Source organism: Salinispora goodfellowii (assembly GCF_059570675.1).
Map to the genome: position 1 here is coordinate 229277 of NZ_JCANTD010000001.1, position 115343 is coordinate 344619.

100 protein-coding genes, 1 tRNA gene, 1 pseudogene and 1 riboswitch (2 of these 103 running past the window's edge) are annotated in these 115343 nt (G+C 69.4%); of the genes and pseudogenes, 50 read left to right on the forward strand and 52 right to left on the reverse strand.

Annotated elements, in window-relative coordinates; all coding sequences use genetic code 11:
* The 4 genes from T398_RS01120 to T398_RS01135 form a co-directional block, all read left to right on the forward strand.
* Positions 1–58 carry the 3' end of a fumarate reductase/succinate dehydrogenase flavoprotein subunit gene (locus T398_RS01120; protein ID WP_496443598.1) on the forward strand. The gene continues 1874 nt to the left of window position 1, outside the view, so 58 of the gene's 1932 nt are visible here — the last part of the coding sequence; its start codon lies off the left edge, out of view; its stop codon occupies positions 56–58.
* Positions 55–810, forward strand: a complete 756-nt coding sequence (locus T398_RS01125) for a succinate dehydrogenase/fumarate reductase iron-sulfur subunit (RefSeq protein ID WP_496443600.1) — start codon at positions 55–57, stop codon at positions 808–810. Before T398_RS01120 ends, T398_RS01125 begins: the two co-directional genes overlap by 4 nt.
* A 132-nt stretch (positions 811–942) precedes the next feature.
* Complete coding sequence (locus tag T398_RS01130; protein WP_496443602.1) at positions 943–2130, forward strand: MBL fold metallo-hydrolase; 1188 nt, start codon at positions 943–945, stop codon at positions 2128–2130.
* A gap of 105 nt (positions 2131–2235) precedes the next feature.
* Complete coding sequence (locus T398_RS01135; RefSeq protein WP_496443604.1) at positions 2236–4668, forward strand: Tex family protein; 2433 nt, start codon at positions 2236–2238, stop codon at positions 4666–4668.
* A gap of 102 nt (positions 4669–4770) precedes the next feature.
* Here T398_RS01135 and T398_RS01140 read toward each other — a convergent pair whose 3' ends face one another.
* Positions 4771–5328 (reverse strand): dihydrofolate reductase family protein, encoded by a 558-nt coding sequence (locus T398_RS01140; protein ID WP_496443606.1) that lies wholly within the window; start codon positions 5326–5328, stop codon positions 4771–4773.
* 151 nt (positions 5329–5479) lie between these two features.
* Here T398_RS01140 and T398_RS01145 point away from each other — a divergent pair, with 151 nt between their 5' ends.
* Together T398_RS01145 and T398_RS01150 are read left to right on the forward strand one after the other, a co-directional pair.
* A complete protein-coding gene (locus T398_RS01145; RefSeq protein WP_496443608.1) occupies positions 5480–5905 on the forward strand; it encodes a hypothetical protein in 426 nt (141 codons plus the stop codon).
* 155 nt (positions 5906–6060) lie between these two features.
* Positions 6061–9165 (forward strand): M14 family metallopeptidase, encoded by a 3105-nt coding sequence (locus T398_RS01150; protein WP_496443610.1) that lies wholly within the window; start codon positions 6061–6063, stop codon positions 9163–9165.
* A 199-nt stretch (positions 9166–9364) separates the two neighbouring features.
* Here T398_RS01150 and pgm read toward each other — a convergent pair whose 3' ends face one another.
* Positions 9365–11023, reverse strand: coding sequence for a phosphoglucomutase (alpha-D-glucose-1,6-bisphosphate-dependent) (gene pgm, locus T398_RS01155; RefSeq protein ID WP_496443612.1), 1659 nt, complete (start codon positions 11021–11023; stop codon positions 9365–9367).
* Between the two features lie 67 nt (positions 11024–11090).
* A complete protein-coding gene (locus tag T398_RS01160) occupies positions 11091–12077 on the reverse strand; it encodes an App1 family protein phosphatidate phosphatase (protein ID WP_496444053.1) in 987 nt (328 codons plus the stop codon).
* A gap of 180 nt (positions 12078–12257) precedes the next feature.
* On the opposite strand from T398_RS01160, the gene T398_RS01165 reads away from it, so the two are divergent.
* From T398_RS01165 to T398_RS01175, 3 genes are all read left to right on the forward strand, one after another.
* Positions 12258–13865, forward strand: coding sequence for a hypothetical protein (locus T398_RS01165; RefSeq protein ID WP_496443614.1), 1608 nt, complete (start codon positions 12258–12260; stop codon positions 13863–13865).
* 123 nt (positions 13866–13988) lie between these two features.
* Positions 13989–14648 carry a hypothetical protein gene (locus T398_RS01170; RefSeq protein ID WP_496443616.1) on the forward strand — a complete coding sequence of 220 codons (660 nt, stop codon included), beginning with the start codon at positions 13989–13991 and terminating at the stop codon, positions 14646–14648.
* 95 nt (positions 14649–14743) lie between these two features.
* Positions 14744–15700: a TAXI family TRAP transporter solute-binding subunit gene (locus T398_RS01175; RefSeq protein WP_496443618.1), complete on the forward strand. Its 957-nt coding sequence runs from the start codon at positions 14744–14746 to the stop codon at positions 15698–15700.
* Positions 15701–15707: 7 nt separating this feature from the next.
* Here T398_RS01175 and T398_RS01180 read toward each other — a convergent pair whose 3' ends face one another.
* The 4 genes from T398_RS01180 to T398_RS01195 form a co-directional block, all read right to left on the reverse strand.
* Positions 15708–17132, reverse strand: coding sequence for a sensor histidine kinase (locus T398_RS01180; protein ID WP_496443620.1), 1425 nt, complete (start codon positions 17130–17132; stop codon positions 15708–15710).
* Positions 17133–17138: 6 nt separating this feature from the next.
* On the reverse strand, positions 17139–17795 hold the full coding sequence (locus tag T398_RS01185) for a response regulator transcription factor (protein ID WP_496443622.1): 657 nt from the start codon (positions 17793–17795) through the stop codon (positions 17139–17141).
* Positions 17796–18048: 253 nt separating this feature from the next.
* On the reverse strand, positions 18049–19806 hold the full coding sequence (locus T398_RS01190) for a CDP-glycerol glycerophosphotransferase family protein (protein WP_496443624.1): 1758 nt from the start codon (positions 19804–19806) through the stop codon (positions 18049–18051).
* A 369-nt stretch (positions 19807–20175) separates the two neighbouring features.
* Positions 20176–20772 carry a TetR/AcrR family transcriptional regulator gene (locus T398_RS01195; RefSeq protein WP_496444055.1) on the reverse strand — a complete coding sequence of 199 codons (597 nt, stop codon included), beginning with the start codon at positions 20770–20772 and terminating at the stop codon, positions 20176–20178.
* 213 nt (positions 20773–20985) lie between these two features.
* On the opposite strand from T398_RS01195, the gene T398_RS01200 reads away from it, so the two are divergent.
* Genes T398_RS01200 through T398_RS01215 form a run of 4 tightly spaced genes read left to right on the forward strand, consistent with a single transcriptional unit; the run spans position 20986 to position 25947 of the window.
* A complete protein-coding gene (locus T398_RS01200; protein WP_496443626.1) occupies positions 20986–21879 on the forward strand; it encodes an ABC transporter permease in 894 nt (297 codons plus the stop codon).
* Positions 21872–22681, forward strand: coding sequence for an ABC transporter ATP-binding protein (locus tag T398_RS01205; RefSeq protein WP_496443628.1), 810 nt, complete (start codon positions 21872–21874; stop codon positions 22679–22681). The genes T398_RS01200 and T398_RS01205 overlap by 8 nt, the downstream gene beginning before the upstream one ends.
* 46 nt (positions 22682–22727) lie before the next feature.
* Positions 22728–24242 carry a D-ribitol-5-phosphate cytidylyltransferase gene (locus T398_RS01210; protein ID WP_496443630.1) on the forward strand — a complete coding sequence of 505 codons (1515 nt, stop codon included), beginning with the start codon at positions 22728–22730 and terminating at the stop codon, positions 24240–24242.
* A 25-nt stretch (positions 24243–24267) separates the two neighbouring features.
* Entirely contained in the window at positions 24268–25947 is a 1680-nt protein-coding gene (locus T398_RS01215) for a CDP-glycerol glycerophosphotransferase family protein (RefSeq protein WP_496443632.1), read from the forward strand.
* Between the two features lie 115 nt (positions 25948–26062).
* Here T398_RS01215 and T398_RS01220 read toward each other — a convergent pair whose 3' ends face one another.
* Positions 26063–26875, reverse strand: coding sequence for a C39 family peptidase (locus T398_RS01220; RefSeq protein ID WP_496443634.1), 813 nt, complete (start codon positions 26873–26875; stop codon positions 26063–26065).
* Between the two features lie 239 nt (positions 26876–27114).
* A riboswitch (cyclic di-AMP (ydaO/yuaA leader) is annotated at positions 27115–27240 on the reverse strand.
* A 596-nt stretch (positions 27241–27836) separates the two neighbouring features.
* Between T398_RS01220 and T398_RS01225 the strand changes: the two genes are divergently transcribed.
* From T398_RS01225 to pseI, 4 genes are all read left to right on the forward strand, one after another.
* Positions 27837–29168: a polysaccharide pyruvyl transferase family protein gene (locus T398_RS01225; RefSeq protein WP_496443636.1), complete on the forward strand. Its 1332-nt coding sequence runs from the start codon at positions 27837–27839 to the stop codon at positions 29166–29168.
* Positions 29169–29395: 227 nt separating this feature from the next.
* Entirely contained in the window at positions 29396–30541 is a 1146-nt protein-coding gene (locus tag T398_RS01230; protein WP_496443638.1) for a glycosyltransferase family 2 protein, read from the forward strand.
* On the forward strand, positions 30538–31041 hold the full coding sequence (locus T398_RS01235) for a GNAT family N-acetyltransferase (RefSeq protein WP_496443640.1): 504 nt from the start codon (positions 30538–30540) through the stop codon (positions 31039–31041). The genes T398_RS01230 and T398_RS01235 overlap by 4 nt, the downstream gene beginning before the upstream one ends.
* The gene (pseI, locus tag T398_RS01240; RefSeq protein WP_496443642.1) at positions 31038–32090 is read left to right on the forward strand and encodes a pseudaminic acid synthase; all 1053 of its coding nucleotides are present in this window, start codon (positions 31038–31040) and stop codon (positions 32088–32090) included. The genes T398_RS01235 and pseI overlap by 4 nt, the downstream gene beginning before the upstream one ends.
* A 52-nt stretch (positions 32091–32142) precedes the next feature.
* Here pseI and T398_RS01245 read toward each other — a convergent pair whose 3' ends face one another.
* From T398_RS01245 to T398_RS01265, 5 genes are read right to left on the reverse strand one after another with little or no spacing between them, the layout of a single operon-like run.
* The gene (locus tag T398_RS01245) at positions 32143–33366 is read right to left on the reverse strand and encodes an acyl-CoA reductase (RefSeq protein ID WP_496443644.1); all 1224 of its coding nucleotides are present in this window, start codon (positions 33364–33366) and stop codon (positions 32143–32145) included.
* Entirely contained in the window at positions 33363–34412 is a 1050-nt protein-coding gene (locus T398_RS01250) for a LuxE/PaaK family acyltransferase (RefSeq protein WP_496443646.1), read from the reverse strand. The genes T398_RS01245 and T398_RS01250 overlap by 4 nt, the downstream gene beginning before the upstream one ends.
* Positions 34406–35803 carry an AMP-binding protein gene (locus T398_RS01255; protein WP_496443648.1) on the reverse strand — a complete coding sequence of 466 codons (1398 nt, stop codon included), beginning with the start codon at positions 35801–35803 and terminating at the stop codon, positions 34406–34408. Before T398_RS01255 ends, T398_RS01250 begins: the two co-directional genes overlap by 7 nt.
* Positions 35800–36552, reverse strand: a complete 753-nt coding sequence (locus T398_RS01260; RefSeq protein WP_018725509.1) for an SDR family NAD(P)-dependent oxidoreductase — start codon at positions 36550–36552, stop codon at positions 35800–35802. The genes T398_RS01255 and T398_RS01260 overlap by 4 nt, the downstream gene beginning before the upstream one ends.
* Entirely contained in the window at positions 36533–36775 is a 243-nt protein-coding gene (locus tag T398_RS01265) for an acyl carrier protein (protein WP_026322346.1), read from the reverse strand. The genes T398_RS01260 and T398_RS01265 overlap by 20 nt, the downstream gene beginning before the upstream one ends.
* A gap of 246 nt (positions 36776–37021) precedes the next feature.
* Between T398_RS01265 and pseB the strand changes: the two genes are divergently transcribed.
* From pseB to T398_RS01295, 6 genes are read left to right on the forward strand one after another with little or no spacing between them, the layout of a single operon-like run.
* Positions 37022–37999, forward strand: coding sequence for a UDP-N-acetylglucosamine 4,6-dehydratase (inverting) (pseB, locus tag T398_RS01270; RefSeq protein WP_496444057.1), 978 nt, complete (start codon positions 37022–37024; stop codon positions 37997–37999).
* Positions 38000–38004: 5 nt separating this feature from the next.
* Complete coding sequence (locus T398_RS01275; RefSeq protein ID WP_496444059.1) at positions 38005–39153, forward strand: DegT/DnrJ/EryC1/StrS family aminotransferase; 1149 nt, start codon at positions 38005–38007, stop codon at positions 39151–39153.
* Positions 39154–39163: 10 nt separating this feature from the next.
* Positions 39164–40021: a hypothetical protein gene (locus T398_RS01280; protein ID WP_496443651.1), complete on the forward strand. Its 858-nt coding sequence runs from the start codon at positions 39164–39166 to the stop codon at positions 40019–40021.
* Between the two features lie 22 nt (positions 40022–40043).
* The gene (locus T398_RS01285) at positions 40044–41819 is read left to right on the forward strand and encodes a class I SAM-dependent methyltransferase (protein ID WP_496444061.1); all 1776 of its coding nucleotides are present in this window, start codon (positions 40044–40046) and stop codon (positions 41817–41819) included.
* Positions 41816–42547, forward strand: coding sequence for a cytidylyltransferase domain-containing protein (locus tag T398_RS01290; RefSeq protein ID WP_496443653.1), 732 nt, complete (start codon positions 41816–41818; stop codon positions 42545–42547). Before T398_RS01285 ends, T398_RS01290 begins: the two co-directional genes overlap by 4 nt.
* The gene (locus T398_RS01295; RefSeq protein WP_496443655.1) at positions 42544–43608 is read left to right on the forward strand and encodes a PseG/SpsG family protein; all 1065 of its coding nucleotides are present in this window, start codon (positions 42544–42546) and stop codon (positions 43606–43608) included. The genes T398_RS01290 and T398_RS01295 overlap by 4 nt, the downstream gene beginning before the upstream one ends.
* Before the next feature lies 1 nt (position 43609).
* On the opposite strand, the gene T398_RS01300 is transcribed toward T398_RS01295, so the two are convergent.
* The gene (locus T398_RS01300; RefSeq protein ID WP_496443657.1) at positions 43610–46093 is read right to left on the reverse strand and encodes a DNA gyrase/topoisomerase IV subunit A; all 2484 of its coding nucleotides are present in this window, start codon (positions 46091–46093) and stop codon (positions 43610–43612) included.
* Between the two features lie 71 nt (positions 46094–46164).
* Complete coding sequence (locus T398_RS01305) at positions 46165–48273, reverse strand: DNA gyrase/topoisomerase IV subunit B (protein WP_496443660.1); 2109 nt, start codon at positions 48271–48273, stop codon at positions 46165–46167.
* Positions 48274–48676: 403 nt separating this feature from the next.
* Here T398_RS01305 and T398_RS01310 point away from each other — a divergent pair, with 403 nt between their 5' ends.
* The 10 genes and pseudogenes from T398_RS01310 (at position 48677) to T398_RS01355 (ending at position 56585) form a co-directional block, all read left to right on the forward strand.
* Positions 48677–49954 (forward strand): SGNH/GDSL hydrolase family protein, encoded by a 1278-nt coding sequence (locus tag T398_RS01310; RefSeq protein WP_496443662.1) that lies wholly within the window; start codon positions 48677–48679, stop codon positions 49952–49954.
* A gap of 194 nt (positions 49955–50148) precedes the next feature.
* Positions 50149–51003, forward strand: coding sequence for an alpha/beta hydrolase family protein (locus tag T398_RS01315; RefSeq protein ID WP_496443664.1), 855 nt, complete (start codon positions 50149–50151; stop codon positions 51001–51003).
* A 127-nt stretch (positions 51004–51130) separates the two neighbouring features.
* Complete coding sequence (locus T398_RS01320; protein WP_496443666.1) at positions 51131–53002, forward strand: pectate lyase-like domain-containing protein; 1872 nt, start codon at positions 51131–51133, stop codon at positions 53000–53002.
* A 79-nt stretch (positions 53003–53081) separates the two neighbouring features.
* A complete protein-coding gene (locus T398_RS01325) occupies positions 53082–53462 on the forward strand; it encodes an ArsR/SmtB family transcription factor (RefSeq protein WP_496443668.1) in 381 nt (126 codons plus the stop codon).
* Entirely contained in the window at positions 53459–54172 is a 714-nt protein-coding gene (locus T398_RS01330; RefSeq protein WP_496443670.1) for a cation efflux transmembrane domain-containing protein, read from the forward strand. Before T398_RS01325 ends, T398_RS01330 begins: the two co-directional genes overlap by 4 nt.
* Positions 54173–54231: 59 nt before the next feature.
* On the forward strand, positions 54232–54519 hold the full coding sequence (locus T398_RS01335) for a type II toxin-antitoxin system TacA family antitoxin (RefSeq protein ID WP_496443672.1): 288 nt from the start codon (positions 54232–54234) through the stop codon (positions 54517–54519).
* Positions 54516–55037: a GNAT family N-acetyltransferase gene (locus T398_RS01340; RefSeq protein WP_496443674.1), complete on the forward strand. Its 522-nt coding sequence runs from the start codon at positions 54516–54518 to the stop codon at positions 55035–55037. Before T398_RS01335 ends, T398_RS01340 begins: the two co-directional genes overlap by 4 nt.
* A gap of 246 nt (positions 55038–55283) precedes the next feature.
* Entirely contained in the window at positions 55284–55805 is a 522-nt protein-coding gene (locus T398_RS01345) for a tetratricopeptide repeat protein (protein WP_496443676.1), read from the forward strand.
* A 161-nt stretch (positions 55806–55966) separates the two neighbouring features.
* Positions 55967–56095 (forward strand): annotated as a pseudogene (locus T398_RS01350) (hypothetical protein); the annotation flags it as partial.
* Positions 56096–56342: 247 nt separating this feature from the next.
* Complete coding sequence (locus tag T398_RS01355) at positions 56343–56585, forward strand: DUF7660 family protein (RefSeq protein ID WP_496443678.1); 243 nt, start codon at positions 56343–56345, stop codon at positions 56583–56585.
* Positions 56586–56869: 284 nt separating this feature from the next.
* On the opposite strand, the gene T398_RS01360 is transcribed toward T398_RS01355, so the two are convergent.
* Both T398_RS01360 and T398_RS01365 read right to left on the reverse strand, forming a co-directional pair.
* Entirely contained in the window at positions 56870–57187 is a 318-nt protein-coding gene (locus T398_RS01360) for a helix-turn-helix domain-containing protein (protein WP_252299639.1), read from the reverse strand.
* Complete coding sequence (locus tag T398_RS01365; protein ID WP_496443680.1) at positions 57184–57549, reverse strand: type II toxin-antitoxin system RelE/ParE family toxin; 366 nt, start codon at positions 57547–57549, stop codon at positions 57184–57186. Before T398_RS01365 ends, T398_RS01360 begins: the two co-directional genes overlap by 4 nt.
* A 428-nt stretch (positions 57550–57977) precedes the next feature.
* Between T398_RS01365 and T398_RS01370 the strand changes: the two genes are divergently transcribed.
* Together T398_RS01370 and T398_RS01375 are read left to right on the forward strand one after the other, a co-directional pair.
* Positions 57978–58277, forward strand: coding sequence for a type II toxin-antitoxin system Phd/YefM family antitoxin (locus T398_RS01370; RefSeq protein ID WP_358035309.1), 300 nt, complete (start codon positions 57978–57980; stop codon positions 58275–58277).
* On the forward strand, positions 58274–58516 hold the full coding sequence (locus tag T398_RS01375) for a type II toxin-antitoxin system RelE family toxin (RefSeq protein ID WP_496443683.1): 243 nt from the start codon (positions 58274–58276) through the stop codon (positions 58514–58516). Before T398_RS01370 ends, T398_RS01375 begins: the two co-directional genes overlap by 4 nt.
* A gap of 378 nt (positions 58517–58894) precedes the next feature.
* Here T398_RS01375 and T398_RS01380 read toward each other — a convergent pair whose 3' ends face one another.
* The 10 genes from T398_RS01380 to T398_RS01425 all read right to left on the reverse strand — a co-directional run bounded on the left by T398_RS01380 (position 58895) and on the right by T398_RS01425 (position 72300).
* Positions 58895–59917 (reverse strand): ABC transporter ATP-binding protein, encoded by a 1023-nt coding sequence (locus T398_RS01380; RefSeq protein WP_496443685.1) that lies wholly within the window; start codon positions 59915–59917, stop codon positions 58895–58897.
* Positions 59914–60903, reverse strand: coding sequence for an ABC transporter ATP-binding protein (locus tag T398_RS01385; protein WP_496443687.1), 990 nt, complete (start codon positions 60901–60903; stop codon positions 59914–59916). Before T398_RS01385 ends, T398_RS01380 begins: the two co-directional genes overlap by 4 nt.
* On the reverse strand, positions 60900–61781 hold the full coding sequence (locus tag T398_RS01390) for an ABC transporter permease (RefSeq protein ID WP_496443689.1): 882 nt from the start codon (positions 61779–61781) through the stop codon (positions 60900–60902). The genes T398_RS01385 and T398_RS01390 overlap by 4 nt, the downstream gene beginning before the upstream one ends.
* A complete protein-coding gene (locus T398_RS01395) occupies positions 61778–62722 on the reverse strand; it encodes an ABC transporter permease (RefSeq protein ID WP_496443690.1) in 945 nt (314 codons plus the stop codon). Before T398_RS01395 ends, T398_RS01390 begins: the two co-directional genes overlap by 4 nt.
* A 49-nt stretch (positions 62723–62771) precedes the next feature.
* Positions 62772–64304 carry an ABC transporter substrate-binding protein gene (locus T398_RS01400; RefSeq protein ID WP_496443692.1) on the reverse strand — a complete coding sequence of 511 codons (1533 nt, stop codon included), beginning with the start codon at positions 64302–64304 and terminating at the stop codon, positions 62772–62774.
* 106 nt (positions 64305–64410) lie between these two features.
* On the reverse strand, positions 64411–65856 hold the full coding sequence (locus T398_RS01405; protein ID WP_496443694.1) for a glucose-6-phosphate dehydrogenase: 1446 nt from the start codon (positions 65854–65856) through the stop codon (positions 64411–64413).
* Positions 65857–66064: 208 nt separating this feature from the next.
* On the reverse strand, positions 66065–66370 hold the full coding sequence (locus tag T398_RS01410) for a hypothetical protein (protein ID WP_496444063.1): 306 nt from the start codon (positions 66368–66370) through the stop codon (positions 66065–66067).
* A gap of 145 nt (positions 66371–66515) precedes the next feature.
* The gene (gene nhaA / locus T398_RS01415; RefSeq protein WP_496443696.1) at positions 66516–68474 is read right to left on the reverse strand and encodes a Na+/H+ antiporter NhaA; all 1959 of its coding nucleotides are present in this window, start codon (positions 68472–68474) and stop codon (positions 66516–66518) included.
* Positions 68475–68577: 103 nt separating this feature from the next.
* Complete coding sequence (locus T398_RS01420; protein ID WP_496443698.1) at positions 68578–70170, reverse strand: GGDEF domain-containing protein; 1593 nt, start codon at positions 70168–70170, stop codon at positions 68578–68580.
* Positions 70171–70512: 342 nt separating this feature from the next.
* Entirely contained in the window at positions 70513–72300 is a 1788-nt protein-coding gene (locus T398_RS01425; RefSeq protein ID WP_496443700.1) for a carbon starvation CstA family protein, read from the reverse strand.
* 110 nt (positions 72301–72410) lie between these two features.
* Here T398_RS01425 and T398_RS01430 point away from each other — a divergent pair, with 110 nt between their 5' ends.
* The 3 genes from T398_RS01430 (at position 72411) to T398_RS01440 (ending at position 75429) form a co-directional block, all read left to right on the forward strand.
* Complete coding sequence (locus T398_RS01430) at positions 72411–73214, forward strand: pyridoxamine 5'-phosphate oxidase family protein (protein ID WP_496443702.1); 804 nt, start codon at positions 72411–72413, stop codon at positions 73212–73214.
* A gap of 263 nt (positions 73215–73477) precedes the next feature.
* A complete protein-coding gene (locus T398_RS01435; RefSeq protein ID WP_496443705.1) occupies positions 73478–74977 on the forward strand; it encodes a SulP family inorganic anion transporter in 1500 nt (499 codons plus the stop codon).
* Complete coding sequence (locus tag T398_RS01440) at positions 74977–75429, forward strand: MerR family transcriptional regulator (RefSeq protein ID WP_496443707.1); 453 nt, start codon at positions 74977–74979, stop codon at positions 75427–75429. Before T398_RS01435 ends, T398_RS01440 begins: the two co-directional genes overlap by 1 nt.
* Positions 75430–75487: 58 nt before the next feature.
* Here the strand turns inward: T398_RS01440 and T398_RS01445 are convergent, their stop codons facing one another.
* The 6 genes from T398_RS01445 to betA form a co-directional block, all read right to left on the reverse strand.
* Positions 75488–76342: an SAM-dependent methyltransferase gene (locus T398_RS01445; protein WP_496443709.1), complete on the reverse strand. Its 855-nt coding sequence runs from the start codon at positions 76340–76342 to the stop codon at positions 75488–75490.
* A 195-nt stretch (positions 76343–76537) separates the two neighbouring features.
* Positions 76538–77509 (reverse strand): ABC transporter substrate-binding protein, encoded by a 972-nt coding sequence (locus T398_RS01450; protein WP_496443711.1) that lies wholly within the window; start codon positions 77507–77509, stop codon positions 76538–76540.
* 78 nt (positions 77510–77587) lie between these two features.
* Entirely contained in the window at positions 77588–79582 is a 1995-nt protein-coding gene (locus tag T398_RS01455; RefSeq protein ID WP_496443713.1) for an ABC transporter permease, read from the reverse strand.
* The gene (locus T398_RS01460; RefSeq protein ID WP_496443715.1) at positions 79582–80661 is read right to left on the reverse strand and encodes a quaternary amine ABC transporter ATP-binding protein; all 1080 of its coding nucleotides are present in this window, start codon (positions 80659–80661) and stop codon (positions 79582–79584) included. Before T398_RS01460 ends, T398_RS01455 begins: the two co-directional genes overlap by 1 nt.
* Before the next feature lie 167 nt (positions 80662–80828).
* Entirely contained in the window at positions 80829–82304 is a 1476-nt protein-coding gene (locus T398_RS01465; protein ID WP_496443717.1) for an aldehyde dehydrogenase family protein, read from the reverse strand.
* Positions 82305–82368: 64 nt separating this feature from the next.
* Positions 82369–84045 (reverse strand): choline dehydrogenase, encoded by a 1677-nt coding sequence (gene betA / locus T398_RS01470; protein WP_496443719.1) that lies wholly within the window; start codon positions 84043–84045, stop codon positions 82369–82371.
* 735 nt (positions 84046–84780) lie between these two features.
* Between betA and T398_RS01475 the strand changes: the two genes are divergently transcribed.
* From T398_RS01475 to T398_RS01490, 4 genes are read left to right on the forward strand one after another with little or no spacing between them, the layout of a single operon-like run.
* Positions 84781–85509, forward strand: a complete 729-nt coding sequence (locus tag T398_RS01475) for an ABC transporter permease (protein ID WP_496443721.1) — start codon at positions 84781–84783, stop codon at positions 85507–85509.
* A complete protein-coding gene (locus T398_RS01480) occupies positions 85506–86705 on the forward strand; it encodes a betaine/proline/choline family ABC transporter ATP-binding protein (RefSeq protein ID WP_496443723.1) in 1200 nt (399 codons plus the stop codon). Before T398_RS01475 ends, T398_RS01480 begins: the two co-directional genes overlap by 4 nt.
* Entirely contained in the window at positions 86702–87487 is a 786-nt protein-coding gene (locus T398_RS01485) for an ABC transporter permease (RefSeq protein WP_496443725.1), read from the forward strand. Before T398_RS01480 ends, T398_RS01485 begins: the two co-directional genes overlap by 4 nt.
* 60 nt (positions 87488–87547) lie before the next feature.
* A complete protein-coding gene (locus tag T398_RS01490; protein ID WP_496443727.1) occupies positions 87548–88531 on the forward strand; it encodes a glycine betaine ABC transporter substrate-binding protein in 984 nt (327 codons plus the stop codon).
* 132 nt (positions 88532–88663) lie between these two features.
* On the opposite strand, the gene asnB is transcribed toward T398_RS01490, so the two are convergent.
* The 4 genes from asnB to T398_RS01510 all read right to left on the reverse strand — a co-directional run bounded on the left by asnB (position 88664) and on the right by T398_RS01510 (position 94283).
* A complete protein-coding gene (gene asnB / locus T398_RS01495; protein WP_496443729.1) occupies positions 88664–91384 on the reverse strand; it encodes an asparagine synthase (glutamine-hydrolyzing) in 2721 nt (906 codons plus the stop codon).
* Between the two features lie 60 nt (positions 91385–91444).
* The gene (locus T398_RS01500; RefSeq protein WP_496443731.1) at positions 91445–91582 is read right to left on the reverse strand and encodes a hypothetical protein; all 138 of its coding nucleotides are present in this window, start codon (positions 91580–91582) and stop codon (positions 91445–91447) included.
* Between the two features lie 348 nt (positions 91583–91930).
* Positions 91931–93409: a right-handed parallel beta-helix repeat-containing protein gene (locus tag T398_RS01505; RefSeq protein ID WP_496443733.1), complete on the reverse strand. Its 1479-nt coding sequence runs from the start codon at positions 93407–93409 to the stop codon at positions 91931–91933.
* 142 nt (positions 93410–93551) lie between these two features.
* On the reverse strand, positions 93552–94283 hold the full coding sequence (locus T398_RS01510) for an MFS transporter (protein WP_496444065.1): 732 nt from the start codon (positions 94281–94283) through the stop codon (positions 93552–93554).
* Positions 94284–95012: 729 nt separating this feature from the next.
* Here T398_RS01510 and T398_RS01515 point away from each other — a divergent pair.
* Complete coding sequence (locus tag T398_RS01515) at positions 95013–95840, forward strand: peptidoglycan-binding domain-containing protein (RefSeq protein ID WP_496444067.1); 828 nt, start codon at positions 95013–95015, stop codon at positions 95838–95840.
* 167 nt (positions 95841–96007) lie between these two features.
* Here T398_RS01515 and T398_RS01520 read toward each other — a convergent pair whose 3' ends face one another.
* Positions 96008–97426, reverse strand: coding sequence for a right-handed parallel beta-helix repeat-containing protein (locus tag T398_RS01520; protein WP_496443735.1), 1419 nt, complete (start codon positions 97424–97426; stop codon positions 96008–96010).
* A 320-nt stretch (positions 97427–97746) separates the two neighbouring features.
* Here T398_RS01520 and T398_RS01525 point away from each other — a divergent pair, with 320 nt between their 5' ends.
* Together T398_RS01525 and T398_RS01530 are read left to right on the forward strand one after the other, a co-directional pair.
* The gene (locus T398_RS01525; RefSeq protein WP_496443737.1) at positions 97747–99180 is read left to right on the forward strand and encodes a nitronate monooxygenase; all 1434 of its coding nucleotides are present in this window, start codon (positions 97747–97749) and stop codon (positions 99178–99180) included.
* Between the two features lie 66 nt (positions 99181–99246).
* Positions 99247–99531, forward strand: a complete 285-nt coding sequence (locus T398_RS01530) for a hypothetical protein (protein WP_496443739.1) — start codon at positions 99247–99249, stop codon at positions 99529–99531.
* An 88-nt stretch (positions 99532–99619) separates the two neighbouring features.
* Here the strand turns inward: T398_RS01530 and T398_RS01535 are convergent, their stop codons facing one another.
* The 8 genes from T398_RS01535 to T398_RS01570 form a co-directional block, all read right to left on the reverse strand.
* Positions 99620–100876 carry a right-handed parallel beta-helix repeat-containing protein gene (locus T398_RS01535; RefSeq protein WP_496443741.1) on the reverse strand — a complete coding sequence of 419 codons (1257 nt, stop codon included), beginning with the start codon at positions 100874–100876 and terminating at the stop codon, positions 99620–99622.
* 409 nt (positions 100877–101285) lie between these two features.
* Positions 101286–102035, reverse strand: a complete 750-nt coding sequence (locus tag T398_RS01540) for a dienelactone hydrolase family protein (RefSeq protein ID WP_496443742.1) — start codon at positions 102033–102035, stop codon at positions 101286–101288.
* A gap of 225 nt (positions 102036–102260) precedes the next feature.
* Positions 102261–102776, reverse strand: coding sequence for a hypothetical protein (locus tag T398_RS01545; RefSeq protein ID WP_496443744.1), 516 nt, complete (start codon positions 102774–102776; stop codon positions 102261–102263).
* A gap of 96 nt (positions 102777–102872) precedes the next feature.
* Positions 102873–103031 (reverse strand): hypothetical protein, encoded by a 159-nt coding sequence (locus T398_RS01550; protein WP_496443746.1) that lies wholly within the window; start codon positions 103029–103031, stop codon positions 102873–102875.
* Positions 103028–103258 carry a hypothetical protein gene (locus T398_RS01555; RefSeq protein WP_496444069.1) on the reverse strand — a complete coding sequence of 77 codons (231 nt, stop codon included), beginning with the start codon at positions 103256–103258 and terminating at the stop codon, positions 103028–103030. Before T398_RS01555 ends, T398_RS01550 begins: the two co-directional genes overlap by 4 nt.
* Entirely contained in the window at positions 103258–103458 is a 201-nt protein-coding gene (locus tag T398_RS01560; protein WP_496443748.1) for a hypothetical protein, read from the reverse strand. Before T398_RS01560 ends, T398_RS01555 begins: the two co-directional genes overlap by 1 nt.
* A 65-nt stretch (positions 103459–103523) precedes the next feature.
* Positions 103524–104399, reverse strand: a complete 876-nt coding sequence (locus tag T398_RS01565; protein ID WP_496443750.1) for a helix-turn-helix domain-containing protein — start codon at positions 104397–104399, stop codon at positions 103524–103526.
* Entirely contained in the window at positions 104380–104898 is a 519-nt protein-coding gene (locus T398_RS01570; protein WP_496443752.1) for a DUF6879 family protein, read from the reverse strand. Before T398_RS01570 ends, T398_RS01565 begins: the two co-directional genes overlap by 20 nt.
* A 720-nt stretch (positions 104899–105618) precedes the next feature.
* Between T398_RS01570 and T398_RS01575 the strand changes: the two genes are divergently transcribed.
* Positions 105619–106014: a hypothetical protein gene (locus tag T398_RS01575; RefSeq protein ID WP_496444071.1), complete on the forward strand. Its 396-nt coding sequence runs from the start codon at positions 105619–105621 to the stop codon at positions 106012–106014.
* Between the two features lie 72 nt (positions 106015–106086).
* On the opposite strand, the gene T398_RS01580 is transcribed toward T398_RS01575, so the two are convergent.
* Positions 106087–106158 (reverse strand) — tRNA-Val (locus T398_RS01580).
* 51 nt (positions 106159–106209) lie between these two features.
* The gene (locus T398_RS01585) at positions 106210–106770 is read right to left on the reverse strand and encodes a TIGR02611 family protein (protein ID WP_496443754.1); all 561 of its coding nucleotides are present in this window, start codon (positions 106768–106770) and stop codon (positions 106210–106212) included.
* A 291-nt stretch (positions 106771–107061) separates the two neighbouring features.
* On the opposite strand from T398_RS01585, the gene T398_RS01590 reads away from it, so the two are divergent.
* On the forward strand, positions 107062–107493 hold the full coding sequence (locus T398_RS01590; RefSeq protein WP_011905498.1) for an SsgA family sporulation/cell division regulator: 432 nt from the start codon (positions 107062–107064) through the stop codon (positions 107491–107493).
* A gap of 196 nt (positions 107494–107689) precedes the next feature.
* Here T398_RS01590 and T398_RS01595 read toward each other — a convergent pair whose 3' ends face one another.
* On the reverse strand, positions 107690–108466 hold the full coding sequence (locus T398_RS01595) for an SDR family oxidoreductase (protein WP_496443756.1): 777 nt from the start codon (positions 108464–108466) through the stop codon (positions 107690–107692).
* 204 nt (positions 108467–108670) lie between these two features.
* Here T398_RS01595 and T398_RS01600 point away from each other — a divergent pair, with 204 nt between their 5' ends.
* Positions 108671–109672 (forward strand): helix-turn-helix transcriptional regulator, encoded by a 1002-nt coding sequence (locus T398_RS01600; protein ID WP_496443758.1) that lies wholly within the window; start codon positions 108671–108673, stop codon positions 109670–109672.
* Here T398_RS01600 and T398_RS01605 read toward each other — a convergent pair.
* On the reverse strand, positions 109556–110509 hold the full coding sequence (locus T398_RS01605) for a hypothetical protein (protein ID WP_496444073.1): 954 nt from the start codon (positions 110507–110509) through the stop codon (positions 109556–109558). The genes T398_RS01600 and T398_RS01605 overlap by 117 nt on opposite strands.
* A gap of 123 nt (positions 110510–110632) precedes the next feature.
* Here T398_RS01605 and T398_RS01610 point away from each other — a divergent pair, with 123 nt between their 5' ends.
* Positions 110633–112234 (forward strand): tetratricopeptide repeat protein, encoded by a 1602-nt coding sequence (locus T398_RS01610; protein ID WP_496443760.1) that lies wholly within the window; start codon positions 110633–110635, stop codon positions 112232–112234.
* Positions 112235–112305: 71 nt separating this feature from the next.
* On the opposite strand, the gene T398_RS01615 is transcribed toward T398_RS01610, so the two are convergent.
* Together T398_RS01615 and T398_RS01620 are read right to left on the reverse strand one after the other, a co-directional pair.
* Entirely contained in the window at positions 112306–113634 is a 1329-nt protein-coding gene (locus T398_RS01615) for a sensor histidine kinase (RefSeq protein WP_496444075.1), read from the reverse strand.
* Positions 113635–113762: 128 nt separating this feature from the next.
* Positions 113763–114422: a response regulator transcription factor gene (locus tag T398_RS01620; protein WP_496443762.1), complete on the reverse strand. Its 660-nt coding sequence runs from the start codon at positions 114420–114422 to the stop codon at positions 113763–113765.
* Between the two features lie 95 nt (positions 114423–114517).
* Here T398_RS01620 and T398_RS01625 point away from each other — a divergent pair, with 95 nt between their 5' ends.
* Positions 114518–115343 carry the 5' portion of a LolA family protein gene (locus T398_RS01625; protein ID WP_496443764.1) on the forward strand. 305 nt of this gene lie beyond the right edge of the window, so the window shows 826 of its 1131 coding nt (coding positions 1–826); it begins with the start codon at positions 114518–114520; the stop codon falls past the right edge of the window.

Below are 115343 nucleotides of genomic sequence, written 5' to 3' on the forward strand. Positions count from 1 at the left end.
ACACAAGGAAGACCTCAAGTTCGAGTACGTCCACCCCACGCAGCGGAGTTACAAGTGAACCTGACCCTACGCATCTGGCGCCAAACGGGCCCCGAGGACAAGGGTCGGATGGTGACCTACCCGGTCGAGGATATTTCTCCGGACATGTCGTTCCTGGAGATGCTCGACGTACTCAACGAGCGCCTGACCCTCGCCGGTGAGGAGCCGGTGGCGTTCGACCACGACTGCCGTGAGGGCATCTGCGGCATGTGCGGCATGATGATCAACGGCAACGCGCACGGGCCGCAGCGCGGCACCACCGCCTGCCAGCTGCACATGCGGCAGTTCACCGACGGCGAGACGATCGACATCGAGCCGTGGCGGGCCCGGGCGTTCCCGGTCGTGAAGGACCTGGTGGTCAACCGCAACGCCTTCGACCAGATCATCGCCGGGGGTGGCTTCGTCACCGCTCCGACCGGCAGCGCGCCGGAGGCACATGCGGCGCCGGTGGCGAAGGCCGACGCGGACGCCGCCTTCGAGTCGGCCGCCTGCATCGGCTGCGGCGCCTGCGTCGCAGCCTGCCCGAACGGCTCTGGCATGCTCTTCACCGCCGCCAAGGTCACCCAGCTCTCGCTGCTGCCGCAGGGCCAGCCGGAGCGGTACAACCGGGTGATCGGCATGGTGGACTCGCACGACGATGCCGGCTTCGGCGGCTGCACCAACGCCGGGGAGTGCACCGTGGTCTGCCCCAAGGGCATCCCGCTGCACACCATCGGTCGGCTCAACCGCGACTACCTCGCGGCCACCGCCAAGCACACCGGGCGCTCCTGACCGCGACACCGTCGGTTCAACCCCTCCGTTGCGGGTAGCCCCCTTCTCGAAAGCGAGAGGGGGCGGGCGGAGCCGACGGCGCTGATGCGGTAGGGCCGGCGGGTACGGCGGAATCCAGTCGGAGGGACAGCGATGGGGGCACCAACAGAGCGGGGCCGTCAGCGCAGGACGGGTGGGTGGCGACTGGGCGGGGCCGTCAGCGCAGGACGGGTGGGCGGCGCGGTCGGGATGGCCGCGCTGGCCGGCCTCGCCTGGGCGGTACGGGATGTTCCGCTGGCCCTGGGCGGCCGGCTGGCCGGCGCGCGGGCCGAGCGGGCCCGCCACTCGCCGCAGTTCCGGGCCGGCGCCTTCCGGAACCCGGCGAGCAGCCGTCCCGCCGCCAGCCCCACGACCGGCTCCACGGACCGGAACCTGCTCCGCGAGTTCCTCTTCGGCAAGCAGCAGCGTCGCCCGAGGCTGCCGGTGCCGTTGGTGCGCCCAGCACCTGCGCCGGCCTCATCCCCGCACTCGCCCGAGCTGAACGTGGTCTGGTACGGCCACGCCTCCACGCTGGTCGAGATCGAGGCCCGCCGGGTGCTGATCGATCCGGTGTGGAGTCAGCGCTGTTCCCCGTCGACCCGGGTCGGGCCCAGGCGGCTCCACCCGCCACCGGTCGGCCTCGACGAGTTGCCCACGGTTGACGCGATCCTGATCTCCCACGACCACTACGACCACCTCGACCTCGCGACCGTGCAGGGGCTGACAGCAGGACAGGAAGCACCGTTCGTGGTGCCGCTCGGGATCGGTGCCCACCTTCAGCGGTGGGGGGTTCCGGAGCACCGGATCGTGGAGCTGGACTGGTCGGAGAGTCACGACATCGCCGGGTTACGGCTCACCGCCACCCCGGCCCAGCACTTCTCCGGGCGTGGCCTGCGCCGGGACGCCACCCTCTGGAGCTCCTGGGTGATCGCCGGGGCGCACCGTAGCGTCTTCTACACCGGCGATTCCGGGTACTTCGCGGGATACGCTGCCATTGGTGCCGGATATGGGCCTTTCGATGTGACATTGATGCAGATCGGCGCCTATGACAATGCCTGGCAGGATATTCACATGTTCCCGGAGGAGGCGGTCACCGCCCACCTCGACCTACACGGCGGACTGCTCGTCCCGGTGCACTGGGCGACCTTCAACCTCGCCGTGCACGACTGGGCGGAGCCGGTGGACCGGCTCTGGGCCGAGACGAAGGCCCGGGACGTGCGGCTGGCGGTGCCCCGGCCAGGCCAGCGGGTGGTGGTTGACGACCCACCGCCGGTGGACGGCTGGTGGCAGGCGGTCGCCTGAACGAAGGGGACAGCCCGAACCGCCGTACCGGGACGGTGACTCCACCACCGCTTCGGTGGCCCGGCAGAATGCACGGGAAACCACTCCCGAAGGCGGATCGAGATCGTGACCCTCTCTGTTTCTCAGCGGATCGCCGAGGAGCTCGGCGTCGCCGAGCGCCAGGTACACGCAGCCGTGGAACTACTCGACGGCGGCGCGACCGTGCCGTTCATCGCCCGGTACCGCAAGGAGGCCACCGGCCTGCTCGACGACACCCAACTGCGCACCCTCGAGGAGAGACTGCGCTACCTGCGCGAGTTGGCCCAGCGGCGGGACGCCATCCTGGAGTCGATCCGCAGCCAGGGCAAGCTCGACGAAGCCCTCACGGCACAGATCATGGCCGCCGACTCGAAGTCTCGGCTGGAGGACATCTACCTGCCGTACAAGCCCAAGCGGCGAACCCGCGCGCAGATCGCCCGCGAGGCCGGCCTGGAACCCCTCGCCGACACCCTGCTCGACGCGCCGGCCCAGGAGCCGCGGGCGACGGCCGCCGGGTTCGTCGACCCGGACCGGGGCATCGCCGACGCCGCCGCCGCGCTCGACGGCGCCCGAGCCATCCTGGTCGAACGGTTCGCCGAGGACGCCGACCTGATCGGTACGCTGCGCGAGCAGATGTGGTCACGGGGCCGCCTGGTGTCCCGGGTCCGGGACGGCCAGGCCACGGCGGGCGCCAAGTTCGCCGACTACTTCGACTTCGCCGAGCCGTACCCGAAGCTGCCCGCACACCGGGTTCTCGCCATGTTCCGTGGGGAGAAGGAGGGCGTGCTAGACCTGACGATGGAGCCGGAGCAGGCGGAGGCCGCGGATTCGGCGACCACGGGCCCGACCCGGTACGAGACGGCCATCGCCGCCCGGTTCGGGGTCAGCGATCAGGGACGGCCGGCCGACCGCTGGCTCTGCGACACGGTTCGCTGGGCCTGGCGTACCCGAATCCTCATCCACCTCGGCGCGGACCTGCGCCTGCGGTTGTGGCAGACCGCCGAGGCGGAGGCGGTACGAGTCTTCGCCACGAACCTGCGGGACCTGCTGCTGGCCGCCCCGGCCGGCACCCGGGCGACGATGGGGCTGGACCCCGGCCTGCGCACCGGAGTGAAGGTCGCCGTCGTTGACGCCACCGGCAAGGTGGTCGCCACCGACACCATCTACCCGCACGAACCACGCCGGCAGTGGGACGCCTCGATCGAGACCCTCGCCCGGCTGGCCGCCGCACACCAGGTGGAGTTGGTGGCGATCGGTAACGGCACCGCGAGTCGGGAGACCGACCGGCTCGCCGGAGAGCTGATCCGGCGCCACCCCCAGCTGAACCTCACCAAGCTCGTCGTCTCCGAGGCGGGGGCCTCGGTCTACTCGGCGTCCGCGTACGCGGCACAGGAGCTGCCGGGCCTGGACGTGTCGCTGCGGGGCGCGGTCTCGATCGCCCGCCGCCTCCAGGACCCACTCGCCGAACTGGTCAAGATCGACCCGCGCTCGATCGGAGTTGGGCAGTACCAGCACGACCTGTCCGAGGTGGCCCTGTCCCGGTCCCTCGACGCGGTCGTCGAAGACTGCGTCAACGCGGTCGGAGTCGATGTCAACACCGCCTCCGCACCACTGCTGACCCGAGTCTCCGGCATCGGCGCCGGGCTGGCGGAGAACATCGTGCTACACCGAGACGCCAACGGGCCGTTCCGGAGCCGACGCGACCTGCGGCAGGTCCCTCGGCTCGGCCCGAAGGCGTTCGAGCAGTGCGCCGGCTTCCTGCGCATCCCCGGCGGTGACGACCCACTGGACTCCTCCAGCGTGCACCCCGAGGCGTACCCGGTGGTGCGGCGGATCCTCGCCGCCGTCAAGCAGGAGCTACCGGCGGTGATCGGCCGGAGTACGATCCTGCGCGGGCTGCGGGCCACCGACTTCGTCGACGACACCTTCGGGCTACCGACGGTCACCGACATCCTCGCCGAGTTGGAGAAGCCCGGCCGGGACCCGCGGCCGGAGTTCCGCACCGCCACCTTCGCCGAGGGCGTGGAGACGATCGCCGATCTGGTGCCCGGCCTGATCCTGGAGGGGGTGGTCACCAACGTGGCCGCCTTCGGCGCCTTCGTGGACGTCGGCGTGCACCAGGACGGCCTGGTGCATGTCTCGGCGATGTCCCGCGCCTTCGTCCGGGACCCGCACGAGGTGGTGAAGTCCGGTGACGTGGTGAAGGTCAAGGTCCTCGACGTGGATGTGCCGCGCAAGCGCATCTCGCTGACCCTGCGCCTGGACGACGACACCGAGGCCGCCCGCGGCGGCGGGCGGGGGCAGCAGCGGGGCCGCGGCGGCGACCGGGAAGCCGGTGGCCGTTCCCAAGGTCGCGGTGGGCAGGGCGATCGGAGCGGGCAGGGCGATCGCTCCCAAGGTCGCGGCGGGCAGAGCGGCCGTTCTCAGGGTCGGGGCGGGCAGCCACGATCGGGACGTGGGGGCGGGGCCCCGGCCAACGATGCGATGGCGGATGCCCTACGCCGCGCCGGTCTCGCCTGAGCGCACCTGCGGCGACATCCAGGGGTCCCTCGAACGGCTCCCCGAAGGCTTCCTCGCCTTCGAGGAGCCGTTCGGCGCTGCGCGGCGATGGACTCCTACGACTCAGCGCGCGCGGCGGTAGTGCATGGCCACCACGCCGTTGCGCAACGGCTCCGCCGAGAGCAGCTCGAGCTGGCGCGTGCTGGGCAGGCCGCCCTCGTACAGCCTCGGACTGTGGCCGGCGATCCGGGGATGGACGAGCAACCGGTACTCGTCGATCAGGTCCAGCCGGTCGAGCTCGATCGCGAGCTTGCCGCTTCCGAGCAGGACCCCGGCAGGGGTCGCGTCCTTGAGCCTCTGCACGCCCGCGCGCAGATCGCCGACGATGTGGTGACTGTTGGTCCACGGAAAGTCCGTGCGCGTCGACGACACCACAAACTTGGGTTTGGCCTCCAGTTTGACCGCCCACTCGCGCATGGCCGGCGGCGCCTCCACGTCGCCGCGGGCAACGGCCGGCCAGTAACTCTCCAACATCTCGTAGGTGACGCGCCCCCAGAGCATTGCCCCGGCCGCGTCCATGAGCTGGGTGAAGAGGGCGTGCGTCTCGTCGTCAGCGATCCCCTCCTGGTGGTCGACGCAACCGTCCAGGGTCAGGTTGAAACTGAAGGTGAGCAGTCCCATGGCCAGTGATTCTAGGGCCTGCCCCCAAGCCGGCCAGGCCTTGAAATTTCCGGCGCGTCGCGGCACCAGGAGGGCGTCGTGGGCAGCGAACTCGAGGTATCCGCGCGCCCGTCTCCCACCAGCCAGCCGGGTGCGGCGTAGCGTCACAGCCGTGGGTGCGGAGGAGAGCCGAGACTGGCAAGAACAGCGACGACGGGCGGTGGCGGCGCATGCCGCGGCCGATGAGCACCGTCGGCGCGCCGAGCAGGCGGAGGCCGCCGAGTTGGTCGCGGATTTCGTGGCCGAAGCCCGCCGTCGCGGCCTGCCACCCGAGCGGCTCACGGCGACCGGACACGGAGGCCGAGGGCGCTACCGGACCCGGCTGCAAGGCTGGTACGTGGACCGGGCCCGCAGCCGGGCCGTGGACGTGGACGGCCGATTCCATCTCCTGGTCGTGCCCGGCGGCCTTCGCGCCCGGCTCTTCGGCGTGAATCCGCAGCCCAGCCCAGCGCCGCTGGTCATCGGTGCGGGTGGGCGCGACGGTGAGTCAGTGCCGCTGCGGACGCTGCTGCGCCGACGGCTGGGCGACGCCGACTGACCAACCCCGGACGAGCGAGCAGCAAACGCGCCGTACGGGCGGCGACGTACCTCAGTGGTCCCCTCCATCGCGAAGAGCTACCCAGACGTTTGATTGACAGCCGTTGACGGATGGCGAAAGCTCGCGGCACAGGCCCTTCCATCCCAGGAGGCGCGATGAGGCGCACACGGCTGGCGATTGCCGGCGTGTTTACCCTGGTCGGCGCATTGGCGCTGACCGCACCGGCAACCGCACAACCGGGGTCCGAACCGGGCAGCCGGGACAGTCTGGAGGTGTACGTCGGCACGGTCGACCCGCAACAGCTGGAACAGCTACGGCAGGCCGGGGTCGACCTCGGCCACGGGCACAGCGAGACCGACCACTCCGGCGACACCCGCGTTGAGACGGTTCTCAGCAAACGACAGGCAGCCCGGTTGGCCAGCCAGGGCGTGCAGCTGGAGGTCAAGAAGGTACGCGGCAAGCCGGCCAGCGAGGTGCTGCGGGAGCAGGCCGCCGCGGGTTGGTCCGCATTCCGGTCCTACAGCGAGCCGGGCGGCATCCGAGACGAGATCACCGCCACCGCCGCCCGCTACCCGGACCTGACGAAGGTGATGACGATCGGCCGCAGCCACCAGGGCCAACCGATCCTCGCCGTCAAGGTAACCAAGAACGCGGACAAGACCCGGGATGGCAAACGGCCGGCGGTGCTGTACGGCAGCGCGCAGCACGCCCGTGAGTGGATCACGCCGGAGATGACCCGGCGACTGATGCACCACGTCCTCGACAGCTACGGCACGGACCGGGAGATCACCCGGCTGGTGGACAGCACCGAGCTGTGGTTCCTGCCCGTCGCCAACCCGGACGGCTACGACCACACCTTCACCCCCGGCAACCGGCTCTGGCGCAAGAACCTGCGGGACAACGACGGCGACGGGCAGATCACCACCGCCGACGGCGTCGACCTGAACCGCAACTGGGGCTTCAAGTGGGGATACGACAACGAGGGCTCCTCCCCCGACCCGAACAGCAACACCTACCGGGGGCCCAGCCCGCACTCGGAGCCCGAAACCCGGGCGCTGGACCAGCTGTTCCGACGGGTCGGCTTCGAGTTCTTCGTGAACTACCACTCCGCCGCCGAGCTGCTGCTCTACGGCGTGGGCTGGCAGGTCGCCACCCCCACCCCGGACGACATCATCTACGAGGCGATGGTCGGTGACGACGAGAACCCGGCCGTGCCCGGCTACGACCCGGACATCTCCGCCGAGCTGTACACCACCAACGGCGACACCGACACTCACGCCACGGTCCGCTACGGCACCCTCGGCTTCACCCCGGAGATGTCGACCTGCCAGGCCGCGGCGGCCTCCGACCCGGACGACGAGTGGCTACCGGAGGACTGCGTCAGCGGCTTCATCTTCCCGGACGACGAAAAGCTGATCTCCGCGGAGGTGGCGAAGAACCTGCCGTTCGCCCTGGCCGTGGCGCAGTCGGCACACGACCCGGACGAGCCGGTGTCGGTCGTCGGCCGCAGCACCCCGGACTTCGTGGTGGACACCTTCGACACGTCGTACGGCCGCAACCAACAGGTCGCCTCGATCACCCGACGGGCGCTGCGCAACGTCCGGATGCACTACACGATCAACGACGGCCGGACCAAGACCGTCAGCGTCCGCGAGTGGAAGGGCGGTGAGCGCTACGGCGACACCCACGACGACTACTACGCCGAGCTGCGGGGCAAGGTGCAGGGCGCCAAACCCGGCGACCAGGTCGAAGTCTGGTTCAGCGGCAAGAAACCCAAAGCGGGGAAGGTGACCAGCGAACGCTTCACCTACCAGGTGCATGACGACGTCGGCGGCGACGTCCTGGTGCTGGCCATGGAGGATGTCAACGGGCCGACTCCGGACCAGGACGCCACCAGCGCGAAGTACGCCGACGAGATGGCCGACGCGCTGACCGCGGCCGGGCGCACCAGCGACGTGTACGACTTTGACACGATGGGTCGCCAGGCCCCACACCACCTGGGTGTGCTGTCGCACTACCAGATGGTGCTCTGGGAGACCGGCGACGACATCATCCCGCGTGCTCCGGGGCAGGTGCCGGGCACCATCGCCCGGGCAGCGGTGGAGACCGAGTTGGCCGTCCGGGACTACCTGAACGAGGGCGGCAAGCTCCTGCTCAGCGGTGAGTACGCGCTCTACGCCCAAGCCGCCAACGGCGCGTACGGCTACCAGCCGAACGGGCCGGCGGAGTGCACCGACCCAAGCGACGAGACGTGCCTGCCGGCGCTCAACGACTTCCAGCAGTACTGGCTGGGGGCCTTCACCTACGTGAGTGACGGTGGCACCGGTGAGACCGGACCGTACCCGGTGACCGGCACCGACGACCGGTTCACCGGCTTCGCCGGCGCGCTCAACGCACCGGGCTCGGCGGAGAACCAGGAGCACACGGCATCGTTCCTGACCACCTCGGGCTTCCTGCCACCGGAGCAGTTCCCGCAGTTCGACAGCGCGGCACCGCTCGGCTGGGAGCGGCCGGGGGGCGCGCCGTTCGACCCGCGTACCGGTGACTGGTACCTGTGGAGCGGCCAGACCAACAACTCGTACAAGCGGCTCACCCAGACCGTTGACCTCACCGGCGCCAACGCCGCCGAACTGCGCCTCTTCACCTCATACGACATCGAGACGAACTGGGACTACCTGATCGTCGAGGCGCACGAGGTGGGCAGCGACAGCTGGACGACCCTGCCGGACGCCAACGGCCGGACCACCACCGAAACCGGGGACAGCTGCGAGGCGGGCTGGGTCGAGGCGCTACATCCGTGGCTCGCCCGATACCAGGGCGAGGACTGCTCGCCGACGGGCACCACCGGCAGTTGGAACGCCATCACCGGCGCCTCCGGCGGCTGGCAGGAGCTCGTCATCGACCTCTCCGGGTACGCCGGTAAGGAGGTTGAGCTGTCGATCTCGTACATCTCGGACTGGAGCACCCAGGGTCTGGGGGTCTTCCTTGACGACACCCGGGTGATCGTGGACGGCACCACGGTCAGCGACACCTCGTTCGAGACGGACCTGGGTGGCTGGGCGCTGGCCGGCCCGCCGCCCGGCTCGGCCGAAACCATGGAGAACTGGGTGCGCAGTCAGCAGGCCTTCGCGGAGGGGTCGGCGGTGGTCACCGCGGACACCGTCTACCTCGGCTTCGGCCTGGAAGGGTTGGCTCCGGAGGCCCGGGCTGACCTGGTCCAGCGGACGATAGACCATCTGTTCGCGGCAGATCGCCGCTAACGGTTCGTGGCGCCGGCGGTCCACGGAGGCCGCCGGCGCCCGCGCGGCTACGGTCGGGGGCGTCCGGGCCAACCGCACCGTCGGCGGCCGACGAAGTCCCGCCGCGCCAGCCCGGATGTGGTGAGTTGGGCAGCTGGATCAGATCCGGCTCGGACTGGTGCTGCACGGTCTGCGACCTCCCGCTCGGTGGCCCGTTGACTCACCCGCCCGAAGCCGCCGCCAGCACCGACGAGACCAGTTCCTTCGCCTCCGCCTGGATTCGCGCCAGCTGCTCGGGCCCCTGGAACGACTCGGCGTAGATCTTGTAGACATCCTCGGTGCCGGAAGGGCGGGCGGCGAACCAACCGCTCTCGGTGGTGACCTTCAGGCCACCGATCGGGGCCCCGTTACCCGGTGCGCGGGTGAGCGTGGCCGTGATCGGCTCACCGGCCAACTCGGTAGCCGTCACCTGTTCTGGCGAGAGTCGACCGAGCACCGCCTTCTCCGCCCGGCTGGCGGGAGCGTCGATCCGGGCGTACGCGGGTGCGCCGAACCGCCCAGCCAGCTCCGCCCAGTGCTCGCTCGGGCTCCGGCCGGTGGTGGCGATGATCTCGGACGCCAGCAGGCAGAGCAGGATGCCGTCCTTGTCGGTGGTCCAGGTGCTGCCGTCGCGACGCAGGAAGGAGGCACCGGCGCTCTCCTCGCCACCGAAGCCGACCGCGCCGTCGAGCAGGCCCGGCACGAACCACTTGAAGCCGACCGGCACCTCCAACAGCGGGCGCCCCAGGTCGGCGGCCACCCGGTCGATCATCGACGAGGAGACCAGGGTCTTGCCGACGGCGGCGTCCGGCGCCCACCGCGTCCGGGTCCGGAACAGGTGGGCGATGGCCACCGTCAGGTAGTGGTTCGGGTTCAGCAGACCGCCGTCCGGGGTGACGATGCCGTGCCGGTCGGCATCGGCGTCGTTACCGGTGGAGACCGCGAACCGGTCCCGGGCGGCGATCAGCGACGCCATCGCGTTCGGAGACGAGCAGTCCGTTCGGATCCGGCCGTCCCCGTCCAGGGTCATAAACCGCCACGTCGGATCGACGGTCGGGTTGACCACGGTGAGGTCCAGCCGATACCGGTCGGCGATCTCGCCCCAGTAGGCGACACTGGCCCCACCGAGCGGATCAGCACCGATCCGGACGCCGGCTGACCGGACCGCGTCGAGGTCGAGCACGGACGGCAGGTCGGTCACGTAGCGGCCGAGGAAGTCGTACCGGCCGGTGGTGCCGGCGGTGCGCGCCCGCGCGTACGGGATGCGGCGCACCTCCTTGAGCCCGGCGGCGAGGATCGCGTTCGCACGCCCCTGAATCCACGTCGTGACATCGGTGTCCGCCGGGCCCCCGTGGGTCGGGTTGTACTTGAACCCGCCGTCCTCCGGCGGGTTGTGCGACGGGGTGATCACGATGCCGTCGGCGAGCCCGCTGCTCCGCCCCCGGTTGTGGGCCAGGATGGCGTGGGAGACGGCCGGCGTCGGAACGTATCCGTCCCGGCTGTCCAACAGGACCGGGACCTCGTTGGCGGCGAGTACCTCCAGCGCGTCCACCGCCGCCGGGACGGAGAGCGCGTGGGTGTCCCGGCCGAGGAAGAGCGGGCCGTCGAGGCCGCACTCCCGCCGGTAGTCACAGAGCGCCTGGCTGATCGCGACGATGTGCTCGGAGTTGAACGCGTTCCGCAGCGAGGACCCCCGGTGCCCGGAGGTACCGAAGGAGACCTGCTGCCCCGGGTCCGCCGGGTCCGGGTGCTCCGCGTAGTACGCGGTGACCAGCATCGCCACGTCCACCAGGTCGGCTGGTTGGGCCGGCTGGCCCGCGCGGGGGTGCGTGCTCACCACCTGACCTCCTGATCCCGGCCCACATCAGCCGTGCCTCGACGCTATCAAGATCCGGTGGACCCGCGGCTCAGACCAGACCCGCCTCCCGCAGCAGGTGCCACAGCCCGGCCCCGTCCGGCGCCGAGAGCCACTCCTGCCCCACCGGCGGAATCGAGGCGCTGTCGCTGGCTGAGTACGGCAACGCGCCGGCGAGCATCGCCTGGGTCGGGGAGAGCCGGCGAATCGCGATCCCGGCCACGTTGTCCGGATGGGACACCGCGAACTCCCGGTAGATCTCCTGGTCATGCTGACCATCGTCGCCGACCAGTAGCCATCGCACGTCCGGGAACTCCGCGGCGAGCCGGGTCAGGGTGGCCCGCTTGTGCTCCCGGCCGCTGCGGAACCACCGGTCCGCCGTCGGGCCCCAGTCGGTGAGCAGCAACGGCCCGGCCGGATAGAGGTGCCGGGACAGAAACCGGGTCAGGGTCGGCGCCACGTTCCAGGCACCGGTGGACAGGTAGAACACCGGAGCGCCGGGGTGGGCGGTGACCAGCCGCTCGTACAGCACGGCCATCCCGGGCACCGCCGCCCGGGCATGCTCGTCCAGGACGAACGTGTTCCAGGCGGCCAGCAGGGGCCGGGGCAGCGTGGTGACCATGACCGTGTCGTCAACGTCGGAGATCACCCCGAAGCGCACCCGGGGGTCAAGAATCCGCACCGGCGCCTGAACCGGCTCGGCCTCCGGGACCCGGATGCGCACCGAACCCCATCCCGGGGGCAGGTCGACCGGCACGATCGTGTCCACGAAGCCGCTGCGGTCGGTTCGCGTCTCGTGCCGCTCGCCCCCCGACTCGATGTCCACCTGGACATGCTTGGCCGGCAGGGTGGCGAAGCTACGCCAGCCCCGAACCTTCTCCGGCCGGCCTCGCTGCCGGTTGTCCGGCCGCCGCAACAGCACCCGACACATCACCCGGACCCAGCCCGGACCCCCGTAGCCCGGGTAGGCCACGGTGTGGATCCGCCAACCGGTGCGCCGGAGCCGCCGCTCGACCAGACGGTGTACGGCGTCCTCCATCCGCGCGGCCCGGTGTAGTTGAGGTACGGCCAGTTGGCCGGCGGAAGTCGGTGGCACACGGCCACCCTGCCACAACCGACCTACCGCGACCACGCGAGGTGAACGGGCCGGCACCGAACCGCTCCGCCCCGCCGAGTGCCTGTGACACACTCCGGTGAGGAGGATGACGGGGGCCTGGTCGTGTCGCAACCTCTACCGCGCCGTGGGCGGTGGCGCCGGCGGCTGGACCTGCCGGCGCTCGTAGCGCTGGTGCTCGGGTTGGCCGGCGTCGGATACCGGCTGCTCCTCACCCTGGCCACGGTCCCGCCGGCAAACAGCGACGAGGCGACGTTCGGACTCGCCGCCCTACACATCGCCGCTGGCCAGGAGCGGCCCGTGTTCCTGTACGGGCAGCACTACATGGGGATGCTGGAGTCGTACCTCGCGGCGCCCCTGCTCGCGCTTTTCGGGCCGAGCTGGCCGGCACTCCGGCTGCCGCTGCTGGCCCTCTACGCGCTCTTCCTCTGGCTGATCCATCGGCTGACCCGCCGGATCGGCTCCCCCTGGTTCGCCACCCTGATCGTCGGCCTACTCGCGCTCGGTTCAGAGCGGGTGATCCGGGACCAGCTGACCGCGGTGGGCGGGCGCCCGGAGGGGAAGGTGGCGGTGCTGCTGATGCTGCTGGTCGTGGTGGGGCTGGCCCGGGGGACGCTCCGGCTCCGCCGGCTGGCTGTCGGTCTGTTCGGCCTGCTCGCCGGGGTGGCCGTCTGGTCCGACTGGCTGCTCCTGCCCTACGTCGGGGCCGCCACTCTGGCGCTGCTGTGGGCGGCCCGCCGCGACCTGCTCGGCTGGGCGGGCGCGCTGCTGGTCGCCGGATTCGCGCTCGGCGTCGCACCGATGATCGCGTACTACCGCACCGCCGGCCCGGGTAGGGACCCGCTGTCGGTGCTCCGTCAGGTCCACGACGATCTGGACCCACCGCTGGCCCAGCGGTTCGCCGGTGCCGTACTGGAGGGGGTGCCGCTGGCCACCGGGCTCTGCCCCGTCGACGGGTGCAGCCGCTGGCCGAAGTGGTTCGGCCTGCTCTACCCGGCGCTGCTGGTGATCGCGGCCGTGGTCGCGGTCGTCGCGTATCGGCGGGCCACCGGACGGGCCGCGCGGGTCGCCCCGGTCGTGCACCTCGCGCTGGTCGTCGGCGCGGCGTTGACCCTCCTGTCGTACGTGCGCAGTTCGGTCGCCGCCACGGATCCCCTGGCTAACGCCCGCTACCTGGCGCTGCTGCACCTGTCCCTACCCGCGGTGCTGTGGCCGCTCTGGCAGGCGGCGGTCGCGGCCCTCCAGGGCACCGCCGGTGTGTTTGGTCGGCTGGCCGGCACGCTCGCCGCGGCGTTCCTCGCCGCGCTGGCCGCCGCCGCTTCGGTGGTCACGGTTTCGTTCATCACCACCGGCACCGCCGCTCCTCGGGCCAACGAGCGCGCCGCCCGGGAGTTGGCGGACACGCTGCGCGCAACCGGTCCCCACGAGGTCTACGGGACTTACTGGACCTGCAACCGCCTGATCTTCAACACGGACGAGGAGGTGGCCTGCGGGGTCCTTGACGACGAGCTCAACCCGGGACACAACCGCTACCCCGCCTACTGGGACCGGGTGGCGGTGGCGAGCCGGCCCGGATATGTGGTGGAGCCCGGATCGCCCCAGGAACAACGCCTGCGCCAACTGCTCGGCGAACGAGCTGACGCCTCCCTCATCGCCGACACCGACGAGTATCGGGTGTATCACCCAGAGATACCGCTCCGGCCTTGGCAGTAGGGCGACCCGTCGTCAACCGCCGCCACACCCGCAAGATTTCCTCAAGGCTTGACCCAATCGGTTCCCTACGCCTGTGACAGCCGTCACCGTAGGGGAAATCCGACGCCGCTAAGGAGTCCCACGGTGAACCCGACCTTGCTGGACCGTCCCCGGTCAGCGTCGACCCCACCGCCGCTGGACCGGCGGACCCTGACCGCCGCGTTCGAGGCCGCCTGTCTCCTGCGCTGCGCGACCGCGCCGACGGCGGCCCGACGCCAGCGGGGCGCCCCCGGCCACCCGCCCGGGCGGGTGGAGTTCAACCGCGAGGACGCGGCACAGCGGCTCCGTCACCTGCTCCACCAGCTCGAGGTTCCGGTCACGCACGAACGCGCCATCGGCGGGCTACGCCGCCGCTACGAGCTGCACCGGCTGACCATCGCCCCGGCCCAACAACCCGGGTACGCCGCCACCCTGGCTGCCAGCTGGCGCCGCGGACGCGGGGAACTCATCGGTGCGCCGGTGCGCGACGCGTCCCTCCCCCGACGAGTGGGGCGGACCCGGCTGGCCGCAGCGGCCTGGCGCGCCGCGCTGTTGGCCGGTGGCCGGCACATCCGCCGGCACATCCTCGGAATCCGGGTGACCGACCGGGACCTGGCGGCGATCCTCGTCCGGAGCGCCGCCCTGCTGGACGCACCGGCGATACTGCGCCCTGGCACCGGCTGCTATCTGGTGAGCGTGCCACACGGGCCGGCCCGGGTACGGATCATGCAGGCCACCGAGCTGGGGCCGCCACCCCCGAGCTGATGAACAGCTGATCTTATCGGTGGGTGGGCGGGTCGAGCGCCGGGACCGGATCGGCGGACGATCCGGGTTGCGCTCGACCACGCGTCCGGCGCACAGTGCAGCGCGTGATCAGAGTCCCAGGTCGCCGCCACTACGCGGTGCTACCCGTACTGCTTCTGGCGATGGCGCTGCCGGGTCTCACCGGATGCCAGCACGGCCCGCCACCAACCGTGCAGATCCGAATCGCCACCGGCAGTCCCACCGCCGTCTACTACGCCTTCGGACAGTCACTGGCCACCATCCTCAACCGGGAACTGCCGAACGTCGAGGCTGAGGTGCTGGTGACCGCCGCGTCGGCGGAGAACATCCGGCTGGTGAGCGCTGGCGAAGCGGAACTCGGCTTCACCCAGGCCGACGCGCTCCCCGCCGTCCCGGCCACGCCGCCGACGATGGCCGCCGTGGCCCGCGTCTACGACGACCTCCTACACCTCGTCACCACCCCGACCAGTAGCGTCCGTACCCTCGCCGACCTGCGGGGCCGGCGGGTCTCGGTGGGGGCATCCGGCTCCGGCACCGAGATCACCACGTCCCGACTGCTCGACGTGGCCCAGCTCGGCGGGGACGCGGTACGCCGGGAGCGGCTCGGCCTGGACGACTCGGTCGAGGCGCTGCGGGCCGGCCAGATCGACGCGTTCTTCTTCTCCGGCGGCCTACCGGTGGGGGCGGTGGCGACGCTGGCCGCACAACGGCGCGTCCGGCTGGTCGACCTGGGCGAGTGGAGCACGCCGCTACGCGCCCAGCATCCCGGCTTCTACGTCTCCCGGGACGTTCCCCGCTCGGTGTACGGCGTGGACCCGGTGACCACCGTCGCCAACCCGAACTACCTGATCGTCCGGGCCGGCCTGCCAGCGGGACTGGTCCGGGACCTGACCCGGCTACTGATGGAGCGACGCGAGGAACTGGCGTCGGCGCACCCCGCAGCCGGCCGGATGAGTCCTCGCTCGGCCATCAACACCACGCCCCTACCACTGCACCCTGGGGCAGTGGCCTGGTACAACGCGGTCAAACCGTAGCCACCGGTCAGCACCGAGCCGCAGGGCGGGACGCGTCCTGCTCCCCGTCGTCGGCGGTAGCGGGCAGCGACGCGGGAAACCAGAGGGCAGCGACCAGGCCATGGGGCTGGTTCGGACGCATGCTGAGCCGCCCCGCGGAGGCGTCCACCAGGACGGCGACGATGGCCAGCCCCAGCCCGGCACCATCGATGTTCTGCGCCTCCGGCGCCCGCCAGAACCGTTCGGTCGCCTGGTCGAGCTGGCTGGCTGTCATACCCGGGCCGGTGTCGCATACCTGCAGGGTCGTCCCGTCCTCCCGACCCCGAACCGTCACCGTCACCTCACCCCCCGCGACGCTGAACTTCACCGCATTGTCGATCAACGCGTCCAGCGCCTGGTCAACGGCGGTCGGCACGGTTCTCGCGTACGCCGGGGCAGCATCGGGGTCCAGCCGCAGGGTAATCCCCCGGCGGCGCGCGAGCGGCTCCCACGCCGCGACCCGGCTCGCGGCGACCGCTGCCGCGTCAACGGTCACGCGCAGGTTCTCCGTCCGCTCGGCCCGAGCCAGGGTGAGCAGCGCATCCAGCACCAGCGCCAGCCGGTCGGTCTCCGCCAGGGCAAGCTGGTGCTCGGCCGCGCCCTGCGGGTCACCCAGGCTGGGCCCCAGTTCCTCGACCCGCAGCCGCAGTGCCGTCAACGGATTGCGGAGTTGGTGGCTGGCGTGCGCCACGAAGGCCCGCTGCCGATCCATCACGTCAGACACGGCCTCGGCCATATGGTTGAAGCTCTCCGCCAGGCGGCGCAGTTCGGGTGGGCCCTGCCGATGCTGCACGCGGGCGTTCCGGTCGCCCTCGCCGATCTCGTGGGTCACCGCGTCCAGCTCGGTGACCGGTCGCAGTACCCATCCGGCCAGGGCGAACGCGGTCGAGACACAGGCCAGCACCGCGAGCAGGCCGGCACCGGCGAGCAGCAGCCACCAGGTGGTGACGGCCGCCCGGATCCGATCGGTGGGGGTGGTGGTGACCACCGCGCCGAGGACCTCGCCGCCGTCGTTGATCGGCACCGCGACGACGATCGGTGCGTCCAGCCACGGCAGCACCGAGTCGGGCCCGCTGGCCTGCTGACCGGAGAGGGCCACGTCGAGCGCCCCCCGGGTGCCCGCGGCGGGTTGCCAGCTCGGCGACGCGACCACCGTCCGCCGGTCCCGGTTGACGACCGCGGCGCCGATGCCGTACAGCTCGTCGTACCGGTCCAACTCACTGCCGATCGGGCCGGTGCTGCCGCCGCGCAGCGCCGCGTCGGCCAACGACGCGAAGCGGGTCGCGTCGGCGAGCCGGTCGGCGCGGACCCGCTCGGTCTCCCGACTGGCCAGCGTGGCCGCGAGCGGGGTCTCCAGGGCAACCAGGACCAGCACCATCAGCAGCAGATAGCTGATCACCAGGCGACGGCGCACCGCACCTCACCCGTTCCGCAGCCGGTAGCCGATCCCGCGTACGGTCTCCACCAGGCGGGGGTCGCCCAGCTTGCCGCGGAGCGAGCCGACGTGCACCTCGACGGTGTGCCGGTCGGCGAAGGTGGTGCCCCAGGCGTCGAGCAGAATCCGATCGCGGGGCACGGCGACCCCGGGCTGGCGGGCCAGGGAGAGGAGCACGTCGAACTCCTTACGGGTCAGCGCCACCTCCTGGGTGTGGATGCGGACCGTCCGGGCCGCCACATCGATCTGGACCGGACCGACCTCGATCAGGTTGCGCTCTGGCGCGGCCTGGGCTGCGCGGCGCAGCACCGCCTCGATCCGGGCCTGCAACTCCACCATCGAGAACGGCTTGACCACGTAGTCGTCCGCACCGATCCGCAGCCCCAGCACCCGGTCGCGCTCCTCCCCCCGCGCGGTCACCGCGATGATCCCGAGTTGGTTGCTGCGCCGCCGCAGCTCCCGACACAGGTCGGTGCCGTCTCCGTCGGGCAGGGTGAGATCCAGCAGGGCCAGGTCGCACGGAGCTGCGCAGAGCGCGGCGGCGACCGTCGCCGCGTGCTCCACCTGGTAACCGCGCCGGGTCAGGGCCGCGGTGAGCGCGGCGGCCACCCGGTGGTCGTCCTCGACAAGCAGGATCCGCACCCAGCGCCCCCAACTCTCGCCTCCGTTGACCACGAATGGTCGCAGACATCGGCGACAAGAGGGAGAGCGGCTGCCCAACTCGAGCTGGTCGGCAACCCGGTCACAGGGCTGGGTGAACGCCAAAGGCGAGGTCGTCGCCCGCCACGTGGCGAACCCGCTGCGACAGGAATGGCATCCACCGATGACGAACAGGGGGGCATCGACGGCCCTCCCCCGCTCCGGCTACTACCTAGCCCCAGCCCGCTACCTCGACTCAGCCACAGAGCCGGACGACCTCGGCCTGGTACCGCTCCATCGCGTTCGGCTCGTCCGGCCCCAGCAGATACGTCTTCAGCTCCCGCCGCACCTCGGTCATCGGGTCGTCGCCGGCCCGAGTCAACCCGAGGATCTTCTCCAACTCTCCGCAGTCACGCGAAAGCAGGTAAGCGCCCCGCGTGGTCGGATTCTCCCGGCGGAATTCGTCCTCTGGCGATCCACCTGGGTTGGCCACCACGTACGGCCGCTGACTCTGCACGAAATCCGAAACCACACTGGACACATCGCTGATCAAAAGATCTGTCTGATTGAAACAATCAAACAACGCCGGCACGCGACCGGTCACGACGAGGTGCCGCGATCCGTCCAATGAGGTCGCCGCTGATTCGCCGTCGGCCGCGCGGATCAGGGCCACAATCCGCTCGTGCACCGCCTGGGTTTCCTTGGAACGGGAGCCGGTGAGCGGGTGGGGCTTGTAGATCAACCGGACCGCCGGGCGACTCTCCAGCAGCTCCCTGACGATTCGCTCCCCCATCAGGGTCAGCGAGGTGTGGTACTCGTCACCCGCGAGCCAGCCCTCCCAGGTGGGGGCGTAGAGCACAGTGAATGGCCGCTCGGCGACCTCCGAACCGAAGGTGTGCACACCAGCCAACTGAGGACGTCCGATTTCGACAATGTCCTCGTCACGCACGCCGACCGCCGCCCGGTCGTACCGCTCCCGGCCAGCCAACCCGGCCACCCAGACCTCGTCATACACCTTGCTGTATGGATTGACGCTTGCCTGTTTATCACTATCACCGTGGCCGACGAAGACATGCTTCATTCCCGGTTCACGGAGCATGTGGATGTTCGCACCAACATTCGCCGTATAGAGAGCGGCCCGAATGCTACCCAGGTTGAGGTTCATGAAATCAACCCCGGCCGGCACACAAACCACGGGTAGCTTGGTGTCAGCCAACGCGTCGAACGCCTCTCGACTACGCATCAACACCACCGCCCGACGCTCCAACGCCTCGGTCGGGGCCAGCCACATGTTCGCCTGGTAGACATCCTTGGCTGGACCAGCAAAGTACAGCGCCACCTCTGGCTGGTGATCAGCCAACCAGAACTGAACTTTCGGCAGCAGGGTTGGCTCGCCGGCGCCGCGGCCGCGCAGCCAGGTCGCCGCCACCACCAAGCCGACAACCGCGGCGATCGACACCGCGATCCCCCCGGTGACGAGTGCGGGGGCGACCTGGCCGGTGACCGCGGCGGCAACCGCCCCGGGGATCAGCAGAATGTTACTCAGGGCAAGCCGGTCACCAGTAGCGTCAGCAGCCCAGGACGGTGGGCGCGGCGCCGATCGATTCGAGGCGAGGTCAATGTTCCGGACCAGGGCCGGGACGGAGTTGCGCCGATCGATCATGGTGTTCAACGCGCGAGAGAGGACCGCGATCACCCACACCGAGACCACCAGCACCATCAGCCAGGCTATCGGCACCGCATCTGGGCGCACCGCGGAGATGACCAGCAGCACACTGGCGGCGTCCCGGGTGAGCTGCCGGTATGACCTGGTCAGGCCGACCTTCCCCAGCAGAGCCTTTGACACCGCCGAGAACCTTGTCAAGGTGAACTCGCCCAGCAAAGCCAGCACCACGGCCGCGACAAACAGTGCGGGTTGGCCGAGCGCGCCAGCCAGCAGCATCGCCAGGTAGCAGAACACCACCACGGCACCCCGGGCAGCACCGCCCGCCGGCCCCATCAACTTGCCGAACAATGCGTCCGCTCCCTAGAAGGTCGACAACTGGTATGGCCGGCGTGACCCGTACCACTGCTGGGACACGCCCCGGTCAGAGGCACCGGCGCAGGGCAGCGGCCCGATTCGGCCTCGACGCCGCGGGGTGCACCGGGCCAAGCCCGATGTTATCCCGCATTTACGGTTCTCCTTTAGTGTAGGCGGCTCCCTGAGCCAGGGAACACCACGGGTAGCGCCCACTACACCGTCTATTCACCCTCCCTGGACAGCGCATACTCCGCACCAGCGGCGAGCGGCGCTCCCGGCGCTCCCGGCGCTGCTCCGCGCACCGGCTGTCCGGCGCGGCGGCGGCCTGGTGGCCAACTTCCGGATTGTCGGCCGTGTTGTTCGTCAGGTCGTCGGGGTGGGGCGCGGGCGGGGCACGGCCGGAGCAGCGGCCAGCCCCGTCGCCACCACTTCCACCAACGCCTCCAGGTAGGCGTCGGTCGGTGCCGACCGGGCGATGGCGAGCCGCCAGTAGAGCGGCCCCACGATCAGGTCGATCGCCACGTCCTGGTCCACCCCGAGCGGCAGTTCACCCCGGTGCACCGCCCGTTCGACCAGCCGGCCGCCGATCTCCTGCTGCTTACTACGCAGCACCTCCTGCAGCGCCTGGTCGAGCGCCGGGTTGCGTGCCGCCTCAGCGACCAGGTCGGGGATGATCTGCGCGGCAAGCGGATGACGCAGGGCATGCTGCACCACCTGAAACAGCAGGCTCAAGTCGCCGCGCAGGCTCCCGGTGTCCAGCGCCGGCAGCTTGCTGCCGGCCGCCGCCACCACGGCCTCCAGCACCAGTGCCAGCTTGGAATTCCAACGCCGGTAGACCGCCGTCTTACTTACCCCGGCCCGACGGGCGACCGCCTCGATGGAGAGCCGGCCAAATCCCACGGCCGCGAGCTCCTGCAACAGGGCCCGACGGATGGCCGTGGTGATTTCACCCCGCAGCACCGCCGCGCCGGCGGGCGTGCGCCTCTTCCCGGCCGTCGCCGGAGACTCAATCTCGGCTCCCACGTGGGATAACCTACCGCAACGACGGTACCGTTGCGTCCTGACGTTCGGTGGACTACTGTCCAGGCAGCAGCGAGCCCGCCGCGGCGACCGGACCGCACCCGGGCAGCTCACCCCCCACCCACTGGCATGGAAGATCGGAGTGCCCAGCTCATGGCCGACACCGCCCTGGCCGGCCCCGACGCGGGCCTGACCCAGGCGCAGCTGGCCGCTCGACACGGGCTGCAGGTCGCCGGCAAGCGCCTGCCGCTACGCGAATACAGCCGTCGGCTCTGGACCTATCGGCACTTCATTTCCGCGTATGCCAGCGCAAAACTCCTTGCCTCCTACAGCAGCGCCAGGCTGGGCCAGGTCTGGCAGGTGCTGACACCACTAACCAACGTCGCGGTCTACTACCTGGTCTTCGGCGTGGTTTTGGCACAAAACGAGATCCCCAACTTTATCGCTTATCTGGCCACCGGCCTTTTTATCTTCAACTTCACCCAGACTTCGATAATGGCCGGCACCCAGTCCATCAGCGGCAACCTCGGGTTGATCCGGGCTCTGCACTTCCCCCGGGCAAGCCTGCCACTGGCCGCAACCCTCACCCAGTTCCAGCAGCTACTGGCCTCAATGATCGTGTTGATCACCATAGTGCTGGTAACCGGCGAGCCACTCACGGTGGAGTGGCTGCTGTTGCCGCCGGCCCTGCTACTCCAGGCGATCTTCAACGCCGGCATGGTGATGACGGTTGCTCGGATGGGGGCGAAAGCCAGCGACCTGAAACAGGTCATGCCATTTATTTTGCGCACGTTCATGTACAGCTCCGGCGTGCTCTACAACGTCAATCTCTTCGAGCGGCTACCCGGTTGGATCACCACCCTGGTCCAATTCAACCCGCTGCTGGTCTATATCGAGCTGGCCCGGTGCACGCTGCTGGAGCAGGCTCCGCTGCTGAACGACTCGCTGCTGCAACTCTGGCTGGTCGCAGCCGGCTGGGCTGTGGTTGCCGGCGTCGGCGGCTTCATCTACTTCTGGCGCGGCGAGCAGGAGTACGGTCGTGGTTGAGCCTTTCCGCGGGTCCGAAAAAGCCCCCGTGCTACCACACACACCCCGCATCCCCACGGTAGTCGTCGACGAGGCACACATCACCTACCGGGTACACATGGGGGCCGCCGCCGGCGGCGCGGCGGCGTCGTTGCGCCGGCTGGTCAAGCGCACCTCCGCTCCCAACGTGCGGGAGGTCCACGCGGTCAAGGGAGTCAGCTTCACCGCGTACCGGGGTGAAGCCATCGGCCTGATCGGCAGCAACGGCTCGGGGAAGTCGACCCTGCTGCGAGCGATCGCCGGACTCCTCCCGGTTGACCGGGGCGCGATCTACACCCAGGGACAGCCGTCCCTGCTCGGTGTCAACGCCGCGCTACTCAACGACCTCTCCGGAGAGCGGAACGTCATCCTCGGTTGTCTGGCCATGGGTATGCGACCGGACGAGGTCGCTCGGCTCACCCAGGAGATCATCGACTTTTCGGGCATCAACCGGCGTGGCGACTTCGCCTCACTGCCGATGCGTACCTACTCCGCTGGCATGGCGGCCCGGCTACGCTTCTCTATCGCCGCCGCAAAGAAGCACGAGGTGCTGCTCATTGACGAGGCGCTGGCCACCGGCGACAAGGGTTTCCGCAAGCGCAGCGAGCAGCGGGTCCGAGAGCTGCGGGAGAGCGCCGGCACCGTGTTCCTGGTCAGCCACCAGCTCTCCTCCATCCGGGACACCTGTGAACGGACGGTCTGGCTAGAGTCAGGTGAGCTGCGGATGGACGGCCCCACCGACGAGGTGCTCCGCGCCTATGAAGACTTCTCGAACGGCAAATAGTGTCGGGTGACCCGCAAAGGTACATCGTTGAGAGCGAGGATCGGCAATGACCCAGGACCACACCACCAGCCCGCAGAACGCGCCGGCTGCGGCGACACCGTGGCGGCCCACGCGGACGGTGGCGGTGGTACTGGCGGGCGGCACCGGGACCCGTCTCGGGCTGGGCATCCCGAAGCAACTATTGAAGATCGCCGGTAAGCCGATTATCGCGCACACCCTGGCCGTCTTCGAGGCCGCCCCCGAGATCGACGAAATCATCGTGCTGATGGCCGCTGGCCATGTCGCGGAGGCCCAGCAGATCGTCGACAAGGCCCACTTCCGCAAGGTCAGCAAGGTCATCGAGGGCGGCGACACGCGCAACGCCACCACTGGCATCGCACTGGACGCGGTCGGCGGGGACGAAGTCAACCTCCTCTTCCACGACGCAGTCCGCCCGCTGGTCAGTGCCCGAATTGTTCGGGAGTGCGTCAATGCGCTCTGGACGTACGCCGCTGTCGATGTGGCGATCCCCTCGGCCGACACCATCATCCAGGTTGACGAGGACGACTGCATCACCGACATCCCGGTCCGATCCACCCTGCGCCGCGGCCAGACCCCGCAGGCATTCCGCTCCAGCACTATCCGGGAAGCGTACCGACGGGCCGAGAGTGACCCCGATTTCGCCGCCACCGACGACTGCGGTGTAGTGCTGCGCTACCTGCCCGGGACCCCAATCAAGGTGATCGACGGTTCGGACGAGAACATCAAGGTCACCCACCCGGTCGACGTGCACCTGGCGGACAAGCTCTTCCAGCTCTCCGCCGCCCGATCGCCCCAGCTGGACGACCACCGCAGCTACAGCGAGGCGCTGACCGGCCGGACGGTGGTGATCTTCGGCGGCAGCTACGGCATCGGCCATGAACTGGCGGAGCTGGCTCAGCGTTACGGCGCGCAGGTCTTCCCGTTCAGCCGCTCCGGCACCGGTACCCACGTCCAGCGAGCCGAGGACGTCGAAGCCGCGCTCAAGACCGCATTCGAGGCAACCGGGCGAATCGACTACGTGGTGGTCACCGCCGGCATCCTGGAGAAGGGTGCGCTGGCCGAAATGGACGACGACATTGTGGATCGGATCCTGCAGGTCAACCTCGTCGGTCCGGTCATCGCCGCCCGCCAGTCGCTGCCCTATCTCCAGAGCACCAAGGGCCAGCTACTGCTCTACACCTCCAGTTCATACACCCGGGGTCGGGCCCAGTACGCGCTCTACTCCGCGACGAAAGCCGCCCTGGTCAACCTGACCCAGGCCCTCGCCGACGAATGGGCCGACTTCGGGGTCCGGGTCAACTGCATCAACCCGGAACGCACCGCGACCCCGATGCGCACCAAGGCATTCGGGGCGGAGCCCCAGCACACCCTGCTCTCTGCCGAGGCGGTCGCTCAGGCATCCCTGGATGCACTGATCTCGGAGCTCACCGGCCAGGTTGTAGACGTGCGCCGGGCGCCCGACGAGCCGGTGACAGCCGTGCCGACCCAGCCGTCCCCGCCCGCCGGGGAAGCACTTCTCAGCGGCTCCAGCGCCAGCTGACCGAAGAACGGAGGCAGCCGGCGACATGCGTGGGGACCTGGTCCGGAAGCTGCATGCCCGGGTGTTGACCACCGGGCTGGCGGTGCTGGCATTCCTCGTTGTGACGCTGACCGGGGCAACCGGTTGGGGTATCACGATCGCCGTGGCGGCCCTCACCGCCGCCGCGGTGGAGCGCCAGGTACGACCGAAAGCGAATATCGCTGCCGAGACGGTCCTGATCACCGCCACGATCCTGGTGGCCTACGCCCACCGGATCGGTCCGTCGCTCGCCCTGACCGCACCGCTCCTGCTCGGCCTGGTGCTGCTGGTCGGGCCACTGCGGGATGCCAGCGCGCACGAGAATCGGGCAGCCAACCTCCCGGTCCGCACGTGGACCGCGGCGATCGGCACCCGGCTCGACGACGTGCTGCTCGGACTACTCGCCGTGGTCGCCGTGGCCGCCGGCCTTGACCTGCCCGTCTGGGTGACCCTGCCCGCCGTGCTGCTGGTCGTGGCGATAAGCGGTGTGGTCGGGTTGAGACTGGCTCGGGGCCGGTTCCGGCAGCCGTCCGCGGGCAGCGGGGTGGGGCGGGCGGTACGCCTGCACCAGCCCGAGTTTCTGCTCTACTTCTCCGCCCCGCCCGGCTCCGAGTACCAGGTCAAGATGTGGCTACCACACCTGGAGCAGATCGGTCGGCCGTTCCTGGTGCTCGTACGGGAGCCCGAATTTCTGGCCAGTGTCGCCGCCGCAACCCGGGCGCCGGTCATCCTCTGCCCAACGATCAAGGGCATGGATGAGGTGCTGGTGCCAAGTCTGAAGGTGGCGTTCTACGTCAACCACGGCGCGAAGAACAGCCACTGCGTCCGTTTCACCCGGCTCACCCACGTGCAGCTACACCATGGCGACAGCGACAAGGCCCCCAGCGCCAACCCGGCATCGGGTACCTTCGACCGAATCTTCGTGGCCGGCCAGGCAGCAATCGACCGATATGCTCGCGCCGGCGTCCACCTCCCCGCCGAGAAATTCGTCGTGGTCGGCCGTCCCCAGGCCGCGGGGATCGAAGTACGCCGGGGACCGGTCACCACCGCCGCGCCGACCGTGCTCTACACGCCGACCTGGACCGGTCACCACGCGGACACCGACTACTGCTCGCTTCCGATCGCGGAGACGCTGCTCCGGGGCCTACTGGAGCGGGGCGTGACGGTAATCCTGCGGGCCCACCCGTACACCTCCCAGAACCCGGCCTCCGCACGGCAACTCGCTCAGCTACACGGCCTACTCTCCGCCGACCGGGCCCGCACCGGAAGGGAACACGTGTTCGGTGCCGCCAGTCGCCGGCTGAGCCTCGCCGAGTGCGTCAACCGCTCGGACGCATTGGTCTCCGACGTGTCCGGGGTCGTCTCCGACTACCTCTACTCCGGCAAGCCGTACGCGGTAACCGACATGCTGGACCTGGGTGACCGGTTCCCGATCGACTTTCCCCTCGCCGCATCCGGGTATGTGCTGCGGCGGGACACCCCCGACGCGGGCGCCGTGCTGGACCTGCTACTCGGCCAAGACCCGCTGGCCGAGTCACGGTGGGCCACCCGGACGCGCTACCTGGGCGACTTTCCCGCCGACTCGTATGCCGAGCGCTTCCTCACCGCCGCTCGTCAGGAACTCGACGAGCAGGACACCGTGGTGGTGCCGGCCCCGCGGGCAGCGGACACCGCTGCCACCACCTGACTTCCCTCCCACCCGCGCCCGCCACGCACGCCGGCCGTCCCGGATGGTCCGACACGCCGACGGGCACCGTCCCTGGGAAGGGTCCGGTGCCCGTCGGACGAGGTCGGTGGGGTGGTCAGGCGGAATATCCGCGGGTCGCAGCCCAGTTCGCCAACGCAATCGTGGTCATCCAGTACGAACTGGTCGCGGGGTTCGCTGAATCGGCGATCTGCACCAGGCGACCATCGTCGTCGTACCCGACCACGGCGACGTAGTGGCCGCCCGGGAAGGAGTGCCATCCGCCGGTGGTGTCGGTGGCTGAGCCGGCGATGTTCACCACCACGCTCCGGTCGTCGGTGATGGCCTTGACGACATCGGCCTGCAGCTGGTCCATCTGCGTCGGGGTGGCTGAGCCGCCGGAAATCATCCGGGTCTGGTAGGGCTCGCCCGCCACCTCAGCGTTGAGTACCCGCGTGGTGTCCTCGGCCGAGTCGGTGCCGAACTGGTCGGTGCCCAACGGGCCCGCGAGTTCATCCTGCGTCCGCTCGACACCGCTGGCGCTGAGGGCATTGCGAACGGCCGCCGGGCCGCAGTAGTAGAAATTGATCTGGGCCTGGTAGTCGTACTCCAACACCTTGGACGTCGGCGTCTCCGCGTTCAGATCCGGGTCCGGGGCGGCATCGCTGGCGGCGGCACTAAACAACGATGGACTCGACGGCGCTGGGCTGGCGGGTGTGGTGGCGCGGGCCTCGTCGGGCACGGCGGCAACCTCACCCCGCACCTCAGCTGTTGCGGCAGTCGTCGGCTGCGCCGGGGCAGGAGCCTCGTCGCTGTCGACGGCCAGAGCACCGGCACCGGCGACGACCACGAAGGCCGCCGCCGACGCGGCGGCCACCTGGTACGGCGGCTGAGAAACGAAACGGCGAAGCTGTCGCTTGAGGTGATGCATCACGGGTCCTCCACAAGCTGTCAGGACTGGAGGGCGCACCATGCCGTTGACGGCAGCGTCAGGAGAGCCGCGCAGAACGAATCCGCTGGCAGGGTGGCCACGAGGAAGCGCGCCCGCGGGGCCGCGCGTTGGGGTGGTTGGTCAGCGTCCGGCGACCGGCCGGACGGGGGCGGGCACCACGCGCCGTGGAACGGCGGGTCACCCGAGGGGTCAGTTCCGGTTCATACGTACGAAAGCCAAACTCCTTCCGACACCGCCGACCGGGTTAGCTGACGGATTCGGGCGGGCAGCACGCCCTACCGCAGAACATGCATATTCACCCCGGGTGCAATGCTTCCCGGCTCGCCTTTGGGCGATCAGCAGGTCCGCGCGGTGTCGCCTTTTGCGATCGGATACCGCACTGGACGCGCCGACACTACTGGCCAACACCCCGCCTGCCAACCCACCCTGACCTGCTTAAACATCGATCATGACCGGAATTTCGGACAGCATTGCCCGCTCTGAATCAATGGGACGGCAGACCATCACGGAACCCGGGGTAAAGAACCGGACGGCTCGCCGAATATTGCCACAGGCAGGACTGGGTTAATCGGTCAACCTGAGGCGCTTGACCGATTCGGCCGAACTATGAGTGACCTCATAAAAATCGGTTCACGCGCAAGCTGTGAGCAGCCGCGCCGTCGCCCACAGCTTCGCTCGAATCCAGGGTTGGCCACCACCCCGGCCACCAGAAGGCAAGGGCTGGGCGAGCCAGGGATGAACGTCCAATCCACCACTACCTGGAGGGTGTGCGCGGCCTCCACCGCAGCCCAGCCAGTCGCCAGCCCGCGCAGGCCGGGGCACCCGAACGGCACCAGCCCTTCCCGCCGGTACAATACGATCTCTGTTCTGCGCTCGTGCGGCTACCTCAAGCCAAGAGGGCGATACGCCAACATGGCACCGAGTGAAAGGCGGAACCCGCGTGCACCAGCGGATCCTACTGCGCGCCCTGAAAGATCCGTTCCGCGTCTTCAGCCCAGAGGAGACGTTCGAACAGAACCGCCTCGGCGACAACAGCGGCAACCTGATCTTCAGCCATGCGGCGTACAAGCTTCTCGCCACCTCCAACGCCGAGATCACGACCAGGTTCCGCCCCAAGTCATACGATCCCGAAAAGATCAACGAGACGCAAGACGTCTTCGTGGTGCCGCTGGCGAACGCGTTCCGGCGCAGCTACGTCAACGGGCTGCGGGCGCTGACCCAGGTGATCGAGAAGCTGACGATCCCGGTAGTGGTACTCGGCGTCGGCGTGCAGACCGACATCCACGGCGACCGAGAATACCTGCGCCCGATCGACGACGCGGTGAAGGCGTTCTGCCGAGCGGTGCTGGACCGCTCGCACACCATCGGCGTACGCGGCGAGGTGACCGAGGACTACCTGCGCACGCTCGGATTCTCGGCCGTCGAACAGATCGGTTGTCCGTCGATGTTCCTGCACGGCGACAGCCTGCGGATCGAGAAGAGCAAGGCGGCGTTGGGCCCACAGGATCGGGTCGCCATGACGATATCGCCGTACGTGGAGTCGATGGCGTCGGTGGTGGCAGGTCATCACCAGAAGTACCCCAACCTTCGTTACGTTCCCCAGGACCTGCAGACCCTGGGCACCCTTCTCTACGGCGACGCACGGGACAACCGCGGCAAGGTCAGCCCGATCCCCATCCACACCTCGCACCCCTTGTTCGTCGAGGACAAGGTGCGAATGTTCGTGGACCCGTCCACATGGATGGATTACCTCTCCGGGTTCGACTTCAACTTCGGCACCCGGATCCACGGGACCATCGCCGCACTTCTCGCCGGCACCCCGGGCTACCTCTTCGCGCACGACTCCCGCACCCTGGAGCTGGCCCGCTACTTCGACATCCCGCACCGGATCATGGATGGCCTGCCGAGTGATGTCGATGCCGCCGACCTCTATGCAGAGGCCGATTACACCGCCCTGAATGAGGGGCACAAGGCCCGCTTCGAGACGATGATCCGCTTCCTGACCAAACACGACCTGGGCAACACCTTCGCTGACGGGGAGAGCGCGGCCCGCTTCGACCAACGGGTCAGCCAGGTCTCCTTCCCGCCGGCGGTCCAGCCGCTGCACACCCTCACCAACGACGAGCTACAGACCCGCCTGCAGTGGCTGCATGACCGACACACGGAGACCAAGAAGAAGGCGTCTCGGCGACACACCACCAGCAGCAGCAGCCTGCGCGCCCAGGTTCGCGACGCGATGAGTAGCCGGATTCGCCAGCTTTTCCACCGGTGAGCAGTCCGGGGTAGCTGGACCAGGTGACCATGCGGAGTTGCTGCTCGACGGCGGTAGGGACCTATGGTGTGAGCTCCATAGGTCCCGCTCGGCGGGAGACGCTTCCGAGCGCACCTTCGGGGCGTCAATCGCGAAACACATTTCTTAACCTGGTGCTCCAAAACCGTTCAAGAAACTCTCATCCCGCACACCAACAGTCCCCCACCCGTTCCCGCTAACCTCTCCGGGTGGTCACCAATACTCGACAGCCACTGCTGAGCGTGATCGTCCCCGTATATCGCGTTGAGGAATATCTATATAATTGCCTCGACTCGATCCTTGGCGGGCTGAACGACGTCGACGCCACCGATGTAGAGGTGGTCGCGGTTGATGACGCCTCCCCCGACCGGTGCGGCGAGCTGCTGCACGCCTACGCCAACCGCCGGCCGGCGACGCGTACGGTCACCTTGCCGCACAACGTGGGGCTCGGCCTGGCCCGGAACGCCGGGCTGAAGGCAGCGACCGGCCGATACGTCTGGTTCGTGGACAGCGATGACTGGCTGCCACCCGGCTCGGTGCCAGCGGTGTTGGCGCGACTGCGCACCGATCAACCGGACGTGCTGCTACTGGACCATCTCCGCGTACACCACGACGGCCGAAAAGAGCCCGACGCCAGCAGCCCGCTTCTCCGGGAGGTGAACGGCTGCGTCCGGCTGAACGAGCGCCCGGAACTGCTCCGGGTCCAACACACCGCCTGGAACAAGGTGATCCGCCGATCATTCCTCGACGATCTGGGCCTACTCTTTTTCCCCGGCTGGTACGAGGACATCCCATTCAGCCACCCGCTGCTTATCGCGGCGGAGCGGATCGCGGTACTCGATCGGGCCTGCTACTACTACCGTCTGGGCCGACCCGGCGCAATCACCGCCACCCCCAGCGAACGACACTTCGACGCGTTCCACCAATACAGACGACTATTCGAATGGTTGTCTACCGCTTATCCCCAGGAGACCAGACTGCACGCCGACCTGTTCGGGTTGATGGTCAGTCACCTGCTCGTGGTGGTGGGCAACGACCATCGGATGCCCGCGCAGCTGCGCCGCCCGTTCTTCCGTAGGGCGGCCGCCCAGTACCAGCGCTACCGGCCGGCCGGCGGCTATCCGCGCCCCCGTGGGGTGCGGGGCCTGAAGCATCGCCTCCTGGCGACGAACAGCTACCTGCTCTACACCGCGCTGCGCACCGCGCACCGGCTCGCCAGGCGGCCTCAGTCGGGTTCCGGCACCATCGCGTCCGCCGGCAGTCCGGGGACCTCCGCCGGCCTTCCGGCGACCTCCGCCGGCCTTCCGGCGACCTCCGCCGAGCAGCGGCCTGACCCGCAGACGGCTTCCCGATGACCGCGACCCTGCGTCCGGCCGACTCCGAAGACCTCGACCGGATGCGGCGCTGGCGCAACCACCCCCAGGTACGCGCCACGAGCCTGACCCAGCACGAGATCGCTCCGGAGGAACACCTGGCCTGGTGGTCGGCGGTGCGGGCAGAGCCCGACCGCCGGGTGCTCATCTATCTGCACGGTGGGAAGCCCGCCGGCGTCGTGACCTTCACCGGCGTCACCTCCCAGGACAAGGCCCTGACCTGGGGGTTTTACCTGGACATTGTGGGACTTGAGGAACGCGGCGAGTTGCTACCCGCCTGGATCGGGCTACAGCAGGCCGCGATCGAGCACGCCTTCGAATCACTCACGGCCCAAACCCTCGGCGGGGAGACCCTGGCCGACAACCAACCGGTACTGGCGCTACACCGCCGCTTCGGGTTCCGCGTCGTCCGGCGCTATGAACGAGACATTGACGGTAAACCGCACCAGGTGGTGTGGACAGAACTGAGCAGGAGAACATGAGCAGCACAGTAAAGATCGGGCCGCACCTGGTAGGGCCCGGCGAGCCGCCACTCGTGGTCGCTGAGGTTTCCGGCAACCACAACGGCAGCCTGGACCGGGCACTGGAGATCGTGGACGCGGTGGCGGCGAGCGGCGCCCACGCGCTCAAGCTGCAGACGTACACGCCGGACACCATCACCATCGACCACGACAGCCCGGCCTTTCGCATCTCCGACGGGCATGACCTGTGGGGCGGCGAGAACCTCTACCAACTCTTCCAGCGGGCGCACACGCCGTACGAATGGCATGGACCGCTCTTCGAGCGGGCCCGCCAGCACGGACTGACTGTCTTCTCCTCGCCGTTCGATCGCACCGCGGTGGAGCTGCTGGAGGAGCTGAACGCCCCGGCGTACAAGATCGCCTCCTCGGAACTGGTCGACCTGCCCTTGATCCGGCTGGTCGCGAGCACCGGCAAACCACTGGTCATCTCCACGGGGATGGCCACGATGGCGGAGATCGACGCCGCGGTCCGGGCGGCCCGCGAGGGTGGCGCCGACGGCGTGGTGCTCCTCGCCTGTACCGCCTCCTACCCGGCGCCTCCGCAGGACAGTAACCTGCGCCGCATACCGGTGCTGGCCGACGCCTTCGGCTTGCCGGTCGGCCTCTCCGACCACACACCCGGGATCGGGGTACCGGTGGCCTCGGTGGCGTTGGGGGCCTGCCTGGTCGAGAAGCATGTCACGCTGGCCCGGGCCGACGGGGGCGTGGACTCGGACTTCTCGCTGGAACCGGCCGAGTTGGCCGCGCTGCGGGTGGAGACCGAGCGCGCCTGGGCGGCGATGGGTAGTGCGGTGGTCGGCCCCACCCCCACCGAACGCGAGGGCCTGCGCTTCCGTCGCTCGCTGCACGTGGTCGCCGATGTGCGGGCCGGAGAGCCGGTTACCCGCGCGAACATCCGATCCATCCGACCGGCCGGGGGCCTGCACCCGGACGAGTTGGACCGGGTGCTCGGACGTACCTTCACCCGGGACGTGGCACGCGGCAACCCGCTGGGCTGGGAGCAGATCTAAGCGGACTGAGACGGGGCCCGAGGTGCTTGGTCACCCGGGCCCCCAGTCGTCCTCAGTCGTTGACCGTGACCAGCCGGACGAACTCCCGCAGCAAATCGTGGCCGTCCCACACCGGAGCGAAGGTCAACGCCGCGCCGAACGGCACGATCCGGTCTATTCCTCGTCCCCCCAGGCTCCGGGCCAGCGCCGTCAGCTCGTCCCGAGCGAAACCGAAGTGGGTGAGGGTCTGGTCGCGGCGACGCACGAACGGCACCAGTTCCGTCAGGTCCGGCACCGTGACGAAGGGGAAGGTGCCGGCGCCGAGCCAGTGCCGCGGGGCGGCGGAGACCTCGGCCAGTTCCAGGGTTGCCAGGGCATTGCGGTGGAAGACCATCCGCCGCACTCCCCCGTCGGCAGCCAGCCCGTACGCACCGACCCGCTGCTCCACCGCCATCGCCGCGTCCACGTCCCAGCCGCGCTCCCGGACCACGTCGTCCAACAGGGCGACGAACTCGGCCCGGACCTCCTCAGCCTGCTCCGCCGCGCCGATCAGAAAGACGGTACGTGGCGAGGCACAGGCCGCCTGATCGAACCAGTACGCGTCGTTGGCGAACGCGCTGGCCGCGTCCCGCCGCCGTTGCGGTGGCGCCGCCGCCCAGCCGGGCACCGACAGCATGGCGAAGGAGGACCGATCAGGGAAGGTGAGGTCCCGGGCTGCCGGCGCGAGTGGATGCCGTCGAAGGTTCTCCACCGCCCGGTCCCCGCCCCAGAGGACGCGCAGGTCGCTGGCGGCGCTCAGCTGGGCGGTCACCGCGTCGTCGTGGCCGTAGGTGACCATGAGCTGGGTACGCCCCACCACCGGGTCGGCCTCGGCGAGGCTGGCGTTGAGCACCTCGAGTACCGTCTCGGCGGCCGCCGCGGAACGCGGCGACACCCGGACCACGTTGGTGTTGCCCGCCAGCGCGGAGAGCGCCCACGAGTAGACAAAAATGGTGTCTACGTTGGCCGGCGGGACGTGGAACACCCGCCCGCGGGGGAAGACGAGCGTGTCCGGCCCGAGCGTGGAGTGCAGCCGCTCGATCGCACCCAGCAATTCCCGGCGGCGGAGGAAGAAGCCGAGGGAGCCCAGCTCGGGGTGCCGCCGGGCCAGCGCCGGAGTGAGTAGCCGGTTGGCGACCGCGGCCAGGAAGTCCACCATCCGCGGATCTCCGACGGCCAACGGCTCCGCCTCGTCCGGTGCCAGCAGGTCCGGCACGGAGACGGCCTCGCCGGCGGGGAAACGCATCCGTAGCGTCATGGCGTACCTCCCGGATAGGTGTCGCTGCAGCCACGCGCCTCGGCGCGGGGTAACCGGCCGAGCACGCTGAATCGCTTACCGGGCCAGTGTCCGTCGTCGATCCCGTGCACCACGCCCAGGTCCTCGGTGAGCAGCACCTGCCCGGGGTACGAGGTGGGCAGGGTACTCAACACCTCGATGATCCCCGGCGTGCCCACCGGCGCCTCCTGCCAGGTCACCGGGTCCCGGATGATCACATCGGCGAAGTCCGGGCAGTAGAGCGAACCGCCCTCCGGCCCTTCCAGGAAGACGGTGCCGATCTGCTCGACCATCCCGTAGAAGTTGTGGATCCGGGTCAGACCGGTGTCCACGCCGAAGCGGCGACGGAACTCGGCGTTGTCGACCGCCCGGTCGGCGAGCTTCTTCCAGCCACCGGAGTGCACCAGGATGCCCTGGGAAAGGTCCAGTCCGTGCTCGCGGGCCACCTCGTAGAGGTAGGTCCAGACCATGAAGGTGAACCCGAAGATCAGGAAGGGCGTACGACCGTGCCGGTCCAGGAAGGCCCGCAGCGCCTCGATGTCCGGTCGATCGTCGGCGTCCAGCAGCCAGTGGTGGTCCCGACCGAAGTTCACCATGCCGAGGGCACCCGCGCCTCGCGCAGAGTAGGAGCGGCGGTCGCCGACCACGCCACGACCCTCCACCACCAGCATGGGTAGCCGGCGCGGGCCGAGCACCGTCGCGAGGGTCCGGGCGAGCATCCGGGACTGGGTGGCCGCGGCCTCGCGATCGAGGTGGATCCGGCTCACCTCGCCGGTCGTTCCGCTGGAGGTGAGCACCCGGATCACCTGATCGTCCGGAACACTCACCAGCTTCCTGGTCTTGAACAGCCGGACCGGCAGCCAGGGTAGTTCGGCCACCGTCGCCGCTTCGCCGCGGAGATCGAGTGCGTCCAGGATCCGGGCGTACGGCGGGCAGGACCGCCGGTGGTGCGACACCAGGGCGTTCAGCTCGTCACGTAGCCGCTTCTCCTTGTCTGGCTGGGGCAGCGTGAACACGTCGGTCAGCACTGGTCCTCCAGGGCTCGGTAGTCAGGCTTTCCGGTGGCGGTCAGCGGCAGCGCAGCAACGCTGCGGACCAGGATGCCGGAGGAGTGGGTGCCCAGGCCCGCAGCGGCCTCGGCTCGAATCCGGGCCAGCCGGTCGTCGTCGGCGCCCTCAGCGACCAGCACCAGGCGGTCTGGGCCGGCCACGGCGGCGACCGGGCCATGCTGCGCGAGGGACCGCTCGACGTCGTCGAGGTTCACCCGCACCCCAAAGATCTTGGCGATCCGCTTGATCCTGCCGGTGAGGTACAGGAATCCCTCGCCGTCCAGCCGGCCGAGGTCGCCGGTACGCAGCACCCCGCCCAGGTCATCGCCGCGGGCCAGGTCCGCGGCGGTCTCGGCGTACCCCATCATGACGTTGGCGCCCCGGTAGACGATCTCGCCGGTGTGTCCCGGCTCGGTCGTCTCGGATCCGGCGCCAGGGTTGACAGTGATCGCACCGCCGCGCACCGGAACACCCACCGAGCCGAGCTTCGCGGGCAGTCGGTCCGCGGGCAGCACAGTCATTCGCGCGGTGGCCTCGGTCTGCCCGTACATGACGAAGAACCGGCCACCAACCGCGGCCATCCGGCGGTGGAAGTCCTCGACCAGGTCGGGATTCAGCCGTCCGCCGGCCTGGGTGAGCGTCCGTAGCCGGGGGTGGCGGACGGGGTCGAAGCGAAGCCGGCGCAGCATCTCGTACTGGTATGGCACCGCGGCCAGCGAGGTGACGTGATGCCGGTCCAGGCTGGACCAGAAGTCCCGCGTCGTGAGGGCGTTCTCCTCGACCACCACGGTGGCGCCAGCGTAGAGGTGGCTGGTGAGCACCGACAGCCCGAAGGTGTAGTGCAGCGGCAGACTGGTCGAGGCGACCTCGGCACCATCGATCCCCAGCGCCGCGCTGATCGCCGCGGCGTTGGCCAGCACCGCCGCCTGAGAGAGCCGGACCAGCTTGGGGCTGCCGGTCGAGCCGGAGGTGGTCAGCAACAGCGCCAGGTCCGGGTGCGGGGTCGGCCCGGCCTCCCCGGTGCGGCGCTGGTAGCCGCCCAGCCGCTGGTCCGGCCCGGGGCGATACCCGGGCAGCAGCGCGGCATCGCCGAACAGCACCGCCGGCCGGAACCGATCGGTCAACTCGGCCAGCCGCTCTCCGTCGATTCGCGGATCGACCAGGGCGATCGGGCGACCCGCGTCCAGCGCCGCGAGGAACCGCAGCACCGCGGTGACCGTGGTGGGCATGGCGGCCAGCACGATTCCGGGCGGCTCCCGGTCCAACACGGCGGCCAACTCGGCAACCCGCTCCCGCAGGTCGGAGCCGCCGAGCGGGACACCGTTGGCCGCGTCCACCAGGCGAGCGTCGGGGTGCAGCAGGCCGTTCACGGGGTGAGACCGCCGTCCACTCCGATCACCTGACCGGTCACGAAGCTTGCCGCCGGATCCAGCAGGAAGGCCACCACCTCGGCGACATCCTCCGGCTCCCCCAGCCGGCCCAGCGGGGTGGCCGCGACCCGGGCGGCGCGGCCTTCGGCGTCCAGGTCGGCGAGGAGGTCGGTACGGATGAAGCCGGGCGCCACCGCGTTGACCCGGATCCCCGCCGGGCCGAGTTCCTTCGCGGCGGCCCGGGTCAGCCCCTCGATCGCGGCCTTGCTGGCGGCGTAGACGGCTTGGCCCGCGGCGCCGGCCGTACCCACCACCGAGGCGGTGAGCACCGCCGCGGGGCGTTGCCCCCGCCGCAGCAGCCGGACGCCCTGCTGGAGGGTGTGCGCGGCGCCGGCCGCATTGACCGAGAAGAGCCGCTCGATTGTCGGATCGGCGACGGAACCAAGTAGACCCGCCGCGTGCACACCGGCGTTGACCACGAGTGCGTCCAGCCGCCGCCAGCGCTGGAACACGAGCCGGATCAGCGCGCGGACCTGTTCCGGGTCCGCGACGTCACCGTGCACCGCCAGATGCGGACCGCCCGGCAGCGCCGCGGCGACCTGCTCGGCGTCGCCGATGGTTCGGCCGTGAACGGCGACAGCGTAGCCCGCCGTGGCGAGGCGGGTTGCGATAGCCCGACCGATCCCGCGAGTCGATCCGGTGATCAGCGCGTACCGCGGGTCCGGCAGTTCAGTCGGCGAGGACGACACCGTGCTTCTCCAGAATCTGCTGCGCGCGGATGAAGGAGCTGAGGTCGATCACCTCGTCAGTGTCGAGCATCACCCCGAACTCGTCCTCGATCGCGGCGACCAGGGACATATGCGCGAGCGAGTCCCACTGCGCGTTACCCCGGTATTCCAAGTCGTCTACCGGAAATTCATTCGGAATTTCCAGGGAGTTCCTAAAAACGTTTCTAAGTCGTCCGAGTTCCACCGCGACACTCCTAATCGCCCGGCACACCCGGCCGGGTCGACGGCCGAGTGTAGCTGAGAGGGTTGCGCAAACGTGAGCGCCAAACTGGACTGCTGTGACCGCCCGAAAAGCTGCTAGCATTCGCACGGCCAACGGCGAGGTGCAGCACCGGGAAGCGCCGGCGCCCAACCGGTCGCGCCCCAGCGCTAACCACATACCCTCGAGCGCGGCAGCCGCATGAGCAGGAACGGAGTACCAAAGTTGAGCGTGCTAGACGGTTCGTCCATTCTGATCACCGGAGGAACCGGCTCCTTCGGCAAGGCATTTCTCCGAAACATTCTCACCCAGGCGACGCCGGCTCGGGTGGTGGTGCTCTCCCGAGACGAGCTCAAGCAGTACGAATTACGTCGGGAACTCGGCAATGACCCGCGGCTACGCTGGTTCATCGGCGATATCCGGGACCGACACCGACTCACCCGGGCAATGCACGGCATCGACTTCGTGGTGCACGCCGCCGCCCTCAAGCAGGTCGATACCGCCGAGTACAACCCCTCGGAGTTCATCGCCACCAACATCACCGGTTCCCAGCACGTCGTTGATGCCGCCATCGAGGCCGGAGTGCAGAAGGTCATCGCACTCTCCACGGACAAGGCATCCAGCCCGATCAACCTGTACGGGGCGACGAAGCTCGTTGCCGACAAACTCTTCATCTCGGCCAACCACTACGCCGCCGGCCACCCGACCCGCTTCGCCGTGGTCCGCTACGGCAATGTGATGGGCAGCCGTGGCTCGGTGGTACCGCTGTTCCGGCGACTCGCCGCCGAGGGCCGGAGCCTGCCCATCACCGACAAGCGAATGACCCGGTTCTGGATCACGCTGGAGCAGGCAGTCCAGTTCGTCTTGGACTCGTTTGAGCAGATGCAGGGCGGCGAGCTGTTCGTGCCGCGCATCCCCAGCATGCGCATTCTCGACCTGGTGGAGGCGGTCGCCCCGGAAGCCACCACGCACGAGATCGGCATTCGCCCCGGCGAGAAGCTGCACGAGGAGATGATCGCGCCGGACGACAGCCGCCGCACGCTGCGCGCCGCCGACCGGTTCATCGTGCAGCCGACCATCGCCACCTGGGGCTACCAGCCTCCGAGTGACTGCGAGCCGGTGCCGGACGGGTTCGCCTACCAGTCGGACAGCAACGACCTGTGGCTCGCCCCGGACCAGATGCGCGACATGCTCGGAATCACCGCGTGACGACAATGCTCCCGTACGGCCGGCAGTCCATCGTCGAGGACGACGTGACCGCGGTCGCCGCCGTCCTCCGTGGGGACTGGCTCACCACCGGCCCCCAGGTGTCGGCGTTCGAGGACGACCTGGCCCGCTGGACCGGCGGAGTCGGCTGTGCGGTGGTCGCCAACGGCACCGCCGCGCTGCACACCGCCTACGCGGCGGCCGGGGTCGGCCCCGGCGACGAGGTGGTCGTGCCGCCGATGACCTTCGTGGCCACCGCGAGCACCGCCGTGGCCCTCGGCGCCAAGGTGGTCTTCGCCGATGTCGAGGAGGAGACCTTCACCCTGGATCCGGCGGCGGCGGCCGCCGCGGTCACGTCCCGGACCCGGGTGGTGACGGCAGTGGACTACGCCGGCCACCCGGCCGACTACGATGCCCTCCGTGCGGCCCTGTCGGGCAGCGACGCGCTGCTACTCGCCGACGCCGCACACTCCATCGGTGCCGCGTACCGCGGCCAGCCGGTCGGCTCACTGGCTGACCTGACCACGTTCTCGTTCTTCCCCACGAAGAACCTCACCACGGCGGAGGGTGGCGCGGTCGCGGCCACCGACCCGGCCGTGCTGGAGCGCGCCCGCCGGTTCCGCAACCACGGCCTGGTCCGGGACCGGGCTGAGCAGCGCTGGCCGGACGAGGGCGGCTGGCACCAGGAGGTGCCCGAGTTCGGCCTCAACTATCGACTACCCGATGTCCTCTGTGCGCTTGGCCGCAGCCAGCTGCGCCGACTCGGTGAGTTCCGCGCCGCCCGGGAACGGCTCGTCCGGCGGTACGACGAGGCGCTCGCCGACCTGCCCGGTGTGCTGCTTCCGACCCGCCGCCACTGGGCCCGCCCAGCCTGGCACCTGTATCCGATCCGAGTGCTTGACGGGCGGCGGCGCGAAGTCTACGACCGGATGCGGGCCGCCGGTATCGGCGTGCAGGTCAACTACCTTCCGGCCCACCTCCACCCGGTCTTCGCCGACCTCGGCTACCGGCGCGGGTCCTGTCCGGTCGCCGAGGCGTTCTACGACCAGCAGCTCTCCCTTCCGTTGTACCCGGCGCTCAGCGACACCGACCAGGAGCGGGTCGTTGACGCCCTCACCACCGCGCTGCGGGCACCGGCGCCGACCACCGCTTGTTGAGACGGAACCGATGCATCACGCCAACCACTTTTACGGCCACGCCCACGTGCTCGCCCGATACTGCGGGTTCGGCGATCGGCATCCGCCCCGGATCAACGGCTATGTCCAGCACGGCTGGAACATCGGCGACGGGCTGGCACCCGGCCACCCGTACGTAGAGCGAACACCGAGCCTGCTCTGGTCCGCCCAGACCCGTCGCCGGGCCTGGGCGGTGGGACGGCGAAACGGCGTCGTTGTCGGGGCACCCTTCACCTACCTGCTCGCGCTGCGTCCGCAGGATCCCCAACTGGCGAAGACCATGCCGACGGCACGGCAGGGCACCATCTGGTACCCGTTCCACGGCTGGGAGGGGCAGCATGTCAAGGGCGACCACAAGAAACTGATCGCCCAGATCCGGGACACCGAGCCCGGCCCGGTGACGGTGTGCCTCTACTGGCACGAGTACGGCATGCGCCGGGTACGTCAACTCTACGAGAAGGCCGGCTTCCGGGTCATCTGCCACGGCTACCGCGGGCACTGGTGGCGGGACACCGACCCGCTCTTCCTCGACAAGCAGCTCACCGAGCTCCGTCGGCACCAGCGGGTCGCCTCCAACCGGCTGACCAGCGCCATCTTCTACGGCATCGCCGCGGGGTGCGAACCGGCGGTCTACGGTGACCCGATGGTGCTCGCCGACGAAGATCCGACCTTCGGCGGCACGGCCCGAATCCGCAGACAGTGGCCGGAGCTCCACGGCGAGTCGATCACGCTGTCCACCGCCGTCGAGATCGCCCGGGCCGAGTTGGGCACCGACCACCGCTGCGCCCCGGCTGAGCTACGCGAGTTGCTCGGCTGGGCGCATCTTCAGGAGAACGACCTTGACGACTGACACTGACCAAGCCCAGCCGATCATGCTCCCCGGCGGCGAGATGCTGGCGTGGTCCGACCTATCTACCGAGGAGCTGACCGACGGCGGGCCCCTCGGTGTCCTCGGCGCCCGGGTGGTGCCGGCCGGCGCCCGGGTGCTACTGGCGGGGCCGCACCCGCCCGGCTTCCTCGACCGGCTGGCCCACGCCGAGGTGACCTGTCTGCTCCGCAGCCACCTGGACGGGGTGGCGCTGGCCGAACACGCGGCCAAACTCCCGGTCCGAGTGATCGTCGGCGGCCCGGCCGGGCTACCCGCCAACGAGACGTACGACGTGGTTATCGCCACGTCCGGCCTGGATTCGGTGGAATCCATCGAGGGGGCCCGTCTCGGCTGGGACGGGGTGCTGGCCATGCTGGCCGACCGGCTGCGTCCGGGCGGGACCCTGCTGCTCCGCATGGACAACCCCGTCGGTCTGCACCGGATCGTTGACGTATCCCCTTGGTATGCCGCCCGGGACGACAACCGGTGGACCGTGGAAGGGGTGCTGGACGCGGGCCACCCCGCCAACCTCGACCAGCTACGCCGCCGCCTCGCCGATGCCGGCCTCACCCCAGGCGCCTTCTTCGCGGCGTATCCGCACCCGGAGTCGGTTACCACCCTGGTGGCTACCGAAGCGCTCGACCGGGGGACCTCCGCCGGCCTGCTCGACGCCGTGCTCCACAATGCTTGCTCGGACGGGTACGCCGACCGGTCGGTGCTTCAGGACCCGGCCCGGCTGGCGGTTGACGCGCTGCACGCCGGGCTGGCCTCGGGGCTCGCCCCGGCGTGGGTGGTGTACGCCCGGCGCAGCCCGCTTCCGGCGGTGGAGCCGGCCGAGCTGCCGGTGGCGCTGCTCCAGACCGGTCCGCCCGACCTGGGGGCAATCGAGGTGGTGACCGCCGGGCAGGAGTGGCACTGGCAGGTCACCCAGCCGCCGCTGCGGACCACGCCGGAGACCGGTCCGGCGTACCGGGATCCTGGGGCGTTGACCGGGCCGGTCCCGGCTGGTCGCCTCCTGCGTACCCTGCTGTTGGATGCCTGTCTCCGGCAGGATCTGGACCAGCTGCGGGCGTTGCTCTCCGGATATGCCCACTGGCTGGACTCCGGCGCCGTTGCCGGCCAGATCTCCGGCGCGCCGGCGCTGGCCGGGGTCGACAACGTGGTGGTGGACGGGGACCGGTTTGCCGTACTCGACCCGAGTTGGCAGGCGGCCGCCCCACTTCCGGTGAGTGTCGCGCTGGCCCGCAGTCTCTGGCGGTTCGCCGCCATCCTGCTGACCGGCGGCTACGCCCACCCCTGGTCTTCCACTCTCGACCTGGCCGGGCTCACCGTTGTTCTTGGCGGGGTGGCTGGTCGTAACCTCGACCGGGCCACCGTGCGGGTGGCGGTGGAGACCGAGGCGGCGCTCGTCGCCGCCCGGAGGGACCTGGACCCGGCGGGCCAGGAGGAGCTCCGGGACCAGCTGGACGCGCTGGAGCCGAACTCGCCGCCGCCCGGCCCACGAAGCTACCAACAGCTACACGAGGCGTGGCTACGCCAGCGCGAGGAACTGAATCGGATCGAGGCGGTGCTGCGCTGGACCGAAGACCTGATCACCAGCCGGGAGCGGGCGCTACGCCGAGCCGACGCCATGATCAAACTCCTGAGCGGGTCGGTCAGCTTCCGGCTCGGTCGACTGGTCATCACCCCGGCCCGTTGGGCCAGACGGGCCGTCAGGGCGCTGAAGCGACGCCTACGGAAGGCGCTCAACCAGCGGGCGGTGCGGGGTGGGCAGCGGTGAGCGGCATCGTCGGCGTCGTCCAGGCTCGGATGGGTTCGTCCCGGCTTCCCGGCAAGGTGCTCCGTCCACTCGCCGGACGCAGCGTCCTCGGCCGGGTGGTCCGGGCTGCCCGGGAGAGCGAGAAGCTGTCCGACCTGGTGGTGGCCACCAGCACCGAGCCCGATGACGACGCGGTCGCGGACGAGTGCGCCACACTCGACGTCGCCTGCCACCGCGGCCCGGTGGACGATGTCCTCAGCCGCTTCATCGGCGCGTTGGACGCGCACCCGGGCGACGCGGTGGCCCGCTTCACCGCCGACTGCCCCCTCCTCGACCCGGAGATCATCCGACTCGTCGCCGACGTCTACCAGGCCGTCCCCGGCCTCGACTACGTCAGCACCTCGATCGCCCGGACCCTGCCACGGGGCATGGATGTCGAGATCATCCACGCGGACGCGCTGCGGACCCTGCACCAGATCGCCACCGACCATCACCGGGTCCACGTCACCTCGTACGCGTACACCCATCCGGAGCTGTTCCGGGTGCTCGGGGTGACTCTCACCCCGGACCGCTCCGACCTGAGGCTCACCCTCGACACCGAACCGGACCTGGCCCTGGTAAGCGCGATAGCCGACCACTTCGGTGATGTCACCGTGCCGCTGGCCACGCTCGCTGACTGGTTGGCCGACCAACCAGCACTGCGGGCCCTCAACGCCGGCGTCCGGCAGAAGCAACTGGCGGAGGCGTGAGGACGCTCCGGATCGGCCTACGCTGCGATGCGGGCGCGCGTCGCGGCGTCGGCCACCTCATCCGCTGCCTCGCCCTGGGCGAGGAGTTTCTCGCCCGAGACGCCCACGTCGCACTGCTCGGCAGCGTGGCCGACGTGGACTGGGCCGCCCGCCAACTCGCCAACCGGGGCATCCCGCGCCACCCCGGACCGGACACCCCGCGCGAGTTGGTGGCGGCGGCCCGCAAGCACCAGTTGGACGTGCTGGTCCTGGACTCGTACGAGCTGGACCCGGCCTGCGCCGGGGCGCTGGGTGCGGCAGGCATTCGTACCCTCGCCGTGGTGGACGGGGACACCCGCGGTCAGGACGCCGACCTGTACCTGGACCAGAACCTCGGCGCCGACCGTCGCACAGCGGCCCACCGGCTACTCGCCGGCACCAGCTACGCCCTGCTCCGCGGGGAGATACTCGACCGGCGACCAGCCGCGCCCCGGCCGCCGACGCCGACCGCTCGGCCCCGGGTCCTCGCCTTCTTCGGCGGCACCGACGCGTTCGGTGCCGCCCCGCCGCTGACCCGGCTGCTACTCGCCACCGGACAACCGTTGGACCTGACCGTGGTGGTCGCCCGCGAATCGATCGGGGCGGAGTTGGCGACGCTACGCCCTACCCCCCAGCAAACAGTGCGGGCGGTACCGCCCACCGACACGTTGCCGGACCTGATCGCCGCGGCGGACCTGGTGGTCTCCGCCGCCGGCACCTCCACCTGGGAGCTCTGCTGCCTCGGTGCCCCCGCGGCGCTGGTCTGCGTGGTCGACAACCAACACGACTCGTACCACCGGGTGATCCGGGAGGGTGTCGCGGCCGGGCTCGGCGAGCTGACCGAGCTGACCGCCACCGGACCGGCCGGAAACTCCGCCCGCGCCAGCGCCGTCCGGACCCTGCGCACGCTACTCGCCTCCGCAGAACACCGGGCCGAACTCGCCGCGCGGGCCTGGGCCATGGTGGATGGACGAGGCCGGGCCCGCGTGGCTGATGCCGTCCAGGCGCTGGTCGGGGCAACCCCGCCCGGCCGCCAACGGTAGGTCAGTCGCGGTCGATCTGATGGCCGATCACCGTGGGGCCGAGCAGCACGGCGAACCCGCTGCCGTCGCGGCGTGGGTCGGCCGCCGGTAGCTCCACCGGCTCGCCGTTCGCGGTCGCACCGGCCGGACGCGGACCGACCCAGGCGACGATCACCTCGGTCTCCCCCTTGAGGAAGCGCTGGGAGCGTAGGCCGCTGGTCGCCCGGCCCTTCGCCGGATAGGCCGCGAACGGTGTCACCTTCACGGTGGCGCCGGTCGAGGTGACCACCATCGGCTCACCGTGGGCGGGGTCGTCGGTGCGGACCGCGCCGAAGTAGACCACTCGCGCGGAGTCGGGGACGCTGACTCCGGCGACGCCACCGCCCCGCAGCCCCTGCGGACGGACCAACCCCGCCGGGTAGCGCAGCAGCGACGCCTCCGAGGTGACGAAGGCGAGGCTCTCTGCTCCATCGGTCAACCAGGTCGCCCCGACCACCTCGTCCCCGTCCCGGAGGGTGATCACTTCGAACTCGTCGGCGCGCACCGGCCAGTCCGGCGCAGCGACCTTCACCATGCCCTGCCGGGTGCCGAGCGCCAGCCCCGGCGAGCCCGCCGCAGCCGCACCGAGCGGTGCGATCCCCACCACCGTCTCCCCCGGCGCCAACGGCACCAACTCGGCCGCAGACATCCCACCGCGCAGGGAGACCGTCCCGGACTGCTCCGGTAACACCGGCAGCGGCAGCACGTCCACCTTGAACGCCCGGCCGCCACTGGTGACCAGCAGTACTTTGCCGCGGGCCGTGGAGTGGGCGACGGCGCGTACCGCGTCGTGCCGGACCCGGCCATGCCGGCGATGTCCCTCGACCGCTTCCTCCGACTCGGCGGCGGTCCGGGCGACCAGCCCGGTAGACGAGAGGATCACCTGGCAGGGGTCGTCGGCGACCTCCAGCGGGCCGGCCGGCGCGGACGCGGCGAGCACCTCCTTCAGATCCCCGTCCACCAGGGTGGTGCGGCGCGGCGCGGCGAACTGTTTCACCACCGCGCCCAGTTCGCCGGAGACGACCTTCCGCAGGATCTTCGGATCGTCCAGGAGCCGGGACAGCTCGGCGATCTCGCCGCGCAGCTTCTCCTGCTCGGCCTCCAACTCCAACCGGTCGTACCTGGTGAGTCGGCGCAGCGGTGTGTCGAGGATGTAGGTCGCCTGGATCTCGGAGAGCGCGAAGCGCCGCATGAGACCGTCCTTCGCGGCCTGCGCGTCCTCGCTGCCCCGGATCAGCTTGACCACCCGGTCGATGTCGAGCAGCGCGACCAGCAGCCCGTCCACCAGGTGCAGCCGTTCCTCCCGCCGACGCTTCCGGTATGCGCTGCGGCGGGTCACCACCTCGTACCGGTGGGCCAGGAAGACCTCCAGTAGTGCCTTCAGCCCCAGGGTCTGCGGCTGACCGTCCACCAGCACCAGGTTGTTGACGCCGAACGACTGCTCCAGCGGGGTCAGCCGGTAGAGGTCGGCGAGGAGTACCTGCGGGTTCACCCCGACCTTGCACTCGATGACCAGCCGGGTGCCGTTCTCCCGGTCGGTGAGGTCCTTGACGTCGGCGATCCCGGTGAGCCGCTTGGTCTTCGTGACCTCGTTGGCGACGGCGGCGATGACCTTCTCGGCGCCGATGCCGTAGGGCAGTTCGACGACGGTGATCGCCTGCCGGCCTCGGCTGCCCTCGATCGGGCCGATCTCCACCTTGGCGCGCATCCGCACCACGCCCCGGCCGGTCTCGTAGGCCCGCCGTACCTCGTCCAGGCCGAGTAGCAGCCCGCCGGTCGGCAGGTCCGGCCCCGGAATGAACTCCATCAGCTTGTCCAGCGTGGCGTCCGGGTGGTTGATCAGCCAGCGGGCGGCGGAGACCACCTCACCCAGGTTGTGCGGGATCATGTTGGTCGCCATCCCGACCGCGATCCCCGAGGCACCGTTGACCAGCAGGTTCGGGAAGGCGGCTGGCAGCACGGTGGGCTGGGTCAACGAACCGTCGTAGTTCGGCCCCAGGTCGACCGTCTCCTCGCCCAGCTCACCGACGAGCAGCATCGCCTCCCGCGACATCCGGGCTTCGGTGTAGCGGGCCGCGGCCGGACCGTCGTCGGGGCTACCGAAGTTGCCGTGCCCGTCGATCAGGGGCGCGTTCAGGGAGAAGTCCTGCGCCAGCCGGACCAGCGCGTCATAGATCGCCACGTCGCTGTGCGGGTGGTACTTTCCCATCACGTCGCCGACCACCCGAGCCGACTTGACGTGCCCCCGGTCCGGGCGGTGGCCGGAATCGTACATCGACCAGAGGATGCGCCGGTGTACCGGCTTGAGCCCGTCTCGGGCGTCCGGCAGGGCGCGGGAGTGGATGACCGAGAACGCGTACTCCAGGTAGGAGTCGGAGACCTCGGTGACCAGCGGATTGTCGAAAACCCGGGCACCCGCCTGGTCGAACGCGGACAGGTCGACCTTCGGGCCCTTGCGGCGTGCCATGACTCAGCTTTCCCCTCGGACTGTTTCCGTGCTCGTGCCGGTGCCCACGTGGCCTGCGGCCGGTCCGGGTCTCATGCGTCGATCGCCTCGCGGTCGACCCGGTCGGCGGAGGCGATCAGCCAGTTCCGACGGGGCTCCACCTTCTCCCCCATCAGCAGCTCCAGGACCCGCTCGGCTTCTTCGGCGTCCTCCAGCGTGATCCGGCGGACCGCCCGCCCGGCCGGGTTCATCGTGGTCTCCCACAACTCGTCGGCGTCCATCTCGCCCAGACCCTTGAACCGCGGGATCGGGGTGACGATCTGCTTGCCCGCCTGCTCCAGTCGCCGGACGGTCGCCTCCATCTCCTCCTGGGTGTAGGTGTAGATGGTCTGTGGCTTGCGCCCCCGTGTGGTGATCTTGTGCAGGGGCGGCATCGCCGCGTACAGCCGGCCGGCCTCGATCAACGGTCGCATGTACCGGGCGAAGAGCGTGATCAGCAACGTCCTGATGTGCGCCCCGTCCACGTCGGCGTCGGCCATGATCAGAACCCGGCCGTACCGCACGGCGGCGAGGTCGAAGGTGCGCCCCGACCCGGCCCCCAGCACCTGCACGATCGCGGCGCACTCGGCGTTGTCCAGCACCTGCTGAAGGTTCGCCTTCTGTACGTTCAGGATCTTGCCGCGGATCGGCAGCAACGCCTGGTACTCCGACGAGCGGGCCAACCGCGCCGTGCCGAGGGCGCTGTCCCCCTCGACGATGAACATCTCGCTGCGCTGCACCCCGGTGGACCGGCAGTCGACCAGCTTCGCCGGCATCGACGCACCTTCCAGGGCGGTCTTGCGCCGAGCCGCCTCCTTCTGCTGCTTCTGGGTGAGCCGAACCCGGGCGGCATCGGCGATCTTCTGGAGGACGGTCCGTGCCTCGGTCTTGGTCTTGCGCTCCTCCAGCCAGGCCTTGAGGTGCTGCTCGACCAGGCGCTGGAGAACCTTGGTGATCCCGGCGGTGGAGAGCTCGTCCTTGGTCTGGGAGGTGAACTGCGGCTCCGGGACGCGCACGTGCACGACCGCGGTCAAACCCTCGAGGATGTCGTCCAGCGTCGGCGGGTCCTCCTTGGCCTTGAGCAGGCCACGGGTGTTTCGGATCGCCTCGGCGAGGGTCCGGGTCAGGGCCCGCTCGAAGCCCTTGCGGTGGGTGCCGCCGTGCGCGTTGCGGATGGTGTTGGTGAAGCACTCCACGGTCCGCTCGTAACCGGTGCCCCAGCGGAAGGCCACCTCCACCTCGGCGCGACGCGGCACATTGGCCTGCATCACGCCGTTGGCGTCGGCGGCGTTCTCCCGGTACGCCCCTTCGCCGCGGACCAGCAGGGTGCCGGAGACCGGCCGGTCGCCGGCGGGGGCGAGGAAGTCCACCATGTCGGACAGGCCGTTGGGGTAGTGGAACCGCTCCTCCACCGGCTCCGCTCCGGTGTGGTCCCGCAGCAGGTAGCTGACCCCGGGGACCAGGAAGGCGGTGTTGCGCAGCTTCATCCGTACGGCGTCGGCGTCGAGCGTGGCGCCGACCTCGAAGTAGCGCGGGTCGTACCAGTAGCGGATCGAGGTGCCGGTACGCTGCTGACGCTTCGCCGCACCGATCACCTGCAGGCCCGGGCCGGCGGTGAAGGACGCCTGCGGCCCGTCGCCGTCGAACGCCCCCGGCACCCCGTGCCGGAACGACATCGTGTGGATCTTGCCGCCACGACGGACCGTCACGTCGAACCGGCGGGATAGGGCGTTGACCGCCGAGGCACCGACGCCGTGCAGGCCACCGGAGGTCTTGTAGCCGGAGCCGCCGAACTTGCCACCGGCGTGCAGCCGGGTGAGCACCAGCTCGACCCCCGATATTCCGGACTTCGCGTGCACGTCCGTGGGGATACCGCGACCGTCGTCGTCGACCTGCACCGATCCGTCGGCGTGCAGCGTCACCTCGATGGAGGTCGCGTGACCGGCGACCCCCTCATCGGTGGAGTTGTCGAGGATCTCGTTGACGAGGTGACCCACGCCACGGCTGTCCGTCGAGCCGATGTACATCCCCGGACGCTTACGGACAGCATCCAGTCCCTCGAGATGCGTGAGGTCGTCGGCCTCATACAGGGTCTCAGGCTCTGCGGTCAACTGGTCGTACTCCCAGGTCTCGGCGGGTATGGTGCCACGCACAGTAGGCATTGGCCGGTGCGGCACGCCGCAGCGAGCCTAGCCGTAGGCCCCGACGGGCCCCGCTGGGCCCGTTCGCCCGACCACAACCGGAGTAACGGATCGGGGCTGGCCGGCGATTCCGGCCGTGACCCAGGCGACAGGCGTCCCCGAGTGCCGCGACGCCGGAGCCGACACCCGTGGGCCCCGAGTGGGCCGGCATCCCGCCCGGACGCTCAGGCGCGTCCGGTGGCCCCCATCGGGAGCGGCCCGACCCGGCCGGCACCCCCACCGCACCACGGGACGGCGAAAGATTTTTCACCACAAAACCCACTGCCGTGATATTCGTTACTAGTGAGTATTGACACTTGTGATCGATGGGTGATCTGATCCCCTCTCAGCGGAACTTTCACAACTCGATAGGGGTGATCATCACATGTCCAGATTGGGTCGTACCGTCCTGGCCGCCGGCATCGCCGTCGCCACGACCACATTCTCTGCGACGGTCATATCGCCGGCTCTGGCCGAGACACCGCCCACCACTGCGACCGACGCACCACCACCCACCGCCGCGGTGGCGCTCGGAGACAGCTTCATCAGCGGAGAGGGCGCCGGGGCGTACGCTCCCGTGGTCGATATCGACGGGGAGACCAGCACCTTCCCCGGATGGTCCGCGTCGAACAGCGCGGCCTACTTCTGCCACCGCTCGGCGAACGCCTCACTCCACCGGGCCAACCTGCCCGGCATCGAGGACCGCTTCAACCTCGCCTGCTCCGGCGGACAGCCGGCCGACATCGCCAACGCCTCCGCCGACCGGGCGAACGGGCGCCAGGTCGCCGCCCAGCTCGACCAGCTCCGCGCGGTGGCCCAAACCCACGACATCGACCTGGTCCTCATCGGCGTCGGTTCGAACAACAGCTCGTTCACCTTTGGCAAGGTGGCCGAGAAGTGCGCGAACCGGTTCATCGCCGATGCCTGGACCGGCTGGTGGGAGTTCTGGGCGGAGCCCTGGGCGGTGGAACAGGATCCCTGCTCCGACGACGACCTGGCAACCGAGGCCGAGCTCGCCGCGGCCACCGCGGAGACCAGTGCCGCGGTGCAGCAGGTCCTCAGCACGCTCGCCGAGGTGGACGCCGACGGCGAGCACCGGGTCGTCCTCCAGGACTACACGAACCCGTTGCCGGAAGAGCTGGACCACGCCTACTGGACCGAGGACAACCGCGACGACACGCGGGACAAGTTCCGCGACCTCGGCCGCGAACGGTACGCGGCCGGGTGCCCGATCCACCGCGCCAGCCTCGCCCCCGGCCACCGTTTCTCGCAGGGTCTGGGCACCATGGTGAGCCAGGTCCACACCGACGTCACCCGCGAGTTCCCCAACGCCGACGTGGTCCTGCTCAACGTGCAGCAGGCCTTCGACGGTGCCCGGCTCTGCGAGACGACGACTGGTCCGCAGCACGCCCTCGCCACCGCCGTCCGCCTGATGGACGGACCCAGCGGCACCTACGTCACCAGCCTCGAACGGGCGGACAAGCTCGACATCAGCCGGATCGCCAACACCTGCGTGGATCACTTCCAGACGTGCCAGGAGTCGTGGCACCCGAACGCCGCCGGCCACCTGGCGCTCGGGCAGTGCCTGACCGGCGCCGCGTCCACGAGTTCCCGTGAGGTCTCCTGCGTCCGTTCCCCGAACGGCACGATCACGGTGAGCTGACCCCCAACTACCCCCGGCGCCTCGCGGATCCACGCATCGAACGGATCCGCGAGGCGTTCGTGTTACCCGCCAGCGGGCACGTTCGACGTGGGCGCGCCGGCAGTGGCTGCGCCGAGGCCAACCCGACCCGAATCGACGTGACGGCAGTCACCGATTGGTTACTTGTCGGTAGATCCACCCCGTAGATTGGGCTGGTGAATGCGGATTACCAGCAAGAATTCGTCGAGGTCGACGGAGCCCGCCTCGGTCTGCAGATCTATCCGGAGCCGGCGGAGAGCGCCGACGCCCCGCTGGTACTGATCTCCCCCGCCATGGGCGTACCCGCCCGGTACTACCGCCCGTTCGCCACCGCGCTCCGTGCCGCCGGGCTCGGCGTCGCGGTAGCCGACCTTCGCGGCACCGGCGCGAGCACACCGCGCCCGAGCCGCCGCTGCCGCTACGGGTACGCGGAGCTGACCACCGACGTCGGCGCGGCGCTGGCGGCGTTGAAGGAACATCGAAACGGCCGACGTACCCTCCTGCTCGGACACTCCCTGGGTGGTCAGACGGCGCTACTGCACCTGGCGCTGACCCCCGGGCACGATGTGGATGGTCTGGCCCTGGTCGCCGTCGGGCTCCCCTGGTGGCGCAGCTATCCGCCCGGACCGCGGGGTTACGGCGTCCTCCCGTTCTCCCAGACGATCGCGGTCGCCACCCGGGTGCTCGGGGTCTGGCCCGGCTGGGGGTTCGGCGGCCGGCTGGCGCGTGGGGTGGTCCGGGACTGGGCCTACACCGCCCGCACCGGGCGCTTTCCCCGACTGGACGGAGTGGATGCCGAGGCGGCGCTCCGCGATCTCCGTACGCCGGTGCTGGCGGTCAGCGTGGACAACGACCAGTACACCCCGCACGAGACCCTCGACCACCTCTGCGCCAAACTCACCAGCGCTCCCATCACCCGCGAGCGCCACCGGGCCGAGCCGGGCGGCGGCCGGCTCGACCACTTCAGCTGGACGCGCACCGCAGCGACCCCGCTGGCCACCCGAATCGCCCAGTTCGCGACGCAGGGGTAGCCATCGACCCCCTTCCCTCCAGCCTGCTCACCCGGTAGAAACGGGGTCAGCCCCCACCCGTCCAGGCCGTCCACCCGCAACACCGAGAGAGCGCTCTCTCCCCACCGCGTGACGAGAGGACGAACGCATGACCCTTCCCCACCCACGACGACGCGTACGCCGAGCCCTCGGGCTCAGCCTCGCGCTGATGGTCGCCGTCACCGCCGCCGCCCCCGGCGCCGCCAGCGCCGGCGGCCCCCGCCCCGGCACCCCCGACTTCGGCCCCAACGTGACGATCTTCAGTCCGGAGACGCCCCTCGACGAGATCCAGGCCACCATGGATGCGCGGCACGCAGCGCAGGTGGATGACGAGATGGGCACCGACCGGCACGCCTACCTCTTCCTGCCGGGCGACTACGGCAGCGCCGACCAGCCGTTGCAGGTGAAGCTCGGCTACTACACCCAGGTCTCCGGCCTCGGCGCCACCCCCACCGACGTCCAGATCAACGGAAAGATCGAGGTCTACAACCGCTGCCTCGACGACGAGGGCACCAGCAACTGTCTCGCGCTGGTCAACTTCTGGCGCACCGTGTCCAACCTGGCACTGCGCATTGACCCCGCCGGGCAGGACGACTGCCGCTCCTCGGCGAACTTCTGGGCGGTGTCGCAGGCGGTGTCGATGCGCCGCCTCGACGTCAGCGGCGGCACCCTGTCCCTGATGGACTACTGCACCGCCGGCCCGCAGTACGCCAGCGGCGGGTTCATCGCCGACTCCCGGCTTCCCGAGGTCGTCAACGGCTCGCAGCAGCAGTGGTTGACCCGCAACAGCGAGATCGACAGCTGGTCCAACGGCGTCTGGAACCAGGTCTTCTCGGGCGTCGAGGGCGCACCGGACGACGACAGCTTCCCCGACCCGCCGTACACGACACTCGACACCACCCCGGTGAGCCGGGAGAAGCCGTACCTCTTCGTCGATGATCGGGGTCGCTACCAGGTACGGGTGCCGGCCGCTCGCCGCGACACCCGGGGCGTCTCCTGGGCGACGGGCCCCACCCCCGGCCGGACCATCCCGATCCGCGACTTCCACATCGCGCGTCCGGGTGAATCCGTGCGGACGATCAACCGGGAGTTGGCGCGGGGCAAGCACCTCCTACTCACCCCCGGCCGGTACGACATCGCCCGCAGCATCGAGATCCGCCGGCCGGACACGGTCGTCCTCGGGCTGGGGCACGCCACCCTGACCGCCGCGGACGGCGCCACGCCGCTCAACGTCGCCGGTGTTCCCGGTGTCGTGGTGGCGGGGGTGACCATCGACGCGGGGCTCCACGAATCGCCGGTCCTGCTCCGGGTCGGCAAACGGCACGGACGCAACCACAGCACCCCGCGGAACCCGATCACGCTCTCGGACGTGTACTTCCGGGTCGGTGGGCCCCACATCGGCCGCACCCACACCGCCCTCGAGATCAACGCCGACGACGTGTTGATCGACCACACCTGGGTGTGGCGGGGCGACCACGGCGTGGAGGACTTCACCGAGGGGGTCAAGGGCGACACCGACCGCTGGCGCACCAACACCGGGCGGTACGGCGCGATCATCAACGGCGACCGGGTAACCGCCACCGGCCTCTTCGTCGAGCACTTCCAGCGCCACAACACGGTGTGGAACGGCGAGCATGGCACCACGATCCTCTACCAGAACGAGCTGCCCTACGACCCACCGACGCAGGCCGACTGGATGAAGGGCGAGGTGCAGGGTTGGGCCGGCTACAAGGTCAACGACCGGGTACGGCACCACACGCTCTACGGCGGCGGGGTGTACGTGTACAACCGGAACAACCCGTCGATCCACACCGAGAACGGCTTCGAGGTGCCCAACCGCCCCGGAGTGCGGCTCCATCGCGTGATGACCGTCAACCTGAACGCCGGCACGATCGACCATGTGGTCAACGGGATCGGCGCGGCAGCCGACACCACCCGCGTCGGCCAGCCGGTCTATCTCACCGAATATCCGGTCGACTGATCCCTCGCCGCTGACCGCCGGTCACGGGTCGCGCTGCGCCAACCAGGGCACCGCGACCCGTGCCGGCCACGACAGAGTGATGCACCAGCGGTGCTATCATCGCTACGTGGCGATTGATTCCTCTCCTGGGCTCGCACCGGCCGTCGCGCTGTTCCGGTCCCTCGGCGACCCGGCCCGGCTGGCCATCCTGCACCGGCTCACCCACGGTGAGGCCCGGGTGGTGGACCTGACCCGCGAGCTACAACTGGCGCAGTCGACCGTCTCGAAACACCTCTCCTGCCTGCGCGACTGTCAACTGATCGACTTCCGGGTCGAGGGCCGCCAGTCGTTCTACGCGCTGGCCCGGCCGGAGCTGCCCGTCCTGCTGCGCTCGGCGGAACAGCTCCTCGCCGCCACCGGCGAAGCAGTCGCCCTCTGCCCGACATACGGCTCGTCCACGGATCGAGGAGAGCACGCGTGACCGCCTCCACCCTGACCCCCCAGCGACGTGCGCTCCTGTCCCGCCGCAGCCTCTGGCTGGCCTACGCCACCGCCGGATACAACCTCCTGGAGGGTTTGATCGCGATCGCCGCCGGCGCGGCGGCCTCCTCCACCGCGCTGATCGGCTTCGGCCTCGACTCGTTCGTCGAGGTGTCCAGCGCGGCCGTGGTCATCTGGCAGTTCCGCTCCCGGGTCCCGGAGGAGCGGGAACGGCTGGCGCTGCGACTGATCGGTGTCTCGTTCTTCGCCCTGGCCGCCTGGATCACCGTCGACGCCGGGCGCGCGCTACTCAGCGACGGAGACGCCAGCCCCAGCCCGGTCGGCATCGGCCTCGCCGTCGCCTCGCTGATCGTCATGCCCCTGCTGGTCCGCGCCAAGCGACGCACCGGCCGGGAACTCGGCTCGGCCACCGTCATGGCCGACTCCACCCAGACCGCGCTCTGCACGTACCTCTCCGCGGTGCTCCTCGTGGGCCTGCTTCTCAACGCCGGGCTCGGCTGGTCCTGGGCAGACCCGATCGCCGCGCTCGTCATCGCGGCCGTCGCGGTGCGGGAAGGGATCGCGGCGTGGCGGGGTGACCAGTGCGACGACTGCGCGCCGCCCACCCACGCCGCCACCGCCGCCACCGCTGACCCGGCACCGAGCTGCACCGACGGATGCCAACCCGACGCGGCCGCACCCCAGTCATAGTCGAGGTCAGCCAGCAGGCACACAGCTTGCCGGGCGTACTTTGTGCGTACAATCGGGTGATGAGTGCGAAGGCGGAGCGGCTGCACCTGCGGGTGGATGCCGAGCAGAAGGCGCTGTTGGAGGCGGCTAGTCAGGCCGCTGGCGCGAGCGTGTCGATGTTCGTGCTGAAGGCGGCCACCGACGCGGCGGCTGATGTGCTCGCCGATCGGCGAGCGTTTCTGCTGGACGAGGACGCGTGGCGGGTGTTCGACGAGGCGCTGGAGCGCCCGGCCCAGGATGTCGCAGGCCTGCGTGATCTGCTGACCGGGCCGACGGCTCTGGACAACCCTGGTGAGGCGCAGCGGTGAACTCGCGTTTCTCGCCGGTCGAGCCGCTGTCGGCCACACATGTGGTGACCGGCTTCGACTGCGGCTCACCGGCCCAGTCCGTCTGGCTGGCCGAGCACGCACTGCAGGCGCACCGGGCCGGGCTGTCCCGCGTGTACGTCGTCGGCGACGCCGATCGCCCGGATCGCCGGGTGATCGGCTACTACGCTCTCGCGGCGGGCAGCGTCGCCCCGGCTGACGCCTCTCCGCGGTTACGCCAGGGTGCCGGCCGCTACCACCAGCCCGTGGTGATCCTGACCCGCCTCGGCGTCGATCGCAGCGCCCAGGGCGCCGGCCTCGGACGCGCCCTCGTCGTCGACGCGCTGCGACGGATCGCCACCGCGGCCGAGGTCATCGGTGTGCGGGCGGTGCTCATCCACTGCGAGACCGACGCCGCCCGCGACTTCTATCTGCGCCTGGCCAAGTTTGAGCCGAGTCCGACAGATCCGATGCACCTGCTGCTGTTGATGAAGGACCTCCGCCGGGCGCTTGGCGGGTAGCGTGCGTTGGAGGGTGGCGAGTTCTTCGGTGGCTTGCCAGGCGGCGGCGGTGTCCCTATCCATGAAGGCGTCGACGATCTTGCCCCTGGGCGGGGCGTCGGTTGGTTCGTAGGCCAGGCGAAGAACCGGTGATACAACGGCCCTGTCGTAGTGGTGGGCATGTCCACGCACGCCTCGACAAAGAACTGGGTGAGGTAGAGCATCAGCGACACCCGCGCGCCGGCGAACTCGGCCAACAGTTGACGTTTGCGGGTCAGACACGGCCATACCTGTCCGCACCCGGCGCACGTCCATACAGGACGAACTGGTAAATGCATCGTCATCGCTGGCACCCTTTCAGCCAACACCACCCGCCGCGCCCTCGACGCCGTCAACGACGCCTACAACCAACACGCCGACAGCGTGGCCGAACCCGAATGGGTGTACTGGCTCAACCAGACCGAGATCGACGTCATGGCCGCCCGCTGCCTCATCGAACTCGGCACCCCAGCCGCCGCCGAACCCCTGCTCACCCAAGCACTCGCCGGCTACAACCACGACCACACCCGCGAAGTCGCCCTCTACCAAACCTGGCTCGCCGAGGGCCACACAAGAGCCGGCAACCTCGACGCCGCCCGCGCCGTCCTACGCCGCATCGACACCACCGCCATCGACGCCGGCTCCACCCGCCTTCACCGCCGCATCACCGCCGTCGACCGCCTCATCAACCGCCGCGCACAGAAGAAGAAACCCGCCAACACCAACAGCACCAGACGACCGACCGAGTAGACACCCCAGCCCGTCGCCCCGCGCAGCCCGACGTGCCCCCACGTTGCTGTCACGACTGCTGTCAAACCGCCCACAAACGATGAACCGCCGACGAGCGGTTGAGCGAAGCCCAGCTCACCGCCAAGATCGAACCCATGACAACACCGCAGCCACCGTAGCAAGGCCACACGTACTATGTGGTGGCCGGCAACACGCCGGTCCTCGTACATAACTGCAATACCATCGATGCGTCCAATGTTAGGTTACCAAAGATAGCGCTGGTAGCCGTTTTAAGGATGGAAGGCCGGTAGCAGATCTCGCCAATGGGCTTGCGGACGGCAGCGTCGATCCGATGATCCTGCCGCCGATTAAGATTTTCCGTGGGGAGGGTGGCGAATTTTCTCCCTCGACAACCGTCGACTCTTTGCTGGACAGTATGCCGGTGTGAAGTTGCCGTATCAGTGGGCTACCAAGGCTGATGATCGCGCGTCGGGACATGACCTACGTTGATGATGGTCAGAGTAGCAGGATCCGTGGGGAAGGCTGGTGGAGCAACGGGTGAGTGAGTCGGATTCGATCCGCCCCGGCAAGGATACTGTCGTCGCATTTCTAGGCGATTTATCGCGGGAGCTAGACGAAGGGGCGGATTGGGAGAACGATACTCTGAGTCGATACTTGGAGGCGCTTGGCGCACTCCTGGATTCGATTGAGAACACCTATATCAATAATGGTGAACCTGTGCCTCAAGACCCGTGGGAACTAATGATCAGAGCGCTCAAGGGGGCTCGGCACTACGAGTAACTGTCAGTGACCGGTGGCGTGCGGGGGCTGTCAGTGGTGATGCGTGTTGCCGTCACGGTAGCCGTCAGCTCGGCGCAGCCATTCAAGAACATCGTCATAGTGATGCGTTGATTGATCCGCTCGGCGAGGAGGCTCGCTGCCTTTGGTGGCGGTTCAGCGTTGATGGGCGTGCGCGCGGGGCCGTAGGCCTGTAGCGCGTGCGCGCGGCCCGGCCTTGCGCCGGGCCGCCTTCTTGATCCTGTAGAGCAGTTTTGAGCCAGTCGGATCTTGGCGTGCTGGTTGAGCTATGCGATGGCGGCGATGTCGCCGTCGTCAAAGTAGATGGCTTGGTGCAGGCGTCCGCCGAGGGCGGCGGCGTAGCGGGCAACGACGTCCTGGCCGGAGATCTTGCCCTGTTCGATCTGGGAGACGCGGCCCTTCGTGACGCCCATGCGGTCGGCCACCTGCTGCTGCGTCAGACCCCGCGCGCGGCGTACCTCGGCGAGACGGTGTCCGACCACGGTGGCGAGAAGTTCCTGCTTGCCTTCCTCGACGGCCTGTTCGCCGCCGGCGCGCTCGACGTGGGCGGCGCGGATGTCGCGCCAGCGTGCGTAGCTGCTCATGGCTGTCGGCCCTCCTCCTCGGCGCGTTCCTTCAGGTAGATCTCGTAGCGTTGCTCGGCTAGGGGGACCGCTTCGGTGTACCACTGCTGCCATCGTCCGGCCTTGTCTCCGGCGACAAGCAGGATGCTGGAGCGCCACGGGTCGAAGGCGAACAGGATGCGTACGGTGCCGGGGCGCAGCTCTTTGAGGTTGGCGATCGACGAGCCGTGGATGGTGTCGACCAGCGGCCGGCCGAGCCCGGGGCCAGCTTCGGCGAGCACGTCGATGGCTTGCACGACGCGGGCGTGGATGAGTGGATCGAGGCTGTCCATCCATTCCTGTACCTCGTTGACGAGGTAGATCTCCCACTCGTCAGCAGCCACCAGCGGAGTATAGCATCCGCTATACCAGGGGCGTTGGCGCGAGCTCGATGCATCGACCTGGGAGGACCGGACGGACCTGGGTCGCCTGTGGCGGTCTCTCCAGGTTGCCGTCATCGTCGCCGTCAACACCGACTAGCTTCGATGGGGTGAATCGGCGCCACCCATGAAAGGCCAGGTGAAACGCCATGAAAACATAGGTCACACCGCGTGACAGGCTGAAAACCCCACACGTACTATGTGATAGCCGGCGAAACGCCGGTCCTCGTCCACAACACCTGTTTTTCGACGCGTTATGAAAATACTGGTGATATAGGAAATAACAACTCTTAGCCCAGTGGCTCCGTCGGCGGCGGGTCGCTTGGCCGCGGTCTCGAGGCTGCGACGTTTCCTCCCCGGGCTGAACGGTACCGCGTGGTACGGTATGGTGCATGACGAGGATTACGTTGCGGGAGTTCCGTGATGGCGCGGGTCGGGTGCTGGACGGGGTTGAGCGCACCGGTGAGCCGGTCATCATCACGAAGTACGAGCGGCCGGTGGCCGTGCTGGTCGGTATCGACGAGTGGGAGGAGATTGAGGCGTTCCGGGACCGTCGGGACGCTGCGGTGATCGCTCGTTCCCGTGCCGAGGGTCAGTTCGTGCCACTGTCGGCGGCTCTGGAGTCGCTCGGGGTGGATCCTCGTGAGGTGGAGGCGTTGCTGGCCGACCGGGCCGGCGGTGCGGCGGCGTGAAGGTTCAGATCGACCGGGATGTGCTGGTGTGGCTGCACAAACAGCCCCGCAACGTGTTCCTGACCGTCCTGAGCGCGATCCTCGGCCTGGTCTCCGATTCTGAGCCGCAGAGCTCGACCGAGATGCGCGACGGGTCTGGGCATCGGTTGCGGGTCGGTGACTACCGGGTCCTCTACCGCCTCGACGGCGACGCGTTGACGATCCACGCGGTCGGGCATCGCAAGGACGTCTACTCGTGAACCGCCTGGGTCCGGTGGCCATGTCTGGCCGTAGTGGGCTCGCGGCCAAGGGCCATCCAGGAAGCGGTCGTCCGACGCCGCCGGGGTGCGCTTGAGCCGGCGGGGGTGGTGGCGTCCATCAGGGGGGTGGTCCGGGTCAACGGGCCGCCCTTGTCGCCGGCGTGCGTCGGTGTTGCTGTCATGACTGCTGCCAGCATCGACGACGCCGATAATCACCGGGTAGAACCGTAAGCGAACGTGCAGGCAAGGCCCGTCATCACCTAGCGTAACGCCGCTGCTGGCCCCACATATACCATGTGGTGGCCGGCAACACGCCGGTTCTCGTCTCCACCTGCACGGTCGATCCGCATGAGGACAGGTTCAACCGAATCGCAGCGGTCATGGTGATGAGGCGTTGACGGGCTGCGTACGCATCGCGCGTACCGCCTCGCCGGCGAAGAGGCAGGCCGCCTGGTGCCCGGAGCCGATCTCGACCAGCACCGGGTCGGTCTGGGCGCAGTCAGGTCGGGCCTGCGGGCACCGCGTCCGAAACCGGCAGCCGGTGGGCGGGTCGATCGGGCTCGGGACATCACCGGCCAGGATGATCCGCTGACGGCTCCGCTGCACCGGCGGGTCGGCCACCGGCACCGCCGACAGGAGAGCGGCGGTGTAGGGGTGGGCGGGTTCCCGCCAGATCTGCGCCGGGGTACCGCTCTCCACGATCCGGCCGAGGTACATCACGGCCACCCGATCACTCATGTGCTCGACGGCGGCCAGATCGTGGGCGATGAAGAGGTAGGTCAGCCCGAGCTCTCGCTGCAGCCCGCGGAGCAGGTTCATGATCTGCGCCTGCACACTCAGGTCCAGGGAGGCGATCGGTTCGTCGAGGACGATCAGGTCCGGCTCACCGGCGAGCGCCCGCGCGATGCCCACCCGCTGCCGCTGGCCGCCGGAGAGTTCGTGCGGGTGCCGTTCGGCGAGATCGCGCCGCAGGCCGACCAGGTCGAGCAGTTCGGCTACCCGGTCCCGCCGGGCCGAGCCGCTGGCGGCGAGCCCGTGCACGGCCAACGGCTCGGCGATACTCGCCCCGACGGTGTGCCGCGGGTCGAGGGAGGCCTGCGGATCCTGGAACACCATGGCGACGCGGCGGCGCAGCCGGCGCAACCGCCGCCGCGACCAGCGGGTCACGTCCTGCCCCGCCACCTGGACCGTACCGGCGGTCGGCTCGACCAGGCGCAGCAGCGCCAGCCCGGTCGTCGACTTGCCGCTGCCGGACTCACCGACCAGACCGAGGGTTTCGCCGCGGCGTACCATCAGGGACACCCCGTCCACGGCGTGGACGACCCCCGCCGGGGTCGGGAACCACACCGCCAGGTCAGCCAGCTCAGCGACCGCGTCGGCGGCCACACTCTCCCCGGTCATCGGTCCTCCCCAGTCGGCTGACGCGGATAGAAGGTCCGAACCTGGTGTCCCGCCGCGACCGGCACCAACGGCGGCAACTCCCGCTCGCAGCGACTGTCCCCCCGGACCGAACAGCGAGGCCAGAACGCGCACCCCTCGGGAAGCTCCAGCGGGCTGGGTGGCGTACCCGGGATGGTGACCAGTTCGGTGACGTTCGCGTCCGGGTCCGGTCGCGCCGCGAGCAGCGCGGCGGTGTACGGGTGCGCCGGTTCGGCGAAGACCGCGTCCACTGTCCCCTGCTCGACGATGCGACCGCCGTACATGACAGCCACCGTGTCGGCGAGCCCGGCGACGACACCGAGGTCGTGGCTGATCCAGACGACGGCGGTGCCGAGGCGCCGCTGCAGGTCGGCGACCAGCTCGACGATCTGGGCCTGCGTGGTCACGTCGAGCGCGGTGGTGGGCTCGTCGGCGATCAGCAGATCCGGCTCGCAGACCAGGGCCATGGCGATCACCGCGCGCTGGCGCATCCCACCGGAGAGCTGGTGCGGGTAGGCGTCCACCCGGTCGGCGGCGGAGGGGATGCCGACGAGTTCGAGCATCTCGATGGCGCGGGCCCGGGCGGCCCGCCGGGTCAGCCCGAGGTGGACCTCGCTGGCCTCGCCGATCTGGCGGCCCACGGTCAGCACCGGGTTCAGCGAGGTCATCGGGTCTTGGAAGACGAACCCGACGTGCCGCCCCCGCATCCGCCGGCGACGTGCCGCCGACAGCGTGGCGAGGTCCGTACCGAGTAGCCGGACGTCTCCGGTGACCCGGGCCGTGCGGGGGGCGAGCCCGGTGGCGGCGAGCACGCTCATGCTCTTGCCGCTGCCCGACTCACCGACCAGGGCCAGGGTCTGCCCGGCCCGGACCGACCAGTCGACGCCGGCGACCGCGCGGGCCGCTCCCCGGCGGGTACCGATCGTCACGGTCAGGTCCGCGACGGAGAGCACGGTTTCGTCGGTCATCCGGCGTTCCTCCTCGCCTCGCTGACGGTGAGCTGGCGCGGGTCGAGCACGTCGCGGAGCGCGTCTCCGACCAGGTTGAACGCCAGGACGGTAAGGAAGATCGCCGCACCGGGGAAGAAACCCAGCCACCACGCGTCGGTGACGAATCCGCGCCCGTCGTAGAGCATCCGGCCCCAGGCCGGCTCGGGCGGCTGCACCCCCAACCCGAGGAAGGAGAGCGCCGCCTCGGACAGGATCGCGAAGGCCAGCGAGAGCGACGTCTGGACGATCAGCGGCGCCGCGATGTTGGGCAGCACGTGCCGCCGCATGATCCGCAGATCCGATGCCCCGGTGGCGACTGCCGCCCGGACGAAGACCTGCTCGCGGACGGAGAGCACCCCCGCGCGGGTGACCCGGGCGAAGATCGGGGTGTAGACCACGCCGATCGCGACCATCGCGGTACTCAGGCCCGGCCCCAGGACCGCGACGATGGCCACCGCGAGCAGCAGGACCGGGAACGCGAACAACACGTCCATGCACCGCATGAGTACGTTGTCCAGCCACCCCTGGTAGTAGCCGGCGAACAGCCCCAGCGTGACGCCCGCCAGCAGGGCGATCCCCACGCTGACCGCGCCGACCTGAAGCGAGACGCGGGCGGCGACCAGGACCCGGCTGAGTACGTCCCGACCGAGTTCGTCGGTGCCGAAGGGGTGCGCCCAACTGGGCGGCTGGAGCATCCGGTCGACATCCACCTCGTTGATGCCGGCGGGGGCCAGCCACGACCCGGCCAGGCCCGCCACGACCAGCAGCACGAGCACCACGCCGCCGGTCACGGCCAACGGGTCGCGGATCAGCGCCACCAGCGCCCGGCGCGACGTCGAGTCACCGTTTCCGCTCATCGCACCCGAATCCTCGGATCGAGGCGGGCATAGAGGAGATCCACCAGGAGGTTGACCAACAGGAACAGCACCGCCACGAGCAGGATCGCCCCCTGGAGCACGGGATAGTCCCGGGCCTGCACCGCGTCGTAGGTGAGTCGGCCCACCCCGGGCCAGGCGAAGAGCACCTCGATCACGATCACGCCGCCGAGCAGGCTGGCCAGCTGCACCGCCACGACGGTGACCACCGGGATCAGCGCGTTCCGCAGGACGTGCCGCACCACCACCACGCGGGTGGGCAGCCCCTTCGCCTCGGCGGTGCGGACATAGTCCTCAGCGAGCACCTCCAGCACGGAGGATCGGATGAACCTGGTCAGGATCGACGCGGTGACCAAACCGACCGTGACCGCCGGGAGGAAGACATGCGACGCCCAGCCGGCGGGATCGGTGGTGAGTGCCACGTAACCCGAGGGCGGAAACCAACCCAGCACCCCCGCGAAGAGCAGGATGCCCATGATGCCCATCCAGAAGTCCGGTACCGAGACCCCGAACTGGCTGAACACCCGCGCGGCGTGGTCGAACACCGAGCCGCTCCGCAGGGCCGAGAGCACCCCCAGCGGGAAGGCGACCAGGAGCGCGAAGACGACCGCGGTGATCGCCAGGGAGAGCGTCGCGGGCAGCCGCTCCAGCACGATCGCGGTCACCGGCCGACCGCTGCGGAAGCTGACCCCGAGATCGCCGGTCAGCGCCTGCCCGACGTAGCTGGCGTACTGCACCGGCAGCGGCTGGTCCAGCCCCGCCCGCGAGCGCAGCGCCTCGTACGTCTCGGGGTCGAAGCGGGTGCCGAGCGCCACCCGCACCGGATCGCCGGGGACGAGTTGCAGCAGCAGGAACACCACCAACGTCACGCCGAGCAGGACGATGCCGGACTGGAGCAGCCGGCGCAGGATGAAGCGGGTCACCCGGGGTGACCCGCAAACTCACCGAGTATCACCAGCGAGGTCCCGCCACTCACTGGGCAAGAGCGACGTCGCGGAACCGGATCGCCCGGTCGGCGCGGACCTCGTAGCCGCTGACCTGCGGCGACCAGCCCTGCACCACATCCGGGTTGTAGAGGTAGAGGTAGCTGGCATCGTCGACGATCTGCTTGGCCGCCTGCTCGTACTGCTGCTTCCGCGCGGCCTGGTCGGTTTCGGTCCGGGCCTGGTCGAGCAGGTTGTCCACGGCCGGGTTGCGGTATCCGTGGAAGTTGAAGGTGCCGTCACTGTGGTGCTGGGCGTAGTAGAACTCGTCGGGGTCGATGTTGCCCAGCCACCCGAGCATGAACGAGTCGAAGTTCCCCTTGCCCTGTTCGTCGAGCCACTGGGCGAAGTCCAGCGTACGGATCTTGACAGTGATGCCGATCTCCTCGAGCTGCGCCGCGATGACCTGCGCCGCGGTCACCGTCTCCGGGTACTCGTTGGTGACCATCAGATCCATGGTCAGGTCGCTCCCACCGGCCTTGGCCAGCAGCTGCTTCGCCTGCGCCAGGTCCTGCTGGTACGGCGCGTAGTCGTAGTAGTAGGCGCTGTCCTTCGGAATGGCGGTCTGGTTGACCGTCGCCAGCCCGAACTTGGCGGCCTTGGTGATCGCCGCCCGGTCGAGCGCGAAGGCGACCGCCCGGCGCACGTTCACATCGTCGTAGGGCTTGCGATCCTGGTTGAGAGCCAGGTACCAGTAGTCGCTCGACGCGGCGGCGCGCACGACGAGGTCGTTGTCCTCACGAAGCGCCGGCACCTGCTGCGGCGGCAGGTTGTCGGTCCACTGCACCTCGCCGCTACGCAGGTTCTGCAGGGCCACCGTCGGGTCCTGCACGAAGGTGAAGGTCACCCCGTCCAGCATGGGCTTCGTGCCCCAGTAGTTGTCGTTGCGCACCAGCTTGATGCTGTCCCCGGCGCGGTAGGAGGAGACGACGAACGGGCCGCTACCGATCGGCTCCGTCTTCACCGCCCCGGATTCCACGTTGGATTTCTGGACGATCGCCATTCCCTTGAAGCCACCGAGGCCGGCGAGCAGGTTCGGGGTGGGTGCGGTCAGCTGCACGACGACGGTGCCCGGATCGGGGGCCGTCACCGACTCGACGGTGGCGAACCGGTACGCGGCGTTCAGCTCCTCGTCCATGATCCGGTTGTACGAGTAGACCACGTCCTCGGCGGTGAGCGGGGATCCGTCACTGAAAGTCACCTCCGCACGTAGGGTGAACGTCCAGGTGAGTTGGTCGTCGCTGGTGGTCCACTCGGTCGCCAGGGAGGGCTTCATCGCCAGGTTCGCGTCCGGCTCGACGAGCGTGTCGTAGACGTTCTCGAGCACCTGGAAGCTGGGGTAGGCCGAGGTGTGGTGTGGGTCCAGCTGATCCGGCTCCCCGCTGATCGCGGCGGTGAGGATCCCACCGGCGCCGTTCTGCCCCCCGTCGACCTCGACGCCCTCCCCGGCGCTGCAACCCGCCAGCAGACCGAACGTCAGGGCGAGCGCGACACCGGCCCCCCGGAATCTCTTGCTGGACATGGTCCCCCCTGTGGACTCTTCCCGGCAAAGTGAACGATCATGTGAGTCTCACCCTCGAGCCGGACCATGTCAAAATTTTTGGGCGAATGCCTACCGAGACCGGTGGTCAGCTGTCCGTCGCCGCGCCCGGCACCGGGTCCAGCAGGGAATCCTTCGGGCCCCAACTGCCCGCCGGGTACTCCCGCAGCGGCACCGCCCCCGCCCGCCAGCAGTCGAGCACCGGCTCGATGATCCGCCAGCAGTCCTCAGCGGTGTCCCCCCGGACCGACAGCGTGGGGTCGCCGTCGAAGGCGCCGCGGAGCACCTCCCCGTACGGCGGCAGCCCCCCCGGGCCGAAGTCGGCCACCAGGTGTGCCTGGCCCAGTTCCAACGGGTTCCCGGGACCGTTGATGTTGACGTCGAGGCCGAGCCGGTCCGGGCCGAAGCCGATCCGCAGCCGGTCGGCCTGGTCGTACCCGATCAGTCCGGACGGCACCCGGGGCGGTTGCTTGAACGTGACCACGGCCTCCTTGCGGCGGGCCGCGAGCCCCTTACCGGTACGCAGCCGGAACGGCACGCCGGCCCAGCGCCAGGTGTCGACGCAGAGCACCACCTCGGCGAACGTCTCGGTACCCCGGCTGGGGTCAACACCGGGCTCGTCGGCGTACGCGGGCAGCCGCTTCCCGTTGAGCTCCCCCGCCGCGTACCGACCCCGCCGGCTCCACGTCGCCGGGTCGTCCGCCCACACCCGGGTGGCCCGCAACACCTGCGCCTTCCGGCCCCGCAGGTCCCGGGCGTCGAGGGTGGGCGGGGCGTCCATCGCGATCAGCGCGAGAACCTGGAGCAGGTGACTCTGCACCATGTCGATGAGCGCGCCGGCGCCGTCGTAGTAGCCGGCCCGGCCGGCCAGTCCCAGCGTCTCGTCGAAAACAATGTCCACGCAGGCCACGTGCGCGGAGCTCAGCATCGGTTCGAAGATCCGGTTGGCAAAGCGCAGCCCGAGGATGTTCATCACCGTGGACTTGCCGAGGAAGTGGTCGATGCGGTAGACCTGCTCCTCCGGCACCAGCCGGGCCAGCACCTCATTGAGGGAGCGGGCCGAGACAGCGTCGGTGCCGAAGGGCTTCTCCAACATCAACCGGGTGCCCGGTGGCAGACCGATCCGGGTTAGCGCGGCGGCGGCCTGGGCGGTGATCGCTGGCGGCAACGCGAAGAAGATCACCAGTTGGTCGTGACAGTTCGACAACAGCCGGCGTAGATCCTCCTCCTTCGTCACGTCGGCGGGCAGATAGCAGGTGGTGCGGACCACCTCCTTTACTCGGGGACCCGTCGCGCCCGCCGCGGCGAAGGTATCGGCCACCCGGCGGCGCCAACGCTCGTCATCCCAGTCGTCCGCGCCGCTGCCGAGCAGGGTGAGATTCGGCCGGGCACCGATGGCCACCAGCCGACCCAGACCCGGCAGCAGCAGCCGGTCGGCCAGATCACCGCTCGCCCCCAGCAGGAGCAATGTCTGCGGGCGGTGATCCCCCCGACCGGCGCGGTGACCAGCGGTGGTGGACTGCGAGGTCGTCATACCCCCACCATGCCCTGCCGGGCCGGCCGGTACGGGCTGGTTCGGCCCGGACCGCCCGCCAGTCGCATCAAGGCCCTCCCGGCCTCCGGCTCGACCGGGGGTAACCGAGGTGGGGTCAAGCGTGCGCCGCCCCCGCGAGCGAACCAGCGGGTTCGCTCCCGAGGGCGGCGCGCCCGTTGGTCAGTGGTCGGCGGTCAGTGGTCGGCGGTCAGCGCTCAGTGCGGTCGGGGATCTCGGTGCCCGACTCCCCCGGCCGGGCACCGATCGACTCCTCAGCGGCCCGCCCACCGGTGCTTTCATCACCCAGGGTGAGATCACTGCGAGGCAGGCCGGCGAGCCCGGCCGGGTCCCGGGTGGGCTGCTCGGCCGCCTCGCTGTCCGGTTCGGCCAAGCCCGCCCGGCTTAGCATCTCGACCAACTCGTCGTGCGGCATGCGTTCGGTGTCCGCTATCCCGGCGCCACGCGCGATGGACTGCAGGGTAGCCAGATCCTGATCCGCGAAGGTTTCGGCCATACCGCTGGCTTCCCCGACGGGCCGACCAGAAACCTTTCCCGCCCCGACCGCCCACGCTGTCCGCATCCGCCACGTCGGCGGAACTCCCAGCACGACAGCACCACCGCCGACCGGCGCCCACCCGGTCGTTCCGCCGGGCTGGTCCTCAGCTCCCCGGTTCCGCGTCCGGCCGTTCCGGCCCACCCTCGCGCCGGTAGCCCGGTTCCCGGCCGTCCGCGGGGCGAAGCCGCGCGCTGGCGAACGCCGCCGTGACCGCCGCGGAGAGCGCCTCGATGTTGTACGGGCCGTGGTGTCGGCGACCGTTGACGAAAAAGGTCGGCGTACCGGAGACACCGCCCAGATCGGCCGAGTCGACATCCTCGGCGATCCGGGCAGCACCACGACGATCGGCGAGGTGTTCCCGGAACCGGTCCAGATCAAGGTCGAGTCGTTCCGCGTACCGGAGCAGATCGGCGGGGCGCAGCTCACCCTGGTTCGCCAGCAGCAGGTCGTGCATCTCCCAGAAGGCCCCCTGCTCTCCCGCCGCCTCGGCGGCCTCAGCGGCCACCTGGGCGTTGGGGTGCACATCGGTGAGGGGTAGGTGCCGCCAGACGTACCGGATACTGGAGAAGTCGGCCAGCAGTTCCCGGACCGCCGGCTCGGCCTGCCCGCAGTAGGGGCACTCGAAGTCGGCGTACTCCACGACTGTCACCGGTGCCTCGCGTGGACCACGGACATGGTCTCGATCCGGATCGACCGGGACCATCAGGTCGATGATCCCCTCCGCGGCGCCCAGCAGCGCCCGGGCCCGCCGCGCCGGGCCGAGCCGGGCGGCGAGGCGGAACACCAGCCAGGTGGTGAGGGAGGCGCCGACCGTCGCTACGAGGATGCCCACCTTCGCCTCGTCGAGGGCGGGCCCGTGGAGGGCGTGGGTGGCGATCAGCAACGCGCTGGTGAACCCGATGCCGGAGACGGTGCCAACTCCGATGATCGCGGCCCAGCCGACCGGTGCCCGGAATCGGTTCCGGCTGAGCCGGGCCACCAGCATCGAGGCGATCACGATTCCGGCCGGCTTGCCCACCACGTAGGCGAAGAGGACGCCGAGGGTGACCGGGGAGGTCACCGCGCGAGCCAGAAGTTCACCGTCAAGCACCACGCCGACGTTCGCCAGCGCGAACAGTGGCACGATCAGATAGCTGGCCCACGGGTGGTAGATGTGTTGCAACCGGTCGTTCGGGGACAGCGCCGCCGCGAGCCCTGCCCGGACCGAACTCGCCAGTTGCGGGCTGGGTTGCTCCCGGAACAGCCGGAACCGGTCGGCCGCCTGCCGTAACTCGCTGCGGGCCGGGACATAGGCGTAGGTAAGTAGCCCCATCACCAGACCAACCACCACGGGGTCGACCCCCGACTCCGACACCGCCAGCCACGCCGCCACCCCCAGCAGCAGGTACCCCGGCCCCCACCGGCCGCCGGCCGCGCGGATGAGCAGGACCAGCGCGAAGATGCCCACCGCGACGAACAACGCCGTCGGCGACGGATGCTCCGGATAGGCGATCGCCAGTACCGCGATCACGATCAGGTCGTCCACGACGGCGACGGTCAGCAGGAAGTTCCGCAACCGGTCGGAGAAGCGGGGGCCGAGGACGGCAAGCATGCCCAACGCGAGTGCGGTGTCGGTCGCCATCACCACGCCCCAGCCCATGGCCGTCGGCTTCCCGGCGTTGAACGCCAGGTAGATCGCGATCGGCGCCAGGATGCCGCCGATCCCCGCCAGCAGCGGCAGCATCAACCGGCGCCGCTCCCGCAGTTCACCCAGATCGAAGTCGCGCCGTACCTCCAGGCCGATCACCAGGAAGAAGAACGTCATGAGTCCGCTGTTGACCCAGAACCGCAGATCGTGGGAGACCTGCCAGTTGCCGAGCTGGACGGAGAAGGTGCTGCCCCACAGCGACTCGTACGACGACTCGTCGAGGTTCACCCACACGAGAGCGACCACGGCGGCGACCAGCAGCACCCGCGCGCTGCCGGTCTCGGTGTGCAGGAAGGCCCGCAGTGGGGAGCTGCGCCGGTTGGCCCCGGTGCTCCGGGCGGACCACCGCCGCCCACGAGGAATTTCGCCCGTCACGTGGGGATCCTCCCCCACCGAACGGTGGGCTGGCCCCGATATCGGCGGCCGCCGCGCCCGCGGGGACATCGGGGCGCCGAGGCGGCCGGGGTCGCTGCCGAGCTCAGGTCGCCGCGTGCCCGCGGCTCACCTGGTTGCCGCCCGCCCGCTTCGCGGCGTACATCGCGCGGTCGGCGTCAGCCAGCGACCTTCCGAGCGAGTGGGCTGCGCCGCTGGCGACCCCGACGCTGACCCCCGTCCGCCACGCCGTCAGTCCGCGCACGGCGGCAACGGCCCGGCGGGCAACCTGTTCCGCGGCGGCGCAGTCAGCACCGGGGAGGATGGCGACGAACTCGTCGCCGCCCAGCCGGGCCACGAAGTCGCCCCTCCGGACGCTGGTGGTCAGCGCCTGCGCCACCGCGCGCAGCACCTCGTCCCCAGCGGCGTGCCCCTGCGAGTCGTTGATCCGCTTGAAACAGTCGATGTCCAGGGCGAGCACCGCGACCCGGTGGTCGTCGGTCGGTCCCGGCGCCGCCAGGTTCCGCAGGAAGGCGTCGAGCCCTCGCCGGTTCGCCACCCCGGTGAGTGGGTCGGTCCGCGCCGCCCGCTCCGCCTGCTCATGCTGCCAGCGCAGCAGGTCGTACGACTGCATCGTCACCGCCGCGTGCAGCCAACGGCGCCGTTGCCGCCACAACAACTCGGCGAGCGTGTCGCCGTAGGTGAGCCCGGGCCCGACGTCGAGCGATCCGTTCTTGGCCAGCAGTATCGCGTGTGTGCGGTGCAGCGCCGCCGAGGCCAGCCAGCCGGGGTCGGGCGGCAGGTCAGCTACGGCCGCCTCGATGACCCGCAGGGCCTCGTCCCGCCGGCCACACCGGTTGAGCGCCAGCGCGTGGAAGGACCGGCAGAGCAGGAGTTCCGACTGCTGGGCCGACACGCCGTACGCCTGGAGTTGGGCGAGGTGACGGGGAATCTCGTCCGCCGCGCCGGCCGGGTCCTGACGGTCGGCGCGCGCGGACGCCGCGAAGAGCAGCGCGGTGTGTCGCCACACCTCGGCCTTCGGCCCGGATGCCTCCGCCGCCGCCCGCACCGCGTTCTCCTCGGCTGCGGCGAGGTGTTTCTCCGCCGCGGTGTCCTGGCCGACCTGGTACAGCTCCAGGGCCCACATCAGGTTGAGTTCGGCGAGGTTACACAGCCACATCGCCCGGTTGCCGTTGTCCGGGTACGACGCCGGGCCGGTGGTTTCGTAGGCCGCCTGGAACTGGGGTGCAGCCAGCTCGTACAGGCGCAGTTGGGCGTACCCGATCGCGATCCCGGTGTGCGCGTTGCCGGCGATCACCGGATCGGGCTCCCCGGCGAGCAGGGTGGTCTCGGCGGCGACCAGATCCCGAAGCACCAAGGAGATGTCGTGCTCGCGAAGGTCCAGGTCGCCGAGGCGCAGCCTTCTGGTGGCGCGCAGGGACAGCGCGCACGAGCGCCAACCGGTACTCCGCTCCCGGTCCGCGGCAGCGAGCATCAGGTCGGCAGCGGTGACGGCGGCCGGCAGGTCACCGAGCCGGGTCAACGCCACAACCCGCACGAAGTGCATCGCCGCCGGCCCGTCGCAGATGTCACCGGTGGGCTCCCGCAGCGCGGACTCGGCGACGGCCAACACCTGGGCCGCGGCACCGGCCTGCGCCTCCTCGAGGAGGTCCAGGGCCTGGCGGGTCACAGCATCCATCCGGCCTCCTCGAAACAGCCTGATGCCAAGGGCAACCACCATTGTGTGGCCTCATGACCATGGTCTCGTCAACCCTGGGGCCCGAATTGATCCAGTTGTTGTTGCGGGGCGTCGGATTCCCGTCAACCGGTGCGCGCTGCGCCGAGCCGGTGCCACCGCGCCGGCTGTGCCGCGCCGGCTGTGCCGCGCCGGCTGTGCCGCGCCGGTGCCACCGCACCGGCACAGCAGGGAACCGCCCGATGGGCACCGCCCGGAACCGCCCGGCTGGCAGAACGGGAACTACCCGGTGGGATCAGCCGGGCATGGCACCGGTCTCGCCGACGGGGCAGCTCGACGGCATGCTCACCGCTGTGGCGGGTCGAGGACCCGCCGGGCGGTGGGTTCGGTTCCGCGCTCGGCCCCGGTGGCATCCGGCGCCGGGCGGGGGCCGGGGATCGCCCCCGACTCGGTCGTCGGCCCGCCGGCCCGACGCAACGCGAGCGCCGCCTCCACGATCAACCAGACCGCGAGCACGAAGATGATCGCGTCCAGCGGCGCCAGCACCCACTCATCGGCCCGGACGAACTCACGTAGCTGCACGATCAGCGCCCATGTCGTCATCGCCAGCAGGAAGACCAGCGGTACGACGACCGCGACCGGGTTCCGTCGGCGCCGCAGCACCCAGACCGCGATCACGGCCAACGCCAGACCGGCGGTGAGCTGGTTGGTGGTGCCGAAGAGCCGCCACAGGACCCCGAAGGTGTAGCCGGCGTCCCCACCGCCGGGTAGCAACGCGAGCGCGAGCGGTGCGGCGATCGCCAGCAGGCCCGCCAGGGTCAGGTTCCGCGCCACCCGCCGCCAGCGGACCAGTTCGGCGATCTCCTGGACGATGTAGCGTTGCAACCGGACACCGGTGTCCATCGTGGTGGCCGCGAATGAGATCACGACGACCGCGGCGAAGACGGTCGCGAGTTGGAACTCCACCCCCAGGTTGGCGGCGAAGCTGGCGATGCCGTTGACGAAGTTGCGGGTCGCCCCGCCCGATGCCGCGGCGTGGGTGGCGTACAGGTTGTCCCACTCGGCCCGGCTGGCGGCCACCCCGGCCGTGACCGCGATGATCGAGCCGAGGGCGAGGCTGCCCTCGCCGAGCGCTCCGGCATAGCCCACGTACCGGGCGTCGGTCTCCCGGTCCAGCTGTTTCGCGGTGGTGCCGGAGGCCACCAGCGAGTGAAAGCCGGATATCGCCCCACAGGCGATGGTGATGAACAGGAACGGGAAGATGCTCGGCGAGCCAGCCGGCACGTCGTTGACCAGCGGCGCCACGATCCGGTCCAGCCCGACCAGCACGCCGACGAAGATGACCGCCAGGGCGATGAAGAGCTGGTGCGAGTTGATGTAGTCGCGTGGCTGCAGCAGCAGCCAGACCGGCAGCCGCGAGGCGACGAAGGTGTATGCAAAGAGAATGATCACCCACAGGTCGCGTGGCTGGGCGAACCCGAGTTGGTCGGCCAGCCCGGTGATCTCGATCGGCCAGATGTTGCCCACCCAGATCAGCACGTAAAGGATGATCACGCCGGCGATCGAGGGCACCAGGGCGGGGCGCCGGGTCCGGTAGATGTACTGGCCGATCGCGATGGCGAGGGGAATCTCCACGAAGATCGGGATAACCGCACCCGGGTACGCGACGAGCAGGTTCCCGATCACCACCGCGAAGACCGCGTTGACCAGGGTGAGCAGGAAAAAGATGATGATCAGGAAGAGCGCCCGGGCTCGCTTGCTGATCACGTCCGCGGCGAGGGTCCCGATGTTGCGGGCCCGATGCCGCACCGAGACCGCCAACGCCCCGAGGTCGTGGACACCGGCCGCGAAGATGGTGCCGAGCACCACCCAGGCCAACGCCGGCCCCCACCCCCAGAACACGGCGATCGCGGGGCCGACGATCGGAGCGGCTCCGGCGACCGAGGTGAAGTGATGGCCGAAGAGCACGTGTCGGTTGGTGGGGACGAAGTCCACCCCGTCGGTCAACCGGTGCGCCGGGGTGACATAGGTGGGGTCCAACCCGTACACCCGGTCGGCGAGGTAGCGCGAGTAGTACCGGAATCCGAGGGCGAACATCACCATGACCACGGCGACGACGACTACGGCGGGCATTACTGCCTCCCTGCGGTCGGCCTGGGCGGAGGCGCCCCTCGCTGATCAGGACCTCGACCCGTAATGTAACGGGGGTCACAATCCCCAGTCAATCGACGACACTGACTGCCATGGACATCGACGCAGTGACCCAGCGCGCGATCCGGGCGGCCACCGTGGGGGAACTCGCCTGGCTCGACCGCGCCGGCCGTCCGCACGCCCGACCCGTCACCCCGCTGCTACTGGACAACGAGCCGGCGATCGCATTCCCCTATGCCGAGGTGGCGCTGGCCCACCGGCTGGCCACCGCCCCCCACGCCGCGCTGGTGATCTCGGACGACCGACTCACCGGCCGGGGTTGGCAGCCGGCGGTGCTGCACGGCCGAACCCGGCTGATCGAGGACCCGAACGGCACGTTCTTCGCCGACCGGCTACTCCAGCAGGAACTGCGCAAGTACCCGCCGGCCCGGGCGCTCCTCGACTCACCGCTGCTGCGCCGCGAGCACTGGTGGTACCTGCCCCGGCTGATCGTGACGCTGGAGGTCACGGCGAGCGCCCCGGTGGGAGTCCGCCGCGAGGGGCACGGCGAGGTGCTCGTCGTCGGCACCGCAGACCGGGGGCTGGCGGCGGAGACCGTGCGCCGACTCAGCGGGGGCGAACCCGGCATCCGGGTGGCGAGTATCGCCGGCGGGCCGCTGCCGACGGGAGCGGCGGTCCTGCTCGAGCACGACTTCTCCCGCCCGGATCTGGAGCGGTGGACACCGTGGCTGACCCGCGGCCGGCTCACCGGCGACAGGCTGGCCGTCGCGGAGGCGCCCGACCGCGCCCCGCTGGCACCACCGCCCGGGGTGTGGCAGCGGCTGACCCGGCACCGGCGGCTGGCCCGGGCGTGTCGCCGCGCCCTGGACAGCGAGGCTGCCGCCCGCCGGGCGTAGCGCACCAACGCGAGCCAGGCATCACCCGGCAGCCACCCAGGTGATGCCCATCACGAGAGGCCAACTCTCCCCTCACCGAAGGGTAGAGTTCCGTCCCGGTCGTCGAGGTGCGGCTGCTGGCCCCGCACGGTCCCTCCCGGGCAAGGTCGCCGGATCAGCCCCGGGTTTCCCAACCCAGACTGTTTTGTACGAAATTCGGCACGTCCCGAGTAGGACGTGCCGATCTGTGTGCGCCCCATGCACACCCGAGTGGAAACGGCCGTATGTCTTCTGAGCTGCCCGCGGTCCCCCGGCCGCGCCTGTCCCGCCCGTCCTGGCTGACGCCGAGGGTTCTTCGTACCGAGGTGCTCGCCGGTCTGGTCGTCGCCCTGGCGCTGGTTCCCGAGGCGATCAGCTTCTCGATCCTGGCCGGGGTGGACCCCCGCGTCGGGCTGTTCGCCTCCTTCACCATGGCGGTCGTCATCGCGATCTGCGGCGGCCGACCGGCGATGATCTCCGCGGCGACCGGGGCGATCGCTCTGGTCGTGGCACCGCTGGCGAAGGAACACGGACTGGACTACCTGATTGCCGCGGTCATCCTCGGCGGCGTCTTCCAGGTGCTACTGGCCCTACTCGGGGTCGCGAAACTGATGCGGTTCATTCCCCGCAGCGTGATGGTCGGCTTCGTCAACGCGCTGGCCATCCTCATTTTCTCCGCCCAGGTGCCGTACCTGCTCGGGGTGCCGTGGCTGGTCTACCCGCTGGTCGGCCTGGCCCTGGCGATCATGATCGGGCTACCCCGAATCACTCGGGCCGTACCCGCCCCGCTGGTGACGATCATTGTCCTGACCGGGATCACCGTCACCGCTGGCATTGCCGTACCGACCGTCGGCGACCAGGGTGAGCTGCCCAACAGCCTGCCCACCCTCGGGCTGCCGCAGATCCCGTGGACCGCCGACACCCTGGCCCTGATCGCTCCGTACGCCCTCGGCGTCGCGCTGGTCGGACTGATGGAGTCGCTGATGACCGCCAAGCTGGTGGACGACATCACCGACACCCACTCCAACAAGACCCGCGAGTCCTGGGGTCAGGGCGTCGCCAACATCGTCACCGGATTCTTCGGCGGCATGGGTGGCTGCGCGATGATCGGCCAAACGATGATCAACGTCAAGGCGTCCGGCGCGCGGACCCGGCTGTCGACCTTCCTCTCCGGCGTGTTCCTACTCATCCTGGTGGTCAGCCTGGGTGACGTGGTCGCCGCGATCCCGATGGCGGGCCTGGTCGCCGTAATGATCATTGTCTCGGTCTCGACGTTCGACTGGCACTCGGTGGCCCCGGCCACGCTGAAGCGGATGCCCTGGGGCGAGACGCTGGTCATGGTCACCACCGTCGCCACGACCCTGGTCACCCACAACCTGGCCATCGGCGTGGTCATCGGCGTCCTCACCGCCATGGTGATCTTCGCCAACCGGGTCGCACACCTGGTGGAGGTCACCAGCGTGCTGGACCCCGACGGCGGGAGCCGCATCTACTCGGTGCACGGCGAGTTGTTCTTCGCCGCCAGCAACGATCTGGTCTACCAGTTCGACTACGCCAACGACCCGCAGCACGTGGTCATCGACATGACCCACGCCCACGTCTGGGACGCCTCGTCGGTCGCGGCGCTGGACGCGATCACCACGAAGTACGCGGCTCGCGGCAAGACCGTGGAGATCATCGAGCTGAATCAGCCCAGTGCCGCCATCCACGGCAACCTGGCCGGCAACCTCGGCGGAGGCCACTGATGTCCGGCTCGGTGCCCGGTGGTCCCGCACCCAGGGCCGCCGGGCGCCCGGCCGGCGCCGGTCCGCTGATGCGAATCGGCGCGGTGGCCGAGCGGGTCGGCCTGAGCATCCGCACCATCCGGCACTACGAGGACGCCGGATTGATCATCCCGTCGGCACGCAGCGAGGGCGGCTTCCGCCTCTACACCGACGCCGACCTGGAGCGTCTCGCGGTGGTCAAGCGGATGAAACCGCTCGGGTTCAGCCTCGACGAGATGCGGGCCCTGCTCGCCGTCCTGGACGCCCTGGTCACGGCCGGTGCCGCTGACCGGCCCGCCCTGCTCGACCGGCTCGGCCTCTTCCACACCGTCGCTGCCACCCGGGTGGAGACGCTACGCGAGCAGCTCCGCACCGCGGAGGGCTTCGCCGGCGCCCTGCGCCACCAGCTCGACCAACACCAGGCCCACCACTGACCCGGGGGCGGGTCGGACCGGACGGAACCAGCCCGTTCGGAGGCGGTGGCGCTGCTGGTCAGGGCTTGCGGGCAACCCCGCAGTAGCCGTCCACGACCTTCGGCGAGCCGTCCTCCGGCCGCCAGCGCCCCAGCGGTACGACACCCGGCTCGACCAGATCAAGGCCGTCGAAGAAGGCGGTGAAGTCGGCGACCTCGCGCAGGTGGTACGGCGCCGCACCGCTCTCGTTGTACTGCCGATGGGACTCGATCACCCGCTCACTGGTGGCCGTGCCGTCGGACATCGCCAGGAAGCTGCCCACCGGCAGCGACGAGAGCAGAGCGCGTACGGCGTCCCGCGCCTGGGCGGGATCCCCGACGTGGCCCATGACCCCCAGCATCATCAAGCCGACCGGCTCGCTGAAGTCCAGCGTCGCCCGGGCCTCCCGGATGACCCGCTCGGAATCGTGCAGGTCGGCATTTAGGTAGTGGGTGGCGCCCGCCGGGTCGCTGGTCAGCAGCACCCGGGCGTGTGCGAGAACCATCGGGTCGTTGTCGACGTAGACGACGCGGGCCTGCGGTGCGATCCGCTGAGCGACCTGGTGGGTATTGTCGGCGGTCGGCAGGCCGGTGCCGACATCGAGGAACTGACGGATCCCCGCCTCGGCGGCAAGATAGGTCACCGCCTGGCGCAGGAACGCCCGGGAGTAGCGAGCGGCCTCGACGATCTCCGGGAAGATCTCTCGAACCTGGTCGCCGGCCGCCCGGTCGGACGCGAAGTTGTCCTTCCCGCCCAACCAGTAGTTCCACACCCGTGCCGAGTGCGGCACCGACACATCCAACGTGGAGGGGACGGCTCCGGTCCACCGCGGGCCGGGCCGCTGCTCGGCGATCCGCTGCTCGACGATCTGCTGCTCGGCCTGATTCTGCGACACGTCTACCCCCGGTTGTCAGCTACGCCAACGGTCACGCCGTAGCGTAGCGACACCGTGGCCCTTCCGTAGTCCCGCGAATCCGTGCCGACGGACGGCGATCCCGGGAGAGCTGCCCAGCGGCAGCAGGTCGAGAAACAGCTGTGCGGTGGCACCGGTGTGTACCGGCGCCACCGCACAGGTCTTACGAGCGAGGTGTCAGCTCTGCGGCAGCCAGGCCGCAACCTTGTCCTGGTTGGCCTCGACCCACTTCTCAGCCGCCTCCTCCGGCGACATGTTGTCCTGGGCGATGTACCGGGCCACCAGGTTCTGGTCCTCGTTGCTCCAGTTGAAGTTGTCGACCAGCTGGTAGGCGGGTCCGTTGGCGTCGGCGAACGACTTGCTCACGATCTTGTCGAGGTCGTACACCGGGTAGTCGCAGGCGACCTTCTCCGGGTCGGCGTCGCAGCCCTCCTGGTACTCGGGCAGGTCCACCTTCACCAGTTCGACCTCGGAGAGGAACCACTGCGGGTCGTAGAAGTAGCCGAGCACCGGCTCCTTCTTCTCCTCGGCCTGACGGAACGCCTGGATCAGGGCCGGCTCGCTGCCCGCGTAGACCACCTTGTAGTCCAGCCCCAGGTTCTTGACCAGGGCTTCGTCGTTGGTGACGAAGGACGGGTCACCGTCGAGCAGCTGACCCTTGCCGCCGGACTCCGTGGTCTCGAAGAGGGAGGCGTACTCGTTCAGGTTGTTCCAGTCGGTGATGTCGGGGTACTCCTCGGCCATCCATGGCGGCACGTACCAGCCGATGACCCCCTCGACACCGGTCGAACCGGCGTTCACCGCGGTCTTCTGGTCCTCGATGTACTTCTTCTTGAGGTCGTCGTGGCCCCAGTTCTCCACGATCGCGTCCACCTGGCCGGTGCCGAAGCCCTGCCAGGCGATCTCCTCCTTGAGGTCCTTCTTGACGACCTTGCAGCCGAGTTCGGTCTCGGCGACGTGGGCGATGACGGCCGCGTTGGCCTCGTACCCGACCCAGGGGTTGATCGCGATGGTGAAGGTGCCACAGTCGCCCGAGTCGGCGGCATCCGTCGACTCGATCTTGGACCCACCACACGCGGTGAGCGCGAGCGCCGCCACCGTGGAGAGCGAGACGCCCGCCAGGACCCTCTTATTGACAATGGATCTCATTTACCGTCACCCTCCAAAGGTGTTGTTCATCGGTCAACTCCGATTCCGCGGTTCCGGCACACCAGAACCGCGGATGAGTCACGTCTGGTTGGCGCTGGGAGCACGGTCCGACCGCTGCGCGGCAGCCCGCGCGATCCGGTCAAGCATGATCCCGAGTACGACGATCGCGGCGCCCGCCGCCAGGCCCTTGCCGTAAAGCTGCCCCTGCGAGAAACCAGCGACGACCTCGTAGCCGAGCGCACCGGCCCCGACGAGGCCACCAATGACCACCATCGACAGCACGTAGATAAGCCCCTGGTTGGTGGCGAGCAGCAACGACTGCCGCGCCATCGGCAGCTGGACCTTCGTGATGGTCTGCCAGGTATTGGAGCCCGCGGCGGTAGCCGCCTCCACCGTCGACTCCGGAATGGCGCGCACCCCGTCCGCAACGATCTTGATGGCGACCGGCGCGGCGTAGACGACACCGGCGACGATCGCGCTGAAGCGGCTCACCGAGAAGAGCGCGACGACCGGGATCAGATAGACGAAGGCCGGCATGGTCTGCCCGGCGTCCAGGACCGGCCGGATGACCCGATCGGCCCGGCTACTCCGACCCATCCACACGCCGATGAACACTCCCAGCGCTACCACCAACAGCGTGGCCACGAGCGTCATGGCCAGAGTGATCATGCTGGCGTTCCAGAGCCCACTGCCGACCAGCAGCCCCACACAGACCGCGGCGACGGCGGCGGCACGCAGGTTACCGATCAGCGCGGCGAGCAGCACGATCACCGCACCCATCAGCCACCAGGGCGACTCCGCCAGCAACGCCTCCAGCGGGTTGAGCAACGCGATGGTCACGCCGTCCTTCACCGCCGCGGTCACGTCCGCGAGGTGGTGCTGCGCCCACGTCGTCACCGTGGTGGCCCCCTGCGACAGGTACTCGCCGAGCTGGCCGCCATCGGGGAACTCGGAGGCCCACAGGTAGGTGTAGGACAGGTACGAGCAGACCGCCGCCACCAGCCCGAACCCGGCCAGGAGCAGCCGGCGGACCCGGGGATTGGGTTCGCCGCCCCCCTGCTCGGCGCGGACGCTGGCCGCCGTGGTGACCCGGTCCAGGACGATGGCCATCACCACGATCGCGACACCGGCGTTGAACGCGGTACCGACGTCAGTGGTCTGCAGAGCCTTGATCACCGTCTTACCGAGGCCAGGAGCGTCGATCAGGGCCGCGACGGTCACCATCGCCAGCGCCGCCATGATCGTCTGATTGACGCCGAGCACGATCGTCCGCTTCGACAGCGGCAGCAGCGCCTTGGTCAACCGCTGCCGCCGGGTCGCTCCGAACGAGTCGGTGGCTTCCACCGGCGGTCCGGGCACGGAACGGATCCCGTGCGCGGTGATCCGGATCGCCGGCGGCATGGCGTAGATCAGAGTCGCGATCGTCGCGGAGGCCGGGCCGATCAGGAAGACCAGGGTCAGCGGCGCGAGGTAGACGAAGGTGGGCATCGTCTGCATGAGGTCCAACACCGGAGTGATCAACCGGTGGAACCGATCCGACACCCCGGCCAGAATGCCCAGCGGAATGCCGAACAACAGCGACACGAAGACCGCTACCAACGTCAGCGCCAGCGTGTCCATGCTCTCCTGCCACAACCCCTGCAGCCCGAAGAGAGTGAACCCGCCCGCGGCGAGCAGCGCCACCCGCCAGTTGGCGAACGCCCAGGAGGCGTAGGAGACGAGCGCGACCACACCCAGCCACCCGAGCACCGGCACCGGCCGCCCGTACGCCGGTTGCGCGATGAGCCCCTGGACGAAGGTCACCAGCGCGTCCATCACCGCGCGAATCTCGTTGAAGAAGTACAGGAAGATCGGGTTGCTGTTCCGGCTGGCGCCCACCGAGTCGTTGACGTCGTTGAGCCAGTGGTGCAGTTCGGTCAGCGTGGCCCGGGGCAGCTCCAACATGTCCTGGCCACGCAGGAGGGTCCAGGCGACGAGCCAGAACGCGAGCAGACCCACCACCGCGAGCGGCTTGGTGATTCGTCGACGTGGGGTGGTCCGCGTCGACGAGCCGGTCATGGTCGTCGTGGCCATTAGGCGCCCGCCCGATTGCCGGCGACAATGTCAAGGATCTCCGCATGGCCGACCACGCCCAGCAGTTCCCCGTTCTCGACGACCCGCACCGGCCGGTCGGCGGCGAGCACCGTGCGGACCGCGTCCCGCACGATCACACCCGGACCCAGCTCGGGGCCGTCCAGCTGGTCGGCGTCCCGGGACGGACGCATGATCCATCGCAGGGTGAGGACGTCAGCGCGGGGCACGTCCTGGACGAAGTCCCGCACGTAGTCGTCGGCCGGCGCCCCAACCAGCTCGTCCCCGGTCCCGGCCTGCACCACGTTGCCGTCGCGCATGAGCAGGATCCGGTCGCCGAGCTTGAGCGCCTCGGAGAGGTCGTGCGTGATGAAGACCATCGTCTTGCCGACCTGGCGGTGCAGCCGGATGACCTCGTTCTGCATGTCGCGGCGGATCAGCGGGTCCAGCGCGGAGAACGGCTCGTCGAAGAAGAGCACGTCCGGGTCACCGGCCAACGCCCGCGCCAACCCGACGCGCTGCTGCATACCGCCGGAGAGCTGGTCCGGGTACGAGTGCTCGTAGCCGTCGAGGCCCACCAGCTCGATGACCTCGTTCGCCCGGCGGATCCGCTCGGCGCGACCGGCACCCCGGATCTCCAGGCCATACCCGACGTTGTCGACCACCGTTCGGTACGGCAGGAGACCGAAGTGCTGGAAGACCATCGAGAACTTACGGCGACGGAGCTCCCGCAGCCGCCTCTTGTCGGCACGCAGGATGTCCTCGCCCTCGAAGACCACCTCCCCCGCGGTCGGCTCGATCAGCCGGGTCAGACAGCGCACCAGCGTGGACTTGCCGGAGCCGGAGAGCCCCATCACGACGAAGACCTCACCGGGCGCGACGTCGAACGACACCTCCCGTACCGCGGCGGTACACCGGGCCCGCTCCCGTAGCTCCCGCCGGGACAGCCCCGCGAGCTCGGCCGAGCCGGGCACCCGCTCCGCGTTCGGGCCGAACACCTTCCACAGGTTCCGGACCGAGATCACCGGAGTCTGGGCCTCAACGACCTGCCCGCGCGGCTCAACCGCCGTATCCGTGCTCATGCGACCCACCCCGCCCGGTCGTTACTCCGCGACCTCGGCACGCCCGTGCAGCACCGGGGTACGCACGCGGGGATGGGCCCGCCGGGACGGCGGTGATAGTCGGTGGGGACAGACATGGCTGACTCGTCTCTTTCCTCGGGCGACGGTTACGGGACGGCGTGGGGGCGCTAGCCGCGGAACCAGTGCTGCGGGCGGGGATCGGTGTTCTGCCAGATGTGCTTCATTTCCCGGTACTCGTTGAGCCCGGTCGGGCCCAGCTCGCGGCCGTTGCCGGACTGCCGGAAGCCGCCCCACTCCGCCTTGGGTACGTACGGGTGGTAGTCGTTGATCCAGACGGTGCCGTGCCGCAGCCGCTGCGCGACGCGCTGGGCCCGGCTGGCGTCGCTGGTCCAGACCGCGCCGGCGAGACCGTAGTGGGTGTCGTTGGCGATGCGCACCGCCTCGTCCTCGTCGGTGAAGGTCTCGACGGTGAGGACCGGGCCGAAGGACTCCTCGCGGACCACCGACATGTCCCCACGACAGCCGTCAAGCACCGTCGGTAGGTAGTAGAAGCCGTTGGCGAGACGGTCCTCGTCGGGGCGACGGCCGCCGCAGCGCAACACCGCACCCTCGGCGATTCCGGCCGCGACATATGACTCCACCTTGGACAGGTGGCCGGCGGAGATCAGTGGGCCGGTCTCCGCCTCGGTGTCGAAGGGCCCACCGAGCCGGATCCGACGGGCGCGATCCACGACCGCGTCCACGAAGGCGTCGTGGATGGACTCCTCGACCACGAGCCGGGTCCCGGCCGAGCAGACCTGGCCCGAGTGCAGGAACACCGCGGTGAGCGCGAAGTCCACGGCGGCGTCGAAGTCGGCGTCGGCGAAGACGACGTTCGGGTTCTTGCCGCCGAGTTCGAGCGTCACCCGCTTCACCGTCGCCGCCGCTGCCGCCATCAGGCCACGCCCGGTCTGCAGGCCCCCGGTGAACGAGACCAGGTCCACGTCCGGATGCTCGGCGAGCGGCGCGCCGACCTCGGCACCGGCGCCGAGGACCAGGTTGGCCACACCCGGTGGCAGCCCGGCCTCGTCCAGCAGCCGGATCAGCAGGATCGCGGTCGAGGGGGTCAGCTCGCTGGGCTTGAGGACGAAGGTGTTCCCGGCGGCGAGCGCCGGGGCGACCTTCCACGAGGTCTGCAGCAACGGGTAGTTCCAGGGCGTGATCAGCCCGCACACACCGATCGGCTCGTACTCGACCCGACTGATCGCGTCGCTGCGCCCGGTGTCCACGACGCGTCCGCCGTCGGTGTCGGCGAGGCCCGCGTAGTACCGGAAGCAGGCGGTCACGTCGTCGATGTCGTACTCGCTCTCCACCAGCCGTTTACCGGTGTCGAGCGACTCCGCGCGGGCGAACTCCTGCTTGTCCCGCTGGAGGAGGTCGGCGACCCGGTGCAGCAGCGCACCGCGTTCGCCGGCCGGGGTCTTCGGCCACGGCCACGGCCCCTCGTCGAACGCCTTCCGGGCCGCGCGGATCGCCGCGATCGTGTCGTCCCGGGTCCCCTCGGCGACGGTGACCACCGGGGTGCCGTCGGCCGGGCAGCGGATCTCCCGGTGCCCGCCGGCCACCGACTCCCGCCACTCGCCATCGATGTAGAGGTCCTTCACGCGCAACTCCCCGATGCACTCGTCGAGTGGTTCCCTGGCCCAGCTCTGTCTTCGCGACCCGGCATCATGCCACCGCCGACGAACCGCGGTCGTGCCGGTAGTAGTCGAGCGGCGACGGCGCCAGCGGCGTGTTGCCCAGGATGAGGTCCGCCGCCTTCTCGGCGACCATCATCACCGGGGCGTAGATGTTCCCGTTGGTGACGTAGGGCATCACCGACGCGTCCACCACCCGCAGCCCGGTCACCCCGTGCACCGACATGTCGGTGGGGTTCACCACAGACATGTCATCGGTCCCCATCTTGGCCGTGCAGGACGGGTGCAGCGCGGTCTCGCCCTCGCGGGCGACCCAGTCGAGGATCTCCTCGTCGGTCTGGACCTCGGGCCCGGGGGAGATCTCACCACCGCTGAACGGCGCCAACGCCGGCTGGCCGAGGATGTCGCGGGTCACCCGGACCGCCTCCACCCACTCCCGCCGATCCTGCTCGGTGGAGAGGTAGTTGAACCGTAGGGCCGGATGCACCCGGGGATCCCGATTTACGATCTTGACCGTACCGCGGGCGTCGGAGTACATCGGCCCGATGTGCACCTGGTAGCCGTGGTCCCCGGCGGGGGAAGAGCCGTCGTAGCGGACCGCGATCGGCAGGAAGTGGAACATGAGGTTCGGGTAGTCGACGGTGTCGTTACTCCGGACGAAGCCGCCCGCCTCGAAGTGGTTGGTGGCGCCCAGGCCCGTCCGTCCAAACAGCCACTTCGCGCCGATCCACGGCGCGTACCGCCAGTTCAGGTAGGGCTGGATCGTCACTGGCTGGGTGCAGGCGTGCTGGATGTAGACCTCCAGGTGGTCCTGCAGGTTCTCGCCCACCCCGGGCAGGTTCGCGACGGTGTCGATGCCCAGGCCGGCCAGTTCGTCGGCGTTACCCACACCGGACAGCTGCAGCAACTGCGGCGTGTTGATCGCGCCACCGCTGAGGATCACGTCGTTGGCGTACACCCGGTGCGGGGTCGTCCCCTTGCCGCGGGTGTATTCGACGCCCACGGCGCGGGTGCCCTGGAAGATGACGCGGGTGACGAACGCGCGGGTACGCACCTCGAGGTTGGGTCGCTTCATCGCCGGGCGCAGGTAGGCCTGGGCCGCGGAGAACCGCCGGCCCCGACTCACGTTCCGGTCGAACGGGGCGAAGCCCTCCTGCTGCGCACCGTTGACGTCGGTGGTGCGCGGGTAGCCGGCCTGCTCCGCCGCCCCGAGCATGGCCTGGATCACCGGGTTGTCCGCGGAGCCGCGCTCCAGCACCAGCGGGCCGTCGTGGCCACGGAACGGGTCGTCCGGATCCGCCCCCAACGCGGATTCCATCCGGTTGAAGTACGGCAGACAGTGGGCGAAGTCCCAGGTCTCCATGCCCGGATCGGCGCCCCACCGCTCGTAGTCCAACGGGTTGCCCCGCTGGAAGATCATCCCGTTGATACTGCTCGACCCACCCAGCACCTTGCCCCGGGCGTGGTAGATACGCCGCCCGTGCATGTGCGGCTCCGGCTCCGAGTTGTACTGCCAGTCGTAGAACCGGCTCCCGATCGGAAACGGCAGCGCCGCCGGCATGTGGATGAAGACGTCCCACGGGTAGTCGGGCCGGCCCGCCTCCAGGACCAGAACCCGGTTGCCCGGATCGGCGGAAAGCCGGTCGGCGAGCGCGCTGCCGGCAGAACCGCCACCAACGATGACAAAATCGTAACGCTGGGTTGTCACTTCCACTCACCTCACTCAACTGGTCGCGGAACTCGTCGAATCCGGGCATGACGACAGGACGAAGCTGCGACTTGGTGGCATGGCGCACGTCACTCCACAGTCGCGTCCGTCCGGTGCGTCCGCACCGGCTCCCGACCGGCCGCGCGCTCCCGACCGGTTCGGGGGTCGAACCGGATGCGTGCAGGGATGCAACCTTACCTCGCGTTTTCCGGCCCCTCGCCAACGCGCACGCGCCCTGAACTGCTAATACGAGAGAGATCACAGGACGAGGAACACAAGATAACGTTCTGACACCCATGCGGGACCGAATCGGGACGGCGCGGGCACGGGCGCCACCCAAACCACAGCCCACGCGGACGTCTCACCCTCGCAAAACGCCCGCTGCGGCACCAATCTGCGGGACGACAACCGACGGCGCGATCGACGGGCGCCATCGACACCTTCCGCCCGGGCTATCCCACATCCCACCCTCGATGCCCACGAGGGCGTCCAGTCCCTGGTGTGACGTTGAGTTAAGATTGTGCTCCAAATTGACGAGGCGAGGGAGGACGGCGGCTTCGAACCGACGCGGGCCCGTGCTCCCTGAGCCGCGGTTCAGCCCCTGGTCGGACCCCCCTTTGCCACCATCGGCTGATCACCACTCGCTGATGGCTGACCCGCTTTCGCCACGGCCCACCCAGCCGCTCCTTGACCCCCGGGCCCACGAAAGCCACAGCAGGAGGTGACAGGTGACACATGACGTTCCTCGAATATCTACAAAGTCGGCATGAACTGCTACTCATACAGACCGGCGAACATGCATCAATTGTGCTGAGGTCAGTCGCTCTGGCGACGGTCATCAGCGTCTTGATCGCCCTCTGGACCTACCGCAACCCACGTGCCCGGGCCATCGCGACGGCTGTGGCCGCGGCCATGCTCACCATCCCGTCATTCGCCCTACTCGGCCTACTTATCACACCGCTTGGGCTGGGCTACACGCCCACCATGGTTGCTCTCACCATGTACGCCCTGCTGCCGATCCTTCGGAACACCATCGTGGGCCTGAGCGAGATCGACCCGGCCCTGACCGAGGCCGCGCGGGGAATCGGCATGAGCCGACTCCGATCTTTATCCACTGTGGAGATTCCGCTCGCCTGGCCGGTCATCCTGACCGGGATTCGGGTGTCCACCCAGATGACGATGGGGATCGCCGCGATCGGGGCCTATGTACAAGGCCCAGGTCTGGGCCACCAGATCTTCGATGGCCTGGCCAATCTCGGCGGCGTGAACTCCCTGAACGCCGCTCTGGTCGGAACCGTCGGCGTCATTGTGCTGGCCCTCACCGTCGACTTCGCCCTCGCGCTGTTGGGCAAGCTCACCCAGGCCGGGCAACGACCGAAGCTGTTCCGCCCCCGCCTGGCGCGCCGCCCAGCGCTCACGCCCGCCACAGCAGCCCCTTCCCCCTCCCTCGGAGGCCGAGAATGAGCCACGACGTAATGATCGATCTGCAGCAGGTCAACAAGTTCTACCGAGGGCAGAAAGCCCCGGTCGTCGAGAACATGTCGATGACGATCCAGCAGGGCGAGATCATCGTCTTGGTCGGCCCCTCCGGCTGCGGCAAGACCACAACCATGAAGATGATCAACCGGCTGATCGAGCCCAGCAGCGGTCGGATTCTCATCGACGGCACCGACGTGACCGCGCTGGACGGCAACGACCTGCGCCGGCAGATCGGCTACGTCATTCAGCAGGTGGGGCTCTTCCCGCACATGAGCGTCGCCACCAACGTCGGGCTGGTGCCGAAGATGCTCGGCTGGGACCGCAAGCGGATCGAGGCCCGGGCTGACGAACTCCTCCACCTCGTCGGCCTCGAACCGGCCATCTACCGCAACCGGCTGCCCCGCCAACTCTCCGGCGGGCAGCAGCAGCGCGTCGGGGTGGCCCGGGCGCTCGCCGCGGATCCGCCGGTGATGCTGATGGACGAGCCCTTCGGCGCCACCGACCCGATGACCCGGGACCGGTTGCAGAACGAGTTCCTCCGCCTCCAGGAACAGCTGCGCAAAACCATCGTCTTCGTCACGCACGACTTCGACGAGGCGATCAAGATGGGTACGCGGATCGCCGTCCTCGGTGAGAGGTCCAAGATTCGGCAGTTCGACACCCCGGAAAACCTGCTGGCGACCCCCGCCGACAGCACCGTGGCCCAGTTCATCGGCCGCGGCGCCCGGCTCAAGCAGCTCGACCTGCGCCGGGTCGACGCAATCCAGTGGGAGGATGTCCCGCTGATCCAACTGGACAAGGCCACCAACGGCGCGAAGCGCCAGCTTGACCAGGACGAAGACTCCTCGGCGTTGACCGTGGACGCCGACAATCGGCCGCTGCGCTGGATCAACGCCCGCGATCTGGCCGCTGGTGCGGGCGCTCTCGACGGGGCCGGCCTGACGGTGACAACGGTTGATCCGCAGGCGACGCTCCGCGACGCCCTGGACGCGATGCTCGCCTCCCGCGACGGCGCCGCGGTCGTGGTCGACGAGGACGGCCGCTACGCCGGCACGGTGACGCTCGACGGCCTGATGCAGGTGATCCACCACACGCCAGAGCAGGAGGAGCCGGGCGCCGGGGTTCCCGACCAGCGTGCGGGTGCGGTCCCCGCCGCCGAGCTCACCCCGGAGCAGCGATGAGCAGCACCGCCGAGACCCAGGCCGCAGCGACGGTGCTCACCCCGCCGTCCCGCTGGCGCGGACTGCTGCGGCGACACGCCCCGATGCCGGCGATCCTCGCGTTGGCACTGCTCGCCACCTACCTCTGGGTCAGCGCCAAGGATCTGGACGACATCGAACGGCGCGCCCTGGAGGCCGACAAGCTACTGCGGGCGGCCGGAGAACATCTGACGCTTACCGCGCAGACCACTGTGCTTGTCGTGGCGATCGCTGTTGGTGGGGGCATCCTGCTCACCCGTCCGTCCCTGCGGTGGCTGGCGCCCTTCGCCACCGCTCTGGCCAACATCGGCCAGGCGACCCCCGCGATCGGGCTGCTCGTCCTGTTGAGCATCTTCCTCGGCATCGGCTCCTCGACCGCGTTGATCGGCCTGGTCGCCTACTCCGTCCTCCCGGTACTCCAGAACACCATCGTCGGAATCAACCAGGTGGACCGCCACCTGATCGAGGCGGGACGGGGCATCGGTATGTCACCACTGGCCGTCCTGCTCCGGATCGAGCTTCCGTTGGCTGTTCCGGTGATCCTCGCCGGGGTGCGGACCGCACTCGTCCTCGCCGTCGGCGTGGCCACGCTCGCCACGTTAATCAACGCCGGGGGTCTGGGTTCGCTGATCGTGACCGGGATCAAGCTCCAACGCGAAACGGTCCTCGTCACCGGAGCCGTCCTGACCGCGGCCCTGGCGTTGACGCTGGACTGGCTGGGCGGAGTGATCTCCGACCTGCTCCGGCCCCGTGGGCTCGGCTGAGCGGCGTCATCGCACACCTACCCACCACCCGACACTCGCACTACCCCAAGGAAGGTAACGATGCGAAATCGAACTGCACTCACCCGCCTGGCGGCCGGCTCCGCGGTGGTCGCCCTCGCGCTCACCGGCTGCTCGGTGACGACTGAAGACTCCGGCGCCGACGTCGCGGTCGGCGAGGGATCGATCAAGGAGGACGCCACCCTCAAGGGACAGACCATCGTCGTCGGTTCCAAGGACTTCACCGAGAACATCGTCTTCGGGCACATCACGATGCAGGCGCTGGCCGCGGCCGGCGCGGAGGTCGAGGACCAGACCAACATCAAGGGCTCGGTCAACGTCCGCAAGGCGCTGCTCAGCGGCGACGTCGACGTCTACTGGGACTACACCGGTACGGCGTGGATCACCTACCTCGACCACACGGACCCGATCCAGGACTCCGCCGAGCAGTACGCGGCCGTGGTCAAGGAGGACAAGGAGAAGAACAACGTGGTCTGGGGGGCGTACGCTCCCGCGAACAACACCTACGCCATCGCGCTGCGGGAGGAGAAGGCGGCGGAGTGGAACCTCACGACCGTCTCCGACCTGGCCGAGTTCGCCAAGAACAACCCGCAGGAGGCGACGTTCTGCCTGGAGACCGAGTTCGTCGGGCGGAACGACGGCTGGCCCGGAATGACCGCGGCGTACGGGATGGACATCCCGGCGGACAACGTCAAGGTCGTCGACACCGGCGTCGTCTACACCGAGACGAAGAAGGGCGAGGCCTGCAACTTCGGCGAGGTCTTCACGACCGACGGCCGGATCAGCCACCTGAACCTGCGGGTGCTGGAGGATGACCAGAGCTTCTTCCCGATCTACAACCCGGCTCCCACCCTCAACGGCGAGACCGCCGAGTCGTACGGCGCCATCCTGACGATCCTCGAGCCGGTGATCGCCAAGCTCGACGACGACACCCTGCGCGGGCTCAACGAGAAGATCGACGTCCAGGGCGAGCAGGTGGCCCAGGTCGTCTCCGACTGGATGAAGGCCGAGGGCTTCATCGGCTGAGGCACCTCGACCGCCGCACCATCGCCGCCGATGCCGCCCCTGTGTCCGGGTGGCGTCGGCGGCGCTCCGGCTTCTCCCCGGTATGACCCGGTGTGACGCACCCGGTGGCGCCACTTCGGCCCGCAACCCACGCTAGTTCTGGGCCACCACAACCGCGAATGGCGTCTGCTCGCGGGCCTGGCCGAGTGGATTGTCGGTGAACGCCTCCACCAACACCGCGTCCGGTAGGTCGGCGTCCCGGCCCAAGACGTCCTGACCAAAATCATTGGCATCGATGATAACGGTGCCACCGAACCGCTCCGCGAAGTCGGCGGGCAGGGCCGCCCGGACCGCCGCCGAAATGTCTCGGGCCACCCGATCCGGATCGTGCGGCGCCAGCTTCGCCGACACGTTCGCCGGGTAGGCCGAGTACTCGGTGGGCCCGTCGATGGCGCGTACCGCCGAACCCGCGATCCGGTAGAACAGCCCCCGTCGCCCGACCGCCTTACCAGCCGCCCCGGCCGCTGCAGCGACCAGGACGCGGGGCAGACCCACCTCCTGGATGGCTAGCTGCATCGTGGCCGGATGTCCCAGCCCAATGCCGTACGGCGTGCGCAGGACGCCGCGCGACAGCAGCCGCGCCCAGGCCCCGCTCCTGAGGTCGGTCACGTTGAAGATTCGTCCCTGCGCAACCGCAACCACTTTCTCGCTGACGAACAGGTACCAGGGACCGGCGGTTGCCAGCTGCTGGGTGGCAGGGGGCATCTCGGCCCCCTGTTTGTAGAACTCACCGACCCGGTTGACGGCGAGCGCGGGAACGTCGTCGCCGGTCGCGATGAGGTCGGTCTGCAGCGGAAACCGGGCCCAGGTGCCACTGGGCGTCAGCAACTCCTTCCCCTGGTTGGGCACGAAGTCCGGCTTCGGCAACGCTTGCGGGTCTGCGCCCTGGTCGGTGTCCGAACCGGGACCCCGCTGGACGGCGACCCGGGCCGGCTCCACCGGCCCCGATCCGGCCGCCTCGCTGGTCGGCGGGGAGTCGATGAACTCGCGCAGCCACAGTTCAACATTGAGCATCCGCCAGAACGTCATGGTTTCCACACCGCCCCGGCCAGCGACGTAATCCTCGAATGCCTGCAGCACGGCTCGCTGGTCGAAGTAGGGTCGCGCACCGAACGACCGAGAGGCGAAGATCAGATAAACGTCATTCTTGATGCGCTGAAACCAGCTGTCCTCGGGCGTGGTGAAGCCAATCTTGTTGCGGCGTCGATTGACCAACCGGGGCAGCAGGTCGACGGTCGCGTCCCGCAGCGCCCGCTTGTTCCATCCGTGGTGGATAATTGCAGACGGGTCAAGCGACCACACGGTACGCACCAGCGCAGCATCGAGAAACGGCACCCGACCCTCGATCGAGAATCGCATGCTGTTCCGATCCTCGTAGCGGAGCAACGCGGGCAGACTGTGCCGGAAAAGGTCGGAGGCCAGCCGGGCTTTGAGGTCATTGCGCACCATCGGGAAGCGCTCGTGCCGATAGGCTTCGGCGAAGTCCCGACCCAGCAGGTTGGCAACCGGTGTCCGCCGCCGACGGCCAACGACATCGGCCAACCGGGTGCGACCCAGGCGCCAGAGCACATCGACGGAGCGGAGCAGCTCTCCAGCCACCCGGCCACCGCGCAGGCCGCGCAGGTGCACCAGGTAGTAGGGCAGGTAGCCGGCGAGCAGCTCGTCGGCGCCCTGACCGTCGAGCAGCACCGTCACCCGGTGACTCGCCTCCCGCATCACGCAGTACTGCGCGTACGGTGCGGAGGAGATGACCGGTTCTTCCTGGGTTCGGACAAAGTCCCGCAGATCAGCCAGAAAGCGGTCCGGCGTCGGGCGCACCTTGTGCACCTGGAGCGTCTCGCCGCAGGTGGCCGCGACCGCGTCGACGTAGCGCTCCTCGTCGTTTCGCTCTCCCGGGAAGACCGCGGAGAAGGTCTGTTGCGTCGCACCAACCGGTCGCGTGGTGTCGTCGGCGGAGGCCAGCAGGTGATGAATGCTGGCCACCACGGTCGAGGAGTCCAAGCCACCGGAGAGGGCCGTCCCGACCGGAACGTCACTGACCAGTCGTGCCTGGATCGCTCGGTCGAGCGCCGCTCGGAACCGTTCCTGGGCTGCCTGGTCATAGGGGGTCGGTGCCGCCGCCAGCGCGTCCAGGTCGGCGTAGAGGCGGGTGTAGATCGAGCGTTGGACCGCGCCGTCCGAGGTGAGCAGGGCGATCTCTCCCGGCATCAGCCGAGTGACCCCGTGGAAGAACGTCCGTGGGGTGTCGTCGTGAACCCGGAACCGTAAGTATCGGTAGATGGTGTGGTCGTCGGGCTTGGGCGTGACCGCACCGGCGGCGAAGAGGGGGCGGATCTCACTGGCGAAGAAGACCCGTCCGTCTCCGTCCTCGGCGAGGTACAGCGGTTTGATGCCGAACTGGTCCCGGGCCAGCACCACCTCGCCCCGCTCCAGGTCGGCGATGGCCAGGGCGAACATTCCATTGAAACGGTCGAAGGCGGCCCGACCCCATTGGATCCACGCGGCGAGCACCACCTCGGTGTCACATTCCGTGGTGAATCGATGGCCGAGATCGCTCAACTCCGCGCGCAGTTGCCGATAGTTGTAGACCTCGCCGTTGTAGCTCAGCACCCACCGGCCGTTCGCCGACTGCAACGGTTGTTTCCCACCGGCTCGATCGATGACCGCCAGCCGCCGGTGCGCCAACCCGATCAGCCCGTCGGTCAGGTAGCCGTCGCCGTCGGGGCCCCGGTGGACCTGGGCGTCGGCCATCCGGCGAAGCACCGGCTCACCCCAGAATGCGCTGATGCCGATGTAGCCTGCTATCCCGCACATTGGAAGATCACCTCTGGGTTCACAACTGGTGCACTTGTTAGATGGGAGTTTCGCCGGGGTTCAGCCCGGACAGCCGGCGACATTGACACAGTTGTTGGGCCGATTTGCGCTCACCACAATGCCGGTGACAGGATTCCCCCCGCCGTCCTCGGCGGTCTGGCCACCGGCGATCTTCAGGGCGAGCAGGAGGCTGGCCACCCCGGCCACCAACCATGGCCGGGTACGGGCCGGACGCTCCGGTGCACCCCCCCTGGTCGTGGTCTTGATCCTGCATCGCGGTACCGGTGCCTTCCCCTGAACGACCAGGAACTCCGCTGACCGGGGCCAACCCCAGCGTGGTGTCCTCGACTACCGGACCGGCGGTAGCCGACAGTCAAACGCTAAGCCGACAGATCGCCCAGATAAACACGAACCCGAAAATTCGTCCCAAAGGTCGTCTAGCACCCGCCGGCAGCGCACAACCGACTGGTCGAACCGCCCAACCAAGGAGGGCCGAGAGGCGGGCTACCGCCGTGCACTCACCCGCGCATACGGCATGGTGGGCGGCTATCCGGCACAGCCCACAACGTTGACGCAGTTGTTCGGCCGGTTCTTGATCACGATCGTGCCGGTGGCGGTGTTCAGGTCCACCGTGCCGCCGTCGTTGACGACTCCCCCACCATCGGTGGCGGCGAGATTGTCGACCACCTTCGTCGCCGCGAGGCTGACCGTCCCGGAGCTGTGGATGCCGCCGCCCCGGTCGGCCCGATTGCCGAGGATCCGGGTACGTCGTATCACCGTCTGCCCCGCGTTGAAGATTCCACCGCCGGCGCCAGTCATCGCAGTGTTGTTCTTGATGATGCTGTCCTCGATGACGACGTAGCTTCCTCCACCGATGTCCCCCTCCACGAGGAGACCACCGGCCTGCCCGGACAGTGCGGTGTTGCCGGTCAGGCGAACCCACCGCAGGGTCAACTGCCCGCCGAGACCAACCCGGACGCCACCCCCGTCGGAATGGCTCGAATTCCTGATGATTCGAGTGCCGGTAACCGTGCCGATGCCGCCAGAGACGAACAACCCACCAACAGACTGTGCCCAGTTGCCGGCGATGCTGCCGCCCTGGACGGTCACGCCGCTGTCGGAGGCGAAGACGCCGCCGCCGAGGTCGGCGATGTTTCCACGAACGTGAGAATGCACGAGTTCCAGCGGGCCGGCGCTGAAGATCCCACCGCCACGCTGGTTCCCGATATTCCGTTCGACGCTGGAGTGGCTGAGCCGGGCGGTGCCGTTGTTGGCGATACCGCCGCCGAGGATGTCGGCGATGTTGCGATGGAGGACGCTGTGGTTGACGGTCAGCGCGCCACCGGTGTTGACGAGGATCCCTCCACCGCCCTCGACGGCGTGGCCGCCGGTGATCGTCAGCTGGTTCAGGGTGAGCTCACCGCCGGCGGTCACGGCGAGGATCCGGAACTGGTCGACGGCGGCGGCCCGCTCGATGATGGTGTTCCTGCCGCCGGTGAGGGTGATCGGGGTGCTGATCGCGGGTAGACCAGCGCCACCGAGGTCGGCGGTGAGCAGATAGGTGCAGCCCTCGGCGAGGTCGAGCACGGCACCACCGCCGGCGTTGGCCAGGGCGATCTCGGCGATCAGTCGATCCGGGTCGCAGGGCACCGGCTTGCCGGCCCGCCGCTCCCCGTCGCCCTTGCCCGCGCCACCCCTGACCTCGTCGCCCTTGCCCGCGCCACCCCTGACCTCGTCGCCTTTGCCCGCGCCACCCCTGACCTCGTCGCCCTTGTCGGCCGCACCGATGCCTTCGTCCCGACGGTCGTCGGCGGATGGCCCGCCGACCGGGGTCCCGGACGCGCCAACGGCGGGCAGGGCGCGCCCGATCGTCTCGCCCACCGGGGTCACCACAACCCCGACGGTGGCGAGCGCCAACCCGGTCACCCCCGCCAACCCGACAAACCACCGCCGCCGCCATGGCCGTGCTGGCTTCTCTCCCGGCCGGGCGGGCGGCTCTCCCTGGGCGTGGCGCTGATGGTTCATCGCGGTCTCGATGTCCTTCCCCGTGCACGGCAAGGAACCATCCGGCCGGGTGCCAGTCGAGGTCACTCCTCGGCTGTCCGCCCGGGTGGTACCAGCCACCGCACGCTAAACAAAGGAAAGCGATACGAAGCCCTAAATGCCACTAAATCCACCGAACCAGACGAACATGAATATCCTTATCCACCCTGGTCACGGACTCCGCGCTGGGCCGGGACTCGGCCGCAACCTCGCCGTCCGGCCGTCGGCGAGCCCGGCCGATCGCGACGGCCGCCGCCACCGAGCCGAGGGCCAGCGTCAGTCCGGCGCAACCGAGAATGATGGGCTGGGCACCGAAACTGGTGATCATCGGACCGCCGGCAAGGGTGCCGAGCGGCACGGAAAGAGTCACGATCGCGCCGACCCCGAAGACCACCCAGAACGCGGCGAGTGTTCCAGCCGAGTCGCCAGACACCTCCACGACGTGGACCGGCAGCGCCACCAGTACCGGCCCGCACAGGAAGAAGAAGCCGAAGGTCAGGATGGAGAGACCGCGCATGCCGCGGTCACGAGAGATCGCAGCGAAGCCTGCAAGACCGGACGACCTTCGCGCTCCGCGCGGAGCGCGCGCCGCCTTCGGCACGGCAATCAGGTAGGTGCTCGCCAGGACGGCGAATGCCGCGGCGTCAATGGCGATGACGACGACCGGACCACCGAAACCGATGATCACGGCCGCTAGGACCGGACCGGCGATCGCCACCGCAGCCCAGGTGGCCTTGGTTTCCGGCGGAGCCAACTGCAGGGCAAGCCAACTGACGGCGACCAGGCTCATACCGTCGCCCACATATGACAACACGAACCCCGGGAACAGTCGCCGCAGAATACGGTGCCGCAGCACCGGCCAGTAAGGCGAAGCACGAATACCCTCCGCCACCAACCAATCGCAAGAAAATTAGCGCTGAGCAGAGCTTGAGCCTCGACTGAAGCAAATACCGGCACTACCACCGCCCGACTCCCATCGCATCGCCGGGATCACGAGTAGGGCAGCGGAGTTCCTCGCAGCCTCGACTCCCTTCCCAGCGCAGACGAGGAACGGCCGGGCAGGAACGGTACGGGGACCGCCGCGACCACCGGCCGCCGGCGGGCCGCCAGCCCGCAGGAAAACCGGGATGGAGTCAGCGAACATGAATAGGGCGACGAGCGCTGCGACTGCGACACCCCTTGATGATCACCGGCCGGCACCAGCGCCACACCGGTTACCGAGAATGTGAATTTGCGTCTCGTTACCAATGCCCGCCAATCACCCACAGAGCAATCTGCGACAACGTTTGGATCATGCCCATGAGCCACGTGACCGCTAGAATCGATTAATCACCGACGAACCAGCATAAATTGTCGAGATCGTGATTCATGGCGGAATCAGGATCTGCTGATCGTGCCGCAAAACGCTGGATGCACGTACCGATCGAATTGCATCCCAGTTAAGGGAGGAACATGTCCGACACCAACCCGCACCCGGTCCCGAACGAGGACCCGGAGCAGCACATCGGGACGCAGGCCCCGGATCCGTGGCTCGACCCTGAGCAAACCGACTGGCCAGTTGTGGAGGTGAACGTCGATGGCATGGATGGTGGTACCGAACCTGGACGAAGCCCGTGATCAACTCAACAAGCGATTCCCCGAACGGGACACCAGATCGGACGGCTCGATCGGCGACACCTCCCACCAGAGCTCCCCGTCGAGCCACAACCCGGACCGGACCGGTCGGCCGGAGTATCGCGACGGCGACAACCTCGACGAGGTACGGGCCCGGGATTTCGACGCCGACCTACGCGACCCGGGCGGGGTCACGATGGAACAGGTCGTGCAGCTGTGGGTGAAGCTCGCCCGCTCCGGCGCGCTGTGGTGGGTCCGGTACATCATCTACAAGGGCCGGATCTGGCACCGCCGGCACAACTTCACCACCCACACCTACACCGGCTCGAACCGGCACACGAGCCACTGCCACGTGAACTCTGACTTCACCCAGGCCGCCGACACCGTGCGGGGCACGAACTGGCGGCTCGACCAGCTCGGCAGGCCGGGACCCGTCGAGCCCGAGCAGCCGACACCGGTCCGACCCGCACCGGGGCCGGCGGTGTCGTTCCCCCTTCCCAGCGGCTACTACTTTGGCTCCCGGAGCGGAGGAGATCGATCGGTGTCGGGCCACTATCGGCGGAAGTTCAACGGGAAATCGGACCGGCAGTGGCTCGCCATCTGGACCAAACAGCTCACCCGCCGAGGCTGGCCAGCTGGCAAGGGCAAGCGCTACCTCCGCCGGAACGGCCACGACGGCAGGTACGGACCGGAGCACCGCGAGCTGATCAAAGCGTTCCAGGCGGATCAGGGCCTCAGCAGGGACGGGCTACTGGGCCGTAAGACGTGGGATGCCGCCTACCGCAACCCAATTCGCTGATCATCCGCCGGGGCGCCGCGGCACGGTGCTGGTCCCACCCCGCGCGGCGGCGAACGAAAGAGCGGGATCAGGCGCGCGCCACGGTCGTCGGCGAAGACCAGGGGAAAGGGTTCCGCCCCACCGCATGCTCCCGGTGGGGCGAAACCCTTGGCGCTCTGCTCGGAGTGTCAGCCGGCGCAGCCGGGGACGTCCACGCAGTTGTTGGGTCGGTTCTTGATGACCACGGTGCCGGTGGCGGTGTTCAGCTCAACCGTGCCGAGGGTGTTGAAGATACCCCCGCCGTCGGCGACCGCAATGTTCTTGACCACCTTCGTCGCGAAGAGCGTCAACGTGCCGGAGTTGAAGATGCCGCCGCCCTCGTTCGCCTGGTTACCGATGACCTTGGTGTTTCGCAACACGGCTACTCCCGAGTTGTCGATCCCTCCGCCGATGTCGAAAGCGGTGTTGTTCTTGATAAGGCTGTCCTCGACGACCGCGATGGTGTCGCCGACTTCGGCGCCCTCCACGAACAGGCCGCCGGCCACGCCCGACAGCGCGGAGTTGTCGAGGAGGCCGACCTTCTGCAGCATCAACTGCCCGGCCTCGGCGACCCGGGCACCACCACCGTTTCCACTGGCGGTGTTCTTCGCGACCTTGGTGCCGGTCAGCCTGCCGATTCCGCCCACCAGATACAAGCCTCCCGCGTCGGACGCCTGGTTGCCGGAGATGCTGCCGCCCTTGCCGGTGACGGTGCTACCGCTTTGGTAGATGCCACCGCCCTGGTCGGCGGTGTTGTTGTCGACGTGCGACTTGACGATCTCCAAGAGGCCGGTGCTGAAGATCCCACCGCCTTGCTCGCTGGTGGTGTTCCGGTCGACCTTGGAGTGCTTGATCCGGGTGGTACCCAGGTTGGCGATTCCGCCGCCGTCGCCGTCGCCTTCGACGATGTTGCGGGTGATGGCGCTGTGGTTGGTGGTCAACGCTCCGCCGGGGTTGACGAGGACTCCCCCACCGTTACCGTCGGTCTGGCCGCCGGTGACCTTCAGGTGGTTGAGGGTGAGGTCACCACCGGTGTCGACGGTGAAGATCCGGAAATCGTCGACGGCGGCAGCGCGTTCGATCGTGGTGTTCTTGCCGCCGTTGAGGGTGATCGGGGTCATGATCGCGGGCAGACCGGCACCGTCGATGTCGGCGGTGAGCAGGTAGGTGCAGTCCTTCGCCAGGTCGAACACGCCACCGCCGGTGGCGTTGGCGAACGTGATCGCCGCGATCAGCAGATCGGCGTCGCAGGGGACCGGCGTGCCCTTCGGCGTAGCCTTCTTCCCCTTGTCGTTCTTTCCCCGCTCCTTCTTCCCCTTGCCCTGGTCGCCCTTGCTCTTGTCGTCGTGCTTGGACATGCCGTTGGCCCGGTGACTGTCCCCACGCTGGGTTTCGGCGCTGGTGGCGGCGCCTCCGGCAGCGCTGACGGCCGGAGCCGTCGCGACGCCGGCGGCGGTGAGTGCCAGCCCGGCTACCCCGGCCAGGCCGACCGTCCACCAGCGCGACCGCGCCCGGCGTTCGCCGGGGCGGTCGGTCCCGGTTTCGTGGGTGTGATGCTGTTGGTTCATCGCGGTGTCGATGTCCTTCCCCCGTGAACGGCGAGGAAGGACCGACCCCGGCCAGGCTTCCTCGGCTACCAGGCAGGCGGTAGCAGCCACCTCAGACGCTAAACCGACACTGGCCCCAACCAAACATGAACACGAACAAAACCTCTAAACCAGACAAAGCTTGAGGAGTGAGCTACCGGTGCCCACGCGGACCCGGTCTCCGGCCGGAGGCCCTTCGTGACCTGGCCCACCCGACTACAGGACCAAATGCCCTGTTGCCCCCGGCCGACAGGCCACAGGATTGCCAGTGCCGACAGGGCCGGCTGAAGGGCAGGAATTAGGTGGAACTTCCGATCATCATTCAGGGCGGGATGGGCGTCGGTGTCTCCAGCTGGCGGCTGGCCGCCGCCGTAGCCGCCGCCGGCCAGCTCGGAGTGGTGTCCGGGGTAGCACTCGACGCGTCACTGGCCCGCCGGCTACAGCTCGGCGACGAGGACGGCACGCTCCGGCAGGCGCTGAGCGCGTTCCCCGCGCCGGAGGTCGCCCAGCGGGTGCTGGACCGCTACTACGTGCCGGGGGGAATCCCCGCCGGCAAACCGTTCCGACCAGCGCCACTGCTGAGCATGCGGCCCCGACGACACGCGAACGAGCTGGCCGTGGTCGCCAACTTCGTCGAGGTCTACCTGGCCAAGCAGGGCCACAGCGGCGTCGTCGGCATCAACTACCTGGAGAAGATCCAGCTCGCCACCCCCGCCGCGGTGTACGGGGCGATGCTGGCCGGGGTCGACTACATCCTGATGGGTGCCGGCCTCCCCAGTGAGATCCCGTCTCTGATCGACGCCCTGACCCACCACCGGCCGGTCCAGTTGCCCGTCGCCGTCGAGGGCAGCCCGGTGGGGGAAGCCCACACCGTCGCCTTCAACCCGCCCGATTTGACCGGCGAGCTACTACCGCCCCTCCCACGGCCCCGGTTCCTGGCCATCGTCTCCGCCGCATCCCTGGTCAGCTACCTTGCCCGCAGCCCCCGTACCTGCCCCGACGGTTTTGTCCTCGAAGGGCCCACCGCGGGCGGCCACTCGGCCCGGCCCCGCGGCAAAATGGTGCTCGATGACAACGGCGAACCCGTCTACGGCGAGCGGGACCGGATCGACCTGGCCAAGGTAGCCGCCGCCGGACTGCCGTTCTGGGTCGCCGGCGGCCAGGCCGACCCACGGCGGGTAGCCGCCGTCCGGGCTGCCGGAGCCACCGGCGTTCAGGTCGGCACCGCCTTCGCCCTCTGTCGCGAATCCGGAATCAACCCCCAGCTTCGGCGGCAGCTGCTCCAGCGGGCCACCGACGGACAGCTCGCGATCCAGAACGATCCGGTCGCCTCCCCGACCGGCTTCCCCTTCAAGATCGCCCAGCTGGAGGGCACCGCCGCCGAGGACGGCATCTACCAGGCCCGCGCTCGCCGGTGCGATCTGGGTTATCTGCGCACCCCGTACCTGCGGCCGACCGGTCGGATCGGTTTCCGGTGCCCGGCCGAGCCGGTAGACGACTACATCCGCAAGGGCGGCGCGGCGGAGGACACCACGGGTAGCCGCTGCCTGTGCAACGGGCTCATGGGCACGATCGGCCTGGGCCAACGACGCGCCGGCGACGACACCGAGCCGCCGATCATCACCATCGGCCAGGACATCGGCGTCCTCACCGAGCTGCACCGGCGCTTCGGGGAGGACTACGCGGCCACCGACGTGCTGCACTACCTGCTCGCGACAGCCCAGTCCGGTAGCTGACGACACCGGCCCCGAACACCTACCTCTCCGATTCCGGTCATCGTCCGGAGTCGATACACTCCAGGGGTGTCCGAGATTCACCTCGGGTGGCTCGCCCTGCCCCTGCTGATCGCACTTGTGCTGGTCGTTCACGTGCTGATCGTCAACATGGCCCGGAGACGTCGACGCCGGGCTGGCCCCCGGGCCGGCAGCAGACAAGACACGATGGCGAACGCCCGCCGGGCGATCCGCCAGAGTGCCCGCCAGAGCCGCCGTCGGCGATCCGGCAGCCTCCGTGGGAAAGGTGGCGGCGGCAGCGAGGGCCAGGCCCTCGACAGCGCCGCCGGTAGCGAATCCGGCGGCGCGCCGTAGCTCTGGTGAGCCACCGCACGACGGAGCCCCGCCCCCACCGCGTACGGCAGGAGCGGGGCCCGGGTGAACTTTGACCCACTCAGGGTCGCTAGCCGGCGCAGCCGGGAACATTCACGCAGTTGTTCGGACGGTTGCTGATAACGGTGGTGCCGGTGGCCGTGTTCAGGGTGACGGTCCCACCCACGTCGTTGACGATGCCCCCGCCGTCGGTCACGGCAAGGTTGTCGGTGACGGTCGAGGCGAAGAAGGTCAGCGTTCCTGCCGCAAGATTCTGGACACCGGCGCCCGTGTCGGCCTGGTTCCCGTCGAGCTTGGTGCCGGTCAACGTGGTCATGCCCGCGTTGTAGATGCCCCCGCCCTGGGCGCCGGCGGTGTTGTCGACGATGCGGCTGCCCGTGATGTCGGCCGTGGACTCCTCGTCGACAATGAGGCCAGCACCGGTTTCGGCGGTGTTGCCGGCGAGGACGACTTTCTGCAGCGTCAGCTGGCCCTGAATGAAGACACCTCCGCCAGCATCGGCAGCGGAGTTCTTCTTGATGTGGGTGCCGGTTACCGAGCCGATTCCGCCATCAACGACGAAGAGACCAGCTCCCTGATCGGCCCAGTTGCCGGAGATGGAACTCTTGGAAACCTCGACCGCTCCTGCCGTGCTCCCGATACCGCCTCCCGAGAGGGTGCCGGTGTTCGCCTTGACCTCAGACTCGTTGACGGTCAGTACGCCCGTGTTGTAGATGCCGCCCCCTTCCAGCGGGGCGATGTTACGGCTGACGATCGAGCGCTTGATGGTGGTGGTCCCGTTGTTGGCGATGCCGCCACCATTACCACCGGCGATGTTGCGGGTGACTACGCTGTGGCTGACTGTCAAACCCCCGCCCGCGTTGACCAGGATGCCGCCCCCATCGGTACCCGCCGTGGTGGTCTGACCGCCGACGATCTTCAGGCGGTTGAGGGTGAGGCCGCCACCGGAGTCGACGGTGAAGATCCGGAACTGGTCGGCGGCGGCGGCGCGTTCGATCGTGGTGTTCTTACCGCCGTTGAGGGTGATCGGGGTCATGATCGCGGGCAGACCGGCACCATCGATGTCGGCGGCGAGCAGGTAGGTGCAGTCCTTCGCCAGGTCGAACACGCCGCCGCCCGCAGCGTTGGCAGCCGTGATCGCGGCGATCAACGCATCCGCGTCACAGGTGACGGGAGTGCCGGTGCCGACTCCATCCCGGGTGGTCGCGACGGGCCCGGGCTCCGCATTGGTCGCCGCGGTGGAGCCGGGCACGGGCCGGTTCGGTTGAGCGTGGGCGGCGGTGGCAAGAACGGCCGTGGTGAACGCCAGGCCGGTCAACCCCGCCATCCCGACGGCCCACCACCGTGGGGTCCGCCTATCTATACGGGTAGAGCTGTAGACATGTCGTTGAGATGGCATTGCGGTCTCGGTGTCCTTCCCCGTGAACGGCGAGGAGCCCACCACCCAAGGGGAACGCAGGTGGCGTGTTCCTCAGCTACCAGACAGGCGGTAGCGGCCCACCGTCGAGCTAAATCGACACCAAGCCCCACAGGACGACAAATGCGAGGAAAATACGCGAAGGAAGTTCTCATCTCGCTCGGACCCGGCACGCGGTCGAGGATGCTGCCGGGTCGGACGCGGCCAACACGGTGCTGAGTAGCCTTCCCGCACCGGCGGCTACGCGCAGCAGATCGTGGGGAGACGCATCGCGGACCACCAGGTCGAACGGAAGGTAGGCGGAGTCGGGCAGGTAGCGCTAGTGACGCAGGCCAACGTCCTCCGGTACGTGAAGGCACTCCGCCAGCAGGGCCACAATGTCGAGCCAGGCCCGCTGCGCGTGCCGCTGGTGGTAGCCGACGCCGGGGAGCACAGTCTGGTCGGCCCCCATCGGTGGGTGGTGGAAGGCGTGCAGGGCGCCGCCATAGACAACAAGCCGCCAATCGACGTCCGCGGCCTGCATCTCGGCGGTGAACGCGTCCCGTTGGACCGGCGACACGATCGGGTCTTCCGACCCGACCCCGGCCCACACCGGGCAGCGAATGCGCGCCGCCTCGCCCGGCCGACCCGTGGTCATTGCGTTAATCGTTGCGATCCCGCGCAGATTGGCGGCGTCGCGGCCGAGTTCCAGCACGATTGCTCCCCCGATGCCGTAGCCGATGGCGGCCATCCGGTCCGGGTCGGTCCGTGGTTCGGCGCGCAGCACGTCAAGGGCTGCGTGGCCGATGCCCCGCATCCGGTCGGGGTCAGCGAGCAGCGGAGTCAGGCGCGCCAGCATCTCCTGGGGGTCGGTGAACCAGCGTCCGCCGTGAATGTCGAAGGCCAGCGCCACGTACCCCAACTCCGCGAGGGCGTCGGCCCGGCGACGCTGAAAGTCGTTGAGCCCCGGCCCCTCGGGTCCGACCAGGACCGCTGGCCGGCGGTCGACGCCGACGGGCAGGGCGAGGTGCCCGATCATCGTCAGGCCGTCGGCCGGGTACTCGACTGTTCTCGTCGTGATGGACGTCATAAAGCCGGACTATAGCGATCGTCGAGCCCGGCCAGGCAGATGTTTCGCCGCGGGCAGATCAGCCGAGACAGGATGGCCGAGGCTCGCTGGCCGAAGGCTGGGGGTGCTGCTCGGCACGCCGGCCGCGCCCCGGTATCAGGCGCCGGCCGCCCGGCTGCGCTCCAGAGCCCGGGCAGCGGGCGCGATCACCCATCGCCTGATGCGGTGGGCAGGACCGGCCGGGGCTCACACTGACGCGGGCTCCGCAGGCGGAGCATTGAGACGATGCCATGACTGGACTCCCTGGGGGATCTGGTAGTCCGGATACGGGTCGGTCTCGGGCTCGGACGTGCCCCCGGACGCCGCCGTAGCGCGGAGGTAGATCACCGAACCGTCACGGGCCGCGATGCGGAACGCGGCGGCAACCGGCACCTCCACGCCGGGCTGTTGGCACAGCTCCCACGAGGTGAACACCTCGGGCCGGGCGACGTCCAGGAGTTGGTGGGCGAGCACGAGGATTCGGGCGGCGCGCTGCCGCGGTGGCAGCGGCCCGGAGGGCAGCGGTACCGGCGTGGCGTCACGCGGCGGTACGCCCGCCCAGAGCATCGCGGCTGTCCCGGACTGGTGTCTGACCTTGATCCCCGCGGGCGACTGTCCGCCCGGCTGGGCATCGGCGCCGTACCGAGTGACCTCGACGATGTCGGGGTGCTCGGCTGCCCGGAGGACGGCAGTCATCACGTCCAGGGCCTGGGATACCTGCACGGGCGCTCTCCTGACCTATCCGGGGATCGTGGCTGCTCACGGGCCGGGCCAGTGTACCGGCGGGAGGGGGCGGGGCGCGGCTCCAGCGCATCGCGGTCAGGCTCGGAGCAGGTCGTGGGTGAGCAGCCCGGCATATGCCTCCGCCCACGGCCAGCACCGCCGCGGGGTGCCGCACACCGGGCAGCGGCCGTCGACCTGCCGGTGCTCGTTCAGGTCCCGCCACCACCGGCGGACGGTCGCGTCGGCCGGGCTCACCGCCGCCGCCCGGCGCGTTCCGGTGGAGCCCAGTTGCCCTGACCCACCGAGGCCAGGTAGTCGTAGGCGGTGTCGGTGGGCGGGCACGGCCACCCGGATCGGCAGATCGGGCACCGGTCCACCCGCGGCCAGTGCTCGGTGATGATCCGCCGGGCGGACAGGATCATCCGGTTACGTAGCTGCACCGTCGACAGGCTGCCGGAGCGCGGCCGGGCGCGGGTGCCCATCACCGGCGGTTCGCCCGCTGCCGGGCGAGCGGGGTCATCAACGGCCGGCGGTCGAAGATGACCGTCGGCTGGTTGTGCAGCGGGGAGTAGGTGCCGGCCCGCGCCGCGTACCGGGTGGCGGGGCCGACTGCGTCCAGCCGTGCGGGCCGGCGGCGGCGATGGCCGGTGAGCCACCGCCAAGCGTTGCGAATGGTCGTCACGAATTCGCCTCCGTCACCGTGGATTGCTCCGTGATCAGAAGGCTACGAACCGTGCATGTCGCTGCTCAACGATGTTGCGAACTGTTGCGTCCGTCGAGCTGGGATAGCACGTTGATGACCAACGCGCGCGCGGGAGCCCCGTAGAGAGCGCTCGCCTGAAGTCGCTCGAACATCTGGCCGTACAGGTCAATTTCCTGTGACCGGGTGACTGCGAGGCTGGCGGTGGGCGTCTCCAGCGCGACAAGCGAGTTGTCGAACATCCAGAAGCCAGCGGACGCTACTGCCGGGCGTTCGATCATCATCGGGATGATCCCCACCGATACGTTTGGCAGGGACATCACCGCGAGCAGCCGGTCGAGCTGTCCGGCCTGGGTATCCGCCGACCCGAACCACGTTCGCAGTGCCTGTTCCTCCAGGACGACGACGAACCTCTTGCCCCGCTGGTAGATGACACGCTGGCGCTCCATGCGGACGGCGATGGCCTCGTCGAGGTCGTTGGGGGCCGACAGGATGCCGATCCAAAATGACAGCATGGCGGCGGCGTAGTCGGCGGTCTGGAACAGTCCGGGAATGACGTTGTGCTCGTAGATACGGAACTGGGTGGTCTGCTCGTACCGCGCCACGGTGTGCGCGCCGAGAACCCGTTTCATACCCGCGCGGGCCTGCCGCCGAAACTCCAGGTAGGCGGACTCAACCGCCCGCAACGTGGCGATCAAGTCGGCGGCCTGGTCGTCCGCGCCGCACACCGAACACCAGGTCCGAATGTCATGGTCGGTTGGGGGTTGCACGCCGTGCTCGATCTTGCTTACGCGGGTGAAGTGTTGGCCTGTGGCCACGGCGAGGGCCCGCCCGGTGAGCCCCGCATCCTTGCGAAGCTCACGCAGGCGAACACCCAGCGCCTCTTGTGCCTGCTGAGCGGCGCTAGGCGGGTTGGTAGCCATGGTGAGGTACGGCCACCTTCCACACGGCGTCAAACGACGTGCGACACAGTTTGATGTCCGCTGGGTCGGTTGACGTCTCGTAGGCGGCGTTCAGCCCATCGCCGCTGTAGATCAGGAAGACCACCAGGCGGTCATCGAACAGGTAGAAGTCGTTACCGGGGATGCCGATGGACGACACGAGGCGCCGGGGAATCCAGCGAATATCTTCGCCCGCGTCGACCATCGGGTGGGCGATGCTGTACGACCAGCGCTGATAGTCGCTAAGGGGCTCGGAGACAATCCGCGCCCGGCGGGCCGTCCTGCCGGCCGCTACATGCTGGCGCAGGGTCGCGCACCAGTCGTCCAACCATGCAAGGTCATCGGGTTCCCCGGCCGCCCACTTGGCCATATACGGCAGTTCAACCGAGGTGCCGTAGGAGTCCCGGGTCTCCAGGTGACTCGACTCGCGCTCGAAGGTCCGCAGCAGGCGGTCGAACTCGTCGCTACTGATCGAGGTCACGGTTGTCCTGCCTGAAGAACTGGAGCATCCGATCCGGGATCTCCACGCACGTTTCCCCCTCCGGAATGTCCATCTGCTCCAACGCCACCGGTCCTCGACGATCCACCCCTGAACGACCCAGCTTCCTCGGTCGGTGCGGTACACGGTGGGCGAGCCTGTGGGATTCGACTTCGGGTCCTTACCCATGAACGTTAAGCGCATGATCGTCCCCTGTCATTCTCGTTGCGAAGAATTGCGACACCGCCAGCGTGGGTTGCAGCACTGCCTCGGCGTCAAGAGCCAGGGCTCCGCTCGCAGCTTCCAGCACTCCACGCCGGCCCGTCGCGCCGTCACCTGTCCGTGTGGTCGTTCCTGGCGCGTCGCTGCGTACGAATTCCCGTACGCCCGCACTCCTGGAGCTGCCTGATTTCGTCTCAGCCTGTCCGTGTCGGACATTCTATTAGCCGCAAAAGGCGCAAATACCATTAACTTTCTTTACTTGTCGATTATGGATCCGCTATTACCATTAGTCGCCTGGTGATCACAGTGACGGGGGTTCGCGCCGCACGGGTTGCGGTCGTCTCGTTGCGCACATCCATCGATAGGGTCGTCGACACGCCGCGAAAATCCTTCCCATCTATTCGTACGTGTGTTCGACTAGCTCGCTTCTGACCGGCACTCACCGGAGGCCACCGAGACGTCATGAACTACCCCTCCCACCCCCACCGTCGCCAGCCCGACATGCCGCTGGTTGCCCGCGTGGCCAACGCCGCAACCGCCGCCTACCAGCGCGCGGTGACCAATAAGCGCGAACGTCTGTACCAGCAGGAGATCGAGCGACTCAGGCAGGAGAACGCGTGGCTCCGGAACGAGATCCGGCACTGCGCCAACGTCATCGAGGTGATGGGCCACGACCTGGAGGCGCGGCGCCAGGAATTCGTCCTAGGCGAACCCTCCCGAGTAGACACCCACGGGCGCACGGTGGTCGTCGATCAGCGGCGCCTGCTGGAGGTTCATCTTCGCGAACAGCTTGCCGCCGAACTGGAGGATGCGCTGCTGTCGGGCTTCGAGACCGGATACAAGGCTGGACTCGCAGACGGTCCGTCTCAGCGACGCCGACTCACAGGCGACTCATGATCTCTACCGTCGGATAGCAAGAGGGCCGGCTGGAGTTCTCCAACCGTCCCTCTTACCTGCCTATATTCAACGTGGGCGATACTGGGATCGAACCAGTGACCTCTTCGGTGTGAACGAAGCGCTCTCCCGCTGAGCTAATCGCCCGTTGGCTCGGATGACTCTACCTGATCGCTGATGCCGACCCCAAACCGAGGCTCAGCTCGCCTTGAGGCGGTCCAGCACCCAGGCCACCACGTCGATGCCGACGCTGTACTTGAGCGACAGCCACACGACGGTTGACACGAAGACGATACCGACCGCACCGATAACGAACCGCACTAAGAGTGACTGTCGCGTAACCCAGGCGGTCCAACCATAGACGTGCCGGCGGGTAAAGGTAAGCAACCGCCGCGCCCAGTGAAACTCCACCGCCCAGATCCCGAGGCCGGCGATCACCAGCAACCAGCCGGGGCCCGGCAGCGGGATCAGCGCGATTCCGACGGTGACGACGATGGCACCAGTGATCGCGACAAAAACCTTCAGGGCAAGTCGGCCGGTGGGGTTGGCCCGAATCAACGCGAGGGTGGTCGAGACTCGCTGGCGCCACCGCGGCCGCTCTCCCCGGGTGTCGACCAGCGCCGTCCCCGCTGCCGGTGCACCCATGTCCGAGCCGGATCGGCCCGGCCTACTCCGCTGTTCGTTCGACACCCCGCACCCCCGCCGTTCCGCCGTCTGGGTCGCGATGATCGGTCGACCCGACGGCGTGACACGATCCACTGAGGATCACTGTGTCACATTTCCTTCCCAGTGTGACGCGCGCCCGTCACTGCGACCGTGGACTGGACGTTACCGGAGTAAGTCGACGACTGAAGCACCTGATGCCAAGCGGCACCGCGGACGGGCGGAACCGGAAATCCTACAGGAACTTTCACATTCTGGGGAACACTCCGAAGACCTTCCCACCACTGGGTGAAGTCAGCGTATGGCGGAGCGTAGCTAGGGGCAGCACCTGAGTATGGGAAAAGCGGGACACGCGCGTTCCGCAGCGGTGCCGGGGGGAGAACGTCCATGAGTGTCATCCGACCGACGACCGTAGAGGTCGAGACGTCGCTAAGGCTCGTCGCACCTGACGCCACGGCCTTGCCGGTGCGCGCCAGTTTGCGCTACGACCCTGCTGATCCGTATGCGGTCCACGTCCTGTTCCATGCGGAATCGGCCGGTGGCGAGGCGGTCAGCTGGTCGTTCGCACGGGAACTGCTGGTGACCGGCCTCGATGAGCCGGCCGGTATCGGCGATGTGCGGGTCTGGCCCTGGGCCACCCCGCGCGGGGACTTCGTCGCCCTGGCGTTGTCGTCCCCGGACGGCAACGCCCTGTTTGAGGTGCCGCGGAGCGTCCTGGTGCGCTTCCTGCGGCGGACCTACGTCGTCGTCGCGCGCGGCCGCGAGGCCGAGCACTTGGACGTCGACACGGCGGTGAACCGGCTACTCGCCGGACGCTGAGCTCGAAAGGCCGGAATCTGGATCGAAGGACCGGAATCTGGTGACCGGTCAGCCGGGGCCGCGCGGAGCTGCCGAGTCCGCGCGACCCCGGCCAAACCCGGTCGGTACGCGAAGCGCCAACCGCCGACGACGCGAAACGCAACCGCCAACCGCCAACCACCGACCACGCGAAACGCAACCGCCGGCCACGTCATGCTCAGCCGTGGGTGGTGATGCCGCCGTCGACCGGGATCACCGCGCCGGTCAGGTACGCGCCGGCCGGCGACGACAGGTAGATCGCGGTGCCCGCCATGTCCGCCGGTCGGCCGATCCGGCCCAGTGGCACCTGCTTCTCGATGGCAGCCCGAGAACCGGGATCGTCCAGGGCGAATGCCATCATTTTGCTCTCAAACGGGCCCGGGGCGATCGCGTTGACGGTGACGTGTTCAGCGGCGAGCTGGTGGGCGAGGTTGCGGGTCAGCATGTGCACGGCCGCCTTCGTGGCGGAGTACGCGTACACCTCCATCCACGGGACCCGGATCCCGTCCACCGAGCCGATGTTGATGACGCGGGCGGGATCGTCTGCGGTGCCGGCGGCACGCAGTACGGGCAGCAGCGCGGTGGTGAGCCGAAAGACGGCCTTGACGTTGACCGCCCAGAGCTTGTCGAATGCGCTCTCCGGATATGCCTCAAGTGGTGCACCCCAGGTGACGCCCGCGTTGTTGACCAGTACGTGGAGTCGGTCGTGCCGCTCTCCCACGGTGGCGGCGAGCGCCTCGGCGCCGGCGGCGCTGCTGAGGTCGACCGGGATCGCCGTGCACTCGCCCAGCGTTGACAGTTCGGCGGCGACCGCCGTGCAGACGTCCGCCTTCCGGGCAGCAATGATCACTTTGGCGCCGGCCCGTACGAAACCTTCGGCGATCATCCGGCCGATCCCGCGCGAGCCGCCGGTGACCAGGACGGTCTTGCCGGTAACCGAGAAAAGATCCGTCATGCCCGTCCCTTCACCATCCACCCCTACCGCTCGGTAACGTAATCGCCTCGCTCAGTCCCCACAACCCTGCCGCCGGCACGACGGAGTCGAGGCGGAAGGGACATCCCGGATCGGGAGCGCGTTGGTGCTGGTCCGCCACGTGCACGGGCCGCGCGGCGAGGACGGTGGTGCGAGAATCGGCGTACCGGGCTACCGTCGCGGGTGATGTTCTCTGCTGTTCATCGCACCCCGGACGCCGCTGTGAGCGCGGCGCTCGGCTTCGGTGGTGTAGTGACCGATCCGGCGTGGCGGCGTCCGGTCCTGCTGACGGCGGACCTGCTCATCCTGGTCATCACAGGGCATGGCAGCGTTGAGGTGGACTTCCACCCCTTCCCCTGCCATCCGGGCACACTGCTGCGGGCCCGGGCGGGCCAGGTGCTTCGGTGTGGGCCACCCAACCTGGATGCGATCGTGGTGCGCTGGACCCCGGCGGCGCTGCACGGCTTCGGCATCGATTCCGCGGCGGCCCCGACCCGGCTTGAGCTGACCGGTGCGGATGGGGCGGCCATCAGTTCCGGGTTCCATCAGCTCGCGGTGGACTGCGAACGGCATCGCGGGGAGTCCGCCGCTCTGCTCCGCCACCAGCTGGCGGCGCTGCTGCTTCGGCTGGCGCTGCTGCCAGACTGCCGGGAGGGGCCGCAGCCCGCGTCGCGGTCGGCGTCTCCGTCGGCGTCGCGCACCGAGACCCGCACTTTCCGACTGCTCTGCCGCGAGTTGGAGCAGGGCTACCAACGCAGCCGCCGGGTGGAGGACTACGCCGACCGGGTGGGTTGCTCGGTTCGTACTCTGACCCGCGCCTGCCTGGCGGTCACCGGGCGCAGCGCGAAGCAGGTGGTGGACGAGCGGGTGGCGTTGCAGGCCCGCCGCCTACTCGCGGCGACCGACGAACCGGTGGCGCGAATCGGCCAGCGGCTCGGTTTCGCCGAGCCGACCAACTTCGGCCGGTTCTTCACCCGGGAGGTCGGGGTCAGCCCGGGGGCGTTCCGCGCGGCCCGGGACGTTCCGCCCCTGGTACGCCCGCGCCCGCCCGCCGATGCTGGCGACGGTCAACTACGGATGCCGGGCCACAGCGATCACCACGTCACCGCCGAGCCGACCGTGCTCGGGGTCGCGCACGGCGGCGCCGCACCGCAGCAGCCCGGTGAGCGCCCGCTGCACGTCGACTGACCGGTACGCGGTCGCGGTCAGCGCGTGTCGGCGCAGCTCGGTGACGGTACGGGGGCCGGAGCGGGCCAGCTCGGCGAGGAGTTCCTGGCCCAGCGACTCGGGGTCGGGTGCGATGTCGAGCAGTTGCCCGCTCGGGTCGGCGGGGTCCCGATAGCGAACCGCGGTGTCGGCGTCCACCGCCCACAGGTTTTCCTTGAACGCCTCCAGGCTCCGGTCGTGGCCGGTGCCGAAGGCGAGCCGCCGCGCGAGTGACCCGTCCGCCGCGACCAGGTCGACCTGGGTGGTGAGTGGGAAACCGGCACCGGCGAGACCGGCCCACACCGAACCGGCAGATGCCGTGGAGCCGGCAGGGCCAGCAGATGCAGCCGCGGCGCCGGCAGCCGCGGGCTTCGCCTCGGTGACCAGCAGGAGCTCGGCGGGGCGGCCGGCGGCGCTGGCGGCCAGCACACCGGGGTCAATGGCGCCCGCCCCATCCAGGTACGACAGCAGCGGCGCCCCGGCCGAGCCGGCTGCCTTCACCGCCACCGGCAGCCGGACGGGACCGCCGGGCACCAGGTGTACGGCTATCTCGGCCGGCAGGATCGCCTCGATCGCGCCCAGCCGGGCGGGGAGTTCCTCACCTCCATCGGCGAGCACCAGCACGGTGAGCTGCCGTCCGCGAAGCCGGCCGGCGTGCTCGGCGAGCACGCCGAGTACCGCTTCGGCGGATTCGGTGGCCGCGAGCAAAGCCCCGGGCCCGTACGCGAGCGCCACGACGCTGGGCCGCCCCCGCGCGACTGCTCGGGGCAACCACGCTTCGAGCTGCCGGCCGAACAGTTCCCGTACCACCCCGTCCATCACGCCATCGGTTCTACCGTACTGGGATGGCCCGGAGGCGGCGGGGCCGACAAAAGCAGCGCGGCGGGAATCCCATCCGGCGCGGGGCTTGTACATACCGTCGCTGGTTAAGCACGATGGGGCGTGCCTTCTGGCTTCGGTGATCTGACTGACCACGCGCTTCATCTGGTGGCTACCGGCGACCTCCCCGGCGCCCGGCGGCTCCTCTCCGACGCGTTGGCCGACGCCGACCCACGGCCGACCACCGCCAGCGCCGAGTTGGCCGAGTTGGCGAGCCTGCAGGCGCGGGTACTGGTGGGGCTCGGCGACCCGCGGGCCGCCCGGGGTTGGGCCGCGTACGCGTACGCGGCCAGCAATCACCTGCACGGCCGTTCGGACGAACGGACGGTCGCGGCTGCCGCCACCCTGGCCGCGGTGCTGCACCGGGTCGGTAGTTGGTCCCGCGCGGCCCGGACCTACCAAGAGGTGATCATCGAGCTGACCGCCCTGGATGGGCCGGAGTCGCTTCGCGTTCTCGCCGCGCACGCCGATTTGGCCACGCTGGAGTACGCTCGCGGCCAGTGCCAGGTGGCCCGCGACCGGCTGGCCGACGCGTGGGAGCTGCACCGCGAGGTGTACGGGGATGGGCATCCCAGCGGCATCAAGATGCTCGCCCGGCTCGGTGCGATGCAGCGCGACTGCGGGTTGGCCGGTTCAGCACAGGAGAGCCTGGTGCTGGCCGAAGAGCTATGCCGCCAGTATCTGGCCGTCGCGGACCCGCTGGCGGTGCAGGTGGCCGCGCTGGGCCGGGCGGACGCCGATCCGGAGCACCGCTGCCCATCCCACGGGCGGGCGGCCCCGATCGTGCCGGCCGCTCGGACGCCCCCGCCGGGCGACGGGCCGCTCCCCGAGGACCGGCCACAGCATCCAGCGCAGCCTGGTTATCGCCCGACCAACCTGTATTTTCCGCCGGAGCCGGAGCCGGAGCCCGAGCCGGACCGGTCGGTGGCCGAGCAGCATCCGGCAGCTGGGTATTCGCCGCCACCCGCGGTCCCGACGCCCCGGCTACCGCCGGAGGGTGCGGCGTTCCCCGAGCCCCCCGAGCTCTTCCCGCCGGACTTTCCGGCCGACGAGCACGAACCGTGGTGGCGCGAGTCGTCAACCACACAGTGGGGCGGCGCCGTACCCCCCGCGGTGTTGCCCCTGACCCACCTGGAGGAGGCCGACGGGGTCCGCCGGGTCGAGCCCCACGGGGTGTCCGATCCGCCGACGGACCAGCCGTCGCGGCTGTTGCCAGTGCCGGTACCGCGCGCCACACCGCCGCCCCGGCACCGGCTGCCGCTCGTGGTGGGTGCGGTGGTGGTGCTGCTGGGCACGGCCGCGGTGATCGCCGGGGTCTCCCGATTCGACGGGTCGGCACCACCGTCGGCGACGGACCCGGCAACCGGGACCCCGGCTGCCCCGGCGGCCTCGCCCAGCACTCCGCCCGGTGCGGTGGCCCTGACCGACAACCAGGACAACGTCGCCCTGCGCTGGACCTACCCGGAGGGAGGAGCGGGCCCGGTGGTCGTCTCGGGGGGCCAGCCCGGCGAGTCGCAGACCATTTTCGCCAACCTGCCCGCCGGCAGCACCGAATACGTCGTGTACGGGCTCAACGGTCGCGTTGACTACTGCTTCGCGGTGGCGGTGGTGTGGTCAACGGAGACGATCGCCCGGTCCGAGGAGGTCTGCACCAATCGTGATTGACGCCATGTCCGGCTGGTCGCGGTGGGCGCGTCCACGACTCGGGGGAGGGCGCTACCCGGTGGGCGCGTCCGCTACTCGGGGGGCAGCGCGGGCAGCGTCACCCGGACGCGTAGGCCCGGCGGCGGATCGGCGTCGGTGAGGTCGACCCGACCGCCGGCCCGCCGCACCAGTTCACGCACGATGGCGAGTCCCAGCCCGGCGCCGCCGGCGTCCCGGTCGCGGGCGGCGTCCAGCCGGGTGAACCGGCCGAAGACCCGTTCCCGATCGGCCACCGGGATGCCGGGCCCGTCGTCGGTCACCAGCACCCGGTGGTGCGCGGGCCCGTCCGGCTCGACGCCGAGCAGCACCCGGGAGCGGGCGTGCCGTACCGCGTTGTCGACCAGGTTGACCAGCACCCGGCGCAGTTCCTCCGGGTCGCCGACCGCCCAGAGCGGCGACGCCGACGGTGCCAGGTGGACAAGCTTGGCCGGGTAGCGAACGGCCACCTCGGCCAGCAGGGCACCCAGGTCGACCGGCCCGGTGCCGCGGGCCGGTGGGGCCTCGTCGAGGCGGGCGAGGAGCAGCAGGTCATCGACGAGCCGGCCGAGCCGTTCGGTGTCGGCCAGCAGGTCCACCGAGACGGCCGGCCAGTCGGTCCGCTCCCCCAGCCGCTGCGCGACCTCGAGTTCGGTCCGCAGGTTGGTCAGCGGGCTGCGCAGTTCGTGCGCGGCGTCGGCGACGAACGCCCGCTCCCGGTCCCGGCTGGCGCGCAGCCGATCCAGCATGTCGTTGAGGGTCACCGCGAGCCGGTGGATCTCGTCTTGCGACGCCGGAACGGGTAGCCGGCCGCGCCCGTCCCGACCGGTGATCTCCTCGGCGCCCCGACGCAGCGCCTCCACCGGGCGCAGCGTCGCGCCGACGGCCCGCCAGGCCACGAGGGCGAGCAGACCCACCAGCGGCGGGAAGCTGACCAGCAGGATGGTCTGGACGACGTGGATACTCTGCCGCACGTCCACCAGCGAGCGGGCGACCAGCACGGTGAGTGGGTCGCCGTCGGTGCCGGCCGGGACGGCCACCACCCGCATCGGCCCGGTCAGCCCCATGCGTTGCCCCGACACGGTGATACCGGCTCGGGCGCTGCGGTCGACCTGGTCCGGCCGGACCATCGGCACCAGCCGGTCGGCGTCGATGGAGGCGGCGCGGACCCGTCCCCGGGCGTCGATCACCTGTACCCGTACCTGGCTGCCGGCGACGGGCAGGGGGTCGGGCAGGGCGTCTTCGGCGGCCAGCAGGGCGATGGCGTCGGCGGTGCGTAGCGCCTCCGTGTCGACGTTGCGGTGCAAAGTCCAGTTGAGCACGGCCAGGAGCACCAGGCCGCCGACGACGAGCCCCGCCGACACGCCGAGTAGGCCGATCGCCATCAGCCGTCCGCGGAGGCCAAGGGGGGTCCAGGGCCGCCCGCGCGCCCCGCCCGCGGTGCCGGGGCGGGGACGATCGGCGGGGGCGGCGGTGCCGGGGCGGGGACGATCGGCGGGGGCGGCGGGTTCGGTCATGCGGTGACGAGGCGGTAGCCGGCCCCGCGGACGGTCTCCAGGCGGTCTCGGCCGAGCTTGCGGCGCAGGTAGCCCACGTACACCTCCACCGCGTTCGGGGCGGTCTCGATGCTGGCGTCCCAGACGTGGTCCAGGAGTTCGATTTTGGAGACCACCGTGCCGGGCCGGCGCATCAGGTAGTCGAGCAGGGCGTACTCCCGGCCGGTCAGGGCCACCTCGACGCCGTCGCGGGTCACCCGCCGCCGGGCCGGGTCCAGCCGGAGGTCCCCCACAGCCAGCACGGCCGGCCGCTCCGGTGCGCCGCGGCGCAGCAGGGCGCGTAGCCGGGCCAGCAGCACCACGTACGAGAAGGGCTTGGTGAGGTAGTCGTCGGCCCCGCAGTCCAGCCCGTCGGCCTGGTCGTACTCGCCGTCCTTGGCGGAAAGCATGAGCACCGGCAGCCAGCGCCGCTCGGCCCGCAGCCGGCGGACCACCTCGTAGCCGGAGAGGCCGGGCAGCATCACGTCGAGGACCATCGCGTCGTACTCGCCGTGCCGGGCCGCCTCCAGTCCGGCCGGCCCGGTCGAGGCCAGGTCCACCGCGAACCCTTCTGCCTGCAGCCCCCGGTGTAGCGCGGCCGCCAGCCGCGCCTCGTCCTCCACCACCAGCAGTCGCACGGGTCAAGGGTGCCATCGGGCCACCCGCGCCGGAAACGCCGTCCTCAGCGTCCGCACAGGGTGTGTCCGGCAGGATGGTCGGCAGGAGGTGCCCGATGTCCGTTCTGACAAGCCGTCCCGCCTTACGGTGGCTGGTCCCGGTGGCCGCCGTCGTGACCGTCATCGGCGGCGGCGCCGCGCTGGGCCGGTTCGCCGCCGAAGCCGAGCCGAGCCTGCCGCCCCGATCCGCCGCCCAGCTTCTGGTCGATCTCCAGACCGCCCGCTTCGAGGGTCTGTCCGGCACCGTCGTGCAGCGGGCCGACCTCGGTCTACCGCCGATCGCCGGGTTGCTCGCCGAGGACGGTCCGGCCAGCCTGCTGACCGGCTCCCACACGTTGCGGGTCTGGCACTCCGGGCCGGACCAGCAGCGGATCGCCTTCGTGGACACGCTCGGGCAGCGAGACTTCATCCGCAACGGACGGGACGTGTGGCTGTGGAACAGCCGCACGAACACGGCTACCCACCGGGTGCTACCCAAGGGCGAGGAGGTGGCGAACCCACCGGAGGTGCCGACGACGCCGCAGGAGGCCGCCGCGCAGGCCCTCGCCGCGGTTGATCCGACGACCGAGGTGAGCGTCGGGCGGTCGGCGACGGTCGCCGGCCGGGACGCCTACGAGCTGGTGCTCGCACCCCGGGACGCCGCCTCCCTGGTGCACCAGGTCCGGATCGCCATCGACGCGACCGAGCACCTGCCGCTGCGGTTCGAGGTCTTCGCCGAGGGTGGGGATCCTCCGGCGTTCGAGCTGGCGTTCACCCAGATCGACTATGGGCGGCCGGATGCCGACCAGTTCACCTTCAACCCGCCGCCGGGGGTTCAGGTCACCGAGCAGAAGGACGGCTGGGAGCACCCCGAGGCGGCGAAGCACCCCGAGGCGGCGAAGC

Bases quoted from the DNA above. Each gene is read 5' to 3' on its own strand.
- T398_RS01210 (WP_496443630.1), top strand. From the start codon at position 22,728: ATGACCCAGGACCACACCACCAGCCCGCAGAACGCGCCGGCTGCGGCG.
- T398_RS01150 (WP_496443610.1), top strand. From the start codon at position 6,061: ATGAGGCGCACACGGCTGGCGATTGCCGGCGTGTTTACCCTGGTCGGC.
- T398_RS01460 (WP_496443715.1), bottom strand. From the start codon at position 80,661: ATGAGCACGGATACGGCGGTTGAGCCGCGCGGGCAGGTCGTTGAGGCC.
- T398_RS01565 (WP_496443750.1), bottom strand. From the start codon at position 104,399: ATGGCTACCAACCCGCCTAGCGCCGCTCAGCAGGCACAAGAGGCGCTG.
- T398_RS01440 (WP_496443707.1), top strand. From the start codon at position 74,977: ATGTCCGGCTCGGTGCCCGGTGGTCCCGCACCCAGGGCCGCCGGGCGC.
- T398_RS01490 (WP_496443727.1), top strand. From the start codon at position 87,548: ATGCGAAATCGAACTGCACTCACCCGCCTGGCGGCCGGCTCCGCGGTG.
- T398_RS01485 (WP_496443725.1), top strand. From the start codon at position 86,702: ATGAGCAGCACCGCCGAGACCCAGGCCGCAGCGACGGTGCTCACCCCG.
- T398_RS01385 (WP_496443687.1), bottom strand. From the start codon at position 60,903: ATGACCGACGAAACCGTGCTCTCCGTCGCGGACCTGACCGTGACGATC.
- T398_RS01300 (WP_496443657.1), bottom strand. From the start codon at position 46,093: ATGGCACGCCGCAAGGGCCCGAAGGTCGACCTGTCCGCGTTCGACCAG.
- T398_RS01390 (WP_496443689.1), bottom strand. From the start codon at position 61,781: ATGAGCGGAAACGGTGACTCGACGTCGCGCCGGGCGCTGGTGGCGCTG.
- T398_RS01590 (WP_011905498.1), top strand. From the start codon at position 107,062: ATGAGTGTCATCCGACCGACGACCGTAGAGGTCGAGACGTCGCTAAGG.
- T398_RS01305 (WP_496443660.1), bottom strand. From the start codon at position 48,273: ATGCCTACTGTGCGTGGCACCATACCCGCCGAGACCTGGGAGTACGAC.
- T398_RS01280 (WP_496443651.1), top strand. From the start codon at position 39,164: ATGCATCACGCCAACCACTTTTACGGCCACGCCCACGTGCTCGCCCGA.
- T398_RS01215 (WP_496443632.1), top strand. From the start codon at position 24,268: ATGCGTGGGGACCTGGTCCGGAAGCTGCATGCCCGGGTGTTGACCACC.
- T398_RS01130 (WP_496443602.1), top strand. From the start codon at position 943: ATGGGGGCACCAACAGAGCGGGGCCGTCAGCGCAGGACGGGTGGGTGG.
- T398_RS01410 (WP_496444063.1), bottom strand. From the start codon at position 66,370: ATGGCCGAAACCTTCGCGGATCAGGATCTGGCTACCCTGCAGTCCATC.
- T398_RS01220 (WP_496443634.1), bottom strand. From the start codon at position 26,875: ATGCATCACCTCAAGCGACAGCTTCGCCGTTTCGTTTCTCAGCCGCCG.
- T398_RS01310 (WP_496443662.1), top strand. From the start codon at position 48,677: ATGTCCAGATTGGGTCGTACCGTCCTGGCCGCCGGCATCGCCGTCGCC.
- T398_RS01400 (WP_496443692.1), bottom strand. From the start codon at position 64,304: ATGTCCAGCAAGAGATTCCGGGGGGCCGGTGTCGCGCTCGCCCTGACG.
- T398_RS01405 (WP_496443694.1), bottom strand. From the start codon at position 65,856: ATGACGACCTCGCAGTCCACCACCGCTGGTCACCGCGCCGGTCGGGGG.
- T398_RS01380 (WP_496443685.1), bottom strand. From the start codon at position 59,917: ATGACCGGGGAGAGTGTGGCCGCCGACGCGGTCGCTGAGCTGGCTGAC.
- asnB (WP_496443729.1), bottom strand. From the start codon at position 91,384: ATGTGCGGGATAGCAGGCTACATCGGCATCAGCGCATTCTGGGGTGAG.
- T398_RS01285 (WP_496444061.1), top strand. From the start codon at position 40,044: ATGCTCCCCGGCGGCGAGATGCTGGCGTGGTCCGACCTATCTACCGAG.
- T398_RS01480 (WP_496443723.1), top strand. From the start codon at position 85,506: ATGAGCCACGACGTAATGATCGATCTGCAGCAGGTCAACAAGTTCTAC.
- T398_RS01535 (WP_496443741.1), bottom strand. From the start codon at position 100,876: ATGGCGGGGTTGACCGGCCTGGCGTTCACCACGGCCGTTCTTGCCACC.
- T398_RS01615 (WP_496444075.1), bottom strand. From the start codon at position 113,634: ATGGCGATCGGCCTACTCGGCGTGTCGGCGGGGCTCGTCGTCGGCGGC.
- T398_RS01275 (WP_496444059.1), top strand. From the start codon at position 38,005: ATGCTCCCGTACGGCCGGCAGTCCATCGTCGAGGACGACGTGACCGCG.
- T398_RS01595 (WP_496443756.1), bottom strand. From the start codon at position 108,466: ATGACGGATCTTTTCTCGGTTACCGGCAAGACCGTCCTGGTCACCGGC.
- T398_RS01160 (WP_496444053.1), bottom strand. From the start codon at position 12,077: ATGGAGGACGCCGTACACCGTCTGGTCGAGCGGCGGCTCCGGCGCACC.
- T398_RS01600 (WP_496443758.1), top strand. From the start codon at position 108,671: ATGTTCTCTGCTGTTCATCGCACCCCGGACGCCGCTGTGAGCGCGGCG.
- T398_RS01420 (WP_496443698.1), bottom strand. From the start codon at position 70,170: ATGGATGCTGTGACCCGCCAGGCCCTGGACCTCCTCGAGGAGGCGCAG.
- pseI (WP_496443642.1), top strand. From the start codon at position 31,038: ATGAGCAGCACAGTAAAGATCGGGCCGCACCTGGTAGGGCCCGGCGAG.
- T398_RS01245 (WP_496443644.1), bottom strand. From the start codon at position 33,366: ATGACGCTACGGATGCGTTTCCCCGCCGGCGAGGCCGTCTCCGTGCCG.
- T398_RS01475 (WP_496443721.1), top strand. From the start codon at position 84,781: ATGACGTTCCTCGAATATCTACAAAGTCGGCATGAACTGCTACTCATA.
- T398_RS01520 (WP_496443735.1), bottom strand. From the start codon at position 97,426: ATGAACCAACAGCATCACACCCACGAAACCGGGACCGACCGCCCCGGC.
- T398_RS01325 (WP_496443668.1), top strand. From the start codon at position 53,082: ATGCACCAGCGGTGCTATCATCGCTACGTGGCGATTGATTCCTCTCCT.
- T398_RS01320 (WP_496443666.1), top strand. From the start codon at position 51,131: ATGACCCTTCCCCACCCACGACGACGCGTACGCCGAGCCCTCGGGCTC.
- T398_RS01450 (WP_496443711.1), bottom strand. From the start codon at position 77,509: ATGAGATCCATTGTCAATAAGAGGGTCCTGGCGGGCGTCTCGCTCTCC.
- T398_RS01575 (WP_496444071.1), top strand. From the start codon at position 105,619: ATGCCGCTGGTTGCCCGCGTGGCCAACGCCGCAACCGCCGCCTACCAG.
- T398_RS01235 (WP_496443640.1), top strand. From the start codon at position 30,538: ATGACCGCGACCCTGCGTCCGGCCGACTCCGAAGACCTCGACCGGATG.
- T398_RS01360 (WP_252299639.1), bottom strand. From the start codon at position 57,187: ATGAGCAGCTACGCACGCTGGCGCGACATCCGCGCCGCCCACGTCGAG.
- T398_RS01200 (WP_496443626.1), top strand. From the start codon at position 20,986: ATGGCCGACACCGCCCTGGCCGGCCCCGACGCGGGCCTGACCCAGGCG.
- T398_RS01555 (WP_496444069.1), bottom strand. From the start codon at position 103,258: ATGGGCACCCGCGCCCGGCCGCGCTCCGGCAGCCTGTCGACGGTGCAG.
- T398_RS01455 (WP_496443713.1), bottom strand. From the start codon at position 79,582: ATGGCCACGACGACCATGACCGGCTCGTCGACGCGGACCACCCCACGT.
- T398_RS01605 (WP_496444073.1), bottom strand. From the start codon at position 110,509: ATGGACGGGGTGGTACGGGAACTGTTCGGCCGGCAGCTCGAAGCGTGG.
- T398_RS01370 (WP_358035309.1), top strand. From the start codon at position 57,978: ATGACGAGGATTACGTTGCGGGAGTTCCGTGATGGCGCGGGTCGGGTG.
- T398_RS01425 (WP_496443700.1), bottom strand. From the start codon at position 72,300: ATGCCCGCCGTAGTCGTCGTCGCCGTGGTCATGGTGATGTTCGCCCTC.
- T398_RS01515 (WP_496444067.1), top strand. From the start codon at position 95,013: ATGGTGGTACCGAACCTGGACGAAGCCCGTGATCAACTCAACAAGCGA.
- T398_RS01335 (WP_496443672.1), top strand. From the start codon at position 54,232: ATGAGTGCGAAGGCGGAGCGGCTGCACCTGCGGGTGGATGCCGAGCAG.
- T398_RS01540 (WP_496443742.1), bottom strand. From the start codon at position 102,035: ATGACGTCCATCACGACGAGAACAGTCGAGTACCCGGCCGACGGCCTG.
- T398_RS01430 (WP_496443702.1), top strand. From the start codon at position 72,411: ATGGACATCGACGCAGTGACCCAGCGCGCGATCCGGGCGGCCACCGTG.
- T398_RS01505 (WP_496443733.1), bottom strand. From the start codon at position 93,409: ATGAACCATCAGCGCCACGCCCAGGGAGAGCCGCCCGCCCGGCCGGGA.
- T398_RS01435 (WP_496443705.1), top strand. From the start codon at position 73,478: ATGTCTTCTGAGCTGCCCGCGGTCCCCCGGCCGCGCCTGTCCCGCCCG.
- T398_RS01140 (WP_496443606.1), bottom strand. From the start codon at position 5,328: ATGGGACTGCTCACCTTCAGTTTCAACCTGACCCTGGACGGTTGCGTC.